Origin of the sequence: Streptomyces nymphaeiformis (assembly GCF_014203895.1) — a bacterium.
In the GTDB taxonomy this organism is placed as follows: domain Bacteria; phylum Actinomycetota; class Actinomycetes; order Streptomycetales; family Streptomycetaceae; genus Streptomyces; species Streptomyces nymphaeiformis.
The window spans coordinates 198,443-295,948 of record NZ_JACHJY010000012.1 but is presented as its reverse complement, the minus strand read 5'-3'; the positions used below and the strand labels follow the sequence as shown (position 1 = coordinate 295,948).

95 protein-coding genes, 1 tRNA gene, 2 pseudogenes and 1 riboswitch (1 of these 99 running past the window's edge) are annotated in these 97,506 nt (G+C 72.0%); of the genes and pseudogenes, 59 read left to right on the top strand and 39 right to left on the bottom strand.

Annotation, left to right across the window (positions count from 1 at the left end):
* Positions 1 to 322: 322 nt before the first annotated feature.
* On the bottom strand, positions 323 to 643 hold the full coding sequence (locus GGE06_RS36175; protein WP_184932764.1) for a hypothetical protein: 321 nt from the start codon (positions 641 to 643) through the stop codon (positions 323 to 325).
* Positions 644 to 1,118: 475 nt separating this feature from the next.
* Between GGE06_RS36175 and GGE06_RS36170 the strand changes: the two genes are divergently transcribed.
* The 3 genes from GGE06_RS36170 (at position 1,119) to GGE06_RS36160 (ending at position 2,833) form a co-directional block, all read left to right on the top strand.
* Complete coding sequence (locus GGE06_RS36170) at positions 1,119 to 1,784, top strand: hypothetical protein (RefSeq protein WP_184932763.1); 666 nt, start codon at positions 1,119 to 1,121, stop codon at positions 1,782 to 1,784.
* Positions 1,785 to 1,906: 122 nt separating this feature from the next.
* The gene (locus tag GGE06_RS36165) at positions 1,907 to 2,260 is read left to right on the top strand and encodes a hypothetical protein (protein ID WP_116159721.1); all 354 of its coding nucleotides are present in this window, start codon (positions 1,907 to 1,909) and stop codon (positions 2,258 to 2,260) included.
* 93 nt (positions 2,261 to 2,353) lie between these two features.
* Positions 2,354 to 2,833 (top strand): GNAT family N-acetyltransferase, encoded by a 480-nt coding sequence (locus GGE06_RS36160; protein WP_116159720.1) that lies wholly within the window; start codon positions 2,354 to 2,356, stop codon positions 2,831 to 2,833.
* A 53-nt stretch (positions 2,834 to 2,886) separates the two neighbouring features.
* Here the strand turns inward: GGE06_RS36160 and GGE06_RS36155 are convergent, their stop codons facing one another.
* Together GGE06_RS36155 and phoU are read right to left on the bottom strand one after the other, a co-directional pair.
* Entirely contained in the window at positions 2,887 to 3,039 is a 153-nt protein-coding gene (locus GGE06_RS36155; protein ID WP_184932762.1) for a hypothetical protein, read from the bottom strand.
* A 91-nt stretch (positions 3,040 to 3,130) separates the two neighbouring features.
* Complete coding sequence (gene phoU / locus GGE06_RS36150) at positions 3,131 to 3,811, bottom strand: phosphate signaling complex protein PhoU (RefSeq protein ID WP_116159719.1); 681 nt, start codon at positions 3,809 to 3,811, stop codon at positions 3,131 to 3,133.
* Between the two features lie 265 nt (positions 3,812 to 4,076).
* Here phoU and phoR point away from each other — a divergent pair, with 265 nt between their 5' ends.
* Together phoR and phoP are read left to right on the top strand one after the other, a co-directional pair.
* On the top strand, positions 4,077 to 5,306 hold the full coding sequence (gene phoR / locus GGE06_RS36145) for a two-component system sensor histidine kinase PhoR (protein ID WP_116159718.1): 1,230 nt from the start codon (positions 4,077 to 4,079) through the stop codon (positions 5,304 to 5,306).
* Positions 5,303 to 5,983 (top strand): two-component system response regulator PhoP, encoded by a 681-nt coding sequence (phoP, locus tag GGE06_RS36140; protein ID WP_116159717.1) that lies wholly within the window; start codon positions 5,303 to 5,305, stop codon positions 5,981 to 5,983. The genes phoR and phoP overlap by 4 nt, the downstream gene beginning before the upstream one ends.
* A gap of 181 nt (positions 5,984 to 6,164) precedes the next feature.
* Here the strand turns inward: phoP and GGE06_RS36135 are convergent, their stop codons facing one another.
* Complete coding sequence (locus tag GGE06_RS36135; protein WP_184932761.1) at positions 6,165 to 6,812, bottom strand: DUF461 domain-containing protein; 648 nt, start codon at positions 6,810 to 6,812, stop codon at positions 6,165 to 6,167.
* A 641-nt stretch (positions 6,813 to 7,453) separates the two neighbouring features.
* On the opposite strand from GGE06_RS36135, the gene GGE06_RS36130 reads away from it, so the two are divergent.
* From GGE06_RS36130 to GGE06_RS36105, 6 genes are all read left to right on the top strand, one after another.
* The gene (locus tag GGE06_RS36130) at positions 7,454 to 7,936 is read left to right on the top strand and encodes a CarD family transcriptional regulator (RefSeq protein WP_003953493.1); all 483 of its coding nucleotides are present in this window, start codon (positions 7,454 to 7,456) and stop codon (positions 7,934 to 7,936) included.
* 307 nt (positions 7,937 to 8,243) lie between these two features.
* Positions 8,244 to 8,993: a 2-C-methyl-D-erythritol 4-phosphate cytidylyltransferase gene (ispD, locus tag GGE06_RS36125; protein ID WP_116159714.1), complete on the top strand. Its 750-nt coding sequence runs from the start codon at positions 8,244 to 8,246 to the stop codon at positions 8,991 to 8,993.
* Complete coding sequence (ispF, locus tag GGE06_RS36120) at positions 8,983 to 9,492, top strand: 2-C-methyl-D-erythritol 2,4-cyclodiphosphate synthase (protein ID WP_116159713.1); 510 nt, start codon at positions 8,983 to 8,985, stop codon at positions 9,490 to 9,492. Before ispD ends, ispF begins: the two co-directional genes overlap by 11 nt.
* A gap of 92 nt (positions 9,493 to 9,584) precedes the next feature.
* Positions 9,585 to 10,985 carry a cysteine--tRNA ligase gene (gene cysS / locus GGE06_RS36115; protein ID WP_116159712.1) on the top strand — a complete coding sequence of 467 codons (1,401 nt, stop codon included), beginning with the start codon at positions 9,585 to 9,587 and terminating at the stop codon, positions 10,983 to 10,985.
* A gap of 79 nt (positions 10,986 to 11,064) precedes the next feature.
* On the top strand, positions 11,065 to 12,024 hold the full coding sequence (rlmB, locus tag GGE06_RS36110) for a 23S rRNA (guanosine(2251)-2'-O)-methyltransferase RlmB (protein ID WP_184932760.1): 960 nt from the start codon (positions 11,065 to 11,067) through the stop codon (positions 12,022 to 12,024).
* Between the two features lie 95 nt (positions 12,025 to 12,119).
* Positions 12,120 to 13,679: a DoxX family membrane protein gene (locus GGE06_RS36105; protein ID WP_116159710.1), complete on the top strand. Its 1,560-nt coding sequence runs from the start codon at positions 12,120 to 12,122 to the stop codon at positions 13,677 to 13,679.
* Between the two features lie 76 nt (positions 13,680 to 13,755).
* Here GGE06_RS36105 and GGE06_RS36100 read toward each other — a convergent pair whose 3' ends face one another.
* From GGE06_RS36100 to GGE06_RS36090, 3 genes are all read right to left on the bottom strand, one after another.
* Positions 13,756 to 14,472, bottom strand: coding sequence for a nucleotidyltransferase family protein (locus GGE06_RS36100; RefSeq protein ID WP_184932759.1), 717 nt, complete (start codon positions 14,470 to 14,472; stop codon positions 13,756 to 13,758).
* 68 nt (positions 14,473 to 14,540) lie between these two features.
* Complete coding sequence (locus tag GGE06_RS36095) at positions 14,541 to 14,951, bottom strand: hypothetical protein (RefSeq protein WP_116159708.1); 411 nt, start codon at positions 14,949 to 14,951, stop codon at positions 14,541 to 14,543.
* Between the two features lie 226 nt (positions 14,952 to 15,177).
* Positions 15,178 to 16,275 (bottom strand): ABC transporter ATP-binding protein, encoded by a 1,098-nt coding sequence (locus tag GGE06_RS36090; RefSeq protein WP_116165399.1) that lies wholly within the window; start codon positions 16,273 to 16,275, stop codon positions 15,178 to 15,180.
* A gap of 182 nt (positions 16,276 to 16,457) precedes the next feature.
* On the opposite strand from GGE06_RS36090, the gene GGE06_RS36085 reads away from it, so the two are divergent.
* The 3 genes from GGE06_RS36085 to GGE06_RS36075 all read left to right on the top strand — a co-directional run bounded on the left by GGE06_RS36085 (position 16,458) and on the right by GGE06_RS36075 (position 20,473).
* Positions 16,458 to 16,534: transfer RNA gene (locus tag GGE06_RS36085), tRNA-Thr, on the top strand.
* A gap of 385 nt (positions 16,535 to 16,919) precedes the next feature.
* Positions 16,920 to 18,251 carry an MFS transporter gene (locus GGE06_RS36080; protein WP_147321077.1) on the top strand — a complete coding sequence of 444 codons (1,332 nt, stop codon included), beginning with the start codon at positions 16,920 to 16,922 and terminating at the stop codon, positions 18,249 to 18,251.
* A gap of 122 nt (positions 18,252 to 18,373) precedes the next feature.
* The gene (locus GGE06_RS36075; RefSeq protein ID WP_181924561.1) at positions 18,374 to 20,473 is read left to right on the top strand and encodes a restriction endonuclease; all 2,100 of its coding nucleotides are present in this window, start codon (positions 18,374 to 18,376) and stop codon (positions 20,471 to 20,473) included.
* Between the two features lie 44 nt (positions 20,474 to 20,517).
* Here GGE06_RS36075 and GGE06_RS36070 read toward each other — a convergent pair whose 3' ends face one another.
* On the bottom strand, positions 20,518 to 21,918 hold the full coding sequence (locus GGE06_RS36070) for an NAD(P)/FAD-dependent oxidoreductase (protein ID WP_116159706.1): 1,401 nt from the start codon (positions 21,916 to 21,918) through the stop codon (positions 20,518 to 20,520).
* Positions 21,919 to 22,026: 108 nt separating this feature from the next.
* Between GGE06_RS36070 and GGE06_RS36065 the strand changes: the two genes are divergently transcribed.
* The 3 genes from GGE06_RS36065 to GGE06_RS36055 all read left to right on the top strand — a co-directional run bounded on the left by GGE06_RS36065 (position 22,027) and on the right by GGE06_RS36055 (position 23,802).
* Positions 22,027 to 22,914: an aminoglycoside phosphotransferase family protein gene (locus tag GGE06_RS36065; protein ID WP_184932758.1), complete on the top strand. Its 888-nt coding sequence runs from the start codon at positions 22,027 to 22,029 to the stop codon at positions 22,912 to 22,914.
* A 69-nt stretch (positions 22,915 to 22,983) separates the two neighbouring features.
* Positions 22,984 to 23,463: a GNAT family N-acetyltransferase gene (locus GGE06_RS36060; protein WP_184932757.1), complete on the top strand. Its 480-nt coding sequence runs from the start codon at positions 22,984 to 22,986 to the stop codon at positions 23,461 to 23,463.
* 9 nt (positions 23,464 to 23,472) lie between these two features.
* Positions 23,473 to 23,802, top strand: a complete 330-nt coding sequence (locus tag GGE06_RS36055; protein ID WP_030691147.1) for a hypothetical protein — start codon at positions 23,473 to 23,475, stop codon at positions 23,800 to 23,802.
* 15 nt (positions 23,803 to 23,817) lie between these two features.
* On the opposite strand, the gene GGE06_RS36050 is transcribed toward GGE06_RS36055, so the two are convergent.
* Together GGE06_RS36050 and GGE06_RS36045 are read right to left on the bottom strand one after the other, a co-directional pair.
* Positions 23,818 to 24,822 carry a zinc-binding dehydrogenase gene (locus GGE06_RS36050; protein ID WP_184932756.1) on the bottom strand — a complete coding sequence of 335 codons (1,005 nt, stop codon included), beginning with the start codon at positions 24,820 to 24,822 and terminating at the stop codon, positions 23,818 to 23,820.
* 50 nt (positions 24,823 to 24,872) lie between these two features.
* A complete protein-coding gene (locus GGE06_RS36045; protein ID WP_184932755.1) occupies positions 24,873 to 26,045 on the bottom strand; it encodes an FAD-dependent oxidoreductase in 1,173 nt (390 codons plus the stop codon).
* A 104-nt stretch (positions 26,046 to 26,149) separates the two neighbouring features.
* Between GGE06_RS36045 and GGE06_RS36040 the strand changes: the two genes are divergently transcribed.
* Entirely contained in the window at positions 26,150 to 26,815 is a 666-nt protein-coding gene (locus GGE06_RS36040) for a pentapeptide repeat-containing protein (RefSeq protein WP_184932754.1), read from the top strand.
* A gap of 21 nt (positions 26,816 to 26,836) precedes the next feature.
* Here the strand turns inward: GGE06_RS36040 and GGE06_RS36035 are convergent, their stop codons facing one another.
* From GGE06_RS36035 to GGE06_RS36025, 3 genes are read right to left on the bottom strand one after another with little or no spacing between them, the layout of a single operon-like run.
* A complete protein-coding gene (locus GGE06_RS36035) occupies positions 26,837 to 27,337 on the bottom strand; it encodes a hypothetical protein (RefSeq protein ID WP_116159700.1) in 501 nt (166 codons plus the stop codon).
* Between the two features lie 13 nt (positions 27,338 to 27,350).
* Positions 27,351 to 28,007: a response regulator gene (locus GGE06_RS36030; RefSeq protein WP_312883418.1), complete on the bottom strand. Its 657-nt coding sequence runs from the start codon at positions 28,005 to 28,007 to the stop codon at positions 27,351 to 27,353.
* Complete coding sequence (locus tag GGE06_RS36025) at positions 28,004 to 29,221, bottom strand: sensor histidine kinase (protein ID WP_116165396.1); 1,218 nt, start codon at positions 29,219 to 29,221, stop codon at positions 28,004 to 28,006. Before GGE06_RS36025 ends, GGE06_RS36030 begins: the two co-directional genes overlap by 4 nt.
* Positions 29,222 to 29,353: 132 nt before the next feature.
* Here GGE06_RS36025 and GGE06_RS36020 point away from each other — a divergent pair, with 132 nt between their 5' ends.
* Both GGE06_RS36020 and GGE06_RS36015 read left to right on the top strand, forming a co-directional pair.
* Positions 29,354 to 30,337 (top strand): ATP-binding cassette domain-containing protein, encoded by a 984-nt coding sequence (locus tag GGE06_RS36020; protein WP_116165395.1) that lies wholly within the window; start codon positions 29,354 to 29,356, stop codon positions 30,335 to 30,337.
* Entirely contained in the window at positions 30,337 to 31,143 is an 807-nt protein-coding gene (locus GGE06_RS36015; RefSeq protein WP_184932753.1) for an ABC transporter permease subunit, read from the top strand. Before GGE06_RS36020 ends, GGE06_RS36015 begins: the two co-directional genes overlap by 1 nt.
* 13 nt (positions 31,144 to 31,156) lie before the next feature.
* On the opposite strand, the gene GGE06_RS36010 is transcribed toward GGE06_RS36015, so the two are convergent.
* The 3 genes from GGE06_RS36010 to GGE06_RS36000 all read right to left on the bottom strand — a co-directional run bounded on the left by GGE06_RS36010 (position 31,157) and on the right by GGE06_RS36000 (position 34,299).
* Positions 31,157 to 32,362: an FAD-dependent monooxygenase gene (locus GGE06_RS36010; protein WP_184932752.1), complete on the bottom strand. Its 1,206-nt coding sequence runs from the start codon at positions 32,360 to 32,362 to the stop codon at positions 31,157 to 31,159.
* A 105-nt stretch (positions 32,363 to 32,467) separates the two neighbouring features.
* Complete coding sequence (locus GGE06_RS36005; RefSeq protein ID WP_116159697.1) at positions 32,468 to 33,088, bottom strand: response regulator; 621 nt, start codon at positions 33,086 to 33,088, stop codon at positions 32,468 to 32,470.
* Complete coding sequence (locus GGE06_RS36000; protein WP_376773624.1) at positions 33,088 to 34,299, bottom strand: sensor histidine kinase; 1,212 nt, start codon at positions 34,297 to 34,299, stop codon at positions 33,088 to 33,090. Before GGE06_RS36000 ends, GGE06_RS36005 begins: the two co-directional genes overlap by 1 nt.
* Positions 34,300 to 34,549: 250 nt before the next feature.
* Between GGE06_RS36000 and GGE06_RS35995 the strand changes: the two genes are divergently transcribed.
* A complete protein-coding gene (locus tag GGE06_RS35995; protein WP_184932751.1) occupies positions 34,550 to 35,086 on the top strand; it encodes a GlcG/HbpS family heme-binding protein in 537 nt (178 codons plus the stop codon).
* Between the two features lie 95 nt (positions 35,087 to 35,181).
* Entirely contained in the window at positions 35,182 to 36,582 is a 1,401-nt protein-coding gene (locus GGE06_RS35990) for a M1 family metallopeptidase (protein WP_116159695.1), read from the top strand.
* On the opposite strand, the gene GGE06_RS35985 is transcribed toward GGE06_RS35990, so the two are convergent.
* The gene (locus tag GGE06_RS35985; protein ID WP_184932750.1) at positions 36,579 to 37,094 is read right to left on the bottom strand and encodes a GNAT family N-acetyltransferase; all 516 of its coding nucleotides are present in this window, start codon (positions 37,092 to 37,094) and stop codon (positions 36,579 to 36,581) included. The genes GGE06_RS35990 and GGE06_RS35985 overlap by 4 nt on opposite strands.
* Before the next feature lie 112 nt (positions 37,095 to 37,206).
* The gene (locus GGE06_RS35980; protein ID WP_116159693.1) at positions 37,207 to 37,782 is read right to left on the bottom strand and encodes a TerD family protein; all 576 of its coding nucleotides are present in this window, start codon (positions 37,780 to 37,782) and stop codon (positions 37,207 to 37,209) included.
* 116 nt (positions 37,783 to 37,898) lie between these two features.
* Between GGE06_RS35980 and arfB the strand changes: the two genes are divergently transcribed.
* A complete protein-coding gene (arfB, locus tag GGE06_RS35975) occupies positions 37,899 to 38,336 on the top strand; it encodes an alternative ribosome rescue aminoacyl-tRNA hydrolase ArfB (RefSeq protein WP_078908429.1) in 438 nt (145 codons plus the stop codon).
* Between the two features lie 6 nt (positions 38,337 to 38,342).
* Here the strand turns inward: arfB and GGE06_RS35970 are convergent, their stop codons facing one another.
* Positions 38,343 to 38,906, bottom strand: a complete 564-nt coding sequence (locus tag GGE06_RS35970; protein WP_116159692.1) for a flavin reductase family protein — start codon at positions 38,904 to 38,906, stop codon at positions 38,343 to 38,345.
* A gap of 271 nt (positions 38,907 to 39,177) precedes the next feature.
* Here GGE06_RS35970 and cdgB point away from each other — a divergent pair, with 271 nt between their 5' ends.
* Together cdgB and GGE06_RS35960 are read left to right on the top strand one after the other, a co-directional pair.
* Complete coding sequence (cdgB, locus tag GGE06_RS35965) at positions 39,178 to 40,920, top strand: diguanylate cyclase CdgB (RefSeq protein ID WP_184932749.1); 1,743 nt, start codon at positions 39,178 to 39,180, stop codon at positions 40,918 to 40,920.
* 73 nt (positions 40,921 to 40,993) lie between these two features.
* Entirely contained in the window at positions 40,994 to 41,965 is a 972-nt protein-coding gene (locus tag GGE06_RS35960) for a CBM35 domain-containing protein (RefSeq protein ID WP_184932748.1), read from the top strand.
* Between the two features lie 4 nt (positions 41,966 to 41,969).
* Here GGE06_RS35960 and GGE06_RS35955 read toward each other — a convergent pair whose 3' ends face one another.
* From GGE06_RS35955 to GGE06_RS35945, 3 genes are all read right to left on the bottom strand, one after another.
* Entirely contained in the window at positions 41,970 to 42,890 is a 921-nt protein-coding gene (locus GGE06_RS35955) for a 1-phosphofructokinase family hexose kinase (RefSeq protein ID WP_116159690.1), read from the bottom strand.
* A 127-nt stretch (positions 42,891 to 43,017) separates the two neighbouring features.
* The gene (gene nagA, locus GGE06_RS35950; protein ID WP_116159689.1) at positions 43,018 to 44,172 is read right to left on the bottom strand and encodes an N-acetylglucosamine-6-phosphate deacetylase; all 1,155 of its coding nucleotides are present in this window, start codon (positions 44,170 to 44,172) and stop codon (positions 43,018 to 43,020) included.
* On the bottom strand, positions 44,172 to 45,122 hold the full coding sequence (locus GGE06_RS35945; protein WP_116159688.1) for an ROK family protein: 951 nt from the start codon (positions 45,120 to 45,122) through the stop codon (positions 44,172 to 44,174). Before GGE06_RS35945 ends, nagA begins: the two co-directional genes overlap by 1 nt.
* A gap of 242 nt (positions 45,123 to 45,364) precedes the next feature.
* Between GGE06_RS35945 and GGE06_RS35940 the strand changes: the two genes are divergently transcribed.
* Genes GGE06_RS35940 through otsB form a run of 3 tightly spaced genes read left to right on the top strand, consistent with a single transcriptional unit; the run spans position 45,365 to position 47,813 of the window.
* Complete coding sequence (locus tag GGE06_RS35940) at positions 45,365 to 46,648, top strand: extracellular solute-binding protein (protein WP_116159687.1); 1,284 nt, start codon at positions 45,365 to 45,367, stop codon at positions 46,646 to 46,648.
* 23 nt (positions 46,649 to 46,671) lie between these two features.
* A complete protein-coding gene (locus GGE06_RS35935; RefSeq protein WP_116159686.1) occupies positions 46,672 to 46,923 on the top strand; it encodes a DUF3263 domain-containing protein in 252 nt (83 codons plus the stop codon).
* Positions 46,924 to 46,970: 47 nt separating this feature from the next.
* The gene (otsB, locus tag GGE06_RS35930; protein ID WP_184932747.1) at positions 46,971 to 47,813 is read left to right on the top strand and encodes a trehalose-phosphatase; all 843 of its coding nucleotides are present in this window, start codon (positions 46,971 to 46,973) and stop codon (positions 47,811 to 47,813) included.
* An 80-nt stretch (positions 47,814 to 47,893) separates the two neighbouring features.
* Here otsB and GGE06_RS35925 read toward each other — a convergent pair whose 3' ends face one another.
* Both GGE06_RS35925 and GGE06_RS35920 read right to left on the bottom strand, forming a co-directional pair.
* The gene (locus GGE06_RS35925; RefSeq protein ID WP_184932746.1) at positions 47,894 to 50,200 is read right to left on the bottom strand and encodes an immune inhibitor A domain-containing protein; all 2,307 of its coding nucleotides are present in this window, start codon (positions 50,198 to 50,200) and stop codon (positions 47,894 to 47,896) included.
* Positions 50,201 to 50,350: 150 nt separating this feature from the next.
* A complete protein-coding gene (locus GGE06_RS35920; protein ID WP_184932745.1) occupies positions 50,351 to 51,235 on the bottom strand; it encodes an NAD(P)-dependent oxidoreductase in 885 nt (294 codons plus the stop codon).
* 99 nt (positions 51,236 to 51,334) lie between these two features.
* On the opposite strand from GGE06_RS35920, the gene GGE06_RS35915 reads away from it, so the two are divergent.
* Both GGE06_RS35915 and GGE06_RS35910 read left to right on the top strand, forming a co-directional pair.
* Positions 51,335 to 51,676, top strand: a complete 342-nt coding sequence (locus GGE06_RS35915) for a winged helix-turn-helix transcriptional regulator (RefSeq protein ID WP_184932744.1) — start codon at positions 51,335 to 51,337, stop codon at positions 51,674 to 51,676.
* A gap of 33 nt (positions 51,677 to 51,709) precedes the next feature.
* Positions 51,710 to 52,528, top strand: coding sequence for a pyrroline-5-carboxylate reductase family protein (locus GGE06_RS35910; RefSeq protein WP_184932743.1), 819 nt, complete (start codon positions 51,710 to 51,712; stop codon positions 52,526 to 52,528).
* A 154-nt stretch (positions 52,529 to 52,682) separates the two neighbouring features.
* Here the strand turns inward: GGE06_RS35910 and GGE06_RS35905 are convergent, their stop codons facing one another.
* A complete protein-coding gene (locus GGE06_RS35905) occupies positions 52,683 to 53,429 on the bottom strand; it encodes a nucleotidyltransferase domain-containing protein (RefSeq protein WP_184932742.1) in 747 nt (248 codons plus the stop codon).
* A gap of 60 nt (positions 53,430 to 53,489) precedes the next feature.
* Here GGE06_RS35905 and GGE06_RS35900 point away from each other — a divergent pair, with 60 nt between their 5' ends.
* A complete protein-coding gene (locus GGE06_RS35900) occupies positions 53,490 to 54,077 on the top strand; it encodes an SMI1/KNR4 family protein (protein ID WP_184932741.1) in 588 nt (195 codons plus the stop codon).
* A 529-nt stretch (positions 54,078 to 54,606) separates the two neighbouring features.
* Positions 54,607 to 55,056 carry a MarR family transcriptional regulator gene (locus tag GGE06_RS43020; protein ID WP_147321076.1) on the top strand — a complete coding sequence of 150 codons (450 nt, stop codon included), beginning with the start codon at positions 54,607 to 54,609 and terminating at the stop codon, positions 55,054 to 55,056.
* A gap of 93 nt (positions 55,057 to 55,149) precedes the next feature.
* Here the strand turns inward: GGE06_RS43020 and GGE06_RS35890 are convergent, their stop codons facing one another.
* Both GGE06_RS35890 and GGE06_RS35885 read right to left on the bottom strand, forming a co-directional pair.
* The gene (locus GGE06_RS35890) at positions 55,150 to 55,503 is read right to left on the bottom strand and encodes a hypothetical protein (RefSeq protein ID WP_116159678.1); all 354 of its coding nucleotides are present in this window, start codon (positions 55,501 to 55,503) and stop codon (positions 55,150 to 55,152) included.
* 16 nt (positions 55,504 to 55,519) lie between these two features.
* Positions 55,520 to 56,776, bottom strand: a complete 1,257-nt coding sequence (locus tag GGE06_RS35885; RefSeq protein WP_184932740.1) for a helix-turn-helix domain-containing protein — start codon at positions 56,774 to 56,776, stop codon at positions 55,520 to 55,522.
* Positions 56,777 to 56,952: 176 nt separating this feature from the next.
* Here GGE06_RS35885 and GGE06_RS35880 point away from each other — a divergent pair, with 176 nt between their 5' ends.
* Positions 56,953 to 57,132 carry a hypothetical protein gene (locus GGE06_RS35880; RefSeq protein ID WP_116159676.1) on the top strand — a complete coding sequence of 60 codons (180 nt, stop codon included), beginning with the start codon at positions 56,953 to 56,955 and terminating at the stop codon, positions 57,130 to 57,132.
* A 136-nt stretch (positions 57,133 to 57,268) separates the two neighbouring features.
* Here GGE06_RS35880 and GGE06_RS43570 read toward each other — a convergent pair whose 3' ends face one another.
* Positions 57,269 to 57,403, bottom strand: coding sequence for a hypothetical protein (locus GGE06_RS43570; RefSeq protein WP_281402399.1), 135 nt, complete (start codon positions 57,401 to 57,403; stop codon positions 57,269 to 57,271).
* On the opposite strand from GGE06_RS43570, the pseudogene GGE06_RS44130 reads away from it, so the two are divergent.
* The 8 genes and pseudogenes from GGE06_RS44130 to GGE06_RS42120 all read left to right on the top strand — a co-directional run.
* Positions 57,402 to 57,839 (top strand): annotated as a pseudogene (locus GGE06_RS44130) (radical SAM protein); the annotation flags it as partial. The gene GGE06_RS43570 and the pseudogene GGE06_RS44130 overlap by 2 nt on opposite strands.
* 313 nt (positions 57,840 to 58,152) lie before the next feature.
* Positions 58,153 to 58,476, top strand: coding sequence for a hypothetical protein (locus tag GGE06_RS43010; RefSeq protein ID WP_246532929.1), 324 nt, complete (start codon positions 58,153 to 58,155; stop codon positions 58,474 to 58,476).
* Positions 58,454 to 58,639, top strand: coding sequence for a multiple cyclophane-containing RiPP AmcA (amcA, locus tag GGE06_RS35870; RefSeq protein ID WP_116159675.1), 186 nt, complete (start codon positions 58,454 to 58,456; stop codon positions 58,637 to 58,639). The genes GGE06_RS43010 and amcA overlap by 23 nt, the downstream gene beginning before the upstream one ends.
* A gap of 75 nt (positions 58,640 to 58,714) precedes the next feature.
* Positions 58,715 to 59,389, top strand: coding sequence for a pentapeptide repeat-containing protein (locus tag GGE06_RS35865; RefSeq protein ID WP_184932739.1), 675 nt, complete (start codon positions 58,715 to 58,717; stop codon positions 59,387 to 59,389).
* A 17-nt stretch (positions 59,390 to 59,406) separates the two neighbouring features.
* The gene (locus tag GGE06_RS35860; RefSeq protein ID WP_116159673.1) at positions 59,407 to 60,123 is read left to right on the top strand and encodes a hypothetical protein; all 717 of its coding nucleotides are present in this window, start codon (positions 59,407 to 59,409) and stop codon (positions 60,121 to 60,123) included.
* A 96-nt stretch (positions 60,124 to 60,219) separates the two neighbouring features.
* A complete protein-coding gene (locus tag GGE06_RS35855; protein ID WP_312883422.1) occupies positions 60,220 to 60,765 on the top strand; it encodes a GNAT family N-acetyltransferase in 546 nt (181 codons plus the stop codon).
* 18 nt (positions 60,766 to 60,783) lie between these two features.
* A pseudogene (locus tag GGE06_RS35850) lies at positions 60,784 to 61,275 on the top strand (methyltransferase domain-containing protein); the annotation flags it as partial.
* A gap of 17 nt (positions 61,276 to 61,292) precedes the next feature.
* Entirely contained in the window at positions 61,293 to 61,589 is a 297-nt protein-coding gene (locus tag GGE06_RS42120) for a DUF6087 family protein (protein ID WP_116159671.1), read from the top strand.
* A gap of 243 nt (positions 61,590 to 61,832) precedes the next feature.
* On the opposite strand, the gene GGE06_RS35845 is transcribed toward GGE06_RS42120, so the two are convergent.
* Positions 61,833 to 62,744 (bottom strand): serine/threonine-protein kinase, encoded by a 912-nt coding sequence (locus tag GGE06_RS35845; RefSeq protein ID WP_116159670.1) that lies wholly within the window; start codon positions 62,742 to 62,744, stop codon positions 61,833 to 61,835.
* Positions 62,745 to 62,831: 87 nt separating this feature from the next.
* Between GGE06_RS35845 and GGE06_RS35840 the strand changes: the two genes are divergently transcribed.
* The 3 genes from GGE06_RS35840 (at position 62,832) to GGE06_RS35830 (ending at position 64,998) form a co-directional block, all read left to right on the top strand.
* Positions 62,832 to 63,377 carry an RNA polymerase sigma factor gene (locus GGE06_RS35840; RefSeq protein ID WP_312883417.1) on the top strand — a complete coding sequence of 182 codons (546 nt, stop codon included), beginning with the start codon at positions 62,832 to 62,834 and terminating at the stop codon, positions 63,375 to 63,377.
* Entirely contained in the window at positions 63,374 to 64,222 is an 849-nt protein-coding gene (locus tag GGE06_RS35835) for a hypothetical protein (protein ID WP_184932737.1), read from the top strand. Before GGE06_RS35840 ends, GGE06_RS35835 begins: the two co-directional genes overlap by 4 nt.
* A 95-nt stretch (positions 64,223 to 64,317) precedes the next feature.
* A complete protein-coding gene (locus GGE06_RS35830; protein WP_184932736.1) occupies positions 64,318 to 64,998 on the top strand; it encodes a hypothetical protein in 681 nt (226 codons plus the stop codon).
* Between the two features lie 191 nt (positions 64,999 to 65,189).
* Here GGE06_RS35830 and GGE06_RS35825 read toward each other — a convergent pair whose 3' ends face one another.
* Together GGE06_RS35825 and GGE06_RS35820 are read right to left on the bottom strand one after the other, a co-directional pair.
* Positions 65,190 to 66,545 (bottom strand): alpha,alpha-trehalose-phosphate synthase (UDP-forming), encoded by a 1,356-nt coding sequence (locus GGE06_RS35825; protein WP_184932735.1) that lies wholly within the window; start codon positions 66,543 to 66,545, stop codon positions 65,190 to 65,192.
* Between the two features lie 86 nt (positions 66,546 to 66,631).
* A complete protein-coding gene (locus GGE06_RS35820) occupies positions 66,632 to 67,573 on the bottom strand; it encodes a glucosyl-3-phosphoglycerate synthase (RefSeq protein WP_116159665.1) in 942 nt (313 codons plus the stop codon).
* 149 nt (positions 67,574 to 67,722) lie between these two features.
* A riboswitch (SAM riboswitch) is annotated at positions 67,723 to 67,918 on the top strand.
* On the opposite strand from GGE06_RS35820, the gene thrC reads away from it, so the two are divergent.
* The 6 genes from thrC to GGE06_RS35790 all read left to right on the top strand — a co-directional run bounded on the left by thrC (position 67,912) and on the right by GGE06_RS35790 (position 76,075).
* The gene (gene thrC / locus GGE06_RS35815) at positions 67,912 to 69,222 is read left to right on the top strand and encodes a threonine synthase (protein WP_116159664.1); all 1,311 of its coding nucleotides are present in this window, start codon (positions 67,912 to 67,914) and stop codon (positions 69,220 to 69,222) included. Its footprint overlaps the riboswitch before it by 7 nt.
* Before the next feature lie 69 nt (positions 69,223 to 69,291).
* The gene (locus GGE06_RS35810) at positions 69,292 to 69,567 is read left to right on the top strand and encodes a MoaD/ThiS family protein (RefSeq protein ID WP_055642141.1); all 276 of its coding nucleotides are present in this window, start codon (positions 69,292 to 69,294) and stop codon (positions 69,565 to 69,567) included.
* Between the two features lie 436 nt (positions 69,568 to 70,003).
* The gene (locus GGE06_RS35805) at positions 70,004 to 70,207 is read left to right on the top strand and encodes a cold-shock protein (protein WP_015035246.1); all 204 of its coding nucleotides are present in this window, start codon (positions 70,004 to 70,006) and stop codon (positions 70,205 to 70,207) included.
* 332 nt (positions 70,208 to 70,539) lie between these two features.
* On the top strand, positions 70,540 to 72,168 hold the full coding sequence (gene groL, locus GGE06_RS35800; protein WP_116159663.1) for a chaperonin GroEL: 1,629 nt from the start codon (positions 70,540 to 70,542) through the stop codon (positions 72,166 to 72,168).
* A gap of 138 nt (positions 72,169 to 72,306) precedes the next feature.
* On the top strand, positions 72,307 to 72,780 hold the full coding sequence (locus tag GGE06_RS35795; RefSeq protein ID WP_116159662.1) for an SRPBCC domain-containing protein: 474 nt from the start codon (positions 72,307 to 72,309) through the stop codon (positions 72,778 to 72,780).
* 208 nt (positions 72,781 to 72,988) lie between these two features.
* Complete coding sequence (locus tag GGE06_RS35790; protein WP_184932734.1) at positions 72,989 to 76,075, top strand: FG-GAP-like repeat-containing protein; 3,087 nt, start codon at positions 72,989 to 72,991, stop codon at positions 76,073 to 76,075.
* A gap of 149 nt (positions 76,076 to 76,224) precedes the next feature.
* Here the strand turns inward: GGE06_RS35790 and GGE06_RS35785 are convergent, their stop codons facing one another.
* A complete protein-coding gene (locus GGE06_RS35785; protein WP_184932733.1) occupies positions 76,225 to 76,950 on the bottom strand; it encodes a transporter substrate-binding domain-containing protein in 726 nt (241 codons plus the stop codon).
* Positions 76,951 to 77,088: 138 nt separating this feature from the next.
* Here GGE06_RS35785 and GGE06_RS35780 point away from each other — a divergent pair, with 138 nt between their 5' ends.
* Positions 77,089 to 78,585 (top strand): alpha/beta hydrolase, encoded by a 1,497-nt coding sequence (locus GGE06_RS35780; RefSeq protein WP_116159659.1) that lies wholly within the window; start codon positions 77,089 to 77,091, stop codon positions 78,583 to 78,585.
* Positions 78,586 to 78,654: 69 nt separating this feature from the next.
* Here the strand turns inward: GGE06_RS35780 and murQ are convergent, their stop codons facing one another.
* Positions 78,655 to 79,575, bottom strand: coding sequence for an N-acetylmuramic acid 6-phosphate etherase (murQ, locus tag GGE06_RS35775; protein ID WP_116159658.1), 921 nt, complete (start codon positions 79,573 to 79,575; stop codon positions 78,655 to 78,657).
* Positions 79,576 to 79,643: 68 nt separating this feature from the next.
* Positions 79,644 to 80,561, bottom strand: a complete 918-nt coding sequence (locus GGE06_RS35770; RefSeq protein WP_116159657.1) for a MurR/RpiR family transcriptional regulator — start codon at positions 80,559 to 80,561, stop codon at positions 79,644 to 79,646.
* 112 nt (positions 80,562 to 80,673) lie between these two features.
* Here GGE06_RS35770 and GGE06_RS35765 point away from each other — a divergent pair, with 112 nt between their 5' ends.
* Positions 80,674 to 81,030, top strand: coding sequence for a DUF8819 family protein (locus GGE06_RS35765; RefSeq protein WP_116159656.1), 357 nt, complete (start codon positions 80,674 to 80,676; stop codon positions 81,028 to 81,030).
* A gap of 13 nt (positions 81,031 to 81,043) precedes the next feature.
* Complete coding sequence (locus GGE06_RS35760; RefSeq protein ID WP_116159655.1) at positions 81,044 to 81,313, top strand: DUF4031 domain-containing protein; 270 nt, start codon at positions 81,044 to 81,046, stop codon at positions 81,311 to 81,313.
* Between the two features lie 6 nt (positions 81,314 to 81,319).
* On the opposite strand, the gene cpt is transcribed toward GGE06_RS35760, so the two are convergent.
* The 3 genes from cpt to GGE06_RS35745 form a co-directional block, all read right to left on the bottom strand.
* On the bottom strand, positions 81,320 to 81,841 hold the full coding sequence (gene cpt / locus GGE06_RS35755; RefSeq protein WP_116159654.1) for a chloramphenicol phosphotransferase CPT: 522 nt from the start codon (positions 81,839 to 81,841) through the stop codon (positions 81,320 to 81,322).
* Between the two features lie 31 nt (positions 81,842 to 81,872).
* Positions 81,873 to 82,445: a dihydrofolate reductase family protein gene (locus GGE06_RS35750; protein WP_116159653.1), complete on the bottom strand. Its 573-nt coding sequence runs from the start codon at positions 82,443 to 82,445 to the stop codon at positions 81,873 to 81,875.
* Between the two features lie 102 nt (positions 82,446 to 82,547).
* Positions 82,548 to 83,756 (bottom strand): Cmx/CmrA family chloramphenicol efflux MFS transporter, encoded by a 1,209-nt coding sequence (locus GGE06_RS35745; RefSeq protein WP_116159652.1) that lies wholly within the window; start codon positions 83,754 to 83,756, stop codon positions 82,548 to 82,550.
* Positions 83,757 to 84,218: 462 nt separating this feature from the next.
* Here GGE06_RS35745 and GGE06_RS35740 point away from each other — a divergent pair, with 462 nt between their 5' ends.
* Both GGE06_RS35740 and GGE06_RS35735 read left to right on the top strand, forming a co-directional pair.
* Positions 84,219 to 91,616: a polymorphic toxin type 27 domain-containing protein gene (locus GGE06_RS35740; protein ID WP_246532928.1), complete on the top strand. Its 7,398-nt coding sequence runs from the start codon at positions 84,219 to 84,221 to the stop codon at positions 91,614 to 91,616.
* A gap of 13 nt (positions 91,617 to 91,629) precedes the next feature.
* Positions 91,630 to 92,037, top strand: a complete 408-nt coding sequence (locus tag GGE06_RS35735) for a hypothetical protein (protein WP_184932731.1) — start codon at positions 91,630 to 91,632, stop codon at positions 92,035 to 92,037.
* 75 nt (positions 92,038 to 92,112) lie between these two features.
* Here the strand turns inward: GGE06_RS35735 and GGE06_RS35730 are convergent, their stop codons facing one another.
* Complete coding sequence (locus GGE06_RS35730; protein WP_184932730.1) at positions 92,113 to 92,847, bottom strand: hypothetical protein; 735 nt, start codon at positions 92,845 to 92,847, stop codon at positions 92,113 to 92,115.
* Between the two features lie 119 nt (positions 92,848 to 92,966).
* A complete protein-coding gene (locus tag GGE06_RS35725; RefSeq protein WP_184932729.1) occupies positions 92,967 to 93,641 on the bottom strand; it encodes an HD domain-containing protein in 675 nt (224 codons plus the stop codon).
* A gap of 382 nt (positions 93,642 to 94,023) precedes the next feature.
* Between GGE06_RS35725 and GGE06_RS35720 the strand changes: the two genes are divergently transcribed.
* The 4 genes from GGE06_RS35720 to GGE06_RS35705 form a co-directional block, all read left to right on the top strand.
* Positions 94,024 to 95,460, top strand: a complete 1,437-nt coding sequence (locus tag GGE06_RS35720; RefSeq protein ID WP_184932728.1) for an MFS transporter — start codon at positions 94,024 to 94,026, stop codon at positions 95,458 to 95,460.
* Positions 95,461 to 95,554: 94 nt separating this feature from the next.
* The gene (locus tag GGE06_RS35715; RefSeq protein ID WP_116159646.1) at positions 95,555 to 96,721 is read left to right on the top strand and encodes a trans-sulfuration enzyme family protein; all 1,167 of its coding nucleotides are present in this window, start codon (positions 95,555 to 95,557) and stop codon (positions 96,719 to 96,721) included.
* Positions 96,722 to 96,826: 105 nt separating this feature from the next.
* The gene (locus GGE06_RS35710) at positions 96,827 to 97,366 is read left to right on the top strand and encodes a MaoC family dehydratase (protein WP_116159645.1); all 540 of its coding nucleotides are present in this window, start codon (positions 96,827 to 96,829) and stop codon (positions 97,364 to 97,366) included.
* Between the two features lie 72 nt (positions 97,367 to 97,438).
* Positions 97,439 to 97,506, top strand: the 5' end (the start) of a protein-coding gene (locus tag GGE06_RS35705) for a class I SAM-dependent methyltransferase (RefSeq protein ID WP_184932727.1). Its footprint extends 784 nt past the window's final position; only the first 68 of its 852 coding nucleotides appear in the window; its start codon is at positions 97,439 to 97,441; the stop codon falls past the right edge of the window.

The window sequence follows — 97,506 nt, the reverse complement described above, 5'->3', positions numbered from 1 at the left end:
GGGCATCCACCGCATCAACCAGAACCCGCAGCTGCCTTGGTCCTTCCTCGCCCACACGGGCCTTACCCTCCACCCGCCAACCCCATGGAACTAACGAAAAGATCAGTAGGAGGCTTTTCAAGAGTGGGTGAACGGGGGCGGCCGTCGCCGCCCCTTGAAAAGCGCCCCCTGAACTCCACACTGCCGCAGGTGTTCGGCACTGCCTACTGGCTACTGGCAACCTTTCCAGTAGCCAGTAGAGCGGCCCTCTACTGCCCACCCACCTTCCTGAGCTGGGCTTTAGCCAGTAGACCAGTAGCTAGTAGCCAGTAGGGCCTCAACATCAATGCGTTGACGGTCGCCCCGTTTTCTTCGGAGTGGTCTTGGTGGGCGAGGCTTCGAAGTCGTCTCCACCGGTTCCCTCGGCCACCAGCCGCGTGACCATTTCGACCGCAAGCGCTTCTTGGAGCCAGGGCGTCTCGCGTACAGCCTTCACGAGCATTTCGCGCGCCACAGCTTCCGGCAGGGTGCCGTGGAGTCCTGCCGTGCCGTCACCGAGCTTGGCGCCTCTCAGGCAGTCCAGGAAGACCTCGACCTTGCCGCCCTGCCTTCGAGTGAGGCTGATGTCCGCAACCTCTCGCCCAGATTCGCCGACGCTCAACATGTCTGCCCTATCGGTTGTTGTGCCCCGAGTCTTCACGACCGGGGCAGGTGATGAAACGTGTTCTGCGATGCTGGGGCGCCTGCCCGGAGCCTTGCCCTTCGGCGCAACGGCCAGCTACCGCAGGCCGGGTTGGCTGGGCCCTCTCTGGGCCCTCCGGCAGCGACCAGCAGCCACCAACAACGACCAACTACGACCGTTCGATCGCAGGTCACTCGGGGTGCGCGACCCTCTGACCAGGGGTGGAAAACGGGCCCGCCAGACCCAGGGCAAGAAGAAGTAACCCCTGCGCCTTCCCACGGGCCCCCGACCTGCGGTTCCTCCGCGGTCGGGGGTTTCTTCGTTCCGCCCGGGTGCTGGGGAGGTACCAGGTGTGTGACATCGCGGGGCGAGGTGCTGTGTCCGGGGAGCGGCGTTGCTACGTTCCCGGGCGAGGGGTGGCCGTGTGGTGGTCGCCCGTGAACAGGGGGACTTCCCTATGAACGCCGACCGTCTCAGACCCGCCGTCCTCGTGCTCGCCGCCGGTGCGCTGGCCGCCGTGCTCACCGGGTGCCAGCAGGGCGGTGCCGCCGCCGGTGGTGCCGCGCCGCGCACGACCGCCGCGCCTGCCGCCGGTACCGCCGCTCCCGGATCGGGCGGGGACGCCGGCCCCGGCACCGCTCCCACCGCCGTCCACACCGTTGCTCCCGTCGTGAAGAAGCCCGTCGCCGCGACGACTTCCGCGCCCGCCTCCACGCCCACGTCCGCGCCGAAGCCCACCCCGGCCGACGCCGGCTGTGTCGACTCGACGCCCGGGCCCGACGAGGTCGACCCCCACGAGTTCGCCCTCTACCGGATCGAGGAGCTCGACGGCAGCACCGGGAAGGTCAACCTCGTCGTCCAGCACGGGGCTTGGGGCTGCGGGTCGCCCGACTCCGACGGAGCGCCGTTCGTCGTCACCGGCGAGGAGAGCCGCTGGGCCCTCGACCAGGCCGCGTACGTCACCGCCACCAACCCGATCGTCACCAGCACCGAGAACCAGCGCATCGGCGTGCAGGAGCTGATCGACTGGGTGAAGGCCCACCCCGACTCGGGGCTCGTCTTCCGGTACCAGGTCGGGGACGACGGGGCGATTCATCAACTGGAAGAGGTCTTCACCCCGTAACGGGGTCCTCTCCGCCGTCAGAGTGAGGGCGAAACCTTCCGGCAGCCGTGCGCCGCTTACCGGGTGGGGGACGGGGTCAGGGATGGGACGACCTTGGTCGTCTCCATCGAAACGAGAACCCCGTGCGTCTCCGCCACTCCCTCGCCGCCGTCTGCGGCGCCCTCGCCCTCACCGCCGGCCTGGCCTCCCCCGCCCAGGCCGCCACCGGCGAGTTCGGCTACTCCTTCGTCGGCCTCGGCGGCGAGACGCAGCGGGCGACGCTGCTCGACCCGCCGAGCGGTGAGTGCGTCACGCTCCCCGAGGTCGCCGACCCGGCCGCCTCCGAGCCCGCGTTCGCGCCGCACAACGACACCGACGAGTACGCGATCGTCTTCACCGGGCCCGACTGCTCCGGCGACGACTGGACCCTCCGCCCCCACGGCCGCCCGGCCAGCGACAGGCTGAAGCTGCGTTCGGTGGTGTTCTTCCAGCCGTAGCCCCGGCCCGGCGGGCTTCCCCCGGACCCCTCGCACGCCTCCCCGTCCGATAATCGTGGGCGGGGACCGTGGGGGGCCGTTACCGTCCAGCGCATGAGCACGTCACTCCGCCTGGAGCAGGTCACCCCCGCCACCATCGACGCCGCACTCGCGCTGCGCGTCCACCCCCATCAGGAGCGCAACGTCGCCCCCGTCGTGAAATCCCTCGCGGAGGCGTACGCCTTCGGGGAGAACGCCTGGCCCCGGCTGGTCTTCGACGGTGATCGGCTCGTCGGCTTCCTCATGGCCTTCCTCGACATCCCCTGGAACGAGGACGAGGACCCCGGCGACCGGCGCAGCGGGCTCTGGCGGCTCAACATCGACGCCGCCGGCCAGGGCAAGGGGTACGGGCGCTTCGCCGTCGAGGCCGTACGCGACGAACTGCGCCGGCGCGGCGAGCGGCACTTCTATGTGACCTGGGAGCCCGGCGAGGACGGCCCCGGCGCCTTCTACGAGCGGCTGGGATTCCGTACGACCGGCGAGGTCAGCGGCGGGCAGACCGTCGGCGTGCTCGACATAGAGCTCGACGTATAGCCCGGCATACAAGAGGAGTGGGGTGCGTGGTCGCACCCCACTCCTCTTATCGGTCAGCCCGAGCAGCCCCCGCACTGGCACGGCGAGCCCGACTGGCAGCCGCAGCCGCAGCCCGAGCCGCAGCCGCAGGCGCCGAGCACCGGCAGGTACACCGCCTCGCGCGGCGCCTCCGGCGTGGAGTCGGTCGTCATGGGGGATTCGGCCATGGGGTCCCTCCCTAGTCGAGGCGAGCTTCGCCTCCCCCCATTGCATGCCCACTCGGACCGGCGCATCAACGGCGCATCGGCGCCCGTGCGCCTATGCGCCCTCCACCGGCGCGTCCGCGGGCTGCAGCTCGTCCGCGTGCTCACCCGTCACCAGGTACACGACGCGCTTCGCCACCGACACCGCGTGGTCCGCGAACCGCTCGTAGTAGCGGCCGAGCAGCGTCACGTCCACGGCCGTCTCGATGCCGTGCTTCCAGCGGTCGTCCATCAGGTGCTGGAAGAGCGTCCGGTGCAGCAGGTCCATCTCGTCGTCGTCCTGCTCCAGCTGGAGCGCCAGGTCGACGTCCTTCGTGATGATGACCTCCGCCGCCTTCGCCATCAGGCGCTGCGCCAGCTGACCCATCTCCAGGATGGTCGCGTGCAGGTCCCGCGGCACCGCAGTGTCCGGGAACCGCAGCCGCGCCAGCTTCGCGACGTGCTGCGCCAGGTCGCCGGAGCGCTCCAGGTCGGCGCTCATGCGCAGCGAGGTCACCACGATCCGCAGGTCCGTCGCCACCGGCTGCTGCCGGGCGAGCAGCGCTATCGCCCGCGCCTCCAGGTCGTGCTGCAGGTCGTCGACCTTCTGGTCCGCCGCGATCACGCTCTCCGCGAGCTTGAGATCCGCGTCGAGCATCGCCGTCGTGGCGCGCCCGATCGCCGACCCGACGAGCCGGGCCATCTCGACCAGGCCCTCGCCGATCGAGTCCAGTTCCTCGTGGTACGCGTCCCGCATGGATGTCCCTCTTTCCGCAAAACTCCGGGGTCCGGGTGGGGCTTCGGACCCCCACGCTCCCACGTTCGGCCCCCTGTGCGTCGGGTTCCACCCCCTGATGTGAACCGGCACTTTCCCCCAGGTGAACTCTGGGCGACGCGAGCCACCCGGGCTCCCCGATCAAATGAACCACCCGCGTCTCCATGGTGAACTCTGGGCGACGACTGTTCGAGCAGCCACTCGGACGGCTGGGAGAGTGTCCGCGACCCCGCATAACCTTGGAGGCATGGACGTGAACGCGGCGGTCGCCGCATTGGCAGCGATCGCCGGCGTGTGCACCGGCGTGATCGCCATGCTGGCGTTCCGCTGGAGCGAACGCGACCAGGCGCGCCCGACCCGTACCTCTCTGCACACCGACGCCGTGCTCCCGCCCGGCGTCGACACCGTGCTCTCCGTGCTGCGCTCCTCCGCGGTCGTCCTCGACGAGAGCGACTCCGTGGTGAAGGCCAGCTCGGCGGCGTACGCGCTCGGCCTGGTCCGGGGCGGCAAACTTGCCGTCGAACCCATGCTCAACATGGCCCGCGACACCCGCCGGGACGGAGAGATACGGCAGGTCGAGCTGGACCTGGCCCGGCGCGGCACCGGACGCGGCGAGGCCCTCGCCGTCTCCGCCCGGGTCGCCCCGCTGGGCTCGCGGCTCGTGCTGCTCCTGGTCGAGGACCTCACCGAGGCCCGCCGCATCGAAGCGGTACGGCGCGACTTCGTCGCCAACGTGAGCCATGAGCTCAAGACTCCCGTCGGCGCGCTCTCCCTGCTCTCGGAAGCGGTCATGGACGCCTCCGACGACCCCGAGGCGGTCACCCGCTTCGCCGGCCGGATGCAGATCGAGGCGACCCGCCTCACCAACCTCGTACAGGAGCTCATCGACCTCTCCCGCGTGCAGAACGACGACCCGCTGGAGGACTCCGAGCCGGTGTCCGTGGACGAGCTCGTCGCCGAGGCGATCGACCGCTCCCGGCAGCCCGCCTCCAAGAAGCAGATCACCATGGTCTCCGGCGGCGCCGCCGACCTGTACGTGTGGGGCAGCCGGGGCCAGCTCGCCGCGGCCCTCGGCAACCTCGTCGAGAACGCCGTCAACTACTCACCGGCGCACACCCGGGTGGGCATCGCCGCCCGTCGTGTCGCCGCGCCCGCCGGCGACGTGATCGAGATAGCCGTCACCGACCAGGGCATCGGCATCCCCGACAAGGACAAGGAGCGCGTCTTCGAGCGCTTCTACCGCGTCGACCCGGCCCGCTCCCGTGCCACCGGCGGTACGGGGCTCGGCCTGGCCATCGTCAAGCACGTGGCCGCCTCGCACGGCGGCGAGGTCACCGTCTGGAGCACCGAGGGTCAGGGCTCCACCTTCACCTTGCGGCTGCCCGAGGCGGGCGCCGTACGGGACCGCCGGCCCGCCTCTTCCCCCACCCCTGATCTCATGACCGAACCGCTTCCCGCCCCGGAGGTCCTTCCGTGACCCGAGTGCTCGTCGTCGAGGATGAGGAATCCTTCAGCGACGCCCTGTCGTACATGCTCCGCAAGGAGGGCTTCGAGGTCGCCGTCGCGGCGACCGGGCCCGACGGCCTCGACGAGTTCGAGCGCAACGGAGCCGACCTCGTCCTCCTCGACCTGATGCTTCCGGGGCTGCCCGGTACCGAGGTGTGCCGCCAGCTGCGCAGCCGCTCGAACGTCCCGGTGATCATGGTGACCGCCAAGGACAGCGAGATCGACAAGGTCGTCGGCCTGGAGATAGGAGCCGACGACTACGTGACCAAGCCCTTCTCCTCGCGGGAGCTCGTCGCCCGCATCCGCGCGGTGCTGCGCCGCCGCGGGGAGCCGGAGGAGGTCACCCCGGCGGCCCTGGAGGCCGGCCCGGTCCGCATGGACGTCGACCGCCACGTCGTCACCGTCGGCGGCGGCAAGGTCGACCTGCCGCTGAAGGAGTTCGACCTCCTGGAGATGCTGCTGCGCAACGCGGGCCGCGTGCTGACCCGTATGCAGCTCATCGACCGGGTCTGGGGCGCGGACTACGTCGGCGACACCAAGACCCTCGACGTCCACGTCAAGCGCCTCCGCGCCAAGATCGAGCCGGACCCGGGCGCGCCGCGGTACCTGGTGACGGTCCGGGGCCTGGGCTACAAGTTCGAGCCGTAGACCCGGCCCGGCGAGGCCGGACGGAGTCCGGCGCAGCGTCCCGATGCCTGCGGGGCCCCCTGGGGCCGCGCAGTGCGAGGGGCGCGTCCGGGATAGGGCTCGAGCCGTAAACACGCCGTATGCGTACGTGAGAGGGGCGCCCCCACCGGGGGCGCCCCTCTCACGTACGTACTCGGTGACCTCAGTGACCGGCGGTCGTCGGCTCGCCCGAGGGCGACGCCGGAGTGGTCGGCGTGGTGGTCGCCGTCGCCGTCGCCGTCGCGGTCGCGGTGGCGGTCGCCGAGGCGGTCGGGGCCGCCTCCGGGAGGGCCGGGACGGCGCTCGGGCCGTACTCCTTGAAGTAGCTCTTCGCCGGGACGACGAAGGCGCTCAGGGCGACGTCGCCGGTCCGGCTCAGCTTGAAGACGACCTTCTGCGCGTCGCCGTCGCGGGCGGCCTCGGAGCCGTTCAGGACGACGGCGGAGGCGTTGCCCTCGCCGCCGATGACGACGGAGCCGTGGGCCGGGACGACGACCGGGCCGGCGCCCTCGGCGGGCTTCAGCACGACCGCGGCGCGCAGGCCCGGCAGGCTGATCGAGTCGAGGGTCTGCGGCAGGCTGCCGTTGTTGAAGACGGTGGCCGAGACGGCGGCCGGGCCCTTGACGCCGGGCTCGGGCTGGGTGATGACCAGCGCGTTCTGGATCTTGACGTCGTCCACCGTGACGGCGGCGTTGTCCGGTCGCACTTGCAGCGTCTGCGCGTCGTTGCCCGCACCACAGGCGGACAGCGCGGCGACGGAGAACACGATGGCGGTGGCGGCGAGGGCGCCGCGTCGAAGGCTGCGGCTCACGGCGGCGGCATCTCCTAGGACGTACGGACGGGCGTGGGAACTAAGGGACAGCTAAAGGTGTGTCAGCGCGCTTAGGTTACCGAGCCTCACTCAGCGTCCCGCACCCGACCCGCCCCTAACCGGTCACGGCGGTCCCCCGGCTGCCCGTGTCGTACTCCTTCCGCCGCCCGGCGTGCCCCGCTCCGCGCGACGGCCGCGTGGCCGGATCACGACCCATTGACCTGTTGTTCACATAACCGCCTTGATCAATTCGGGGGAGCCCCCGCATTCCCCGCGGCGACCCCCGCGGAAAATCCCGTACCGGCATCACTTGATGTCCACTGATCAATTTCAGGAATCGCACCGGCGTGCATCCGTACGGGTGGGCGATCCTCGAACGGAGTACGCGAAGAAGGTCACTCCGAACCCGACAAAACGGGACATCGTCCCTCCCTGGACGGCCTCCAGATGGGTGTAACGTGCGCGTTTCTCTGCGTCGATGTAGCCGCTCCGACCTGCGAATACCGCCTTCCGGAAGCCCTCCGCAGCACGTCCGTGTCGCCGTTGTCAAGCCCCGAGATATGCCCTGACCTGCGAAAACGCCATTCAGAAGAAGCCGAATCCGTGTTACCCTGGATAGCCACGGAAGGGGTACCTGTCACATGACGTTCAAGGTTGGCGACACCGTGGTCTATCCCCATCACGGGGCCGCGCTGATCGAGGCCATCGAAACTCGCCAGATCAAAGGCGTGGACAAGACCTACTTGGTGCTCAAGGTCGCGCAGGGCGACCTGACGGTTCGTGTGCCGGCGGACAATGCGGAGTTCGTCGGCGTTCGCGACGTGGTCGGTCAGGACGGGCTGGACCGGGTCTTCGAGGTGCTGCGCGCACCGTACGCCGAAGAGCCGACGAACTGGTCCCGTCGCTACAAGGCAAATCTCGAGAAGCTCGCCTCCGGCGATGTCATCAAGGTCGCCGAAGTGGTGCGCGACCTGTGGCGTCGTGAGCGCGAGCGCGGACTCTCCGCCGGTGAGAAGCGCATGCTCGCCAAGGCCCGCCAGATCCTGGTGAGCGAGCTGGCTCTCGCGGAGAACACGAACGAGGACAAGGCCGAGGCCCTCCTCGACGAGGTCCTCGCGTCCTGAGCCGCACCTGAAGCGGTCGAGCAGTGAAGCAATGCCGCGGTGCCCGCTGGCGTACTGTGATCCACACAGTGCTGTCGCCGGGCGCTGCGGCATGTCCGCGTACATCACCACACGTACGCGGCGCGTCCATGTGACCGCACCGCTGAAGTAACCCGCACCCCCTGAACTTCTCTACGTCCGAGCCCCTGTGCCGACGCGGCCACGCCTCGACCGTCGTCACGGAAAGGGCCCGATCAAGGCGGAGCGTCCGGCACGGTGAGGCCATACCCATGTCGGCCGCGGAAACAAACCTGCCGGAGTGCAACCGATGTCAGACGAAGCGCGTCCTAGCCGTACCGCCGTGGTGATCCCGGCCGCAGGGCGGGGCGTACGCCTCGGCCCGGGCGCCCCCAAGGCGCTCCGCGCGCTGAACGGCACCCCCATGCTCATCCACGCCGTCCGCGCGATGGCCGCCTCCCGCGCGGTCTCGCTCGTCGTCGTGGTCGCCCCCTCCGACGGCGCCGCCGAGGTCAAGAACCTCCTCGACGACCACGCCCTGCCCGAGCGGACCGACTACCTCGTCGTCCCCGGCGGCGAGACCCGCCAGGAGTCCGTGCACCTCGGCCTCCAGGCGCTCCCCGAGGGCATCACCACCGTCCTCGTCCACGACGCGGCCCGCCCGCTGGTCCCCGTCGAGACCGTGGACGCCGTCATCGAGGCCGTACGGGACGGGGCCGTCGCCGTCGTCCCCGCGCTGCCCGTCGCCGACACCGTCAAGGAGGTCGAGCCGGCCGAGAAGCCCGGCGACCCCGAGCAGGTCGTCGCCACCCCGGTCCGCGCCCGCCTCCGCGCCGTCCAGACCCCGCAGGGCTTCGACCACGACACCCTGGTCAACGCCCACGCGACCATCGCCCTCACCGGTGAGGGCGCCACCGACGACGCCGGCATGGTCGAGCGGCTCGGCGCGCCCGTCGTCGTCGTGCCCGGCCACGAAGAGGCCTTCAAGGTGACCCGTCCCCTCGACCTCGTCCTCGCCGAGGCCGTACTCGCCCGCAGGAGGGCCAACGATGGCTTCTGAGCAGCCCCTGATCCCCGTGATCCCCCGCACCGGCATCGGCACCGACGTCCACGCCTTCGAGAAGGGCCGCGAGCTCTGGTGCGCGGGCCTGCTCTGGGAGGACGAGGAGTACGGGCTCGCCGGGCACTCCGACGGTGACGTCGCCGCCCACGCCGCCTGCGACGCGCTCTTCTCGGCCGCCGGCATCGGCGACCTCGGAGCCCACTTCGGCACCTCGCGCCCCGAGTGGTCCGGCGCCTCCGGCGTCACCCTGCTCGCCGAGGCCGCGCGGATCGTCCGCGCCGAGGGGTACGAGATCGGGAACATCGCCGTACAGGTCGTCGGCGTCCGCCCCAAGGTCGGCAAGCGGCGCGACGAGGCGCAGAAGGCGCTCAGCGAGGCGGCGGGCGCCCCCGTCTCCGTCTCCGGCACCACCACGGACGGGCTCGGTCTCACCGGCCGCGCCGAGGGCCTCGCCGCCCTCGCGACCGCCCTCGTCTACCCCGTATCGCCCCGGTAGCAGCCCCGAATCGCTCCGACAGCGGTGAAAAACGTGTCCTGCCGCCGGGAATCGGTCGCAGGGCACTACCACACGCCCACTACCCTGGAGTGGTGACTATTCGCCTGTACGACACCAGCGCCCGGCAGATCCGTGACTTCACCCCGCTCACGCCGGGCTGCGTCTCGATCTACCTCTGTGGTGCCACCGTGCAGGCGGCCCCGCACATCGGCCACATCCGGTCGGGGCTGAACTTCGACATCATGCGCCGCTGGTTCGCCTACCGCGGCTACGACGTCACGTTCATCCGCAACGTCACCGACATCGACGACAAGATCATCAAGAAGGGCGCCGAGCAGGGCCGCCCCTGGTGGTCCATCGGCTACGAGAACGAGCGCGCCTTCAACGACGGCTACCACGCCCTCGGTTGCCTCCCGCCGACCTACGAGCCCCGCGCCACCGGTCACGTCCCCGAGATGATCGAGATGATGCGGGGTCTGATCGAGCGCGGCCACGCCTACGAGGCGGACGGCAGCGTCTACTTCGACGTGCGCTCCTTCCCCGGGTACCTGGAGCTGTCCAACCAGGACATCGACGACCTCCGCCAGCCCGCCGAGGACGGCATCACCGGCAAGCGCGACCCGCGCGACTTCGCCATGTGGAAGGCGACCAAGCCGGGCGAGCCCGACTGGGAGACCCCGTGGGGCCGCGGCCGTCCCGGCTGGCACCTGGAGTGCTCGGCCATGGCCCACAAGTACCTGGGCTCCGCCTTCGACATCCACGGCGGCGGCCTCGACCTGATCTTCCCGCACCACGAGAACGAGATCGCCCAGGCCAAGGCCTTCGGCGACGAGTTCGCCCAGTACTGGGTGCACAACGCCTGGGTCACCATGAGCGGCGAGAAGATGTCGAAGTCGCTCGGCAACAGCGTGCTCGTGTCCGAGATGGTGAAGAACTGGCGCCCCATCGTCCTGCGCTACTACCTGGGCACCCCGCACTACCGCTCGATGATCGAGTACAGCGAGGAGTCCCTGCGCGAGGCCGAGTCGGCCTTCGCCCGCATCGAGGGCTTCGTCCAGCGCGCCACCGAGAAGGCCGGGCGGACCGTCGCCCCCGCCGCCGAGGTGCCGCCGGCCTTCGCCGAGGCCATGGACGACGACCTGGGCGTGCCGCACGCGCTCGCGATCATCCACACCACCGTCCGCCAGGGCAACAGCGCCCTCGCCGCGGACGACAAGGACGAGGCCATCGCCCGCCTCGCCGAGGTCCGTGCCATGCTCGGCGTCCTCGGCCTCGACCCCCTCGACCCGCACTGGGCCGAGGAGACCGGTGGCGGCGAGGAGCTCCACGGCGTCGTCGACACCCTCGTACGCCTCGTGCTCCAGCAGCGCGAATCGGCGCGCGAGCGCAAGGACTGGGCGACCGCGGACGCGATCCGCGACCACCTGAACCAGTCAGGCCTCGCCATCGAGGACAGCCCCGACGGTCCCCGCTGGACGCTGGGCAACCGTTAGAAGACGTGCCGCTCGGGACACCGGGCGGCACACTTCAGTTACAGACTTCGTACGTCAGCAGAGGAAACAGGTAGTAGTCATGGCCGGGAACAGCCAGCGCAGGAACCGCCGCACGTCCAACAAGAAGGGCGCGACGGTCGGCAGCGGTGGCCAGCGGCGCAAGGGCCTCGAAGGCAAGGGCCCGACGCCCAAGGCCGAGGACCGCAAGGGTCACAAGGCGTACCGCGTCTCCAACGCGATGGCCCGGAACGCGGCCAAGCGCCGCCCCGCGCCCCGCCGCGGCGGCCCCAAGGGCACCAGCGAGATGGTCGTCGGCCGCAACCCGGTCTTCGAGGCGCTGCGCGACGGCGTGCCCGCCACCACGCTGTACGTGCAGCAGTTCATCGACAACGACGAGCGCGTGCGCGAGGCCCTCCAGCTCGCCGGCGCGCGCGGCAACATCAACCTGATGGAAGCCCCGCGCCCCGAGCTCGACCGCATGACCAACGGGCTGAACCACCAGGGTCTGGTCCTCCAGGTCCCGCCGTACGAGTACGCGCACCCCGAGGACCTCACCGACGCCGCCTACGACGAGCACGAGGACCCGCTGATCGTCGCCCTCGACGGCGTCACCGACCCGCGCAACCTCGGCGCGATCGTCCGCTCCGTCTCCGCCTTCGGCGGCCACGGCGTGGTCATCCCCGAGCGCCGCGCCGCCGGCATGACCGCCGGCGCCTGGAAGACCTCCGCCGGCACCGCCGCGCGCACCCCGGTCGCCCGCGTCACCAACCTGACCCGCGCCCTGCAGGAGTACAAGAAGGCCGGCATCGCGGTCGTCGGCCTCGCCGCCGAGGGCACGCACGAGGTGCAGGACCTGGAGGCGCTCGCCGGCCCGGTCGTCATCGTCGTCGGCTCCGAGGGCAAGGGCCTGTCCCGCCTCGTCGGCGAGACCTGCGACTTCCTCGTCCGCATCCCGATGCCGGGCGGCGCCGAGTCGCTCAACGCCGGCGTCGCCGCCGGTGTCGTGCTCTACGAGGCGGCCCGCCGCCGCATGGGCTGACCCGAACGAGGGACGCGCCCCGGCCGTGATCTTGACGGGCCTCGGACATTTGGCAACCGTCAAGGCAGTGTCCTAACCGCACATCACTCGGTTAGATGAGTGTGGACACCAGAACGCCCCGGCCGGGGTTCGACGATCAGCCCGCGCTGAGCATGGTCAAGGTGGATTCCGATCCCGCCCAGGTGATCGTGAACCACGCCAGCTTCCGTGTGCGGCTCGCGCCGGCCCCGCAGCCGAAGTTCGCGGCCCGTACCGCCGCCCTGTCCGGAGTGGGCGCGGGCGGCCCCCGCCGCCGCCCCGTCGTGTGGACCGGGAAGTCCGCGCCGGGCGCGACCGGCCTCCTCCAGGCCGTGCGCGAGTCCTCCGTCTCCACGCTCGAACCCGTCGGACACGGCGGCCACGGCGTCGGCGACACCCAGGCCATCCCGCGCATCGACACCACGATGCCCACCCCCGTGGTGCCCGCCGAGGCCGCGCCGCCGCTGCTGCCGCCGATGCGCCGCGCCGAGGGCGCCTACGACGAGCTGTACGACCTCCGGCCGGAGCCCACCGAGCCGTACGGGCACGAAGCGCCGAACGGCAGGACGGCACAGCGCCACGGACAGGACAACGTCCGGCACGCCTACTACCCCGGCCGCCGGATGAACCTCGGCGTCGTCCTCCTCCCGCTCCGCGTCTTCCTCGGCTTCATCTCCATCTACGCGGGCATGGGCAAGCTCTGCGACCCCGTCTACTTCGACGGCGGCGAGCGCGGCTCCATGGTGAAGTGGCTCAACTCCCTCCACCCCTGGGCCCTCGCCGAACCGCTGCGCGACTTCGCCCTCCAGCACCCCGTCGGCGCCGGACTCACCGTCGCCTTCCTCCAGGTCGTCGTCGGCGTCCTCACCGTCCTCGGACTCTGGCAGCGGGTCGCCGCCGTCGTCGGCGGACTGCTCTCCGCCGCGCTCCTGCTGACCGTCAGCTGGAAGACCGTCCCGGTCTACGACTCGGCCGACATCATCTACCTGGCCGCCTGGTCCCCGCTGATCATCGCCGGCGCCCCCGTCTACTCCCTCGACGGCCGCCTCGCCGGCGAGGCCTGGCGCACCCTCGGCCCGCGCGCCGAACTCTGGGACCTGCGCCGCCGGGTCACCCGCCGCAGCACCCTCCTCGCCGCGGTCGTCGTCGGCCTCACCCTCCTCGTCGGCTCCGTCCTCGGCGGCGCCGTCCGCTCCACCGAGATGGTCACCGTCCCGGGCCCCAACGACGACCCGATCAACCACCTCCCCGGCCAGCCGCTGCCCCAGGAGCCGACCAGCAGCGCTCCGTCGAAGGCCGCCTCCACCGCGCCCGAGCCCGCCACCGCGACCAGCGAGGCGCCCGCGCGCAGCGAGAAGACCGAGGAGGCCACCCGGCCCACGGAGACGACCCGCGAGTCCACCCGGACGCACGAGCAGCAGCGCCCGACCTCGACCCAGGGCACGAGCACCGGCACCACCACCAGCCGTACGCCCGCGCAGTCGAAGCCGGCGCCCCCGCCGTCCACCAGCGACAGCCCGAGCAGCACCGGCGGCGGCACGACGGGCGGCGGCTCGACCGGCTCCACCAGCACCCCGTCCCAGGGCGGCTCGACCGGCGGAGGGGCGCACAACCCGATCGGCGGCCTGCTGGGCTGACGTACGGGAACGAGAAAGGCCGGCACCGGGGTGCCGGCCTTTCTCGTGCGCCCGTCGGTTCTCGTACGGCCGTCCGTCAGGCCTTCTGGGCGGCGAGCTCCTTGGCCGCCTCCGTCAGGTCCTTGGCGGTGTCGATGGCCCGCCAGTAGGCGCCGTGGGGCAGCGGGAAGCCGGCCAGGCGGCGCTCGCGGGCGAGGCGGGGGAAGGTGGCCCGCTCGTGGTCGCCGACCTCGGGGAGGAGCTCCGTGAAGGCCGCGGCGAAGACGTACACGCCCGCGTTGATCAGGAACGGCGAGGGCGGCGCCTCGATGAAGTCGGTGATGTTCCCGAAGGTGTCGGTCTCGACGGCGCCCCACGGGATCCGGGGGCGGGCCAGGGCGAGCGTCGCGAGGGCGTCCCGCTCGGCGTGGAAGGCGGCCATCTCGCGCAGCGAGAAGCGGGTCCAGATGTCGCCGTTGGTGGCGTACCAGGACTGGTCCGGGTGGGGCAGGTGCGCGGCGGCGTACTTGAGGCCGCCGCCGCGGCCGAGGGGTTCGGTCTCGACGACCGTCGTCACCCTCAGAGGCAGGTTCGCGGAGGTCAGCCAGTCCTGGAGCACCTCGGCGAGGTGGCCGCAGGAGACGACGGCGTCCGTCACGCCCTCGGCGGCCAGCCAGGAAAGCTGATGGCCGATGATCGGGGTCCCGGTGCCCGGGATCTCGACCATCGGCTTGGGGCGGTCATCGGTGTACGGGCGGAGCCGTGAGCCCTGGCCGCCCGCCAGGACCACGGCCTGCGTCGGAGTGGTGTGCATACGGGGAACGATAGGCGCCCGGTATGCGTCAGGCCGTTCAGCTCGCGGCCCGTCCCCTCGTCAATCGGTCAGCTCGCGCGCATCACGCCGGTCGCGTACGAGGTGTCGCAGACCGGGCGGGAGAAGGACTGGGCGCGGGAGGGGCCGTAGTGCTCGACGGCGGCGCGGCCGAGGGCGCGGGCGATGGAGAAGCAGTGCTTGGCGAGGGAGGGCCGGTTCTCCACCTCGCGCTGGAGGTGGGTGAGGGCGACGCCGGGGTCCTTCTCCTGAAGCTCTGCGAGGAGCTGGTCGCGGAGAATATCCTGCGGGGCACGGGACTTGGCCCGGGTGGAGACGTCCGTGGAGGACGCCGTCAGCTGGGTGCCGGAGTCCTGGCCGGCCCACGGAACGGCGGACACCGCGAGCGTTCCCGAGAGCACCAGGACGACGGGCAGGACGAGGGCGAGAGAGCGGCCGATTCGGCGGGCAGTGTGCGTCACGCAGGCGAGCGTAGCGGCCGGTAGTGATATGGCGACATTTAGTCACTCTCGCGAGGGATGGTTCGAGGCGGCTTTTCGAATTGCGTGTTGACGCGGGGGTGCCGGCGGGGCCCCGAATGCCGGGGTTTTCGGGGGTAAGCCCGTTTAAACGAACGGCCCCGCATCTGCAACAGATGCGGGGCCGTACGGCGCTGCTTCGGGCCCGGTCCTTCGGACCGGCTCGGCCTCAGCCGCTGAGGCGGGCGCCCGTGGAGGTCGAGAAGACGTGCAGCTCGTCGGCGCGCGGGACGACGTGCAGCGTGGAGCCCTTCGCGGGCACGTCGCGGCCGCCGACGCGGACCACGAGCTCCTTGTCCTCGCCGCCGACGCGGGTCGTGCCGTACACGAAGCCGTCCGAGCCGAGCTCCTCGACGACGTTGACCGTGACGGCCAGGCCGTCCTTGCTGGTGGCGCCCTGCACGTCGAAGTGCTCGGGGCGGACGCCGACCGTCACCGTGGTGTCGCCGTTGGCGGAGGCGGCGGCGATCGCGTCGCGGGTGACCGGGACGACGCTCGTGCCGAACTTCACGCCGCCGTCGACGATCGGGACCTCGACCAGGTTCATGGCCGGGGAGCCGATGAAACCGGCGACGAAGAGGTTGGCGGGCTTGTCGTACATGTTGCGCGGGGTGTCGACCTGCTGGAGCAGACCGTCCTTGAGGACGGCGACGCGGTCGCCCATGGTGAGCGCCTCGGTCTGGTCGTGCGTGACGTACACGGTCGTGATGCCCAGGCGGCGCTGGAGACCGGCGATCTGCGTACGGGTGGAGACGCGGAGCTTGGCGTCGAGGTTCGACAGCGGCTCGTCCATGAGGAAGACCTGCGGCTCGCGGACGATGGCGCGGCCCATCGCGACACGCTGGCGCTGACCGCCGGAGAGCGCCTTCGGCTTGCGGTCGAGGTACTCGGTGAGGTCGAGGATCTTCGCGGCCTCCTCGACCTTGGCGCGGATCTCCGACTTGTTGACACCGGCGATCTTGAGCGCGAAGCCCATGTTGTCGGCGACGGTCATGTGCGGGTACAGCGCGTAGTTCTGGAACACCATCGCGATGTCCCGGTCCTTCGGCGGCAGGTGCGTGACGTCGCGGTCACCGATGCGGATGGAGCCGGCGTTGACGTCCTCGAGACCCGCGAGCATGCGCAGGGAGGTCGACTTGCCACAGCCGGAGGGGCCGACGAGGACGAGGAACTCGCCGTCCGCGATCTCGATGTCGAGCTGGTCGACGGAGGGCTTGGTGGCACCCGGGTAGATCCGGGTGGCCTTGTCGAACGTGACGGAAGCCATGGTGATGCGTCCCTTCACCGGCAGGAACGTGCCGGACGATCCGAGTAAAGGAAGGATTGAGGTCTAGTCCACCAGGGTGAACCGCAGGTGACGCTACCTGCCGACGCCCGTTCTGTCAGCACTCACGGCCCCGTGAGATTTCCGACCGCCTCCGGGGCCGGGTTGGTTACACTTCACTCGCTGCCTCCTTAGCTCAGCTGGCCAGAGCACCGCTCTTGTAAAGCGGGGGTCGTCGGTTCGAACCCGACAGGGGGCTCCAGGCAGGACGAGGCGAAGGCCCCGGACCGTTCATGGTCCGGGGCCTTCGGCATCTGCGGCGATCCGGGTTTCGAGCCGTTCGGTCAGGCCCTCGGGTCGACGAACCAGGCGGCGGCGCCGTCCTCGTCAGCGGTACGAGGCCGTGCCACAGCGGTGCCGGACCGTGGCCCGCGAGTGGGCGGGTTCAGTCGGACGCAGTAGTTCGGCGTGCTCATGGCGGGTGGGGAGCCGAGGCTGGGGCCATGGGCATACGACCTTGGGTGGTGGTCGAGCCACCTGACCGGCGCGGGCTGCGCCGGATCGTCATCCACGGCAAGACAGTGGGCAGCGCGTGGTCCCGCCGGGAGTTGCGGAAGGTCCTCAGCCGTCTGGGTTATCCCGACGACATGGATCTCGACGACCGCTCGCGCGTCCACTGGCGTGGCGGCGGCAGCGACTTCTGGCCCGATGACAGGGGCTGGAGACGGCGTCTGGTCATCGCCCTCATGCTCGTGGGGCTGCTCGCCTCGTTGGGGCTCCACGTCGCGATCGGCTGGGCGGACGCCCTGGGGGCGTTGACCTTCGCGCAACGGCTCGTCGGTGTGCTGTTCCTGTTGGCGGGTGTGGTCGAGGGGATCGCGTTGCCCGCGGTCGTCGACCACTGGGGCCGCCGGCAGGTCAGGCTGTCCGGGGCGCTGGTCCTTCTCGGCGTGCTCATGACGCTGGCCACCACGAGCCTTCTCCTGTTCCTGTGGCTGCAGGAGCGGGAGTACATAGCCACCGTCCTGATCTTCCTCGGCTTGTGGCTCTGGTCGCTGTGGGCCCTCCACGCTCTCATCCGCGACAAGGTGTGGAGAGGCATACCGCACCCCAGGAAGTTCGCCCTGGGAGTTACCGTGACGGCGCTCATGACGGCTGTCAGTCTGGGCTACTCGATCCTGTATCAGCCCATCGCCGCCCCCATGCACTTCGTCCTCAGAGCGGAATTCGGGACACCGCGGACGGATTCCGGTTCGCCTTACGTGCATGTCCCTCTCGTGCTGTATGCGAAGAACGACGGCGGGATTCCGGTGTACATCGTCATCGACGACTACACGGTGACGGGATCCCTGGCCAAGTTCTCCGGCTCCGGCGACGGGCTGAAGGAATGGAAGGGTGACCAGGAAGGCGGGTGGTGGAACCCGGAGGCGGAGGCCTACAGGAGTGACGTCACGTATGAGGTCGTCGCGTCCGGGCAGTTCCAGGGGCCGGGGTCGACCCTTGACGCCGGGGAGGAGTTCAAGATGGAGAAGGTGATCACGCTCCCCAAGTCCACGAAGTACGAGACGCTGAACGCTGATCTTCAGTTCGCCATCCTGAGGCAGGACCGCGGGAAGATCGACGACGAGTTCTACAACCCGAAGCTCTCGTGGATCAAGTCGGAGGGGAGGTACTACTGTCCGCCCGATGAATGTGGTGAGCACGTTATCTATCACGGCAGGGTGCGCTACAACACCAACTTGATCAACGTGACGCGCAAGCCCCGGTACGTGGCGGCCTTCTGGGCGCCGGAAGAGGCGCCGGACGTCTTCATCTCCTCGTTCAACTTCAAGAAGGAGAAGAAGAACCAGTCGATCTACGGCATCTACCAAGGTCTGGACGAGGGAGAAGTGAGCAGGGAGGCCGAGCGGTACGGACTCGTCTGGGCCTCCGTCAACTCGGAGGTGTCGGTCAGGGGGCTGTTGAAGCAGGCGCGGTGAGTGTCGTGTTCGGGTCCGTTCGAGGAGGTCCGGCGTTCCTGTGTGCCGGGGCGGCCCGGTCCGGGACACTTGTGCACTACGGGGGCGTCAGTGCGTGGGGTGTTCTGGGGAGGGGTGCGCGGATGAGTCGGCGTTCCGGTGGGCTGATCGGGGTGTGGGCCGAGCAGCAGCGGGTGGCGCAGCGGCAGCGGGAGGGACAGCACCAGGCGGTGCTGCGGCAGCAACGGGACGCCGAGCGGGCGCAGCGGGCGTACGAGCGGGACGTCGCCCGGATGCAGCGGGAGCAGCGGGCCGCCTATCGGCAGCAGCGGGACGCCGACGCCCTGCGGCGGACCCGTGAGTTGGACGAGCGGGTCGCCCAGCTGGAGGGGCTGCTCGTGGCGGGGTGCCGGGCGCCCGCCTTCGGTGTGGAGTCGCTGCGGCGGGAGGAGACCGTCGAGCCGTTCGCCCCCGGGCCGCTCGGGGAGCCCGTCGCCATGCCCGACCAGCGCTTCTACCAGCCGCAGGCCGCCTGGACGGCCTCCGGGCGCGCCCAGGCCGAGCGGGACGCGCGGGCCAGGTTCGAGCACGACTGGTACGCGGCGCAGGCCGCCGAGGCGCGGAGGGTCGAGCAACTCGCCGCGTACCGGCGGGAGTACGACGCCTGGGCTGCCGCCCGTACCGCCGAGATACGCGCCCACAACAGCGGGATCGACGGGACCGTCGCGGCCCTGCGGAACGGGGAGGCCGACACCGTCGTCGAGTACTTCTCCGCCGTGCTGTTCGCGTCGACCGCCTGGCCCGAGGGGTTCCCCCGCGAGGTGTCGGCCGCCTACGACCGGGCCGGGCGCGGGCTCGTCCTCGACTGGGACCTGCCCGGGTACGAGGTGGTCCCGGAGGCCAAGGGCGTCAAGTACCTGCCGAGCACCGACCAGGAGAAGGAGGTCCCGCGGCCCGTCACACAGCGGCGGGGGCTGTACCGGGACGTCCTCGCGCAGAGCGTGCTGCTCGCGGTGCGGGAGCTGTTCGCCGCGGATCGCTTCGGGGCGCTCGAAGCGGTGGCGCTGAACGGGTACGTCGGCGGGGTCGATCCCGCCACCGGGCTCGCCGGGCGGGTGTGCGTGGCCTCGGTCGTGGTGGAGCGGCCGGCGTTCGACCGGCTGAACCTGGAGCTCGTCGGCGCCGTGGAGTGCCTGACCGGGGCCCTCGGCGGGCGGCTCTCCGCCAAGCCCGACGAGCGGGTGGCGGTCGTGCCGCTGCGGGAGCCAGGCCAGGTGGGCTCGGACGTGGTGGTGCAGGGGGACGGCGAGGAGCCCGACCTGCTCACCATGGACCCGATCGCCTTCGAGGGGCTCGTCGCCGAGCTGTTCCGGGCGCGGGGGCTCCAGGCCGTCACGACGCAGCGGTCGGGCGACGGCGGGGTCGACGTCAAGGCGCTCGATCCCGATCCGATCAGCGGCGGGTCGATCGCGGTGCAGGTGAAGCGGTACCGGAACACGGTGCCGCCGAGTGCGGTACGGGATCTGTACGGGACCGTGCAGGACGTCGGGGCCAACAAGGGGGTCCTGGTGACCACCTCGAAGTTCGGGCCCGGTTCGTACACCTTCGCCAACGGCAAGCCGCTGACCCTGATCTCGGGGACCGAGCTGGTGGATCTGCTGCACCAGCACGGTCTGCGGGGCCGGCTGGGCGGGCCCGCGACCGCTCCGGCCCCCGCGCCCGCTCCCGTCCCCGCTTCTGCTTCCGCCGAGGCCGCCGAGGACTTCAACCTGCTCGGCATGGTGTGGTCGGGCTCCGCCGCGCTCGACGTGTGCGCGCTGGTCTGCGCGGGGAACCGGGTCCTCGGCGACGAGTGGTTCGTCTTCTTCAACAACCCCGCTACGCCCGACGGTTCGGTCGCGATGGTGGCGGCCGCGCCCGGCGACCGCGCGGCCGTGCGGGTCGGTTTCGACGCGCTGCCCGCGCGGGCGGACCGGCTGGTCCTGGTGGCGGCCGTGGACCCGGAGGTGAACCCCGACGCGGACCTCGGCGGGTTCACGGAGGCCGGGATCCGGCTGCGGGACGACGCGGGCGCCGAGCTCGACCGGCTGGAGGTGTCGGACGGGCGGCCGGGGGAGACGGCGCTCGTCCTCGGCTCGTTCCGGCGGCGGGCCGGCGGGGACTGGGACTTCGTCCTCGGCGGGAAGGGGTACGGGGGCGGGCTCGAGGAGCTCGTGGGGGACTTCGGGATCGAGGTGGAGTAGTGACGGAGGGGAGGGCGCGACCGGCGCCCTCCCCGCCGTGTCCCTCAGCGGCCGCTCAGGCGGTTCGCCAGGATCGCCACGCGGTCCGTCTCCGCCGTGTGGGCCGTGGCCTCGCGGCGGTCGGCGCCGCGGAAGGCGGCGTACATGGTCTGGACGCCGAGCCAGCGCAGGGGCTCCGGTTCCCACTTGCGGACCTTGTGGTTCACCCAGGGGAGGGCCGTGAGGTCGGTGGGCCCCGACTGGCCCGAGTCCTGCTGGATGAGGTCCCGGAGGGTGCGGGCCGCGAGGTTGGCCGTGGCGACGCCCGAGCCGACGTAGCCGCCGGCCCAGCCGAGGCCGGTGGAGCGGTCGAGGGTGACGGTGGCGCACCAGTCGCGGGGGACGCCGAGGACGCCGGACCAGGCGTGGTCGATCCGTACGCCCGCGAGCTGGGGGAAGAAGCGGACCAGGATCTCCCGCAGGGCGTCGATGGTCTGCGGCTGGGTGCGGCCGTCGTTGTCGGTCTTCGAGCCGAAGCGGTACGGGACGCCCCGGCCGCCGAGCGCGATGCGGCCGTCGGCGGTGCGCTGCGCGTACATGTAGGCGTGCGCCATGTCGCCGAGGGTCTCGCGGCCGTCCCAGCCGATGGACTCCCACTGGGCGTCGGTGAGCGGCTCGGTGGCGATCATCGAGGAGTTCATGGGGAGCCAGGTGCGGCGCTGGCCCGCGAGGGAGGCGGTGAAGCCCTCGGTGCAGCGCAGGACGTACGGGGCGCGGACGGTGCCGTACGGGGTGATCGCGTGCTTCGGCTTGATCTCGGTGACGGGCGTCGACTCGTGGATCGTGACGCCGAGGGCCTCGACGGCGGCCGCGAGCCCCTGGACGAGCTTGACCGGGTGGAGGCGGGCGCCGTGCGGGGTCCAGGAGGAGCCGACGGCTCCGGCGACGCGGATGCGTTCGGCGGTCTCGCGGGCGCCGTACAGCTCGCGGTCGGTCTCGCCGAAGGCGAGCTCGGCGGCGTGGAAGGCCTTGAGGCGGGCGAGCTGGGCGGGCGAGAGGGCCACTTCCAGGACGCCGCCGCGGTGCTGGTCGGCGTCGATCTTCTCGGTCTCGCAGACGTCGAGGACCTCGGCGACGGTGGCGTTCATGGCCTGCTGGAGGCGGGCGGCGGCCTCGTGGCCGTGCAGCTCGGCGTAGCGGTCGCGGCCGGCGATGCCGTTGTAGAGCCAGCCGCCGTTGCGCCCGGAGGCGCCGTAGCCGCAGAACTTGGCCTCGAGGACGGTGATGTTGAGGAAGGGGACGGCCTTCTTGAGGTAGTAGGCGGTCCAGAGTCCCGTGTAGCCGCCGCCGACGATGCAGACGTCGGCGGTGGTGTCGCCGGGGAGCGGTTCGCGGGGCGCGGGGGCGCCCTCCTGCGCGTACCAGAACGATATGCCGCCGTTGACGGTGCCGTTGACCGTGCTCATCTCTATCCCTCTTCCGGGTGCGTGGCCGGAGGTTACCGCTGGCCAGGGGTCTGTGGATACGGGGAAACCCGGAGGCGCGGGGCGGGCGCCGGTCACTACGCTCGCCGGGTGATTCACGTACCGGAGGAACTGGCGGCGTCGCAGGCGAAGTTCAACGGCGAGGCGGGGCGGGCGTTCGTGGCCGCGCTGCCGGGGCGGGCGGAGGAGTTCCTCGGCCGGTGGGGGCTGCGGGTCACCGGGCCCCCGATGCACGGGGTGGCCTCGCTGGTGCTGCCGGTGGAGCGGGAGGCGGACGGTGTCCGCGCGGCCCTGAAGATGCAGATCCTCGACGACGAGACGGAGGGCGAGCCGCTCGGCCTGCGGACGTGGGGCGGAGCGGGGGCGGTACGGCTGCTCGACCACGACGCGGCGACCGGGACGATGCTCCTGGAGCGCCTCGACGAGGCCCGGCCGCTGTCCGCGGTCGAGGACACCCGCGAGGCGCTCGGGATCGTCGCCGGGCTCCTCTCCCGGCTGGTCGCCGTCCCCGCACCGGAGGGGCTGCGGACGCTCGGGGACATCGCCGCCGGGATGCTCGCCGACGTCCCGGAGGCCGCGGCGCGGCTGGGCGCGGACGACGCCGCGGTGCTGCGGGACTGCGCGGCGGCCGTACGGGAGGTGGCGGGCGAGCCGGGGGACCGGCTGCTCCACTGGGACCTGCACTTCGGGAACGTCCTGGCGGCCGAGCGGGAGCCCTGGCTGGCGATCGACCCGAAACCGCTGGCGGGGGATCCGGGCTTCGAACTGCTCCCGGCCCTGATGGACCGCTTCGATCCCGACGGGTTCCTGTGGGGGTTCGACCTGCTCGCCGAGGTCGTCGGGGACCGGCGGCGGGCGACCGCGTGGACGCTGGGCCGGGTCCTGCAGAACGGCCTGTGGGACGTCGCGGACGGCGAGCCGGCCCTCGACCCCGGGCAGGTGGCCGCCGCGCGGATCCTGCTGGCCAGGAGGGCGTGAGCCGGGGCAGGCGGTCGCCGCGCGGATCCTGCTGGCCAGAGGGGCCTGATCCGGGGCAGGCTGGGTGCCATGATCCGTACCGCCACGCCTGCCGACGTCCCCGTCATCCACGCCCTGATCCGTGACCTCGCCGAGTACGAGAAGGCCCTCCACGAGGTCCGGGCGACCCCCGAGATGCTGCACGAGGCGCTGTTCGGCGAGCGGCCCGCCGCCTTCGCGCACATCGCCGAGGACGAGACGGGCGAGCCGGTGGGCTTCGCGCTCTGGTTCCTCAACTTCTCGACCTGGCGCGGCGTCCACGGCATCTACCTGGAGGACCTGTACGTCCGCCCGGAGGCCCGCGGCGGCGGCCACGGCAAGGCGCTGCTGCGCGAACTGGCCCGCATCTGCGTCGAGCGGGGCTACGAGCGCCTGGAGTGGTCCGTACTGAACTGGAACCGGCCGTCCATCGACTTCTACGAGTCCCTGGGCGCCCGCCCGCAGGACGAGTGGAGCGTGTACCGCCTGACGGACGGGGCCCTGGCGAAGCTGGGCGCGGTGACGGTGTAGGAAGGGGGCATGGACATTGAGCAGCGGTTCCAGCGGATCACCGGCTTCATCGAGGCGCGGCTGACGCCGCTCTTCGACCCCGCCAACGGCAGCGACCACGGGTTCGGCATGGACGACACGTCGCGGGCGCTGCGGGCCCTGCGCTACACCGTGCAGGCCGCGTCCGCGGTGAACGGGCTCGTGGAGAAGCGGGAGACGGCGCCGGAGCTGCGGCAGGTCGTCGACCAGGCGCTGGAGCACAACTGGGACGTGCTGCGCTCCATCGCCCGGATGTGGGAGGACCACCCCGACTTCACGAAGGAGTTCAAGGCGCACTCCTGGGACGTCCTCGGGGTCTGACCCCTTTCTGATCCCTCACGGGACCAGGACCACCTTGCCCGTCGTGCCCCGGTTCTCCAGGGCGCGGTGGGCCTCCGCCGCCTCCGCGAGGGGGAAGCGGTGGACCGCCGGGCGGAGGGTGCCGGTGGCCGCCGCGTCGAGGGCGGCGAGTTCGAGCGTACGGATGTCGCCGCCCGCCTTCTGGATCATGACGGGGCCGAGGACGGACTCCGAGGTGATCCCGCGCGCGGTGAGCTCCTCCTCGGTGAAGGTGAGCGGTTCGCCGTCGTGCAGTCCGGCGCCGGACCAGCCGAAGACCAGGTGCTGTCCGCCCTTGCCGAGCAGGTCGACGGCGGCGCGGCCGGTGTCGCCGCCGACCGAGTCGAAGACGACGGTGGCCTTCTCGCCCACGGAGTCGAGGTACGCGCGGACCTTCTCCGGCCAGTCGGGCTGCTTGTAGTCGACGGCCAGGTCGGCGCCGTTCGCCTCGACGAGGGCGACCTTCGCGGGGCCGCCGGCGAGGCCGATGACGGTGGCGCCGGCGTTCTTGGCGTACTGGACGAGCAGGGTGCCGATGCCGCCGGCGGCGGCCGGGACGATCGCGACCGAGTCGGGACCGAGTTCGGTGAACCCGAGGATGCCGAGGGTCGTGCGGCCGGTGCCGATCATGGCGACGGCCTCCGCCTCGCCGAGGTGGTCGGGCAGGGCGTGCAGCCGGGCGGCGTCGGTGACGGCGAGTTCGGCGTAGCCGCCGGGGTTCATGCCGAGGTGGGCGACGACGCGCCGGCTGAGCCAGGACGGGTCGGTGCCCTCGCCGAGGGCGTCGACCGTGCCGGCGACCTCGCGGCCGGGGATCGTGGGGAGCGGGGTGGGCGTGGGGAACGGGCCCGTGGCGCCCTCGCGCAGGGCGGTGTCGAGCAGGTGCACGCCGGCCGCCGCCACCCGGACGCGGACCTGGCCGGGGCCTGGCACGGGGTCGGGCGTCTCCTCGTAGGCGAGGTTCTCGGCGGGGCCGAAGGCGTGGAGGCGGATGGCGTGCATGACGTTCCCCTGTCGTCGTACGGACGGGCTTGCGGGGCAAGCCTCCGACCTCAAGCGCGCTTGAGGTCAAGGCGGTCGAGGTGCTCCGCGCGCAGCGCCAGCGACACCGCCTCGACCGCGCTCGTGAACGACACCTCCGCGAGCACGCCCGGCGCCGCTACCTGGTCGCCCACCAGGTACACCCCGTCGCCCCGGTCGACGGCCGGCCGGTCGCGCCACGTCGTGCCCGGGCGGTCGAGCGCTCCCGTACGGCCCTGGCAGACGGACTCCTGCCGCCACACCGTCCGCTCGCGCCAGCCGGGGAAGCTCAGGTCGAGCAGCCGCTCGCCGTGGGCGACGCCGTCCGCCTTCGACGCGTCCGGGCCGATCGGCAGCTGCGCCTGGAGCAGCGACTGCCCGGCCGGGGCCAGCGAGGGGTCCTGCGCCGTGTACCGCTCGATCCAGCCCGGCGCGTCCAGGTCCGAGACCACGAACGGATCGCCCTTCCGGGTGCGCAGCGCCAGGTCGAACAGGACCGTACGGCCGCTCTCCCAGGTCAGCGACGGGTCGCCGAGGAGCCGGGCGGCGGCCGGCAGCGCGGTCGCGACGACCACCGGCCCGCCGCCCACCGGCAGGGCGTCGATCCGGGACGAGGTCTCGATCCGCACGCCCAGCTCACGCGCGCGCGTGGCCATCCGGTCGATCAGCTCGCCCCAGCCGCCCCGGGGGTAGTGCGCCTCGGGCGGCAGGGCGGTGGACCGGTGCAGCCGCTCCTGCACGAAACGGGCCGAGAGGGAGCCGGGGTCGTGGTGGAAGAGCGCGACCCCGCTGTACGCCGCGGCCACGCGCGCGGTGCGCTCGCCCGCGACACCGGTGGCCCAGGTGCGGAAGTCGACGTCGACGGGGGCCTGTTCGGCGCTGCGACGGGCCAGACGGAACAGACCGAGCGGCGGGACGCCGCGCATGGCGCCGTCGCGGTGGACGCGGAACCGGAGGGCCTCGGCGGTCGGCAGCACGGCCATGGGCGGGAGGAGCCCGCGCTGCTTCAGCCAGGTCCAGTGCGGGCCGCCGTTGTAGAGCGCGTGCGGGCCCTCGTTCGTGCGGTACGGGCCGTCGGCCGTGCGCGCCCGGCCGCCGAGCGTCCGGTGCGACTCGTGGACGGTCACCTCGGCGCCGGCCTCGGCGGCCGTGACGGCGGCGGTCAGTCCGGCGAAACCGCCGCCGATGATCGTGAGCTTGCGCATGAGGTGTCTCCCTCGTGTCGGTCTGGGTCTCACACGGGGGACGGCGGGAGGGGCGGCGGATGTGACATCGGGGCGTTGTCAGTGGCGTAGGTCACGATGGGGGCATGGTGACGGCTGGGAAGAAGAAGGTGGCGGGGGCGAGGCGCCCGGAGGTCCGGCTGCCTCCCCTGGAGGCGTACGGGGGCGGGCTCGCGCCCGACGGGGACTACGACGGCCTCGGACTGACCGGGCTCGACCTGACGGGCCAGTCCGGCGAGGGGGCGCGGTTCCTGGACTGCGCGCTGCGGGAGTGCGGGCTCGACGCGGCGCGGCTGACGGGCGCGCGGTTCCTCGACTCGGTGCTCACGGGGGTGCGGGGCGTGGGCACCGAGCTCGCAGGGGCGCAGTTCCGGGACGTCGAGGTCGTCGAGGCGCGGCTCGGCGGGACGCAGCTGCACGGGGCGGTCCTGGAGAGGGTCGTCGTCCGGGGCGGCAAGATCGACTACCTGAACCTGCGGGCGGCGAAGCTGAAGGACGTCGTCTTCGAAGGCTGCGTACTGAGCGAGCCGGACTTCGGGGGCGCGGTCCTGCAGCGGGTCGAGTTCGTCGACTGCACGCTCACGGACGTGGACTTCACGGGAGCCCGCCTCACGGACGTGGACCTGCGGGGCGTGCAGCGCCTCGGGATCGCGGCGGGCGTGGAGTCGCTGGCGGGCGCGGTGATCTCCACGGCACAGCTCCTCGACCTGGCCCCGGTGCTGGCGGCGAGGCTGGGGCTGCGGGTGGAGTGACCCTTGCCGTGGGTGGGGGGGCTACTTCACGCGGGGGAAGCGGGACTGGAGGGTCCAGATCGTGGGGTTGTCCGCCAGGCCCTCGTGCATGTCCACGAGGTCCGCGATCAGGTCGTGCAGGAAGTCCCGCGCCTCGCGCCGCAGCTCCGCGTGGTTGAACGTCACCGGCGGCTCGTCGCCCGGCATCCAGTCGGCCTCGACGTCCACCCATCCGAAGCGGCGCTCGAAGAGCATCCGGTCCGTGGACTCGGTGAAGTCGAGCTCCGCGTACTGCGGCTGCGCGGCGCGGCTGCCGCGCGGGTCCTGGTCGAGCTGCTCGACGATGTCGCACAGCGCCCACGCGAAGTCGAGCACCGGCACCCATCCCCAGGCCGTGGACACCTCGCGGTCCGTCTCGGTGTCGGCGAGGTACACGTCCCCGCAGAACAGGTCGTGCCGCAGCGCGTGGACGTCCGCGCGGCGGTAGTCGGTCTGCGGCGGGTCGGGGAAGCGACGCGAGAGGGAGTAGCCGATGTCGAGCACGGGACCGATGGTGTCACGGCGCGAGCCCCGTCTCGTACGCGAGGATCACCAGCTGCACTCGGTCGCGTGCGTCCAGCTTCGAGAAGAGGCGCGCCACGTGGGCCTTCGCGGTGGCCGTGCTGATGTGGAGCCGTTCGGCGATCTCGCCGTTCGACAGGCCCCGGCCGACGAGGGTGAGGACCTCCCGTTCGCGGTCGGTGACGCCGTCGAGGCCACGCGACGGACGGCGTACCGGGTCCGGGCGCGCCGCGAACTCCTCGATCAGGCGGCGCGTCACCCCCGGCGCGATCAGGGCGTCGCCCGCGGCCACCACCCGGATCGCCGCGAGGATGTCGTCGAGGGCCATGTCCTTGACGAGGAAGCCGCTCGCACCGGACCGCAGTGCGCCGTACACGTACTCGTCGTCGTCGAAGGTCGTGAGGACGAGGACCCGGGGCGCGCCGGGGCCCGCCGTGACGATCCGAGTGGCCTCGATGCCGTCCATGCCGGGCATCCGTACGTCCATCACCACCACGTCGGGCCGCAGGTCCCGTGCCCGCGCCACTGCCTCCGTGCCGGTGCCCGCCTCCCCGGCGACCTCCAGGTCGGGGGTGTCGGCCATGAGGACGCGCAGCCCGGCCCGGACGAGGGGCTGGTCGTCGACGAGGAGGACGCGGATCCGGGGGTTCACGGGGCGGGGGTTCCTTCCGGGAGGCCGGCGGGCAGCGGCAGCAGCGCGGTGACGTGGAAGCCGCCGCCGGGCCGGGGCCCCGCGGTGAGGCTGCCGCCGAGGAGCGCGGCGCGCTCGCGCATCCCGACGAGACCGTAGCCGCCCCGGGTGTCCGCACCGGGCGGCGCCCCGCGGCCCTCGTCGGCGATCTCGACGAGCAGTGTGTCGGTGCGCCGTTCCACCGTCACCCGGCAGACGGGCACGGCCGCGTGGCGTACGACGTTGGTCAGGGACTCCTGCACGATCCGGTACGCGGCGAGGTCGACCTCCGGTGGCAGCGCCAGGTCGGGATTGCCGAGGTGCCGCAGCTCGACCCGTACCCCCGCGTCCGCCGTGGACGCGGCGAGCCGTTCCAGGTCGGCGAGGCCGGGCGCGGGGTCGCGCGGCGCGGGACGGCCGTCGGCGGTGGCGCCCCGCAGCGCGCCCAGGGTGCGGCGCAGCCCGGCGAGGGTCTCCCGGCTGGTGGTCTCGATGGTGGCGAGCGCGTTGCGGGCCTCGGCGGGCTGGGTGTCGATGACCCGGCGGCCGACGCCCGCCTGGATGGCGATGACGCCGATGCTGTGCGCGACGACGTCGTGCAGCTCGCGGGCGATCCTGAGCCGTTCGGCGGCGACCGCCTCGGCGGCGGTCGCGGCGCGCAACTCGGCTGCGTGGTCGCGCCGTTCGCGTACGGACCGGCCGAGGAGGCCGGCGGTGAGCAGGGCGAGCGCGAGGGCGACGACGGTGCTGACGAAGACGTCCTGACCGGAGGTGGTGTAGGTCGCGGCGCCGATCTGCACCACCAGTGCGCCGAGGGCGGTGGGCAGCAGGATCCGCGGCGGGCGCAGGGCGGCGATCCGGCCGACGAGGGCGTCGGCGGCGAGCACCGGAAGGTAGAGCAGCGCGCCGTCCGGACGGGTGGTCGCCGCCGCGAACAGGCCGGCGAGCAGCAGCCCGAGCGCCGCGAGCGGGTTGCGGCGCGCGAGGGGCAGGGTCAGGCCGACGGCGACGGCGGTGAGGAAGAGCCGCAGCTCGGTGGAGCGGTACGGGCCGGTCCGGGCGGCGAGGAGGAACAGGAAGGGCTGCGCGACGGCCGCACCCCAGACGAGGGCCGTCGACGCCCGCCCGCGGTGCGGTCGGTCGGTCGCCGGCACCCGCCCTGCGGTCGGTCGGCGGTCGGTCGGGGTGGCGGGCATGGCCCCGATCGTAGGCGCGGCCGTCCGCAGGGGCATCGGCCCGCGGGCGTACGCCTCCGGGCCACCCCCTGCTGCGAGTTGTGGCCGCCGAGCCGATGTGGCGACGGGTGCCGGACGGCCACCGTGGTCCGCATGATCGAAGTCCACGAACTGACCAAGCGGTACGGCCGCCGGCGCCGGGGCCCGTCCCGTCTCGCCGGCCCCGCCGCCCGTCTCGCCGTCGACCGGCTCACCTTCTCCGTGCGGCCCGGCCGTGTGACCGGGTTCCTCGGGCCCAACGGGGCCGGGAAGTCGACGACATTGCGGCTGATCCTCGGGCTGGGCGAGCCGACGTCCGGGACCGCCACCGTCGGCGGGCGGCGCTTCCGGGAGCTGCCGCGGGGGCTGCGGGACGTCGGGGCGCTGCTCGACGCGCACGACGTGCACGGCGGCCGGACCGCCGAGGCCCATCTCGCCGCGCTCGCCCGCACCAACGGCATCCCGCGCCGCCGGGTCGGCGAGGTCCTGGAGGAGGTCGGCCTCGCCGGAGCCGCCGAGCGGCGCATCGGCGGCTACTCGCTCGGCATGAAGCAGCGCCTCGGGATCGCCGCCGCGCTGCTCGGCGATCCGCCGGTCCTGCTCTTCGACGAGCCCGTCAACGGCCTCGACCCGGAGGGCGTGCTGTGGGCACGGGGGCTGTTCCGTCGGCTGGCCGCCGAGGGCCGGACCGTGTTCGTCTCCAGCCATCTGATGGGCGAGATGGAGCACACCGCCGACGACCTCGTCGTCATCGGCCGAGGCCGGCTCATCGCGGCCGAGAGCGGCGCCGCCTTCGCCGCGCGCGGCACCCGCCGGAGCGTGACGGTGCGGACGGTCGATCCGGCGGCCTCACGGGGCCTCGCGGACGCCCTGGAGGCCGAGGGCGCCACCGTACGGCGGGAAGCAGGAGCCTCGGAGGCCGAGGGCGCCACCGTACGAGCGCGGGAAGAGCTCCTCCGGGTCACCGGGACCGACGCGGAACGGGTCGGGCTCCTCGCCCACCGGCTCGGCGTTCCGCTCGCCGAACTGACCGCGCGCGCCTCCTCCCTCGAAGAGGCGTTCATGGAGCTCACCGCCGACAGTGTGGAGTACCGCTGATGCCGAACGCCCGCTTCCGCGACCTGCTCGCCGCCGAGTGGATGAAGCTGTGGTCGCTCCGCTCCACGCCCTGGGCCTTCGCCGTCGGCGCGGTCGCCGCGCTCGGCGTCAACCTCAACGCGACCCTCGCCGACTACCGCAACTACCCGCACTATTCGGACGGCATCAAGGAGCTCTTCGTGCCGATCTGGGCGATGCGCGACGCGTTCACGCTCGGCGGGGCCATGGTGTTCGTCCTCGCGACCGGCTCGATCGGCGCGCTGATGATCGTCGGCGAGTACGGCACGGGCCAGATCCGGACGACCTTCGCGGCCGTCCCGGCCCGCCGGTCCGTCGTCGCCGCGAAGACGCTCGTCCTCGCCGCCGTGATGCTGGTGTACGGCGTGCTGGTCGCCGGGGTGTCGTTCGCCGCCACGCAGGCCGTGCTCGACGGCCGGGGCGTCGGCATGGCGTTCGGCGACGAGGGCGTGGCGCGGGCGGTCGCCGCGTCGGCGCTCCTCGCGCCGGTGTGCGCGCTCGCCGGATTCGGCTTCGGGGCGCTGCTGCGGCACACGGCGACGACGATCGTCTCCCTGACCGGCGCGCTGCTCCTGCTGCCGGCCCTGATGGACGAGCGGAACCGCTGGGGCGCGACGTTCCTGCACGTGCTGCCGCAGGGCGCGTGGCAGCGGCTCACGCAGGTGGGGGTGTCGCCGGTGCCGGTGGACTACCCGTGGACCGCGGGCGGGGCGTGGACCGTGTACGCGACCTGGACGGCGGGCGCGGTGGCGGTGGCGTTCGCGGCGGTCCACCGGCGGGACGTCTGAGCCCGTACGGCGGTCAGCGGCGCCCGTGCACCGCCCGGGCCACCCGCGGGCCGAGCCAGCGCTTGAGGCGCCGCAGGGCCTCCAGCTGCTCGGCGGCCCGGTCGATCCGGTAGTACAGCTGCGGCGGTACGTGCGGCAGCAGCGGCGAGTGGCGCTGGCCGAGGAGCGCGAACATCTTGGCCGGCTCCAGGCTCATGTACCGCGGCAGGTTCTCGTACCACTGGGCGCTGTAGCGGGCCGCGCTCTGCGCCGAGACCAGCTCGGCGCGCCGCCGCCTCCCGTACGCGGTGAGCGCCGCGTCCAGGCCGCCGGGGGCGCTCAGGGCGTCGGCGAGGGCGAGCGCGTCCTCCAGGGCCAGGGTGGTGCCCGCGCCGATCGAGTAGTGCGTGGTGTGGGCGGCGTCGCCGAGGAGGACGAGGTTGCCCCGGTGCCAGACCCGGTTGGTGAGGGTGCGGAAGGTGAGCCACTGGGCGGCGCCGTCGGCGCGCTCGCGGCCGATCAGCTCGTGTCCGTCGAGGAGGTCGTGGAAGAGCTTCTCCAGGAGGTCGAGGCTGTCGGCCTCGCCGAGCGTGTCGAGGCCGAGGCCGGTCCAGGTCTCCGGGGAGCACTCGACGACGCAGGTGGAGCGTTCGCCGCTGAAGCCGTACGCGTAGCACCAGATCCAGCCGTGCTCGGTCTCCTTGAACGCGAAGCTGAAGGAGTCGAAGACCTTGGTGGTGCCCAGCCAGACGTACTGGTTGCGGCCGCTCGCGACCTCGCTGCCGAAGTGGTCGGCGTGTGCCTCGCGGAGGACGCTGTTGACGCCGTCGGCGGCGACCACCAGGTCAGCGCCGGTGAGTTCGGGCGCGTCCGGGCCGGGGATGTCGTGCTCGAACTCGACCCGTACGCCCAGCTCCTCGGCCCGGTCGGCGAGCAGCGCCAGCATCCGTCGCCGCCCGATCCCGAAGCCGGCGTCGCCGCGGTGGACGGTCCGCTCGTCGCGGACGATGGCGACCCCGTCGGTCCAGGTCACGGACGCCTCGGCGACGGCCGCCGCCGACTCGGGGTCGCCCGCCCGCAGCTTGTCGAGGAGCCCGGCCCAGTAGGTGACGCCCCAGCCGTACGTGGAGCCCTCGGGATTCCGCTCGTACACGGCGACGTCGCGGGACGGATCCTGCCGCTTCAGCAGGATCGAGAGGTAGAGGCCGGCGGGTCCGCCGCCGACGATCGCGAGCTTCACGTGCGCTCCCACTGAGACATGACACCGTGCGGTCGAATGACGACGCACGGTAGCAGTGGGGGTGGTGTGGCGCGGGGGAACGGCGCCACGGACCAGCCCTACGGGCTACGGCAGCAGGCGGCGTTCCTTCGCCACCGCGACCGCGCCCGCGCGGGTGTCGACGCCGAGCTTCGAGTAGATCCGGCCCAGGTGCGTCTTCACCGTCGCCTCGCTGATGAACAGCGCCCGCGCGATCTCCCGGTTCCCGAGGCCGCGGCCGAGCTGGCCCAGGATGTCGCGCTCCCGGTCGGTCAGCGAAGGGCCCGCCGCGCCGCGCATGCGGTCCATGACCCGGCTGGCGACCGGCGGGGAGAGCGCGGTGCGGCCCTGGGCGGCGGAGTGGATCGCGGCGAACAGCTCCTCGGGCCGCTCGGCCTTCAGCAGGTAGCCCGTCGCGCCCGCCTCGATGGCCCGGGTGATGTCCGCGTCCGTGTCGTACGTGGTGAGGACCAGGACGTGGACACCGGTGGGCGCGATCCGCCGCGTCGCCTCCACGCCGTCGATGCCCGCGCCGAGCTGGAGGTCCATGAGCACCACGTCCGGCTTCAGCTTCGCCGCCATCGCGACGGCCTCCTCGCCGCTGCCCGCCTCCCCGACCACCTCGATGTCGGGCGTGCTGCCGAGCAGGGCGAGCAGGCCGGCGCGGACCACGACGTGGTCGTCGCAGAGGAGGATCCGTACGGACATCAGGACTCCAGGGAGAGCGGGATCGCGGCGGAGAGCACCGTGCCCTCGCCCGGGGTGGACTCGACCGTCAGGGTGCCACCGAGCTGCTGCGCGCGCACCCGCATCGCGGGCAGCCCGTGGCCGCGCTCGGCCTGTTCGCGCGAGAGCGCCGGGTCGAAGCCGCGGCCGTCGTCGGCGATGTCCAGGACGACCTGGTCGTCGAGGTAGCTGAGGGTCAGGGCGGCGGAGTCGGCTCCGGCGTGCTCGCGGATGTTCGCGAGCGCCCCCTGCGCGATCCGCAGCAGCGCCGCCTGCACCCGGTCGGGCAGCGGCACCGGGGTGCCGTCGACCCGGAAGGCCGCCGACTCGCGGGCGGCGAGCCCGCGCAGGGCCTCCTCCAGGCCGCCGCCCCCGGCGAGGTCGGCGGGCGCGAGGTCCTGCACGAAGCGGCGGGCCTCGGCGAGGTTGCGTTCGGCGATGGACTCGGCGGTGCGGACGTGCCGGCGGGCGGTGCCCGGGTCGCCGTCCCACAGCCGGTCGGCGGCCTGGAGCAGCATCTGCTGGCTGGACAGGCCCTGCGCGAGGGTGTCGTGGATCTCCATGGAGAGCCGCTGGCGCTCCGCGAGGGTGCCCTCGCGGCGTTCGATCGCGGCGAGTTCGCGCCGGGTGCGGATCAGGTCGTCGATGAGCGCCCGCTGCCGGGCGGCCTGCCGGTCGGAGTACACGAAGACGCCGGTGGCGAGGGCGGCGACGGCCGGCGGGGCGACGATCAGGTTCGGGTCCCAGCCGCCGTGTGACAGCTGGACCTGCGCGAAGACCACGAACGCGGTGAGCAGGGCGACCAGGCCGAGCGCGGCGCGCGGCGGGAGGGTGCGCAGGCCCGTGTAGAAGAGGGGCACCGCGCACCAGGCGAAGCTGGGCGCGAGGACGACGAGGACGACCCAGACGGCGACGACCGTGCCCAGCCAGGCGATCCGGCGCGGGGTGGCGCGGGTGCCGAGCACGGGCCCGAGCAGGTAGAGGGAGGCGAGCGCGCCGGTGAGGGCGATGATCCAGGGGCTGCGGGCCTCCCAGTCGTGCCGCAGCAGGAAGCGGGCGAGGGAGGCGCCGAGCAGCAGGAAGAACGCGATGTGCATGACCCGCGCGAGCCAGCGGGCGTCGGGGTCGTGTTCTGCGGGGCCGATCCGTGCCGGCCGGCGGGCGTCCGGGTCGTGTTCTGTTGGCCGGGTCACCGTGCCGCCTCCCTGCCGTGCTGACCTGGGCCCGTCTGACCTGGGTGTATCCGTCCATGGTGGCCCGGTGGGACCAGGGTGGCATCAACCGATCGGCTGACAGACCCGTCGTCCGGTGTGCGCGCGGAGGGCAGCCGGACCGTGGACCGGTGGGCGCCGGTTCCGGCCGGAGGATCGAGGCAGAGCGAAGGAACGAACCGCTCGCAGGTTTTCCTCTTCCCTGTTCCTCTTCACCTCCACGGAGTCCCTCATGAAGAAGATCCTCCTCGGTGCCACCGCCGCCGCTGTCGTCGCCGCCGGTACCTTCGGCGTGGTCTCCGCGAACGCCGCCGCCCCGGCCGCCGCTCCCGCCGCCGTCATGGCCGACGCGGTGAACGACAACACGATGCAGACGACGCACCTGACGGTCGAGGCCGCCACCAAGGCCGCGCAGGCGACCCTCGACGCCGCCGAGCAGGAGAACCAGCGGGTGTCGGTCGCCGTCGTGGACCGCAACGGCAACACCGTCGTCACCCTGCGCGGCGACGGCGCCGGCCCGCAGTCCTACGAGTCGGCCGTGAAGAAGGCGTACACCGCCGTCTCCTGGAACGCCCCGACCTCCGTCCTCGCGGGCCGTCTCGCCAACGCGCCGACCCTGAAGGACATCCCCGGCACCCTCTTCCTCGCCGGTGGCGCCCCCGTCACCGCCAAGGGCGCCCCGATCGCGGGCATCGGCGTCGCCGGCGCCCCCTCCGGCGACCTGGACGAGAAGTTCGCGCAGGCCGGCGTCGCCTCCCTCGCGAAGTAACACCCCCCAGCTGGTGGTGGCGCCCGGATCCCCCGCCGGGCGCCACCGCCTTTTCGTTGTGCTCTTTTTCGTATTTGACCTTTTAAGATCGGTACGTGTCACAGCGCAGCCGGACCGGAATCGCCGCCCTCGCCGCGGCCCTCACGTCCCTCGCGCTGCTCGCGGGCGGCTGCACCGGGGCCGGTGGCGTCCGCGGCACCCCCGGGGCCGCCGGGCTGCGCGACCCGTTGTTCCCGAAGCTCGGCAACGGCGGCTACGACGTCGGCCACTACGGCCTGACCCTCGCCTACGACCCCGCCTCCGGCCGCCTCGACGGCACCGCCGAGATCACCGCCCGCGCCACCCAGGACCTCAGCGCCTTCGACCTCGACCTGGCCGGCCTCACCGTGCGCCGCGCCACCGTCGACGGCGCCCCCGCCGCGTACAACCGCGCCGGGAACGAGCTCACCCTCCGCCCGCGCGACGACATCCCCGAGGGGAAGGAGTTCCGGGCCACCGTCACCTACACGGGCGTGCCCGAGCCGCTCACGGACGCCGACGGCTCCAAGGAGGGCTGGCTGCGCACGGCGGACGGCGCGGTCGCCGTCGGCGAGCCGGCCGGTTCCATGACCTGGTTCCCCGGCAACCACCACCCCTCCGACAAGGCGACCTACGACCTCGCGCTCACCCTCCCCGCCGGCCTCGACGGCCTCTCCAACGGCGTCAGGACCGCGACCAGGACCGAGCCGGGCGGACGCGTCACCACGGTCTGGCACACGGCCGAACCCATGGCGAGCTACCTCGCGACCGTCGCCGTCGGCCACTACGAGACGGCGAGCGCCACCGCTCTCGGCGCCGTGCCCGTCCTCACCGCCGCCGAGGCCCCCGTCGCGGCCGGCAGCGCCGCACTGCGGGGCGAGGTCCCCGGGATCCTCGCCCGCCAGGTGAAGCGGTTCGGCCCGTACCCCTTCTCCGCCGCCGGCGCCCTCGTCACCAAGGACGGGACCCTCGGCTACGCCCTGGAGACCCAGACCCGGCCCGTCTTCCCGGCCGGGTCCTTCGACCGGACGACCCTCGTCCACGAGCAGGCCCACCAGTGGTTCGGCAACTCGGTCACGCTCGCGAGCTGGCGGGACATCTGGCTGAACGAGGGCTTCGCCACGTACGCCGAGTGGCTGTACGACGAGGAGTACGAGCACGTGCCCGCGCGCACCCACTTCGAGCGGGCCTTCGCCCAGGACGCCAACTGGGCCTTCCCGCCGGCCGCTCCGCCCACCGCGGAGAACCTGTTCGACCCGCCCGTGTACCAGCGGGGCGCGATGGTCCTGCACACGCTGCGCGAGACGGTCGGCGACCGCGTCTTCGACGAGATCCTGCGCGGCTGGGCCGCCAAGTACCGCCACGCGAACGCCTCCACGGACGACTTCACGGCCTACGCGGAGAGCGTGGCGGGCCGCGACCTCGGAGCACTGTGGGACGTCTGGCTGTACGGCGACGGCAGACCGGACCGCCCCTAGGACAGGGACTTCCGCATCACGACGCACGGGCGGCCGTGCGCCAGGTCCGGGCGGCGGGCCGTCTCCTCGTAGCCGAGCGCGGTCCAGAAGGCCAGCGCCTTCGGGTTGTTCTCCAGGACCGCGAGCCGGAGGCCGGTACGGCCCTCGGCGCGGAACCGGTCCTCGACGTACGCGGCGAGCCGGCGCCCGTATCCGGTGCGCCGCGCGTCGGCGTGGACCATCAGCAGGCCGAGCCACGGGTCGGTCTGGGCCGGGTCGGGGTGGCGGCCGAGCGTGACCGCGACGGCGACGAGCCGCCCCTCGGAGCGGGCGAGCAGCACCTCGGCGGTCGGCTGGGCGAGTTCGTCGGCGAGGGCGGTGGCGACCTGTTCGGGCCGGATGTCGTCGGGGTCCGGGAAGTCGCCGCTGAGCTGCTGGAACTCCCGGTTCGACGCGTACAGCGCGGTGAGTTCGGTGAGCAGCGGGCCGGGGAGGGCGTGCGCTTCCGTACGGGGGAGGGATTCGACGATCACGCCGAAAGCGTAGGGCTCCGGCGCGCGCGAAGCGTAGGGCTCCGACGCGCGTCACGCGCAAAGGACAGGGCCCCGGCGCGCGTTCGCGCCGGGGCCCTGTCGGAGGCGTCCGTCAGAGGTTGACGCCGAAGTCGCGGGCGATGCCCTCGAGGCCCGAGGCGTAGCCCTGGCCCACGGCGCGGAACTTCCACTCGGCGCCGTTGCGGTACAGCTCGCCGAAGATCATGGCCGTCTCGACGGCGGCGTCCTCGGAGAGGTCGTAGCGGGCGATCTCGGCGCCGCCGGCCTGGTTCACGATGCGGATGTACGCGTTGCGCACCTGGCCGAAGTTCTGCGAGCGGGAGACCGCGTCGTAGATGGAGACCGGGAAGACGATCTTGTCGACGGTGGCCGGGAGGGCCGCCAGGTTGACGTTGATCTGCTCGTCGTCGCCGCCGCCCTCGCCGGTGCGGTTGTCACCGGTGTGCACGATGGTCTGGTCCGGCGTCGACTTGTTGTTGAAGAAGACGAAGTGGGCGTCCGAGGCGACCCGTCCGGCGGCGTCCACGCCGATCGCGGAGGCGTCGAGGTCGAAGTCGGTGCCGGTGGTGGTGCGGACGTCCCAGCCGAGGCCCACGGTGACGGCGGCGAGGCCCGGGGCCTCCTTGGTCAGGGAGACGTTGCCGCCCTTGGACAGGCTCACAGCCATGGAAAGTCCCTTTCATCGTTCTGTCGTCGCCTGGAGAAACGCGTGCGTGCCTCCAGCGGTTCCCTCAGGGGGCCTGTGGGAAAACAGGATGACTCGTACCGCCCCCTCCGGGGAACATGGAAGGCATGTCCGGTCCGTATCCCATCCGCGGCTCCGTCTCGCTCCCCGAGGCCGAGCTCCAGTGGCGTTTCTCGCGGTCGTCGGGGCCGGGCGGACAGCACGTGAACACCAGCGACTCGCAGGTGGAGCTCCGCTTCGACCTCGCGGCCACCGACGCGCTCCCCGAGGTGTGGAAGGCCCGCGCCCTGGAGCGGCTCGCCTCCCGCCTGGTCAACGGCGTCGTGACGGTCCGCGCCTCGGAGCACCGCTCCCAGTGGCGCAACCGCGAGACCGCGGCGGTCCGCCTGGCCGCGCTCCTCGCCGAGGCGACCGCCCCGCCGCCGAAGCCCCGCCGGCCGACGAAGATCCCGCGCGGGATCAACGAACGGCGGCTGCGCGAGAAGAAGCAGCGCTCGGAGACGAAGCGCACGCGCCAGTCCCGCGACTGGAGCTGACGGGGGTCATCCGAGCCGGCGGTACTTCCCCTGGTAGTACGTCAAGGGGTCGCCGCCCCCGGAGGAGAGGCCGACCGTCAGGACCCGGCCCACCACCAGCGTGTGGTCACCGGCCACCACCCGGCTCTCCGTGCGGCACTCCAGGGCCGACAGCGCGCCGCCCATCAGCGGGGCGCCGCTCTCCTCGCCGCGCGTGTACGGCAGGTCGGCGAAGAGGAGCCGGTCGCTGACGCGGTTCTTCATGGCGAAGCGCCCGGCGATGTGCCGCTGGTCCTCGGCGAGGATCGACACCGCCCAGACGGGGACCTCGGCGAGCAGGTCGTCCATGCGGGAGCCGTTGCGGAGGCTGACGAGGACCAGGGGCGGGTCGAGGGAGACCGACACGAAGGCGGTGGCCGTCATGCCGACGTCCTCGCCGCGCGGGCCGTCGTCGGGGTCGTGCGCGGTCACCAGGACCACGCCCGCCGCGAGGCGGGCCATGGCGGCACGGAACTCGTCGTTGCTCACTCCCTCAGCATGAGGGATGGCCAGGTCGGACACGGGGGGAGAGGCGGGAGTCTTCTGGAGCACACCCGCACGCTATCCGCGGCCGTCCGCGCCCCGCATCGGGCGGGGGGACCAGCCGGGCAGGGTCGGCGGACCTAGGCCCTGTCATATGCCACCGGTGCACCGCGGGCAACGGGACCCGCCATGACCTGCTGTGACTTGAGTCACAGAGGGCAGTATTTGCTGACCCTGTGTACCGGGTGCGGAGCTCGCTGTGATTCAGTGGCGGTGACAGTGCAGTACGAAGCCGATGAGAACCCTGGAGTTGCTGTCGAGGTCTCGGGGAGAGCGAGCGATGGAGACCGAGTCGGAGCCTTACGTCCGTCTCTCGACCCTGCGGCAGCTGCATCAGGTCGTGGCGGACCTCAACACTGCCCGCAGCCTGGCGGACACCCTGCAGACCGTCGCCGACGGCGTGGTCGCCGGTCTCAACTACGAGCTGGCCTGCGTCAACCTCGTCCGCCCCGACGGTGACCTCGTCGTCGCCGCCTTCGCCGGAAGCTCCGCCGCGGAGGCCCTGATCACCGGCCGCGTCGGCTCCCGCACCTCCTGGGAGCGCCGCCTCTCCATGGGCGTCTCCTGGGGCGACCTGCGCTTCATCCCGCACACCGAGGGCTGGGTCCTCATGGAGGACGACGTCCCCCAGTGGCACACCGAGGGGCCCGCGCCCCGCTTCGAGGACGAGTGGCACCCGCACGACCGGCTCTACGCCCCGATGTACGCCTCGGGCTCCGGGCGTGAGCTCCTCGGCGTCATATCCGTCGACCGCCCGCGCAACGGCCGGCACCCCGGCCCCTGGGGCCAGGAAGCGCTCCAGATGTACGCCTCGCAGTCGGCGATCGCCATCAGCAACGCCCGCCTCCGCTCCAACATGCAGCGCGCCCTGGTCCGCCTGGAGCGTGAGCAGCAGGCCCTCCGCGCCTCCGAGGAGTCCTTCCGGCAGGCCTTCGAGTACGCGCCCTCCGGCATGGCCATCGCCGAGATGGGCGGCGACCAGCACGGCCGGCTGCTCCGTACCAACGACGCCCTGTGCCGGCTCCTCGGCCGGCCCTCCTCCGTCATGCGGCGGTACTCCTTCGCCGACCTCGTCCACCCCGAGGACATCGGGACCCTGCTCCGCACCTCCGCCGAGGGCGGCCGGGCCGAGCTGCGGCTCGGGCGCCGGGACGGCACGTACGTCTGGGTCTCCCTGCGCAACTCCGTCGTCGCCGACACCGCCGACGGCCCCCGCTTCCTCCTCACCCACGTCGAGGACATCGAGGAGCGCAAGCGGCACGAGCTCCAGCTCGCCCACCGCGCCTCGCACGACGCCCTCACCGGCCTCCCCAACAGCGCCGAGCTCCGCTCCCGGCTCTCCGCCCGGCTGTGCGAGCGGCCGTCGGCGCCGGGGGACGAGGCGGCGTACGGCGCGTACGACTCCCAGCGGGACGGCGGCTACGGGACGGGACACGGCGCCGGGGGTTACGAGCCCTCCTACGAACCCTCCTACGAGCCCGCGTACGACTCCGGCTACGAGCCGCAGCCGTACGCCCACGAACACGAGCACGAGCACGGCTTCGGTTTCGAGCCGGCGGGCGCCGGGCCGTACGACCACCACGTCCACATCGTCGCGCCCACCGGCGGTGAGACCGACGACGGCACCAAGGGGCTCGCGGTCCTCTTCTGCGACCTCGACGGCTTCAAGTCGATCAACGACCGCTTCGGGCACCACACCGGCGACGCCGTGCTCATCGAGGTCGCGCGCCGGCTCACCACCGGCGTCCGGGACGGCGACACGGTCGCCCGGCTCGGCGGGGACGAGTTCGTCGTCCTCGCCGACGGCCTCGGTGCCGCGGACGCCGCCGACCTCGCGGTTCGTCTGCGCAACGCGATCATCCCGCCGATCCGGGTGGACGGTCGTGCGGTCCGCGTCGGGGCGAGTTTCGGCATCGGCTGGGCCGAATGCGGGATGACCGTGGAAGAGGTCCTGAACTCCGCCGACCAGCGGATGTACGTGGAGAAGCGTTCCCGGGCGAAGGTCCAGCGGCGGGCCGGCTGAGTCGCGCGCTCGCCCGTTCGGGGTAGGCTCGGCCGGTCGGCGACGGCTGGCGAGCATGGAGAGGATGACCCGGATGGCTGCCGGTAACGAGGGCGCGAACACGCCCGAGGACGACGATCCGTTCGGCTACCTCTACGAGGACGGCCAGGCGGCAGGCGCCCGGCCCCCGCAGGGCGGCGGCTACGGCTACCCCGGCCCCGCCCCCGCTCAGCCGGGCGTGCCCCGGACCTCGTACAACCAGGTCAGGACCGTCGGCGAGCGCAAGTACGGCCACCACCAGCAGCAGCCGTACGTGCCGCCGCAGCAGCAGGCCGCGTACGGCCAGCCGCAGGCGCAGTACGCGGCGCCCGAGACGTACGGCGCGCAGCCGCAGACCCGGGCGATCCCGGCCCAGCGCGGCGGCGGCTCCGGTCGCGGCCCCAACACGAAGGGCCTGCTGGTCGGCGCGGTCGCCGTGGTGGCGGTCGTCGTGATCGGCATCGCGGCCGCGGTGATCTCCAACTCGGGCAACGAGAAGGACAAGAAGGACGACAAGGCCGGCGGGAACACCCCGTCGACCGCGCCGTCCCAGGTCTCGGAGACCCCGAGCACCGAACCGAGCGCCGAGAAGACCCCGGAGGAGCTCCCCAAGCAGGACGCGGCGACGCTGACGCTGGGCGGCGCGGCCACCACGGGGACCGGCATCAAGGGTGCGAAGGGCACGAACGGCGCCTACGTGACCCTGACCGGCGAGGGCAGCTCGGCGAGCTGGTCGGTCGACGTGCCGAACACCGGCGAGTACACGCTCCGCATCACGTACAGCGTGCCCGGCAAGGACGCGAAGACGTCCCTGACGGTCAACGGCGAGGCGCCGCGCGAGATCAACATGGGGAACTTCGCGAAGGCCCCGGAGGGCGACTGGGAGAAGGGCTGGACCTACACCTACTCCTACGTGAACCTGAACAAGGGATCGAACGCGCTCAAGATCTCCTGCGAGGCGGGCGACTCCTGCGAGGCGATCCTCGACCAGGTCTACCTGGAGGCCGGTCACACCGGGAAGGGCTGACCCCTCAGGGGGTCTCCGCCGTCACCGTCACCCGCGTCAGCAGCTCCTCGTACGCCGGCGCGTCGAACTCGCCGGCCACCGGGGAGAGGACCGTCGCCGCCGAGAGGGCGACCGCGCGGGTGAGGCGTTCGGGCCAGGGGGCGTCGTCGACCAGGCCCGAGAGGAGGCCGGCGACGGCCGAGTCGCCCGCGCCCGTGGGGTTGCCCTTGACCGCGGCGGGCGGGGTCGCGCGCCACAGGCCCTCGGGGGTGGCGGCGAGCATGCCCTCGGGGCCGAGCGAGGAGACGACCGCGCGGGCGCCCCGGCGGCGGGCGTCGCGGGTGGCCCGGTGGGGTTCGCGGGCGCCGGTCAGCTGGGCGAGTTCGTCGGCGTTCGGCTTGACCAGGTCGGGGCGGGCGGCGATGCCCCGGCGCAGCGGTTCGCCGCTGGTGTCGAGGAGGACCGGAACGCCGGCCGTCCGGGCCAGGCGGATCAGTTCCGCGTACGCGCCGACGTGGATGCCCGGCGGGAGGCTGCCGCAGAGGGCGACCGCCCGTGCTCCGTCGAGGAGTTCGGTGAAGCGGGCGCGGAAGGCGTTCCATTCCGCGGCGGTGACGGTCGGGCCCGGTTCGTTGAGCTGGGTGGTGTCCCCGCTCGCGGTGTCGACGACGGCGACCGTGCGGCGGGTGGTCCCGGCGGTCTCGACGAGTTCGTCGCGTACGGGCGTGGCCGCCAGCTGGTCCCGCAGCGTCGCGCCCGTCGCGCCGCCCGCGAAGCCCGTGGCGACCGTCTCGTGCCCGAGGGCGGCGAGGACGCGGGCGACGTTGAGGCCCTTGCCGCCGGGCCGCTCGATGACCTGCGTGACGCGGTGGGAGGCGTGCGGGGTGAGGGCGGGGACCCGGTAGGTCAGGTCCAGTGCCGTGTTGAGGGTCACCGTGACGATCAAGACCTGTCCACCGCCCGTACTCCCTGTGAAGTCCTGCGGAACACGCGCTCCGACGGGCACCGATCATGCCAAACGAACGGCGGTTGGCCCAGACCCACGGCCAACCGCCCTCCTGGGTGACACCTGATCAGGCGGTCGTGTTCTCCAGCGGATCCACGATCCACTCGCCCTTGCGCATGACGCCCTTGAGCTCGAACTCGGCGTCGAGGACGACGATGTCGGCGTCCTTGCCGGGCTCCAGGGAGCCGACGCGGTCGTACATGCCGAGCAGCCGGGCCGGGTTGGCGGAGATGGCCTGGACGACCGCTTCGACGGGGAGGCCGTCGACGGTCGCCGCGCGCTTGAAGGCGCGGTCCAGGGTCAGGGTGGAGCCGGCGATGGAGCCGCCCTCGACGAGGCGGGCGACGCTGTCCTTCACCTCGACGGCCAGCGGGCCGAGCATGTAGCGGCCGTCGCCGAAGCCGGCGGCGTCCATGGCGTCGGTGATGAAGGCGACGCGCTCGGGGCCCGCGTGGTGGAAGGCGAGCTCCAGGGCGGCGGGGTGGAGGTGGGTGCCGTCGTTGATGAGCTCGACGGTGATCCGCTCGTCCTCCAGGAGCGCGGCGATCGGGCCGGGGGCGCGGTGCCCGAGGGCGGGCATCGCGTTGTAGAGGTGGGTGGCGACGGTGGCGCCCGCGTCGATGGCCGCCCGCGTCTGCTCGTACGTGGCGTCGGTGTGGCCGATGGCGGCGATCACGCCGTGCTCGGCGAGGAGGCGCACGGAGTCGATGCCGCCGGGCAGCTCGGTGGCGAGGGTGACCATCTTGGCCTGGCCGCGCGCGGCGTCGATCAGCTTGCGGACCTCGGCCGGGTCGGGGTCGCGGAGCAGGGTCTCGTCGTGGGCGCCCTTGCGACAGGGGGAGATGAACGGGCCCTCGAAGTGGAGGCCGGCGATCTCGCCCTGCTCGGCGAGCTCGGAGAGCAGCCCGGCGCGCCGGCCGAGGAAGTCCATGTCGCCGGTGACGAAGGAGGCGACGACGGTGGTGGTGCCGTGCAGGCGGTGGGTGTGGACGCCCTTGAGGACCTCGTCGACGGTGCCGGAGGTGAAGGAGGCGCCGCCGCCGCCGTGGTTGTGCAGGTCGACGAAGCCGGGGACGAGCCAGTGGCCGCTCAGGTCGACGACGGGGGCGCCCTCGGGTGCGGAGCCCGCGATGCGGTCGCCTTCGACGATCACGCGTCCGTTCTCGACCGTTCCGGTGGGCAGCACGACGTGTGCGCCGGCGAGAACCTTGTGATCGGCCATCAGGCGGAAACCTCCGAGTCGGTGGGGTGCTGTTCGGCGAGCAGGTCCCAGGCGAGGAGGCCCGCGCCCAGGCATCCGGCGGTGTCCCCGAGGGCCGCCGGGACGATGGCGGGCAGCTTCTGGAACGTGACGCGTTCCTCCACGGCGGCCCGGAGTGGTGTGAACAAGGTTTCCCCGGCCTCGGCGAGCCCGCCACCGATGATGAGGGTGCGCGGGTCCAGGAGGGTGAGCGCGGTGACGAGGCCGTCGGCGAGGGCGTCGACGGCGTCCTGCCAGACCCTCACGGCCGTGGCGTCGCCGGATTCGACGGCCTTCGCGCAGTCGGCGGCGTCGGCTTCGGGATCGCCGCTGGCCTCGGCCCAGGCGAGGGAGACGGCGGAGGCGGAGGCGTACCGCTCCAGGCAGCCGCGCTGGCCGCAGCCGCAGTCGGTGCCGCCGGGGCGGACGACGATGTGGCCGATCTCGCCGGCGTAGCCGTGGGCGCCGGCCTCGATGCGGTCGCCGATGCCGATGGCTCCGGCGATGCCGGTGCCGAGGGGCACGAAGAGGAAGCGGTCGGCGCCGTTGCCCGCGCCGATGCGGCCTTCGGCGAGGCCGCCGGTGCGGACGTCGTGGCCGAGGGCGACGGGGATGCCGTCGAGCCGGCGGCTGAGGAGTTCGCGCATGGGAACGTCGCGCCAGCCGAGGTTGGCGGCGTAGACGGCGATGCCGTTCTCGGCGTCGACGATGCCGGGGACGGCGACTCCGGCGGCCGCGGCGGGCTCTCCGTACCGCTCCTGGCCGAGGGTGCGGAGCTCTTCGGCGAAGCCGAGGATCGTCTCCACCACGGCCTCGGGGCCGCGCTCGCGCCCGGTGGCGCGGCGGGCCTCGTGCAGCAGGGTGCCGTCCGCCCCGACGAGGGCGGCCTTCATGCCGGTGCCGCCCACATCCAGGGCGATGACGTGTCTCACGGAGGACAGTCTGTCCCCCGGAGACCCAAAAGGTCTAGTCCACTGCCGAGGATTGTTGCGTACGGATACAAATTCGGAGCCCGCCATGGAGCCATGGTCCCGTCGCAGTTGCGGAAGTGATACCCAAGTGGTGTAGACCTCATGCCCGCGTCCGGGGCAGACTTACGGCCCTGAGAAGAGCAAACACGCAGCTCAATGCAGCGGAAACTCTGAAGAAACGACAGCTCAAAGACGAGCAAAAGGTGGATGAAGCCGTGGAGCGGCGACGATTCCTTGGATTGACCGCGGCCGCCGCCGCCCTCGGACTGACCGCCACGGTCGCCGGCTGCGGCACCCTGGGCGGCGACTCCGGCGATGTGACCCTCAAGCTGGTCGCCGCCGACTACGACCTGACCGGCGGCGACACCACCAAGAAGTACTGGGCCGACCTCGTCGCCGCCTTCGAGGCGAAGCACCCCGGCGTCAAGGTCGAGGTCCAGGTCATCTCCTGGGACGACGTCGACCGCAAGGTCGCCGAGATGGTCAAGGCCGGCCAGGCCCCCGACATCGCCCAGATCGGCGCCTACGCCGACTACGCGGCCGCCGACCAGCTCTACGCCGCCGACGAGCTCCTCTCCATCCGCGTCCAGGCCAACTTCCTGGCCCCGCTCGTCGCCGCCGGCGAGTACAAGCGCACCCAGTACGGCATGCCGTTCGTCGCCTCCACCCGGCCGCTCTTCTACAACAAGGACCTCTTCAAGGAGGCCGGCGCCGAGGCCCCCACCACCTGGGACGAGCTCGCCGAGGCCGCCGAGAAGCTCAAGGCCAAGGGCGTCACCACCCCCTTCGCGCTGCCCCTCGGCCCCGAGGAGGCCCAGGCCGAGGCCCTCATGTGGCTGCTCAGCGGAGGCGGCGGCTGGACCGACGCGGCCGACCGCTACGCCGTCGACTCCGACGCCAACATCCGCACCTTCGAGTGGCTCCGCACGAACCTCGTCGGCAAGGACCTCACCGGCCCCGTCGCCCCCGGCAAGCTCAACCGCAAGGCCGCCTTCGCCGCCTTCGCGAGCGGCGAGGTCGGCATGCTCAACGGCCACCCCTCGCTCCTCAAGGAGGCCGCGAAGAAGGGCGTCCAGGTCGGCCAGGTCCCCCTCCCCGGCGTCGACGGCACGCCCAAGACCTCCATGGGCGTCGCCGACTGGATCATGGGCTTCAAGCAGAACGGCCACCGCAAGGAGATCGGCGACTTCCTCAACTTCGTCTTCAGCGACGAGAACGTCCTGAAGTTCGCCGGCGACAACGACCTCCTGCCGGTCACCGTCACCGCCTCCACCCGCATGGAGACCGACCCCGCCCACGCCAACCTGCGCGTCTTCCTCAAGGTCCTCCCCGACGCGCAGCTCCCGCCGGTCGGCAAGACCTCCTGGGCCAAGGTCAGCGAGGACGTCAAGCAGAACATCGGCAAGGCCGTCACCCCCGAGGGGAAGCCCGCCGACGTCCTCGGCCGGATCGGCCGGGCGGCGACGGCGGCGGAGAACGCCGAGTAATCGGTTGGTCGTATGTTGGTCGTATGACCGAAGAGGCCGACAGCAGTGGACTCGGGGAGCGCGAGCAGGCGCTCCTCGCCGTCGAGCGCCGCTCCTGGCCCGGCCCCGGCGCCAAGGAGCGGGCCGTCCGCGAGCGGCTCGGCCTCTCGCCGACCCGCTACTACCAGCTCCTCAACGCCCTCCTCGACGACCCGCGCGCCCTGGCCCACGACCCGGTGACCGTCAACCGGCTGCGCCGGGTCCGCGAGGAGAAGCAGCGCCGCAGGGAAGGGTGACTCCGGCCACGCTGACGTGACCCCCGTACGTGGGTAGGGTCGGGAACATGGTCAGCAGCCTTCCGCACCCGACCACACCCGCCGGACACGACGGTCTGGCCGCGCTCCTCGCGCGCCCGGCGGACGCCGTCGTCGCCCTCGACTTCGACGGCACCCTCGCCGAGATCGTCCCCGACCCCGAGCAGGCCCGCGCCCACCCCGGCGCCGTGCCCGCGCTCGCCGCCCTCGCCCCGCAGGTCGCCTCCGTCGCCGTCGTGACCGGCCGCCCCGCCGGGGTCGCCGTCCGCTACGGCGGCTTCGCCGGCGTCCCCGGCCTGGAGCACCTCGTCGTCCTCGGCCACTACGGCGCCGAACGCTGGGACGCCGTCACCGGCACCGTGAAGGCCACCGCCCCGCACCCCGGCGTCGCCTCCGTCCGCGCCGAGCTCCCCGGCTTCCTGGACCGGGCCGGTGCCTGGCCCGGAGTCTGGATCGAGGAGAAGGGCCGAGCGGTCGCCGTCCACACCCGCCGCGCCCAGGACCCGGAGGGCGCCTTCGAGGCCCTGCGCGGTCCCCTCGGCGACCTGGCCGTCGCCCACGGCCTCGTCCTGGAGCCCGGCCGGATGGTCCTGGAGCTGCGGCCGCCGGGCATGGACAAGGGCCTGGCGCTCGCGGAGTACGTACGGGAGGTGGGCGCCGGGTCCGTGCTGTACGCGGGCGACGACCTGGGCGACCTGCCGGCCTTCGCGGCGGTCGAGAAGCTCCGCTCCGACGGCACCCCGGGCGTCCTGGTGTGCAGCGGCTCCACGGAGGTCCCGGAGCTGGCCGAGCGCGCGGACCTGTCCGTGGCGGGCCCGGCGGGCGTGGTGGAGTTCCTGACGGAACTGGCGCAGGCGGTACGGGAGGGCTGAGGCCCCTCGGAAAGCGCCGCGGGGGCGGTACGGAGAAGGCGCGAGCCCCTCCGTACCGCCCCCGCTGCTTTTCGTACGGATCAGTGCGCGGCCGGGTTGGCCACGCTGATCGTCAGGTCGTCACCGGCGTCACCGGTGACCGTGACGCGCACGCCGTGGCCGGCGACCTTCACGCTGGCCTGCGGGGCCGTCGTGTCGTAGTACGCGTTCGGGTCGGTGTCGTCGAAGACGGGGATGCCCGGGACGGAGGGGGCGCAGGCCGCCAGCGTCTCGACCGTCTTGTTGCCGCCCTTGCCCACCAGGACCTCCTTGTGGAGGCAGGTCGCGTCGGTGGCCTCCAGGCCGAAGGTCGCGTCGAAGGGCTGGCGCCGGTTGGTGGGCGCGGTGCCGTCGGCGTACCTGAAGGGGGCCGGGCGGGCGTCGACGGCCATCGCCGAGCCGCCACCGGGGTGGTTGCTGACGTTGTTGTCGTCGAAGGACCGGTCGACGTACCAGACGAGCATGCCGTTCTGGAACCTGAAGTACTCGACCCAGTCCGGGGCGGTGATGCCCTTGCTGAACTGGTACGGGCCCTCGGCGAGGAGCGCGTCGGCGCCGACGTACTCGCGGTTCTCGACGAGGTAGTACCGCGGGGCCGTGGCCGTCTCGGTGCCGGTGGAGATCTTCCAGCGGCCCTGCGCGGTCCAGCCGCCCACGCCCTGCTCGACGTCGTCGGCCGCGAGGGTCGTCCCGCCGGAGGTCAGCGTGATGTCGTCGAGGAACGCGCCGGCGAAGTGCACGCCGCCGTCGCTCTGGTAGCGGAAGCGGAAGAGGGACGGCTTGCCGGCGGAGTCGTACGAGTAGCGCAGCGTCGTCCACTTGCCGGCGGAGGAGCCGGAGACGGAGGCGCCGGCGCGGGCCCAGGTGGCGCCGCCGTCGAGGGAGTACTCGGCGAAGAGGTAGTCGAAGTCGGCCTCGATGTCGTACCAGGCGCTCGCCTTGACGGTCACCTTCGGGGCGGCCGGCACGGAGCGGGTGAGGGACTGGTTGAGGCCGTCGGCGGAGCCGGTCCACCAGGCGTGCGTGCCGGAGGTGGGCGTGGCGTAGGTGGTGCTGCTCGTCTTGTCCGGGAGCGCGACGCGGACGGCCTGCGCCTTGCCGCGGACCTGGAGGGCGGCCGGGCTCAGGGTGTACGAGCCGGTGGCGCCGAGCGGGGCGTCGGCGTGGTCCAGCCAGCCGAGGAAGAGCTTCTCCTCGGCGCCCATGAGGCCCGGGTGGGTGCCGATGCCGGCGTTGGCGGCGGCGCCGTGGCCGAGCCAGGAGCCGGAGCTCATCAGGGTCCAGAAGGCGGTGGAGTTCTCGCCGCCGTCGGTGTCGTAGTAGTCCGGCAGGCCGAGGTCGTGGCCGAACTCGTGGCAGAAGACGCCGAGTCCGCCGTTCTCGCCCTCGGTGGTGTAGTCGCCGAGCCAGTACTTCGACTGGCCGATGCGGGCGCCGCCGGCCTTGTTCTGGGCCCCGGAGACGTCGGGGCCGGTGAGGCCGTAGTCGTCGCCGTTGACGTACCAGCGGTGGGACCAGATGGCGTCCTCGCCCTGCGCGCCGCCGCCCGCGTCCTCGCCCATGCCGGCGTGCACGGCCTGGAAGTGGTCGATGTAGCCGTCGGGCTCGTTGAAGTCGCCGTCGTGGTCCCAGTCGTTGCGGTCCCAGACGTCGAACTGGGCGAGGTACGCGTCGATCTCGGCCGGCGTCTTGCCGGCGGCGAGCTGCGCGTTCCACCAGGCGTCGCCGGTGTCCTGGATGAAGGCCCAGGAGCCGCCGGTGTCCTCGACGGCGTTGTCGCCGTAGGTGGAGGCGTTGCCGGGGACCTTGACCCAGTCCTCGACGGTGTTGGAGACGGAGTAGGCGCCGCTGGACAGCTTCTCGTAGAAGGTCTTCATGGACTCGCCGGAGCCGTTGAAGAGTTCCTCGTAGTGCGCCTTGGAGAAGTCGGAGGTCCAGGCGTTGGAGTTGTCGGTGCTGCGGTCCGGCTGGGGTATCTGGTTGTGCAGCGGGCCGGGGACGGTGCCGAGCTTGCCGGAGCCCTGGTCGCCGAACTCGGAGAGGATCGTGAAGATCTTCTCCTGGCGGGTGGCGGTGGTGGTCTCGGTCTCGGCGTACTTGCCGGGCGCGACCTCGACGACGCCCTGGGCGTTCGCCTTGGCCTTGCCCTTGGCGACCAGGTCGATCGCCTGCTCGCGCAGCTTGGTGCGCTGCTTCGTGAGGGGTCCGGGCCGCTCGTCGGACCGGTGCGCGTTCGCACCCGCCGGGGCGGCGTCCCGGGCCTCCTGCGCGGCGGCGGGGGTGAGCCCCGCGGCGAGGAGTGCGGTGAGCGCCGACCCGAGAGTCATGCCCACGACAATCTTCTTCACGTGTGTCGCGATCCTTCCGCTTGCCTCATGCGTCTGATGCGCTTCATGCGCGTCATGGGGAGAAACGGATCGCCTGGGGGAACGATCGCCGCGAGTGTGCCACGGGAGGACCCCTCAAGAGGAGGGGTCGTCACCGTTTGCCGTCACCGTTTATCGGAGCAGGAGGTCCACGACACCGGTCAGGTCCTCCTCGCCGCTGCCGATGTCGAGGCGGCGGCGCATGAGGTCGAAGTACGGCCGGAGCAACTCCGTGCTGACGCCCTGCCCTTCGGCCGCGGCCAGGAAGGTCGGGGTGCCGGCGACCTGCATGGCGAGGTTGGAGACGACGCCGGTGGTGAGGTCGCCGCTCTTGAGGCGCTCGGCGGTCTGCCGGACGGCGGGCCCGGCCATGGCGGGGATCCACTCCCCGAGCAGCGGGGCGAAGGCCACGGGATCGATGTCCTCCCGCCGGATCAGGGCGAAGGCGTGCGCGACACCCGCGAACATCCCGTACATGGCGCTGAGCAGGGCGATGTCGTGCAGGGCGGCGAACCCGGGGTCCTCGCCGACGTACCGCGTCCCGACGGGGACGGCCAGGACCTCCCGCCGCGCCTCGAAGACCTCCGGCGATCCGCTGTAGAAGACGAACCCGCCGGCCTCGGGAACCCCCACCATCGGCGGTACGGCCATGATCCCGCCGTCCAGGTAGCGGGCCCCGCGCTCCTCGGCCCAGGCGGCACGGGCGCGGGCCTGCTCGGGGGTCGTGGTGGTGAGGTTGACGAGGTCCTTGCCGGCGAGGTCGACGCCGTCGAGGGCGGTGCCGACGGAGTCGTCGTCGAGGAGGCAGACCACGACGAGGTCGCTCGCCGCGACGGCGCCGGCCGCGCCGTCCGCCGCCTTGGCCCCCTCGGCGACGAGCGCCTCGGCGCGGGCGGGGGTGCGGTTCCAGACGGTGAGCGGATGCCCGGCGGCGAGCCAGGCGCGAGCGAGGGCGGTACCCATGGCACCGAGCCCGAGAAGGGAGACGGGGGTCGTGAGAGGCGTGTTCGCTGTCATGCCCACAAGGCTGCTCAAGCCCTCTGACCTGCTCAAGTACCCACTTTCAAGTGGGTGGTTACCCTGAGGTGAGCGAACAGGTCAGAGGGGTGGAGACGCATGGCGACACTGAACCGGCCGAAGGCGCCCGACCGCCACGTCTGCGGGATCGACACCGCGATGGAGGTCATCGGCGGCAAGTGGAAAGTCCTGATCCTCTGGGCGCTCCACGAACAGCCGCACCGCCGCTTCGGCGAACTCCGGCGCCTGATCCCGGGCATCACGGAGAAGGTCCTCGCCTCCCACCTGCGCGAACTGGAGGCGGACGGCATCGTGGACCGCGTCTCGTACGACGAGGTCCCGCCCCGCGTCGAATACGCCCTGACGAAGGCGGGCATCCGCCTGAACGAGGCCCTCGAACCGCTGGCGGCGTGGGGGAGGGAGCGGCAGGAGGCCTCGTAACGTCAGCGCCCGGCGCCTGCGATGCTGAGCGTCATGAGGAAGCATCGGACGGTCGGCGTGGTGGGTCTCGGCCGTATGGGGCTGACCCTGGTGGCCGGTTTCGGCGCGGCGGTCGGACCCGGACGGCTGTTCGCGGCCGGGCGGTCACCGGCCAGTGTCGCGCGGCTCCGGGAAGCCGTGCCCGGTGCGGTGGTCCTGCCCCTGGCGGAGCTGCCCCGCCAGGTCGGCCTGATCGTCCTGTGCGTCCGGAACGCGGATCTGCCGGCAGTCCTCGACGAACTGCGGCCCCGGCTCACGGTGCGGCACACCGTCGTCACCATCAACAACGGCCTGCCGCTCCGGACGCTGGCAGAGGCCGTTCCCGGGCCGGTGGCCAAGCTGATCCCGAGCGTCGGCAACGACATCGGGGCCGGCGCGACCCTCCTGGTGCCCGGTCCGCGCCTGACGGAGCAGGACACCGAGGACCTGCTCGCCCTGCTCCGGTCCTTCTCGACCCCGTTCGTGATCGAGGAGGGCCAGGGGCGGGCGGCGACCGACCTCGCGTCCTGCGGCCCGGCCCTGGTGGCCGGTGCCGTCCGGGCGATGGTCGACGCGCAGCAGGAGCGCGGCGCCCCGCTGCCGCGGGAGCTGGCGGAGCAACTCGTCGCGCAGAGCCTGCACGCCCTGAGCCGCCTGGTCGGTCAGGGCGCCCGCTTGGACGACATCGTGAACCGCGTCGCGGTTCCCGGCGGCAACACCGCTGCCGCTCTCGACGCCGCCGAGGGCGACCTCGCCGCTGCATGGCGCGCCGCGTTCCAGGCGACGACGGACAACGAACGGTCAAAGCCCGCGCCGCGTCTGGGGCCGTCCTGAACCTGGCACCGCGCCACCGGGCATCCGGCTGACACCTACCGCCGGTCGTCCTGACGGACGTGTTCCCCGGGAGCAGTCGCGATCGGGTCGGCCCCTCAGTCGTGCGCGCCCTGGTCGACCCGGAACGGGAGCAGTGCCGCTCGGTGTGCTGCGGTCAGCGCCCGGCGCCTGCGGCGACGGAGTCGATGACACCCCGCCAGGTCCTGCGGTAGCCCTCGCGGAGCGGTCCGCCGACGAGGCCGAGGACGCGGAGGGCCGCGTCGGCCAGCGGCGCCGGGTCACCCGTCTCGCACAGGTGGCGGTGGCCCTGGAGAAGGGCTCCGCCGCGCTCCGCGTCGGCCTCGACGAGCCTCCTGGGCAGCCACTTGCCGCTGCCCGACCAGGCGCGGTGGTGGTCGAGGAGCAGGTCGGCGGCGGCGTCGAGGACGACCCCGGCCACCGCGAGGCGCTCGAAGGGGTCGTCCGCGTCGGCCAGGTCGTCCAGAGCGTCGGTCAGGCCGTACCTCTTGGTCTCGACGATCTCGGGCTCCAGCGCCGGCGGACCGCTGCGGAGGTCGGCCTCGGCCAGGTCCCGGGCCCGCCCGGCCTCCCCGTCGGTGTCGACCAGGACGAGGCTGGTGGCGTACATGCTCTGCAGCACCCCGCGGCGCGCGGCGACGTCCGCGGCGAAGAGCTCCGCGAGACCGGCACGGGTGTGGACGAAGAGCTCCACGAGGCGCCCCTCGACCCGGACCGTCTCCCGACCGGTCTCGCCGCCGTCCCCGATGAGCACCGCGATGTCCAGGTCGCTACTGGCGGTCGCGCGTCCTGCGGCGGTGGAACCGGCCAGGACCACGGCGAGGGCGTCGGGAAAGCGGTCCTGTACGAGACGCCGGGCAAGATCGATCGGATCGGGATGCATGTCCGCCAGCGTTTCACGGGCCTTTGACCAGCGGCGACAGATTTCTCCGTCGGGTGTTGCATGATGCCCGGCATGAACACGGAAGCCTGTGACCCGGCCGAGCTGGCCGCCCTGCGCGAGATCTTCGCGTCCCGCCCCGACGCGGCGCCGCCTGCGGGCTGGGAGGCGGTGCGGGCGTTCGAGGCGGAGCACGGCGTCGAACTTCCGGAGCCGTACCGGACGTTCGTGGCGGAGGTCTGCGACGGACTGCCCGAGGGGCCGCCGTACTACGGACTGCTGCCGCTCGCGGAGACGCCCTCGGACTGGGGCGCGGGCCGCCCCGAACGCCTGCTCGCCGAGCCCTTCCCGCTCACGGCGGCATGGCTGTGGGAGGAGGACGAGGAGGCGGACGAGGACGAGGCCGCCTTCGAGGCCCGGACCGCCCCCGTGTTCGACCACGGCTCGCTGCTCCTCGGCACCGACGGCTGCGGCATGTACTGGCACCTGATCGTCACCGGCCCGCAGCGCGGCCACGTCTGGCAGATCGCCGGCGAGGGCGCGATGCCCTTCGGCCCCGAGTCGCCCGACGCGCTGATGCCGGGCACTCCCGGTTTCGCGGGTTGGGCCGCCCACTGGGCCCAGGGGCGCGACTGGTTCCCGGACGCGTAGGGGCGGCGCTCGGGAGGAGCACGCTCGATCGATTGGCAGAGCCACGGAGGCGCCCTGTCGTGACCTCGACCCACGAAAGCCGGCCCAGACGGCGGGAAAGCCGAACGGGCACCCGCCACGTGTGCCACGGCAACCACCCACCGACCCCGGCCACGCCTCCCCTTGATGCCACGGTCTCGGCCCATGGCGGCCGGTGGATGCCCGGGGCGAGGGTGGGGCACCGCCGAGGAACGGAGCGCAGCGAGTACCGCAGGGGCTCCCGTACGGCGGGTGCGCTTACCTACTTAAGACGGAGCGGCAGCGGCAGGCCTCTGAGCTGGGTAGATGACTGAAAGGTCATTCAATTCCGGGTATCTCTACCCGGAATTGAATGGGATCGGGTAGGGTTTACCCAATTCTGGATGAAAACCCTCCAGTGGTGCATCGACTGATGCATCCCTGCTCGTCTTCCAATCATCTGCGGGAGTAACCTGTGCGTGCGGGCCGAAAGGTAACCCGGATCGAGACTGTCAACCGGTCGACGGGCGAGGTGAACGACCTCACCGTCCATTCGTCGGTCTCCGTTGCAGCCGGTCTCTGGTTCAGAGGAGGAGGGTTCACCACGATGGGATACGCGGCACACCTGGCACTCGCGGACGCCGATCTCAGCGCGGCGGCCTTCAAGCTGTTCCACAAGATGTGCGCGATCCAGAACCGCAAAGACCATGGCCTGGTCATCGTCGAGAACCAGACGAAGTTCGCCGAACAGGTCGGCATGTCCCAGTCCTCGGTGTCTCGTGCCCTCCGCCAGCTCGCTGACCAGGGATTCATCTACGCCGACGGTCGGAACTGGCGTCTGCGCGCCGACTTCGTCTTCAACGGCAACGGCGCAGCCCAGGGCCAGGCCATCCAGAACATTCCGGACGGTACTCCCGACCCGTACGCACCGAAGGGCGCCCAACTGACCGTCATCGACGGCGGCGATGACAGCGACGCGTGAGCGACGGGCCGTGGAGACCGCGTATGCGGTGTCTACCTCGCGCATCCGCCCCTGCCGGGATCAGTCCGGACAGGGGCGCCGCCTTTCCGGACGTCAGCGGGTCTGCTCGATGTGTTCGAAGATGTCCGCGTCCGTCTCCCGCTGCCAGGCCGGCAGGTCGGCCCAGTCGGCGACGTACCCGGGCTTCGGTTCCTCGAAGTGCCGGAACATCTGGGCGGTCCAGCAGATCGCGACGAAGCGACCCTTCTGCTCGCGGGTGAGCCGGGCCGCGTGTCCTCCACTGACCCCGATGAAGTCGCGCACCTGCCCGCACACGGCGGCGGCCGCCTGGCGCTCCCACTCGGGCGTCTCGTCCCACGGCGTGATGTAGCCGGGCTTCGGCTCGCCGGGATAGTGCTTGTTCACACCGGCGATCCACGCCTCGCGGAAGATCCGGCCGTCACTCATGCGCGTGTCCCTCTCGTCATGCGGTACGCGGTAGCGCCGCGATTCGGTGATCCAGGTCCGAGACTCGGCCATCGGCCATGAGCGGGGCAAGACGCCCTCGGAGCCCGTCCAGCTTCCTGTCGATGAATCCAGAGTGCGAGCGGTCGGCCAGACCGAGCACCTGCTCCGCGTAGTGCACGACCTGGTCGATGTCATGCCGGTACGCTCCGAGGACTGCGAGGTCGGTCAGGACGGCGGCGCGGCGGCGAAGTGACAGGGGCTGCGCGAGGGCTGCTGCGAGAGCTTCCTCCGCGAGGTCGGGGCGGTCCAGTTGGAGGTAGCAGGCTCCTCTTTCCTCGGCGAGGCGGGAACCGTCGAAGCGGAGCCAGCCCCCGTTGTGGGAGTGGGCGCTGTCAAGGGCATGCACCTCCTCGGCTTCGTCCAGGGCCCGGTTGCATGCGTCGAGATCACCCACCGCCGCGTACGCCTGCGCCTGGACGGCGGCGACCCAGTGGCGAGTGGAGAGCGCGCCGTCGCCCCGCAGGGCGATCCGGGAAGCTGCCGCGAGCAGAGGCTGGGCGGCGGAGGCGCGGCGCGCGTACAGCTCGACGTACGCGTGGCGGGTCATGGCGCAGGCCCAGAGGTCGTGGTCCCCGCAGGCGTGAGCGGCGTGGGCGGCCAATGTGTAGCACTGGGCGGCGTCGGTGTACCGGTTGGCGTCGAAGAACAGCTCGCCGACGAGTTGGTAGAGGTCGGCCGTCATCCGGCACAGCCGTGCCCGGTCCCCCGGCGTACACGCCTCGGCCAGCCCCTTCGTCATGATGTCGAGCTGTACGCGAACAGCAGGGAAGACGGCCTGTTTGGAGTCCGAGAGCGCATAGATCCGCCACAGGCTGCGGTGCAGGTCGTCCCCCGTCTCCAGGAGTTCGACCGTCGCGCGCCCGCAGGGGGCTTCGTCGGAGTCGGGCAGGGCGACCAGTGCGCCCGTGACGGCGAGCAGGCCCAGGACGTTGCGGCGCTTCATGTCGTCATCATCACCATGGAAGAGGGGCGGGGTGTCGGGAAGCGCAGCGGTCTCCGCCGGCTGTTCTTCGGAGAGGAGGGCTGCCAGCTCGGGGAGGGTCACTCCCAACAGCGTTGCGATCTTGAGTCGTTGGTGCGGCTGTGGGGTGGCACGGCCGCTTTCCCAACGGACCACGGTGGACGCGGCCACCGTGAGCGCTTCTGCGAATTCCTCCTGAGAGTAGCCCCGCGCCACACGCCGTTCAGCAAGGCGCCTACGCCTCAATGACATTGGCATCCCCTCATGGGAGCACCTTTCCCTGCGCGCACGCACCGACGCCTGGAAAACGCCCGGGCATTGCGCGGGGTCTGCTCTGGGAGACGGTAACGGATCGTCGTTCACTGGTCACACGTCGCTCGTGGGGCGAAGAGCCCTTCAGGCGGCTTCTCACAGAGAGGAGCAATTGTGTGACAGCACTCGAACCGCCTCGCTGGAGTCCCGGCACCGGCGGCGGCCGCACCCACACCCCGCAGGAGGTCCGGCCGGGTGCGCCGAGCCGGGCCCTGCGGGTACGAGCGGCCGGTGGCTGGGAGCGGTTCATGCGCCGCTTCGCCGCCGAGCAGCCCGACCAGGAGGACGAGGCGTGAACGCCGTCGACCACGCCGGGTACGAGCGACATGAGCTGCTCGGGCACCGGGTACGGGACATCGCCTCCCGGGGTGAGGGCGAGCTCATGGCGGTCACGCACGAGACGCATGGCGACGGACGTGTGGTCCGCGTCGCTCACATCCGTCCGGCGTCCGGTGTGGTGTGGTCGACGGCCGTTGCCAACATCCAGGCTGTCCGGCCGATCGAGAGCAGCACCGTGCCCTCGCGCCGGCTCCAGCGGCTCGCGGCCGTCCCCCGTGCGGTGGTCATGCAGCCGACGACGCAGTGCCTGCCCATGGACTGCACGTACTGCTACCTGCCCTTGCGGAAGAAGAAGCACCTCATGACGGTGGACGTCGCCAGAGCGGTGGCCGAGCCGGTCAACGTATGGGCGGCCGACGACCCGGCATTCGAAGTGGTCTGGCACGGAGGTGAACCCCTTGCCACGGGACGCGAGCACCTGGCAGCGCTCATGGCGCCCTTCGAGGGCGTGAAGCACTCCATGCAGACGAACGCCGCTCTCGTCGATGACGCCTGGTGCGAGTTCCTGTCGGAGCGCAACGTAGCCGTCGGAGTCAGCATCGACGGCCCCGTAGACATGAACACGCGCCGTGTCACCCTCGCCGGGCACCCCGGATTCCACGTCACGATGCGTGGGGTCGACCGTCTGCGCCGTCATGGCATTCCGTTCTCCGCCATCGCGGTCGTCTCCGACCCCGAACCGGCGGACGCCGCCCGGTTCTACGAGTTCTTCGCCGAACTCGGCGTCACCACTCTCGGCGTGAACGTCGAAGAAGAGGAGGGTGTCAACCTCTCCGCACCCGCGCCCGACATCGTTCGAGCGGCCGAGTTCTGGGCCGCCCTTGCCGATGCCTGGCGGGCCAACCCGGTCGTACGCCTCCGGGAGATCCAGCGCGTACTGAACTTCGCCGGCGCGGTCCTCCAGGGCCAGGTCACGGGGCCCTTCCCGGCCTCCGCCCCGTGGGACCCGCTGCCCACCGTCGCGTACGACGGCGGGCGTGGTCATGCTCTCCCCCGAACTGGCGGGGTTCACCGACGACCGGTTCGGCGACTTCACCACCGGCAACGTGCTCGGCCCCGGTCTCGACGTCCTGGTGGCCGAGGCCGAGGAACGCACCCCCTGGATCACCGAGTTCTGGAAGGGCGTGGACGCCTGCCGCGCCACATGCCCGTACTTCGCCTTCTGTGGCGGAGCCCACCCCGCCAACCGGTACTTCGAGCACGGCGGCCGGATGGACGGGACCAGGACCCGGTACTGCACCACCGCCAAGATCGCCCTGATGGAAGGAGTAACGCGCCATGTCCGCGAACATGCCCGCTGACGCCACCACCCTCGTGATGGACTCGCCCCACGGCTTCCGGTCCCTCCTGGAGGCCGCCGGGACGCAGGCTCTGGCCACCTTCGACAACCGGCCCACCTGGGACAACCCCACCCCGGTGTTCGACAACCGGCCCACGTGGGACGACTGGAGCAAGAAGTCCTAGCCCACGCCGGCACCGGGGCGGTCCCAGCCGACTCTGTGGGGCTGCCCCGGCCCCACGACAGAACGGAGCACCACCATGGCCACCCGCGTCTTCGGGCACGTCACCGTGACGACCCCGGACCTGGACGAACCCGGCTTGTACCTGTCCCACGTCGACACCCTCGACAGCGCGCGTGGCATCGTGCAGGACTTCTCCTTCCGAGACGCGGACCTGCGCTCGCTGGACCTGGCCGACACCCAGCTGATCGCCGGCCGCATCGCGGACGTCCGATCTCAGCGGGTCGAGCTCCAGGCCCTGAATCTGCACGGTGTGGAGATCAGCGGCAGCGATCTCCGGTCGGTCCGCTGGAGCGAGAGCAAGCTGACCCGTGTGGTGGTCCGCGACTGCAAGCTCATGGGCGCCGCACTGGACGGCCTGGTGCTTGACGACGTGCTGTTCGAGGGCTGCAAGTTCGACTACGCGACGTTCGACAGGATGCGCGCCACCGGGCCCGTGGCGTTCACGGGCTGCGTCCTCACCGCGGCCGTGTTCAGCGACTGCGACCTGTCCGACGTGGTGTTCTCCGACTGCACCTTGAGGACCACGGAGTTCGGCGGCGGCCGCTACCGGGACACGGACTTGCGCGGCAACGACCTGTCGACGATCCGGGGCGTTGCGAACCTGGCCAAGGTCCGCATCGACCACACCCAACAAGCCGACCTCGTTCACGCCCTGGTGAGTGAACTCGACATCACGGTCGGGGACGACTGATCCCCAGGAGGGCTCCCGTGCCCCTGTATCTGGCCTTCAACGACTTGGGCGCTCTACGCGCACGCTGTGACGTCGCCGTAGTCCGCACAGCCAAGGACGAGGCGGAGTACGAGGACGGAGCTGTGGTCCCCTCCGGCCGCTGGCAGCCACTGGACGATGAGGCCGGGCGCGCGCTGGCCGCTCCCGAACGAGCGCGCTCCAGCATGCTCGTGGAGATCGTCCGGCCTCCCGTACCCACCGGCCGGGGTCTTGACGACCTGGCGAAGCCCCTGGGCGACGACCGGGCCGAGTACATCGGCCAGGCCCTTGCCGAGCCCGGGATGCGCACCACCACGGACAACTACCGGGACGGACGCCTGATCGGTCTCCACCTCGACAACTGGGACAAGCTCGATTACGGCCGGAGGACCGTGGGCAGGCGACGGCTCGCCCTCAACCTCGGGCCGGGCGACCGGTACGTCGTTCTCGGAGACCTCGACGCCCAGGCCGTCTGCCGGGCGGTCCATCCCGACTCGTACGAGCGGCGGTATCCCCACACCGACGACTACCGCACGTACGCTGCCGTCGGCCACCCCCTTGGGTGCGTCCGGATCCGCCTCGCTCCAGGGGAGGGCTATCTGGCCCCCACCGAGTACCTCCTCCACGACGGCTCGACCGAGGGCCAGGACAAGCCGTCCGCCATGGCCTTCTGGCTCGGACACTGGAGCCGAGGCATCCTGCCTTCGCTCGTCTGACTCTGGCCGAACCGGACTCGACCCGCGCCTACACGCCCGTTCTCGTGATTGGAGACCGCAGTGGCCACTGACCCGATTCTGTGGATCAAGGACGACATCTGCGGCCTCGGCCCGTTCCGGTCCGACCTCGTCGAGACCTACTGGCGGTGGGAACAGGATCCGGCGCTCCTCGTGGGCTACGGGCGCCAGAGTCCCGAGTCCCTGGAGGCCCGTACGGAGGGCATGGCCCACCAGCTCCGTGGCGGGAACATCCGCTTCACCGTCTACGACGTCAGCGGTACCGAGCCCGTCCCCGTTGGGGTCGCGACGCTCCTGCCCGACCACCAGGTACGCACCGCCGAGTACGTCGTGATGCTCGCCCCGGAGGCACGCGGGCGTGGTCTGGGGACGGCGGCCACGCGTCTCGTCCTCGATTACGCGTTCCACGTCGTCAATGTGCGCATGGTCTGGTTGAAGGTGCTGGCGCCCAACGCGGGCGGCGTCAAGGCGTACGAGAAGGCGGGATTCCGGACGGCCGGCACACTGCGCGAGGTGGGCTACTGGCTGGGCCGGGTGTGCGACGAACTGATCATGGACGTTCTCGCCCGCGACTTCATCGGACCCTCCGCCGTCCGCGCCCTGGTCGACCCGGAGCGGGAGTAGTGCTCACCGCTTCCGCAGCGCCTCACCGTCGGCGATGACGGGAGCGCCGAGGGCGCGATCGTCGAGCGCTCCTCCTCCATGCAGGCACGGGCCCAGGCGGTGGCCCCCGTGGCGGGTGACCTCTCCGCCCGGACCGCGTACGCCGAAAGCGAGCGGCACGCTCTGGTGTCCCCGCTCGTCCTGGAGGAGTGGATGCCCGCCTTCCTTGCGCAGTTGGCCGCACCGGGCACTCAGCTCGTCCGCGCGACGAACGGTGACGGCTCACCCTTGCGGTACCTGTTCGATCCGGAGAGGGAGTCGTTCGCCGAGTTCCTCGTCGACGGCGAGAGCTGGACCGTCCGTCAAGGCGGCCCGGTGGCACTGTGGGACGACGTGGAACGTTCTCTCGTCGCCTGGCGGGACGCCGGAGCACCGGAGATCCACTCCGTACGGCTCCGCGTGACACCCGCTTCCCATCAGTGCTGGATCGACCGGGCCCCTTCCCTGCGCTGGGAACACCGGATCACCTGACCCACTACGCTCCGGCCATGGACGACGAACCGCTCGCCGAGTGGGCCGAGCGCCGGGACGCGAGGATCGGGCAGCTGCGGGCTGTCCCCCTCGTGACCGGCGACGGCCCGCGGGCATCGCATCTGAACCCCGATGCACCCCGCGCGATCCAGCGGTGGAACGGACACTTGTGGGAGCCACACGGCTTCGCCGCGAACCTCGCGGAGGCGCGGCGCATCCTGTTTCCCCGGACCGAGGCCCCCTCGGCCCCGGAGACAGCGCCGAAGCTCGGTCCGGGGACCGGCAGACATCGGAAGCCTGAGGCGCCGCGATAGTCCCGACACGGTCTTCGAACCTGCGAGGAGTGGCTGCCTTGGGGGCGCCCTGGTCGAACCGGAACGGGAGTAGTGCTGCTCGGGGGTGGTGCGGTCAGCGCCCGGAGCCTGCGGTGACGGAGTCGATGACGCCCCGTCAGGCCATACCTCTTGGTCTCGACCGTCTCCGGACCGAGTGCCGGCGGACCGTTGCGGAGGTCGGCCTCGGCCGGGGCCCGGGCCCGCCCGGCCTCCCCGTCGGATTCAACGCTGCAGCCAGCTCAGCAGGGTCGTCGCCGTGAACACCGCGCCCGACGCCAGACAGACCGCGCGCGGGGTCAGCCACCCGGGGCCTTCCAGGGGCTGGGACTGCGGGACGGGAGCCAGCAGCGCGTCTGCGAAGGCCTGGGCGGTCGGCGGTCGATCCGCCGGCTCGACGGACATCGCGGCCCGTAGCAGCAGGGCGACGTTCGGTGGAAGCTCCGCTCCGGCGGGGAGCGCCGGCAGCGTCGAGGCGGTCGGCTGGTCGGTCATCAGGGCTGTGGCGCGCCCGCCCGGGCCGAACGGCTTCTGCCCGGTCAGAAGCTCGTAGGCCACGACGGCCAGCGCGTACACATCGGCCCTTCCGTCGAACCCGCCGGTCTGGAAGGCCTGTTCCGGTGCCATGTACGCGGGCGTGCCCGTGGTCACCGTCAGCCCGGACGCGTCGGCCAGTTGCTTCGCGCTGCCCAGATCCGCCACCAGCACCGCGGCGGGCGCGGGGCCGGTGGCGAGCAGCATGTTGGACGGCTTGACGTCGCGGTGCACCACACCCGCCTCGTGCAGGACCTGGACCGCGTAGCCCGCCTCCGCGGCCAGCCGCAGTGCCTCCTGCGGGTCGCACCGGCCGACCCGGTCCTCCAGGGTGCCGCCGCGTACGTAGTCCATGACGAAGTAGGGCCGGTCCTCCTGCACCCCGACGTCGTGCACGCGGACCACCCGCGGGCTGGCGATCCGGCGCAGCAGCCTCGCCTCCGCCAGGAACCGCTCGCGCACATCGGCGTTGGCGGCCCAGTTGTCGGCCAGCACCTTCACCGCGACCTCGGTGTCGAGCTCCGGATCGTAGGCCTTCCAGACCGTCGCGAAGGAGCCGGCTCCGAGCCGGTCCAGGAGGAGGTAACGGCCGAGCTTGCGCATGTGGCAGCATTCTGCCGGAGTCGAGGGGGAGTGGGGAACTCCCGTTCGGCGGGCGGGATGCCAGGCGGGACGAAACGGGGGATCCGGGTGTTCGAGGAAGGCGAGCTGGAACGGCTCGTGGCGGCTGCCCAGGCGGGGGACCCGGGGGCGATGGAGTACCTGCTGGCCAAGCTGCGGCCGATGGTGCTGCGACGCTGCTCGCGCTTCCTGCCCCACCACGCCGACGCGGAGGAGGCCGCGCAGGACGCCCTCCTGTCCATCAGCACGCACCTGGGCGAGTACGGCGGCCACGGCTCCTTCCTGGGCTGGGTGACGGTGATCGCATCGAACGCCGCCCGGTCCACCTACCGCTCGATGCGCCGACGCGCCGAGGACAGCCACGCCGACCTCCCCGAGTCCGTCGACCCGCGCACCACCAGCGTCATCGCCGGGAGCCGGCTCGACCTGATGGAGGCGTTGGCCGCGCTGGAGCAGCAGCACCCCACCCTGGTGGAGTCCTTCGTGCTGCGCGACCTGGGCGACCTGACCTACGTCCAGGTGGCCGAGCAGCTGGACGCCCCGTTGGGCACGGTCAAGGACCGTATCCACCAGGCCCGCCGCTTCATGCGCGAGCGCCTGGTCACCGGTCCGTGAACGGCGGTCCCGCGACGGGCGGCGGCCACGCCGTCGTCCGGCCCCGGTCCGCCGTCGCCGCCCTGGTGGCAGCCGCCGCGCTCGGGCTGGTGACCGGCCGATTCATCCTGCCCTCGCCCCCCGGCGCCGACGCCCACCCGCCGGAGCGGCCGGTTGCCGCGGTCGGCGGGGCATCCCAGGGCGCGTCCGCTCCCGCGACGCCCGGCGTGTCCGCCCCGACGCCCGCGCCCTCGGCCTCCGGCTCCGGTTCACCGACCGGTGCGACCGGGCCGGTGACGAAGGCGAACCTTCTGGAACCCGCGGCGTTCAGCCCGGACGCCGGCATCGGGAAGATCCACGTCACCGACCGGTACGGCGACGGGCATTACGCCAACTCGGCCTGCACCGGGGAGAAGACCCTCACGGAGACCCTGGGCGGGCCCGGTGCCCACTTCCGCGGACTGATGACCAGCCCCCGCACCAACCCGAGCGACCCCACGCTGGCCCTGGACGGCGCCGATCAGGTCGCCCGCGAAGTCGCCGCCGAGGCCCGGAGCCCTTCCCTGGCGCAGAACTTCGCCGAGCGCCTGCTGCTGGAACAGGTGCCCTGCCAGGAGGAAGCGCCAGGGCACTGGGTCTACGGAAGGACCGTGACGCTGCGGCTCGCCCCGGACGTCACCGCGAGCTGGATGGGCGTCTACCAGGGATCCCTCAACACCACCGGCACGGCGCCCGAGGGCGAGGAGCCCTGCGGCGGCATCGCCGTGCTGCGCAGCGGCACCCACTACGGGGTTCTTGAGGTCGACGCCTGCCTGGGGACGGCCGCGATGGACCGCGTCGTCAGGACCGCTCTGTCACAGCTGTGAAACAGCCGGTCAGAGCTCCAACTTTCCCTCCTCCGGCGGCATCTCCCCCGGTTGTACGAGGACGCAGCAGGCGTCCCGACCAGCAGGGGGACCAGATGACCGAGAACCAGACCGTCCAGCAGAAGTCCGTTCGCCACAACCGGGTCGCCGCCGCGGCCTGCTTCGCCGCCGCACTGATCACGGCCACCGTCGTCGGCACCCAGTCGGCCACCGCCGACGGGACCGCGCACCGCACCGCGGCCGTCGCCGCCCGCTCGGCTGCGGTCGCCGCGCCCGGACTCGGCTCCGCCCACCTCGTCCAGAGCGAGGACTACTTCCGGAAGGGCCTGAACCCGGTCGGCGCGACCGTTGCGCTGACCGGACGCCAGGCGCTGTCCGCGTGCTCCGGCGAGGAGACGATGCGCGACCTGACCAAGGGCAACGCCACCGCGTACGCGTCCGTGAACTGGACCTTCGACACCGACGGCATGCTGATCGAGTCGGCTGCGAGCGCCCCCACCGGGACCGCGGCCGCCACCTGGGAGAAGCAGCTCGTCGCGCTCGTTCAGGACTGCCAGGACGAGCCGGCCGGCCACTGGCGCTACGGCGCGGCCCACACCCTGACCACCACCGGCGGCACCGCCCGCTGGTACCCGGCCTACAACGGCGACGGCACCGTCACCGGCGGGGTCGCGGTCCTGCGCAGCGGCACCAGGGTCGCCATCGTCGAGCTCACCGGCCGGCCCGCCTACGTCGAAGGCATCGCCACCGCAGCACTGAACCGCCTCTCCTCCTGAACGGCAGCCCCGCTCCGCCCGCGCCGTCGGGCGGAGCCGGCCCCGAACCTCCCGGCACGGCACGTACTACAGCGCGGTCGTGGCCGGTGACATCCCCGGCCGCAAGCAGGTCGACGTGATCAGGCGGTTCCGTCAGTCGGGTCGACACGCTCTCCCCAGAAGCCACCTCGACCGTCCGCCGGGCCACCGGCTCACCGCTCCCGCAGCGCCTCCAGCTGGTTCAGGAACCAGCGCTGCGGGGGGTGTGCCGTGGCCGTCGCCGCCAGGCGTTTCGTGCGGTCCGTGCGTTCCGACGGGGGCATCGTGAGGGCCCTGTGGAGGGCCTCGGCCGTTTCCGAGACGTCGAAGGGGTTCACGACGAGGGCGTCCTCGTGGAGTTCCTCGTACGCTCCCGCCTCCCGGGAGAGGACCAGCGCGCAGCCCGTCTCCGAGACGACCGGTATCTCCTTCGCGACCAGGTTCATGCCGTCGCGCACCGGGTTCACCAGGGCCACGTCCGCGAGGCGGTACGCCGCGAGGGAGCGGGTGAAGTCGTCCTTCACCGAGACCAGGACCGGCTGCCAGTCCGGCGTGCCGAACTCGGTGTTGATCTCCTCCGCCAGGTCCGTCACCGCCGTCGTGTACGACCTGTACGACTCCAGGTCCTGGCGCGAGGGGTACGCCGAGGCCAGGTGGACGACTCTGTTGCGCCATTCGGGGTGCGTGGTGAGGAGTTCGCGGTAGGCCAGGAGGCCTCGCAGGATGTTCTTCGACAGTTCCGTGCGGTCCACCCGGACGATCGTCTTGCGGTCGCCGATCTCCGTGCGGAGCCGCGCCAGCTTCTCGTCCACCTCCGGGCGGTACGCCAGTGCCCGCAGTTCCTCGCCGTCCACGCCCAGCGGGTACGCCGCGACCGTCGTCCGCCCGAGGTCGCCCGCACCCTCCTCGAACGCTTCTGCCCAGGCCCGGGTGTGGAAGCCCAGCCGGTCCGCGCCCAGCATGCCCCGGAGGAGTTCCTCGCGGATGTCGGTCGGGAGCATGCCGAGGTACGGAGGGGAGGCCCACGGCGTGTGGGTGAAGTGGGCGATGCGCAGGTCCGGGCGGAGCTCGCGGAGCTGCCCTGGCACCAGCGCCAGGTGGTAGTCCTGCACCAGGACCGCCGCCCCCTCCGCCGCCTCCGCCGCCAGCGCCTCCGCGAAGGCGCGGTTGTACGTGCGGTACGACTCCCAGCGGCGGCGGAACCCCGCGTCGAAGACGGGCTCCCGCGGGATGTCGTACAGATGGTGGTGGAGGAACCACAGCACCGAGTTCGCGATGCCGTTGTACGCGTCCGCGTAGACGGACGGATCGATGTCCAGCATCCGTACGCCCTGCTCGGCGACGCCCCGCCGGACCGCCTCCCGGTCGCCCTCGCCGAGCGCCGCGCACACCCAGAGGCCCTCCCTGGCGTCGATGGCGCTCAGGGCCGAGACCAGGCCGCCGCCGCCCCGTCTGGTGTCGAGCGAGCCGTCCTCGCCGAGCGCGTACGAGACCGGGCCCCGGTTGGATGCCACGAGCACAGTAGCCATGTGGCGAACCTAGCCCGTCCCGTAAACGCTCAAACGTACGTATACGAGACGGGCCGATCCGGCCACGCTGGGTCGCCGCCGGGGCGTCACGCCACGCGGCGGTGCGCGTACTCCGTGATCTCGGCCATCGGCGGCCGCTCCTCCGTGTCCACCGCGTACGTCCGCGGCTCGAAGCCCTTCTCGCCCCGTTCGAACTGCGTCAGCCACGGCCGCACCAGATGCCCCCGCGAGAGCCGCAGCTGCGCCGTCCGGTAGATCGCCGCCGCCATCCGGCCCAGGGCCTGCCCGTCCTGGTGCCGGTGCTTGCGCACGCCGACGTCCACCTGCGCGAGCGCGTCCAGGCCCACCGTGTGCAGGGCGTCCACGAGCAGCCCCAGCTCCACTCCGTAACCGACGGGGAAGGGGAGTCGTTCGAGGAGCGAGCGGCGTGCCGCGTACTCGCCGCCCAGCGGCTGTACGAAGCCGGCCAGCTGCGGCCAGTGGAGGTTGAGGAGGGGGCGGGCCACCAGTTCCGTCACGCGGCCGCCCTGGCCAGGGGTGTCCCCGAACGGGCGGTCGTACATCGCCTTCACGAAGTCGACGTCCGGGTCCGTGAGCAGCGGGCCCACGATCCCCGTCACGAAGTCCGCCGAGAAGTCCCGCAGGTCCGCGTCCACGAAGCAGACCACGTCCCCGCTCGTCACCATCAGTGACCGCCAGAGCACCTCGCCCTTGCCGGGGAGCGTCGGTATCCGGGGGAGGATCGCGTCGCGCGCGACCACCCGCGCCCCGGCCGCGGCCGCCACCTCCGCCGTACGGTCCGTGGAGCCCGAGTCGATCACCACCAGCTCGTCGACGAGCGGTACCGCCTCCGTCATCAGCTCGCGGCGGATCACGGCGACGATGTCCCCGACCGTCGCCTCCTCGTTCAGCGCCGGCAGGACGACGCTGACCTTCGTGTTCCGCTTGGCGGCGAGGATCCGCTCCAGCGGCCGGTCCGTCACGGACCAGGACCGCCGGTCCAGCCAGCGTTCCACCTCTTCCAGCACGTGATCTCCATCTCGCGGTTCGGACGGCCGGTCCAAGCGTCCGGGCCTTCGGTTACAGTCTTGAACAACGCGGATGCCCGATGCACGTCGGGGTGCCGCCCGCGTCGGAGCGCAGGAACGAAAGTCCACCGCGCTTCACAATCGAATACCGCTCATCCAGAGGGGCAGAGGGAAACGGCCCGTTGAAGCCCCGGCAACCCTCCAGTCGGTCACTCGCCCACCCGTCTCCCGGCCACCACCCCTAGTGGTGTCCTGACGGACGCAGCTTGTTTGCGCGAGGTCCCCGGCTAGGGAAGGTGCCAAATCCGTCTCATGGCGAAAAATTCGTCATGGGAAAGATGAGGAGAAAGGGCCTCGCCTCCATGGCTGTACAGACCGCTACCCCCGCGACCACCGTCGACCTCGGTCCCGCTTCCGGGCTCTCCTGTCGCGAATGCGGTGAAGTCTTCCCGCTCGGACCGATCTTCGCCTGCGAGCTCTGCTTCGGACCGCTCGAAGTCGCGTACGACCTTCCCACCGGTGACCCCGAGGCGCTGCGCAAGCAGATCGAGGCCGGCCCCGCCAACATCTGGCGCTACGCCCCGCTGCTGCCCGTCCCCGCCGACGTCGCCGAGAAGCCGAACCTGAACCCCGGCTGGACCAAGCTCGTCCAGGCCGACAACCTCGCCCGCGAGATCGGCGTCGCCCCCGGCAAGCTGTTCGTCAAGGACGACTCCGGCAACCCGACCCACTCCTTCAAGGACCGGGTCGTCGCCCAGGCCATCGAGGCCGCCCGCGCCTTCGGCTTCACCACCCTCTCCTGCTCCTCCACCGGCAACCTGGCCGGCGCCGTCGGCGCCGCCGCCGCCCGCGCCGGCTTCCGCTCCTGCGTGTTCATCCCGCACGACCTGGAGCAGGGCAAGGTCGTCATGGCCGGTGTCTACGGCGGTGACCTCGTCGCCATCGAGGGCAACTACGACGACGTCAACCGCTTCTGCTCGGAGCTCATCGGCGACCCGCTCGGCGAGGGCTGGGGCTTCGTGAACGTCAACCTCCGTCCGTACTACGGCGAGGGCTCCAAGACGCTCGCGTACGAGATCTGCGAGCAGCTCGGCTGGGTCATCCCCGACCAGCTCGTCATCCCGATCGCCTCCGGCTCCCAGCTCACGAAGATCGACAAGGGGCTCCAGGAGCTCATCAAGCTGGGCCTCGTCGAGGACAAGCCGTACAAGATCTTCGGCGCCCAGGCCGAGGGCTGCTCCCCGGTCTCCGTCGCCTTCAAGGCCGGCCACGACGTCGTCCGGCCGCAGAAGCCGAACACGATCGCCAAGTCCCTCGCCATCGGCAACCCGGCCGACGGCCCGTACGTCCTCGACATCGCCCGCCGGACCGGCGGCGCCGTGGAGGACGTGAACGACGAGCAGGTCGTCGAGGCCATCAAGATCCTCGCCCGCACCGAGGGCATCTTCGCGGAGACCGCGGGCGGCGTGACCGTCGGCGTCACCAAGAAGCTCGTCGAGGCCGGTCTGATCGACCCGGACCTCACCACCGTCGTCCTCAACACGGGCGACGGACTCAAGACCCTGGACGCGGTGGCCGACACCTCTCAGGCGACCGTCACCATCCGCCCGAGCCTGGACGCGTTCCGCGACGCCGGCCTGGCGCTCTGAGCCGGCCCGCCCGAGCCGGCCCCCTCGGGGCCGGTCCGCTTTCCTGGCCCACTGAAAGGTTACGAAGACATGGCCGTGAACGTCCGCATCCCCACCATCCTCCGCACCTACACGGGCGGTCAGTCCGAGGTCCAGGCCGAGGGCGCGACCCTCGCCGAGGTCATCGCGGACCTGGAGAAGAACCACACGGGCATCGCCGCCCGCGTCCTGGACGACCAGGGCAAGCTGCGCCGCTTCGTCAACGTCTACGTGAACGACGACGACGTGCGCTTCGAGCAGGGCCTGGAGACGGCCACCCCGGCCGGCGCGGGCGTCTCGATCATCCCGGCCGTCGCCGGAGGCTGACCATCGAGCACAGTGCCGGCGGCTGCTGAGGCACAAAGGCCCATCGAGCCTTACCGGTCAGTACGAATTGCCCCTTCCGCGCGATAAGCGGAAGGGGCAATTCTGCATGGTTGAGCGCGGTAGAGTTGGGGAAGTCCCCTCCGCTGCTCATGCCGAACGCATATGAGAATGCGCCCCCGTGCGACAAGAAGCAGCCAAAGTGCGCGCACGTTGTGTACCTTCTGCGCGCTTTGCCGGGCCCGACTTGCCCCGTCATCTTGAGGATTCTCCCCAATTCCCCTTTCCGGGGCGCCCAGAATTCTCGGTCGAATGACCTGTTGCAGAGGGCAGTTGGGCAGATACATTCAGCCGCGGTCGACGCGTTCCGGCGCAGAGGTCTGACCCGGGTCCGCGAAGTGCGGGTCCCGCGCAAGGGCCAGTAATAGGGGAGTTAGGCATGGCTCAGGGCACCGTCAAGTGGTTCAACGCGGAGAAGGGCTACGGCTTCATCGCGGTAGACGGTGGTGCGGATGTTTTCGTCCACTACAGCGCGATCCAGATGGATGGCTACCGCAGCCTCGAAGAAGGCCAGCGGGTCGAGTTCGAGATCTCGCAGGGCCAGAAGGGTCCGCAGGCGGACATGGTCAAGCTCGCCGTCTGAGCGCGGCGCGATCGGCCACCGACGCAACGCCGTCGAGGGGTCCGCATCCCTGAGGGGATGCGGACCCCTCGTGCGTTCCGGGACCGTCCCGACCGTCGCCCTGATCGTCGCCCTGATCCGCCTCCCGAAACGCGAGAGTCGCTTGCACTCTCCTAGGGCGAGTGCTAATCATTGGCGTTAGCACTCGGAAGGTGAGAGTGCTTACGAGGATCGGGCAGACGAGGCCCGCGGCCAGGTGGGGCAAGGAACCACAGGGCACGCAGGCCGTCCGTCGCGGGCGTCGGCGCGGTCCTGGAGCGTTATCCACCCCATGTCCGGGAGGACCACTTCACATGGCCAAGATCATCGCGTTCGACGAGGAGGCCCGGCGCGGTCTCGAGCGCGGCATGAACCAGCTCGCTGACGCCGTCAAGGTCACCCTCGGCCCGAAGGGCCGCAACGTCGTCCTCGAGAAGAAGTGGGGCGCCCCCACGATCACCAACGATGGTGTCTCCATCGCCAAGGAGATCGAGCTCGAGGACCCGTACGAGAAGATCGGCGCCGAGCTGGTCAAGGAAGTCGCCAAGAAGACGGACGACGTCGCCGGCGACGGTACGACCACCGCCACCGTTCTCGCCCAGGCGCTCGTCCGCGAGGGCCTCCGCAACGTCGCCGCGGGTGCCAACCCGATGGCCCTCAAGCGCGGCATCGAGAAGGCCGTCGAGGCCGTCTCCGGCGCCCTGCTGGAGCAGGCGAAGGATGTCGAGACCAAGGAGCAGATCGCTTCCACGGCCTCCATCTCCGCCGCCGACACCCAGATCGGCGAGCTCATCGCCGAGGCGATGGACAAGGTCGGCAAGGAAGGCGTCATCACCGTCGAGGAGTCCCAGACCTTCGGTCTGGAGCTGGAGCTCACCGAGGGCATGCGCTTCGACAAGGGCTACATCTCGGCGTACTTCGCCACCGACATGGAGCGCATGGAGGCGTCGCTCGACGACCCGTACCTCCTGATCGTCAACTCCAAGATCTCCTCCGTGAAGGACCTCCTTCCGCTCCTGGAGAAGGTCATGCAGTCGGGCAAGCCGCTGCTGATCATCGCCGAGGACGTCGAGGGCGAGGCCCTGTCGACCCTGGTCGTCAACAAGATCCGCGGCACCTTCAAGTCCGTCGCCGTCAAGGCCCCGGGCTTCGGCGACCGCCGCAAGGCCATGCTGAACGACATCGCCATCCTCACGGGCGGCACGGTCATCTCCGAGGAGGTCGGCCTCAAGCTCGAGAACGCGGGCCTGGACCTGCTGGGCCGCGCCCGCAAGGTCGTCATCACCAAGGACGAGACCACCATCGTCGACGGTGCCGGTGACAGCGAGCAGGTCGCCGGTCGCGTGAACCAGATCCGCGCCGAGATCGAGAACTCCGACTCGGACTACGACCGCGAGAAGCTCCAGGAGCGCCTCGCGAAGCTGGCCGGCGGCGTGGCCGTCATCAAGGCCGGTGCCGCGACCGAGGTCGAGCTCAAGGAGCGCAAGCACCGCATCGAGGACGCCGTTCGCAACGCGAAGGCGGCCGTCGAGGAGGGCATCGTCGCCGGCGGTGGCGTGGCCCTGCTCCAGGCCTCCAACGTCTTCGAGAAGCTCGAGGCGGACCTCACGGGCGACGAGGCCACCGGTGCCAACATCGTCAAGCTGGCCCTCGAGGCCCCGCTGAAGCAGATCGCCGTCAACGCCGGCCTCGAGGGTGGCGTCGTGGCGGAGAAGGTCCGCAACCTGCCCGTCGGCCACGGCCTGAACGCCGCGACCAACGAGTACGTCGACCTCATCGCCGAGGGCATCATCGACCCGGCGAAGGTCACGCGCTCCGCGCTGCAGAACGCCGCGTCGATCGCCGCGCTGTTCCTCACCACCGAGGCCGTCATCGCCGACAAGCCGGAGAAGGCCGCTGCGCCGGCCGGCGGCGGCATGCCGGGCGGTGACATGGACTTCTGATCCTGAGGGATCGGCAGTTCATCGCTGAAGCAGCTCATCGCTGAACGCGAACGAGGGCGGCACCCCCTGGTGGGGGTGCCGCCCTCGGGCGTTCGGCGGATGCTGGAAGGGCGAAGGCGTACGGAAGGGGTCGTCGTCATGGTCACCCTCCTCACGACACCGGCCGACCGCGAGCTCGTCGTCACCCGCACCTTCGAGGCTCCGCCGGCCCGCGTCTGGGAGGCCTGGACGCGGCCCGAGCACGTACGGGAGTGGTACGGGGCGGCCGGGCTGACCACCTTCGTCGTCGACATCGACCTGCGGGCGGGCGGCGCCTGGCGCTGGGGCCAGACCGGGCCGGACGGCCAGGAGATCGTCTTCTCCGGGACGTACGAGGACGTGGTCCCGGCGGAGCGGCTCGACTACACGGAGGTCTTCGAGCAGATGCCGGACCCCGACCCCGTCCGCGTCACCCTCACCTTCGACGCGACCCCCGACGGCGGCACGGCCCTGACCAGCACCTCCTTCTGGCCGTCGAACGAGATCAGGGACCAGGCGCTGGCGGCGGGCATGGAGGCGGGGGTGCGGGAGCAGTACGACCGGCTGGCGGCGTACCTGGCGGGGATGGGCTGAGCCAGGGGGCGGGGGGTCTTCCGGGGGAAGGGGCGCCGCGCCGTTCTCCCTGGCACCTTCCCTTCGCGTGAATGTACGATTCCGCTGCCGACAGGGGGGGTCCCGCCGGCCCCCGGCCGCGCGGTCCGCTCCGCCCTGCCGTCCGCCGCCTGTCGTGCCGTCCTCCCTCGTCGTACCCGCCTGCACACCCGTACGAGGGGACACGTACTTGTCCGTCCGAAGAGCCGTCGCGCTCGCACTGAGCGCGGCCCTGGGCATCACCGGCCTCACGGCCACCGCACCTTCCGCACCGGCGGCCACCGCGTCCGACGCGCCGTACACGGTGACGATCCCGCCGCTCCCCACCGTCGCCCCGCCGGAGCAGGGCCTGTTCGCCCTGGGCACCGGCATCCAGACATGGCGCAACGACACGGGGACGCTGCGCTGGAAGAGCCTCCAGGACGGGCGGGTCGCCGAATTCCAGAGCTGCACCTGGGGCAAGGACCACAGTGCCGCCTTCGGTGACAAGGTCGCCTGTCTCGGCACCGGCGGCGACAACGTCCTCGCGGCCCTGCACGACTTCACGACCGGCGTCACGGAACTCCGGTACCGCCCCGAGGGCCAGACCCCGCTGCCCGCCTTCGGCCAGGGCCGGGGGCTGAGCTACGGCCCGGGCGCCGACGGCTCCACCTCCCTGTTCCTCCTGGGCATCGGCACCGGCGCTCCCGCCGACCTGGAGGTGGACCTCCCGGGCCAGAGCGGCGAACGGCCCGAGGTCATCGCCTTCGACGGCGCCGGCGCGCTCGTCCGCTACTCGAACGGCAACGGCACGGCCCTCGGCCTGGTCGACTTCGCCACCGGCGCGTTCGTCGACGTGCCCCTCATGCCGAGCGCCCCCGCCTCGCTCAAGGCGTCCCTCAGCGCCGACTGGATCGTCCAGTACGGCGAGAGCGGGACCACCGGGGCCTTCGTCGTCTCCCGCAAGGACGCGGCCGACCAGGGCCGGACCGTGAAGCTGGCGACCGGGGCCGCCGGCGTCTCGCTCGGCGTCGTCGGCGACTGGATCGTCGGGAACTACGCCGACGCCGACAGCTACGGCCGTCCGCGCCCGCTGAAGGCCACGTCCCTCACCGGCGTCCAGCTCGACCTGGGTGTGCTCGCCTCCGTCGAGACCGGGATCGTCACCGGTCCGGACGGCAGTCCGTACGTGGTCGGCGGCACCGACTCCGCCCACTGGGGCGTGCGCCGCGTCTCGCTCGACGCCACGCTCGCCCCGGTCACCGCGCAGGTCCTGGCCACCCCGCCCAAGCCCGTCAAGCGGTCGTACCTGCACCTGGCGAACGGTCGCCTCGCGGTCCAGAACAACGACACGGGGTTCAGCCGTCAGGGATACGACCTGTCCTTCACCGAGCCGCGCACGGCCGCGCCGGCCTGGACGTGCAAGTCGTCCGAACGGCTCTGCCTCGACCTGAAGCCCACCGGTGACGGACGCTGGACCACCGCGCGGGTGGCGGACGGTCCGCCCGCTCCCGGTGGAACGGAAACCTGCTACAGCTGCATCGTCGAGGTCGTCGTGGCCGCACCCGGCACCACCTCGCGCGTCCTCACGCTGACCTACCCCAACAGGCTCAGCGGCGTCGAGACGGTCAGCGCCTCCGGCCGCTACGTGCACTTCCTCGCGGACGAGAAGGGTTTCCGGCGTTCGTACGTCGCCGACATCGAGACCGGCAAGGTCGTCAAGACCGGCAACGGGCGGGCTTCCCTGTGGGGCAACCGGATCTGGACGGCGTCCTGGGACGACGGCACCGTCTCCGCGGTCGACGTGCGGACGGGTGCCACCGTCGAGACGATCGACCTCGGGTCCGGCTGCGTCAACCCCGAGCTCCGGGCCACCGGCAAGTGGATCTCCGCGCTCTGCGGCGACTGGGAATCCGTGGTCGTGTACGACCGCGAGACGAAGGCGAAGATCCCGGTCCACCTCCCGATCACGATGACCGGGGAGGAACTCCACCTCGGAGACGGCTTCCTCGCCTTCAACGACTACGACGGCGGCGGCCTGAAGACGATCGACTTCCGGTCCGGACAGCCCGTCCTCCGCACGATCGGCGCCGTGCCGGACACCCACCCCTACGGCGACGACGGCTGGACCGTCGACCGCTTCGGCGGGCCGCTCGCCTACATCGACACGAAGCAGGCCGTCCGCGTCGTCGGCCTCGGCGGCGCCACCAGCCCCCTGGCCGCCCTCGACTCCGACGCCCCCGCGGCCGTCGGCCTCAAGTCCGCCTCCTGGAAGCCCCGCTGGTGGCTGTCCAAGCCGGCCGGGTCCTGGTCCCTGACGCTCAGGCACAAGGCGACCGGCAAGGTCGTCCGCACCCTGACCGGGGGCGAGGCCCGTGGTCTCGTCGCGCCCTCGTGGGACGGGAAGGACGGGGCCGGGCGGTACGTCGCGAACGGGGCCTACACCTGGGCGCTGACCGTGAAGCCCGCCGACGGACAGGGCGCCGACGTGGCCCTGTCCGGTGCGGTGTCCGTGTCCGGCGGCGCCGCCGTCTGGCGGGACCTCGCCGGGGACGACGGCTTCGGCGACCTGCTGGTGATGGACACGGCCGGGCTCGTGTCGATGTACCGCGGGACCGGTACGGGCGCGGTGTCGGCGCGGATCGCCGGGACGGGGACCACGTTCCCGACGACCTCCGTGTTCGTGCCGACGGGCGACCTCGACGGCGACCGGTGCGCCGACGTCTACGTCCGCGTGGGCGACCAGCTCCGGGCGTACCGGCCCGGCTGCGGGAAGGTCGTCTCGGCCTCCTCGCCGTACACGCCGGTCGGCTCGGGCTGGGGACAGTACGACGTGATCACCTCCCCGGGCGACGCGAACGGCGACGGGTACGCCGACCTGGTCGTGCGCCAGACGACGACCGGTGACGTGTACTTCTACGGCGGCACGGCCGACCACCGGGTCAAGGCCCGCGTGAAGATCGGCGCCAACTGGAAGCTGTACAAGAAGCTCGTCGGCGCCGGTGACCTCAACGGCGACGGCCGTGGCGATCTGCTGGGCGTCGACGCGGCCGGTGTGCTGTGGCGGTACTACGGCACCGCGACCGGCGGCGTCACCGCGCGCGTGCAGGTCGGCGGCGGCTGGGGCGCGTACTCCTCGCTCGTCGGCGTCGGCGACCTGTCGGGTGACGGCCGCGCGGACCTCATCGCCCGCGACACCGCCGGGAAGCTGTGGCGCTACAGCGGCACCGGGACCGGCCTCTACGGGGCCCGGGTGGCCGTCGGCAGCGGGTGGAGCGTCTTCAAGGGGCTGTACTGACCCGCAGGTGATCCGTATCCGATCCCGGGGGCCCGGCCGCGCACGTGCGGCCGGGCCCCCGGGCGTTCGGGCGTTCGGATCGTGAAGTCCGGCTGTGGTGGCGGCTGTTCGGGGGAGACGACCCGGAGGACACCTCCGGCCCCGTGTGATCAGGCCGGCGGCGCCACCAGTCCCTCCTCCTGCCCCGACCGCCGCAGCGACTCCGCGACGAAGCCGTTCTCCTTCAGTTCCTCGATCGTGGCGCGGAGGAAGGCGACCGTCTCGGGGCTGCGGCCGATCGTCGTTCCGACGGCCTGTCGGATCTCCATGAAGCGGCCCTCGATCAGGCGGACTTCGGGGTGCGCGGCGGCGTACGCCGTGAGCGGCTGGCGGATGCCCGCGCCCGCCTCCAGGTCCTGGTCCCGGAACGTGTCGACGCCTTCCTCTCCCCGTACCACGGTCGCGTGCGCGAGGTTCCTCGACAGGAACAGGTCGTACGCGGAGCCCTTCTTGACCCCGATCCGGACGCCCGGCGCGTCCACGTCCTCCACCGTCGTGAGCGCCGAGCCGCGCGGCACCGCGTACACGCCCTCGATGACGACGTACGGCGCGGTGAACGCGACCTCCGTCTCGCGCGCCGGGTCCACGGCGAGGAAGCAGAGGTCGGCGCGGCCGTCCGCCATCGCGTCGAAGGACTTGCGCGCCGCGTCGAAGCAGAGCAGCTCGACGCCGACACCGAGCCGGGCGGCGATCTCGCGCGCCAGGTCCACGGTGACCCCGGCCGGCGCCTCGGGCGTGCCCTGTGCGAGCACCGGGTTTCCGAGGTTGATGGAGGCCCGGAGGACGCCGGTGGGGGCGAGGTCGGTGACGAGGGTGGGGTTCGGTGTCGTGGTCATGGGCGGAGTCTAGGCGGGGGATCTGGGAGGTCGCGGTGCCGTGTGGCAACCGCCCCCGGGCGTCCGGGGGTTGGCCCCACCCACGATCCGCCCGCCTGCCGGATGGGGCCCGATCGCCCCGTCCGCGAGGCTGTGCGCATGACAACGAATCGTGGACGCAAGGCCCTGATGCTCGCTCTCTCCGTCGCCGCCGTCGCCGGGGTCGGACTCGTCGGGGGCGGTGCCGGCCCCGCCGCAGCGGCGGGGCTGGAGTGGGGCGACTGCGACCCCGCCGTGAAGCCGCTGCCCGGGCAGCAGTGCGCCACGCTCTCCGTGCCCCTCGACTACGCCGACCCCGACGGCGAGCAGATCGGGCTCGCCGTCGCCCGGCTGCGCAGCACCCGGCCCGAGGCGCGGCGCGGGACGCTCATGGTGATCCCGGGCGGTCCGGGGAGCTCCGGTGTGCAGCGGCTCGGGCAGAAGGGGGCCGCCCTGTCGAAGGAGATGAACGGCGCGTACGACCTGGTGGCCTTCGATCCGCGCGGGGTCGGCGGCTCGGCGAAGGCCCGGTGCGGCTTCGCCGAGGAGGACCGGCGCCTGGTGACGCTGCGGTCCTGGCCCGCCGCCGACGGCGGCATCGGCGAGAACGTGGCCCGGTCGCGGCGGATGGCCGAGGCCTGTGCCCGGAACGGCGGTGCCATGCTGCGCGGGCTGACCACGGCCCATCAGGTGCGGGACCTCGACCGGCTGCGGCAGGCGCTCGGTGAGCGGAAGCTGTCCGCGTGGAGCGTGTCGTACGGGACGTACGTGGCCGCCGTGTACGCCCAGAAGTTCCCCGGGCGCACCGACCGCTGGGTCCTCGACAGCAGCTCCGACCCCGACCCGAAGCGCGTCGCCCGCGGCTGGCTCGCGGGCATGGCGCGCGGCGCCGAGGACCGTTTCCCCGACTTCGCGGCCTGGGCGTCCGCCCCGGAGCGGGACGAGGACGGTCTGCGTCTCGCCGAGCGGCCCGAGGACGTACGGCCGCTGTTCCTCGACCTCGCCGCCCGGCTCGACCGGGAGCCGCGCGCCTCGACGACTGCCGGCACCCCCCTGACCGGCACGGTGCTGCGGCAGGCGCTCCAGCAGGCCCTGTACTCCGACGCGGCCTTCCCGGCCTTCGCCCGTCTGATGTCCCAGGCCCTCGACCCGGCGGGCGTGCCCGTGCTGCCGCCCGAGCTGGCCGGGCCGATGCCCGACGAGGCGGCGACCGTCAGCGTGGGCGTGATCTGCAACGACGTGGACTGGCCCGCCTCCGTCCCGGCGTACGAGAGGGCCGTCGCCGCCGAGCGGATCCGCTACCCGCTGACGGCGGGCATGCCGGCGAACATCACGCCGTGCGCCTTCTGGAAGGGCGGCGCGGTGGAGAAGCCGACCCGGATCACCGACCGGGGGCCGTCGAACGTCCTCATGATCCAGAACCTGCGCGACCCGTCCACGCCGCACTCCGTCGGGATGAGGATGCGGGAGGCCTTCGGCGACCGGGCGCGCCTCGTCTCGGTCGACAAGGGCGGCCACGGGGTGTACCTCGGCAACGGCAACGCGTGCGGCGACCGGGCCGTGACCCGCTTCCTGACCGAGGGCGTGCGGCCCGCGGAGGACGTCCTCTGCCGGTGACGGTGGTGACGGTGGTGACGGTGGTGACGGCGGTGACGGCGGTGACGGTGGTGACGGCGGTGAGCGTGCTTACGCGTGGAGCGCCGTGCGCAGGTGGCCCTCCGACGCGGTCAGGCGCTGCTCGGCCGTCTTGGCATCGATGTCGGCGAGGATCATCAGGATCGCGGTCTTCACCTCCCCGTCGGCGGCGGCGAGCGCGGTCTCGATCTGCTCGTCCGGCGCGCCGGTGGCCAGGGCGACGATCCGCCGCGAGCGGGCCTGGAGCTTGTCGTTGGAGGCGCGGACGTCGACCATCAGGTTCCCGTACGTCTTGCCGAGCCGGATCATCGTGATCGTCGAGATCATGTTGAGGACCAGCTTCTGCGCCGTGCCCGCCTTCAACCGGGTGGATCCGGTGAGGAGTTCGGGGCCGGTGACGACCTCGATGCCGTGCTCGGCGGCGGCGGCGAGCGCGCTGTCCTCGTTGCAGGAGACGCCGATGGTCAGCGCGCCGAGGGCGCGGGCGTGTTCGACGGCGCCGACGGCGTACGGGGTGCGGCCGGAGGCGGAGACGCCGACGACGGTGTCGTCGGTGGTGAGCCCGAGGGCGTCCAGGTCGGCGGCGGCGAGTTCGCGCGAGTCCTCGGCGCCCTCGACGGCCTTGATCATGGCGGAGGGGCCGCCCGCGATGAGGCCGAGGACCTGCGAGGGGTCGGTGTTGAAGGTGGGCGGGCACTCGCTGGCGTCGAGGACGCCGAGGCGGCCCGCGGTGCCGGCGCCCATGTAGATCAGCCGTCCGCCGCGGGACATCCGCTCGGCGGTGGCGTCGATCGCGGCGGCGATCGCGGGGAGCTGCCGGGCGACGGCCTCGGGGACGGTCCGGTCCTCGCCGTTCATGGTGCGGGCGATGTCCAGGGTGGGGAGCCGGTCGATCTCGGCGAGCTCGGGGCGGAAGGCCTCGGTGGTGAGGGTGGCGAGCTGGGCGCGGAGTTCGGAGTACGAGGTGGGCACGGGTGCTCTTTCGGTACGGCGGCGTCGTCGGCGCCGGTGAACGAGTGAGGCGGGTGCGGGTGCGGGGCTCAGCGGGTTCTGGGGGAGTGGCGGTGGGCGAGGGCTTCGTAGGAGGCGGCAAGGGCCGGGGCCGCCGTCTCGTACGTGCGCTGCGTGACGCAGGTGAACAGGCAGTCGACGACCAGGAGTTGGCTGGTGCGGGACGACATGGCGGCCGGGCGCAGTTCGCTCTCGCGGGCGGTGGAGGTGGTGAGGACGTGGTCGGCGTACTGGGTGACGGGGCCGTCCGGGCGGCCGGTGACGGCGACCGTGGTGGCGCCGTGGTCGAAGGCCACGCGCAGGGGTTCTATGACGTCGCCGGTGGAGCCGGAGTGGGTGATGGCGATGGCGACGTCGCCGGAGCGGAGCTGCACGGCGTTGGTGACGGCGAGGTGCGGGTCGCTGGGGGCGTGGGCGATGAGGCCGATCCGGAGCAGCTTCTGGCCGAGGTCCTGGGCCACGAGGCCGGAGGCGCCGATGCCGTAGATGTCGATGCGGCGGGCGGTGGCGAGGGCGGCGACGGCGGCGCCGAGCTGGACGGTGTCGAGGCCGGCGGCGGTGTCGGCGAGGGTCTGCTGTTCGTCGTAGGCCAGCTTGGCGACGACGTCGGCGATGGGGTCGTCGACGGCGATGTCGGCGGTGACGGCCGGGGCGCGGCCGGACTGCTGCTGGGCGGCCAGGCCGGCGAGGGCGAGGCGCAGGTCGCGGTAGCCGGGGTAGCCGAGGAGCCGGGCGGTGCGGACGACGGTCGCCTCGCTGGTGCCGGTGAGCTCGGCGAGGCCGGTGACCGTGAGGGCGGCGCAGCCGGCCGGGTCTCCGGCGACGGCCTCGGCGACCCGCTGCATGGAGCGGGTCATGGACGGCGCGAGGGTCCGTACCTTGGCCGCGAGCGCGGCGGGGGCGGGGGGCGCGTCGCTGGTGAAACTTTCCTTCACGTCATTGGTCACATGTGAAAGATACTTTCGGGCGGAGGGGGGCGACAAGACCCCGTCGGCCCTCTTCGGCGCCGGATCCGGAGGGGACCTTCGCCCTTTCCCCCGCGCGGGTGACAATGAGTCCATGGACGACATCGACCCCGTGGAACAGGCGCTGCACACCGCCCGCGCGCTGGTGCTGGCCGACCTGGTGGCCCGGGAGGTGGCCGCCGCAGAGGTGGTGTCGATGGTGGAGGACGCGGTGACCCACCGCCGCTGGTGGGTCGAGCAGTGGCCCGAAGGGGTCTCGTACGTCGCCGGGCTCGTCGCCCAGGACGTGCAGGACGCCCTGCTCGAACGGTACGGACGCTGGCCGCTCTGCCCGGTCTGCGCCTCGGGCGACCCGCACGCCCTCGACGTCGAGCCGGAGCTCGGCCCCGACCCGCACTGGGTCTGCGGCAAGCAGGGCGTGGTGGTGGCCCCGGTGGGCGGCCTGACGTGACGGGAGTGACGGCGTGAGCCTCTACATCGACCCGCCGACCTGGCCGGGTCACGGCCGCATGTGGTCGCACCTGGTCAGCGACGTCTCCTTCGAGGAGCTGCACGCCTTCGCCGCGTCGATCGGCGCGCCGCCGCGCGCCTTCGAGCGGGACCACTACGACATCCCGTCGGACCGGTACGCGGACGCGGTGGCGGCGGGCGCGATCGAGGTCGGTTCGAAGGAACTGCTCGGCCACCTCACCCGGGCGGGCCTGCGCCGCCCGAAGGGCCGCCCGGTCGCCTGAGGCGCGTCAGCCCAGCCGGGCCGCGATCGCGCGGGCGCATTCCAGGGATTCTGTGCGGGTCGTGTCGACCTCGACGTCGTACGTCACGCCCTCGTGCACCTTCAGGGCCTGCTGTGCGGCCATTCCGGTGGTCCGGTCCCCGCGGGCGATCTCCCGGCCTTCGGCGACCCTGCTCTCGCACCGGACGCCGACCCACAGCACGGGCAGGTCGCCGAGGGCCTCGCGCCAGCGCTGCTGAGAGGCGGCGCCGCCGAGGAAGACGTCGTCGACGACGATCCTCGCGCCCGCGCGGGCCATCGCCACGAGCCCGCCGGCCCAGGCCGCCTCGAGGGCCCGGAAGCCGGCGCCGACGCTGACGCCGCCGTCGGCGTCGAAGACGATCCCGGCGTCGTCGTCCTGCATCTTCGCGGGAAGCGCGTCGACGAACGAGTCGACGCCGAACGCCAGCCAGGGGTCCGGCAGTACGGATTGGAGGCACCGCACGATGCCGGACTTCCCCGAGCTGGAACCACCGTTGAGGATGATCATCCGTGTCGTCACGGGCGTCACCCTAGGCGGGTCAGCGGACGACGTCGAACACGTTCTTCTGCAGGCCGTTGGCGTAGGCCTCGTGCTCGACGAGCTTCAGCTTCTGCGTGTCCTTGTCGGTGGTGCTGAAGAGGCGCTTGCCCGCGCCGAGCAGGAGCGGGAAGACGAGCAGGTGGTAGCGGTCGATCAGGCCCGCGTCCGACAGGGCCTGGTTCAGGGAGGCGCTGCCGTGGACGATGATCGGGCCGCCCTCGGTCTCCTTCAGGGCGGCGACCTCGTCGAGGGAGCGCAGGATCGTCGTCTCGCCCCAGTTGTCGACGAGGTCGTCCTCGGTGAGGGTCGTGGAGACGACGTACTTCGGCATGGCCTTGTAGTCGGCGAAGTCCTCCATGTCGGGCCACACGGCGCTGAACGCCTCGTAGCTGGTCCGGCCCATGAGCATCGCGGCCGCTTCCTTCTGCTCGCGGCCCTTGATCTCGAACGCCTCGGGGAGGAACTCGACGTCCTTGAAGGTCCACCCGGAGTTCCGGTAGCCGGGCTCGCCGCCCGGGGCCTCCACGACGCCGTCGAGCGAGATGAAGGCGGTGCTGATCAGGGTGCGCATGGTCGGTTCCTCGGCTTCTCGTGTCCCGGTCTGTTCATGAGCTCTGACCGTCGATCATGGAGGAACTCATCGCTCGCGGCGGGATTTTCTTCGAACGGCCTGTCAGCAGGGCGCGTCGGCCTTCTGCTCCTGCTGCCGGGGCGTGCCCGACGTGACCACGCGGGAGGTGGACTTGTGCAGCTTGAGGGCCACCGCCGCCGTCGCCAGGCCCAGGGCGGTCATCGCCGCGCCCGCCCAGGCGGGGGAGGCGTAGCCGAGGCCGGCGTCGATGACGGTGCCGCCGAGCCAGGGGCCGCCGGTGTTGCCGAGGTTGAAGGCGGCGGTGGTGGTGGCGCCCGCGAGGGTGGGGGCGGCGCCGGCGACGTTGAACATGCGGGCGTTGAGGGCCGGGGCGGTGTAGAACGCGGAGACGCCGAGGAGGAAGGCGAGCAGGACCGTGACGACGGGGCTGGACGCGAAGACCGCCAGGGCGATCAGGAAGACGGTCGACGCGGCGATGCCGCTGAGCAGCACCCCGAAGAGGTGGGCGTCGGCGACGCGGCCGCCGATCGTCGTACCGACCAGGGCGCCGATGCCGAAGAGGGCGAGGACGGCCGAGACCCAGCTCTCGTCGAGCCCGGAGACGTCGGTGAGGAGCGGGGCGAGGTAGGAGAAGGCGCAGAAGACGCCGCCCGCCGCGAGCGCGGTGATCGTGATGGAGAGGAGGACCTGCCGGTCGCGGTAGATGGCCAGTTCCCGCTGGAGGCGGGGCCTGGTGGCGGGGAGCGGGATGTGCGGGATGCGGGTGACGACGCCGACGAGCGCGATCGCGGAGGCCGCGCCGACCGCCCAGAACGCCGAGCGCCAGCCGAGGTGTTCGCCGAGGAACGCGCCCGCGGGGACGCCGAGGACGTTGGCGATGGACAGGCCGCCGATCATGACGGCCATCGCCCGGGCGCGGGAGCCGACGGGGACCATCGCGATGGCGACGGCCGCGCCGACGGCCCAGAACCCGGCGCAGGCGAGCGCGCTGACGACGCGGGAGGCGAAGAGGACGGCGTAGTTCGGGGCGAGGGCGCCGGCGATCTGTCCGAGGCCGAAGACGGTGATGAGGGCGACCAGGGTCGTCTTGCGGGGCAGCCGGAGCGTCGCGACGGCGAGCAGCGGCGCGCCGACGACCATGCCGATCGCGAAGGCGGAGATGAGCAGCCCCGCGCGGGGGATGGAGACGCCCATGTCCTCCGCGATGGGCGGCAGGAGCCCGGAGAGCATGAACTCGCTCGTGCCCAGGGCGAAGACGGAGAGGCCGAGGATGTAGACGGCCAGGGGCATACGGGTGGGGGGTATGGAGGGGGAGGGGGTGGTGGCGGATGTCGTGCGCTCGGCTGAGGAAGACGGCATGACATGGGTCAACCTGTGGTTTGTGCCTGTCATTCCGGGGTGACGGGAACGTCTTGGCATGCGGGACGGATCCGCCCCGACCCGGGTTCCTTACGCCGGGTAACAAGATGATCAACAACGCGGTCGGTTTGCCCGCCCCTGGGGTGCCGTGTGACCTTGGTCCAGATTATTTGATCTTCACGGGCGGGGGCGCGGCGTGGCATCGTCGCGACGTAAGCGGCAGTGCCGGTTCATGGGGAGAACCGAGTGCCGGCATGTGTCGTGACCAGGGGGAACACCACCCGGCGGCAAGCCGCTCTCTGTCATGCCCGGATCAGGGCGCTGCCTCACGATCGAGAGATTGCCAGGCAGAAAATGTCCCTGTTCAGAGACGTCGGCAGACGCCGGCGTCGCATGCGGTACGCCCTCACCCGGGCCACCGGCGCGACCGCGCTGGTCACCGCCACGGCCGTCCTCACCGGCCTGGTCCAGGCCTCGCCCGCCGCGGCCGACACCACCCCCGAGACGGACACCGGATACTCCCGCAACAGCATCGGCCAGGACCGGCGGCTCGACCGCTGCCTCGCCGGTGTCGCGCTGCACGTCGGCGGCCCCCTGATGAAGGCCAAGGCCGTCGAGGGCCTCACCGGCACCGAGGAGCAGCTCCGCGAGGCCGTCGGCGACCGCGGCTGGATCGGCTACGGCCCCCTGGGCCAGGCCGCCGACGGCGACAAGGAGGCGCGAGACGCCCAGTTCGCCGCGGAGACGGCCCGCACCACGGCCCTCGACGAGGCCAACAAGCCCTACCGCGAGTCCGCCTGGGCCAGCGACGACATGGAGTGGCACGCGCCGAGCTTCGCCGACGCGATCACCCGGCACGCCGTCGTCGCCCAGACCCAGCTGGCCTGGCGCCTCGGCAAGGACGAGCACAGCAAGGCGAGCCCCGAGGCCGTCGCCCGCGCCAAGGCCGTCACCGAGGAGAACCGCGGCAAGGACTCCTGGCACGACTGGGCCGCCGACGACATGCTGCGGGACAGCGACGTCGCCTGGGACTACTTCGGCGGCACGACGTCCAGCGACATCGCCTCCTACCTGAGGCGCGGCGGCTACGCCGTCGAGGCCCCCGTCAAGGACTCCGCCGCGTACCGCATCGAGGTCGAGGACCTCAAGCAGGCCTGGGCCGCCTGTGACTGGCAGAACCCGGTCGACCCGCGACGCAAGCTCAACGAGCCCGTCATGGACGCGATGGTCGAGTGGGAGCAGGAGTACGCCGGCCAGGCCACCCAGCGCGCCACGATCATCAAGGCCGAGGTCGACGCCTCGGTGGCGGCCCGCACCGCCACCGACCTGATGATCCAGTCCATCGAGCAGGCCTGGTTCGCCGACCAGATCCTGACCTGGCGCAAGTACTGGACGGACAAGCTCGCCCAGGACCCGGACACGATCCTGGAGAAGCCGGACCAGGCGTTCTACGACAAGGCCACGGCCGACCTGGCCCGGACCCGGACCAACGTCGCCACCCTCGTCGCCTCCGCCAAGGCGCAGGCCGCCACGGCCGCGACCGCCGCGGAGAAGGCCTCGACCGCCCAGCAGGAAGCCTGGGGCGTCGCCGACGCGACCCACGTGCCGCGCGGCCGGGGTCTGATGTACGCCCAGCAGTCGGTGCAGGTCGCCCGCGCCTCCTCGGCGGTCGCCGCGGCCGCCGCGAAGGCCGCCGAGACCGCGCTGAACGCCGCCGACGCGACGATCGCCACCAGCGACACGCTGCTCGCCAAGGCGCAGACCGAGTCGCGCGCGATCGACACCGAGTTCCGCCGCGTCGCCGCGCAGGAGGCCGCCGCCCAGGCGAAGGCCGCCGCCGACAGCGCCGAGGCCAACGCCACGGCCGCCGCCGAGAGCGCGAACACCGCCAAGGCCGCCCGTACGACGGCCGAGGACAAGCGCGACAAGGCGAAGGCCGCCGCCGGCACCGCCGCCACCGAGCGCGCCAAGGCCCAGACGGAGCAGGCCACCGCCGTCGCCTCCCGCGCCAAGGCCGCCGCCGAGCGCGCCAAGGCCGCGGCGGCCGAGCAGCGCGCCGCCACCCAGCAGACGACGGCGACCGGCGCCGACACGGCGGCCGGGACCGCGAGCAGCGACGCCAGGGCCAAGCGGACGCTCGCCGACGCCAAGGCCAAGGCCGCGCAGGCCGCCCGCGAGAAGGCCGTCGCCGCCCTCCAGGCCAAGCAGGCCACCGCCGCCCGCGCCGCCGCCCTCGAAGCCGCGGCCACCGCCGCCGAGGGCACCGCGGCCGCCGCCGAGACCCGTACGGCCGCCACCGCCGCCCGTACGGCCGCCACCGAGGCCGCACAGGCCGCCACCGCCGCGCAGACCGCCGCGGACCAGGCCACCGCCGCCGCCGTCACGGCCCGCTCCGCCGCCACCACGGCGGAGGGCGCCGCCGCGCGCGCCCAGGCGAGTGCGAGCGCCGCGTGGTCGGCGTACCGCACCTCCCTCGGCGAGGCGTCCACCGCGCACGCCGCCGCGGCCACCGCGCTCGAGGCGTCGAAGGACGCGGCGATCCGCGCGGACAACGCCGCCACGGCGTCGGAGAACGCCACCGGGCTCGCCAAGAAGGCCGAGCAGGAGGCGATCGCCGCCGGGACCGGGGCCGCCGAGGCCGTGAAGTCCGCCGGGACCGCCGCGGGCCGCGCCTACGCCGCCGGCCAGGCCGCGCTCGCCGCCCGCGACAGCGCCACGGCAGCGGGTACCGCCGCCGGCGACGCCATCTCGTACGGCGCGCCGTACCAGGAGAAGGACAGCGCGGCCGCGTTCGCCGTGCTCGTCGGCCAGTCGGCCAAGACGGTCGCCGAGCAGCAGGCCGCGGCCGCCGAGGCCAAGGCCGCGCAGGCCGAGCAGGCGGCACAGTCCGCCCAGCAGACTGCCGCGCAGGCCACCGGCGACGCGAAGCTCGCCGCCGAGGCCGCTGCCGCGGCCGCCTCGGACTCGGCCCGCGCCGCCGAGGCCGTGACCCGCGCCCAGGCGTCCGCGGCCGAGGCCGCCGACGCGCAGCAGGGCGCGAAGACCGCCTCCGACACCGCCGGCGAACACGCCGTACAGGCCGGGAACGACGCCGCCTCCGCCCGCCTCACCGCGGACGAGGCGAGCGACGCGGCCACCGAGGCCGACCGTGAGGCCACCGACGCCGAGCGGCACGCCGCCGAGGCCAACGGAAGGGCCGGCCGGTCCGCCGACGCGGCCAAGGAGGCCGCGGAGAAGGCGGCCAAGGCCGAGCAGGACGCCAAGGACGCCGAGACCAAGGCCGGCGACGCGGCGGGCGACAGCACCGCCGCCGAGGAGGCCGCGAAGAAGGCCGAGCAGGAACAGCGCGAGAAGAACGAGGCCGCGCACAAGAGCGCGCTCGCCGAGGGCACCACGCCCATCAAGGGCGGCGCCTCCAACTGGCCCGTGCTCGGCGAGCGCGAGGAGCAGATCCTGCTCGACGCCTGCGGCCAGACCTGCGTCGACGACTACCGGCAGGGCCTCGCGGCCGTCTCCGTGAACGTCGTCGAGTGGGCCGACGCCAACGGCGGACGGATCCTCTTCGAGCAGCTCGACGCCGCCAAGGTGAAGACCTGCCTGGCCGGGTCCGACGTCGACGACTGCCTCTGGGCGCTGGTCGACATCCCGTCGTCCGCCGTGATCGTGGGCCGTATCCCCGCGCTCGCCCAGGCGATCGAGAAGGTCTCCGACGGCATGCGGACGATCTTCCGCGACGCCGACGACGCCCTGCGCCGGCTCAACGAACTCACCGCCGTCATCAGCGACGTCCGCTCCACCCCGCGCCTCAACCGGTGCCTCGCGGGTGTCGCCCTGCACGCGGGCGGCGCCAAGACGAAGGCCCTGGCCATGCAGGGTCTGACCGGTGGCAACGCCCAGCTGGAAGCCGTCGTCGGCGAGCGCGGCTGGATCGGCTTCATGCCCCTGGGGCAGGCCAACGACCAGGACCGTGAGGCCGGTTACGCCTACCTGGACGCCTTCGCGGCCCAGAAGGCGATCCTGGAGGACGCCAACAAGCCGTACGCGATGAGCTCGTTCGACGACGGGATCACGCTGCACGCACCGGAGTTCGGCGCCGACGTCATCGCGTTCACCTCCGCCACCCAGGCGAAGCTGGCCGAGCGCATCGGCTGGGACGCGCACACCAACGCGAGCCCCGAGGCGATCGCCAAGGCCCGGCAGATCACCGAGCAGAACCGCGGCCAGGACAGCTGGAACGACTTCGCGGCCGACATCATGCTGCGGGACTCCAACGTCGCCAACACCCGCTTCTTCGGCGGCACCACGTCCTCCGACATCGCCAGGTACCTGCGGTACGGCGGCTTCCCCGCCGGCAAGGTCACCGAGGGCACGCCCGAGTTCCGCGTCGAGGTCGAGAACCTCAAGCAGTCGTGGGCCTCGTGCAACCACGCCGACCCGGTCGACCCGCGCAACGCCCTGAGCGAGGCCGTCTCCCAGGCCTCGGCCGAATGGGAGGCGGAGTACGCCGGTCAGGCCGCGCCGCGCGCCGTCATCATGCAGGCGGAGGCCGACGCCGCCGCCGCGACCCGGTCCGCCACCGCCGCCATGATCGAGGCCATCGGCCAGGCGTGGCGCGCGGACCAGATCCTGCGCTGGCAGAAGTACTGGCACGACCAGCTGGAGGCCGACCCGGACCACATCCTCAAGCCGAAGCAGGCCCTCTTCGACAAGGCGAAGGCCGACCTCGCGAACGCCCGGGGCAAGGTCCAGGCGCTGGTCACCACCGCCAAGGACCAGGCCACCGCCGCCAACGCCGCCGCCGCGCGCGCGGTGACCGGCCAGCAGCAGGCCTGGGCCATCGCGGACGCCGCCGAGGTGCCGCGCGGCCGGGGTCTGATGTACGCCCGGCAGTCCGTGCAGGTCGCCCGTGCCTCGGGCGCGGCCGCGACGGCCGCCTCCAAGGCGACCGAGACGGCCCTGAACGCGGCGAACGCCACCGTGTCGACGTCCGAGGCGCTGCTCGCCCTGGCGAAGACCGAGGCGCACGCCGTCAACACCGAGTTCCGCCGCATCGCCGCCCAGGAGGCCGCCGCCCAGGCGAAGGCCGCCGCGGACAGCGCCGACGCCTACGCGGCCTCGGCCGCGGCGAACGCCGAGACCGCCAAGAAGGCCAAGGAGAAGGCCCTCGCGGAGGAGCAGGACGCCAAGCAGGCGGCGGCCGACGCGCAGGCGCAGCGTGCCGTCGCCGAGCTGGAGCGCGCCAACGCGGCGGCCTACCGGGCCACCGCCGAGCGCGAGCGGGACAAGGCGGCGGGCCACGAGGCCGACGCCGTCGCCCAGGGCCGGATCGCGAGCGACGCCCGCGCCTCGGCCGAGGCGGCGGGATCCACGGCCGCGTCCAAGCGGGCCGTCGCCGAGCAGGCGGAGCGCGACGCGGTCGCCGCCCGCGACAACGCCCTCGAGGCCGAGCAGCGGCGCGACTCGCTGAACGCGAAGGCGGCGGCCCTGGAGGCCAACGCCGCAGCCGACGAGGGTACGGACGCGGCAACCGCCTCCCGTGCCGCCGCGACCGACGCCCGTTCCGCCGCGAACGAGGCGACCACGGCGGCCACCAACGCCCGCGCGGCGGCGAACGCGGCCACGGCCGCGGCGACCAACGCCCGCGAGGCGGCCACCAAGGCGCAGGGCTCCGCGTCCCGCGCCAAGGCGGCGGCCGACAGTGCCTGGGCGTCCTACTGGATCGCGGCCGGTTCCGCCGCCGCGGCCCACGCGGCGGCGGCCGAGGCGATCGACGCCTCGCAGGCGGCCGCGGCCGACGCCAAGGGTGCCAAGGAGCAGTCGGAGAAGGCGTCCGCGGCGGCCAAGGTCGCCAAGACGGAGGCTGCGGCCGCCCGTTCCGAGGCGGCGCAGACCGCGTCCTGGGCGGCGACCACCGCGGGCAAGGCGCTCGCGGCCGTGCAGTCCTCGCTCGCGGCCCGTGACTCCGCGGCCGCGGTGAACAAGCCGGCGAACGAGGCCATCGCGCTCGGCGGCCCGTTCCAGGAGGACGACAGCTCCGCGGCGTTCGCGGTGCTGACCGGACAGCAGTCGCTGACGATCGCGCAGCAGCAGGCCGCGTCCGCCGCCGCGACGGCGAACCAGGCCGAGGAGTTCTCCGCCGAGGCGAAGGCCCTGGCCGCACAGGCCGCGGCCGACATGAAGCTCGCGGCGGAGGCCTCCGCCGCGGCGGCGGCCGACTCGCTGCGCGCCGCCAAGGCGTACCAGCGGGCCCAGTCCTCGGCCGTCCAGGCCGCGAAGGACGCCAAGGACGCCCAGGCGGCCGCCGGCCGTGCCGACGGTTACGCCATGGCGGCCGGCGAGGACGCCCTGAAGGCGTCGTCGGCGGCGTCGGACGCGCAGTCCGACGCGAACGCGGCGGACGCGGCGGCGACCGAGGCGGAGAAGGACGCCGCCAACGCCCGCGCCGTGGCCACCAAGGCCGAGGAGGACGCGGCCAGCGCCCGTGCCACCGCCACCAAGGCGGAGGAGGACGCGACGGCGGCCGAGACGGCCGCGGCGGGTGCCAGGGACGCGGCGGAGGAGGCCCAGGCCGCCGCGGACCGCACGGAGAAGAACGGCAACAGCGAGCAGATCTCGCAGGGCGTCACCACCGGCATCAGCGATGTGTGGGCGGTCCTCGACCACATCGAGTACATCGGCGAGCCGCAGAACGTCAAGAAGGACAACTGCAACCCGATCATCCACATCGGCGACTGCAAGATCACGGCCGACGTCACGTACAAGTCCCACGTCGACGTGTACATGTGCATGGTGCCGTGGGAGCAGTACACGGCCTCGGGCAGCTGCCCGGCAGCCGAGACCGTCTACCTCGGCCCCGAGGTGGCGAAGGCCGAGACGAAGACCCTCAGCATCACGCTGACGATGACCGAGTTCAACTCGGGCATCGATCCGGTCGACATCCTGCTCGGCGACTTCATCGGCTGCGCCAAGCTGCTCACGCCGGGCGTCTCCGGCGGCAGCTGGGGCGACTGCGCCTGGGCGGCCAGCTGGTTCGTCGGCGGCGTGCTCTTCAGGACGGCGAAGGCCGGAGTGATGGCGCTGGACGCCGCCATGAGGACGGGCATCGGCTTCATGGACGCCTACAAGGCGCTCCGCACCATCGGTCTGACCGAGGCCGCCGTCCAGGGCATCATCAGCCGGATCTTCCGGAAGATCGGCGAGGCGTGCGAGGTCGCGGACACCGCGACCTTCAAGCTCGCGTCGTTCTCCATCGCGTCGTCCGACTCCGACGTCGTCAAGAAGTGCACCGAGGTCCTCAAGGACATCGTCAAGGACGGCGATCGCGTCGTCCTCGGGGTCAACCCCCACTCGGACGAGCTGGCCAAGTTCCTCGGCGGCGGCGCGGACACGTTCAACAACAAGGTGTACGGCACCGAACTCCCGGCCAGCATGGGGATGGGGTCTCGCGCCCTGTGGACGGTGGGCGTCGAGCGGGCGGTGGTCAACCCCAACGTGGAGATCTCGGTGTCCCTGGACGGTGTCGAAGGCGCCGCGACCGCCAACGAGGCGCTGAGCAAGCTTCTGGCGCGAGGGGAGACGATCCCGGCCAATGACTGGAGCGCCGTCCAGGCCGGCGGCTACGGAACCGCATGGGAGATGATCAAACTCCGCACGGCCGTCCGTATGGAGTACCGCACCTGGGATTCCATCAAGTGGTACATGAAGGTGCTCGACGAGGAGACCGGCAAGATGGTGCCCAAGCGGGTCTACCCGGATCGCTTCACGTACCCCAACGGAACGCCGGTCGACTGAGGAAGAGAGAGCAGTGACAGATTTCGTCCGGGAAGGGCGGCTCTTCAGAGTCGGCGGGTTCAACCCCTCGCACCGGCAGCTCTTCCTGATCAGCGAGGCCACGCTGGTGGACCAGACCACGACCAGGGTCGAGGTCTGCTTCGGGCATGTGGAGCTGATGTTCCTCAAGCCCCTCTACCCGAACGGGCTCCGCATCCGGCGGGCGACCGCCGCCGAGTTCGGCGTGCTCAGCGAACGGCACGGCATTCCGGCGGCGGACGCCGAGTACACCTGGATCCTGGATCCAGAGGGCGAAAGCTTCGTCGTCAGCGCCCATCCGAGCTGGCGGGAGGCGGAGTACGCCCTGATGGGTGCGCAGAAGTCGTTGTACGAATCGCCCTGGCCGCCGGAGTTCCCGGCGGAATCGGGAAGCGTCAACTGATCGTCGAATGAAAGGGGCCGTCCCCGGTGCATCCGCACCGGGGACGGCCCCTTCCCGTTTCTCCGACGGGCGATATCAGCCCCTCGCGTCCGCGATCTTCTTCAGCTGGGCGTCGACCACCGGCACCGGGATCGCCGCCTGCTTCGGGTCCAGCATGTTCACGCCGTAGAAGGCGGCGACGACCCCGCCGCTGCGGACCACGGTGTACGTCATGGGGACCTTCTGCTTGCCGATGTCGCCGGTGATCCGGTACGCGACGGTCTCGTCGGCGCCGGCGCCGAGCTTCGGTGCCGGGAGGCTCTCGACCTTGCCGTAGGTGAGGCCGAGGGTCTTGAAGCCCTTGGGGCAGGCGGTGACGGCGGCGCGGAGGTCGGTCATGACGCGGGTGGCGTCGGGCTCCGAGTGGGAGGCGAGCCACATGGAGCCGACCGTGGCGTCGGTGGCGGCGGTGGGCTTGAGGGAGCGGTGCGCGACGCCCACGGCGGGGAGGTGGGTGAAGCCGCCGATCAGGCTGGCGAGGGGCTGGCAGGCCTTGTTGTCGGACTTCATGTCCCGGCCGGCCTCGACCTCGGCCTTGGCGATCTTCCTGGCCTCGTATCCGGCGGCCTTTCCGGTGAGGGCGGCCTTTTCGAGCTGCGCGGCGTCGAGGGCGCCGATGCGCTTCGCCTCCGCGGAATTCTTCTCGTCGGCGCTCTGTGCGGTCGCCTTCGGCTTCTTTTCTCCGGATTCCGCGGATTCCCCGCTGCACGCGGACGCCAGAAGCAGGGCCGGTATGACGGCGACGATCGGAAGGGCCCTGTTCAGTCTCATTTTCTTTTGCTTTCCTGGCGTCTCTCGCGGGTCAAGAACAAACGAAAATGATCTTACCGGCGGTGGGGGTCCTTCCTCATTACGTTTTGGCGTCGGCGGGGCCCTTCCGGCCGGTTCGTTCAGTTCTTGCCGGACATGTCCGCCAGTTCCGCGAGTTCCCGTTCCAGGTTCTCCCGGGCCCTCTCCTCCCAGACCGCCGCGCCGTACGGGGTGCGGAAGAGGCGGGGGAGGCCGAGGAGCTGGCGCAGGACGGCGGCGCGGCCCTTGCGGAAGTCCGGTTCGGGGACGAAGGCGTACTCCTCGCGGACCGCCGCCGTATACCCCCGATAGGTATCCGGGTCGGTGGCCAGGATCGCCAGGTCCGCGTCGCAGAGGGTCTCGCCGTTGAGGTCGCCGGCGGCCGGGTCGTGGGTGGTGGTGAGGCGGACCAGGCGGGCCACCTCGCTCACCTCGTGCGGGGTGAGGCCGGCTTCGGTGAGCGCCTTCTCGGCCAGGGTCGCCGAGCGTTCCTCGTTCTCCGAGCGGTCCGGGCGGTAGACGGCGTCGTGGAACCAGGCCGCGAGCCGTACGAGCTCCAGCTCGCCGCCCTCTCCGCCCTGGTCGGCGAGCTCGTCGATGCGGTCGAGGACCGCTCTGAGGTGGGCGACCGTGTGGTAGCGGCGCTGCGGTTCGGCCCAGCGGGACAGCAGGTTCCGGCCGTACGGGGCGGGGTCGGGGCCCTCGCGGCCGGCGCGGGCGGCGAGCAGGGTGGTGTTCCAGCGCTGGAGCAGGGCGGGGTCCTGGTCTGCGGTCATGGGGGCATTCTGCCCGGCCCGGGGCACGGAGGCGGCGCTTCCGACGCGCCGCGGCAGGTGCGGGGAAGCGCTTCCCGCGCGGCGCCGCAGGTGTGAAGGAAACGCTTCCCGCGCGTCGCCGCAGGTGTGAAGGAAACGCTTCCCGCGCGTCGCCGCAGGTGTGAAGGAAACGCTTCCCGCGCGTCGCCGCAGGTCTGGAGCAAGCGCTTCCCGCGCGGCGCCGCAAGCGCGGAGGCAGTGCTTCCCGCGCGCTGCCATGAGTGCGGAGCGGATGCTTCCCGTGCTCCCTCATCTCACTCTTACATACCCCCCATGGGTATGCTACGGTGCTCCGCACAAGTACCCCCTAGGGGTATGCAGCAGCGAGTGAAGGGTCAGGGCAATGTCAACCGTCAATCCCCGGCGCTGGTGGGCACTTGTCGTGCTCGCCGCCGCTCAGTTCATGGTCATCATGGACACCTCGATCATCGGCGTCGCACTCCCCGAGATGCAGAAGGACCTGGGCTTCTCGCAGAGCGAGCTCCAGTGGATCTTCAACGCCTACGTGATCGTCTTCGGCGGCCTGCTGCTCCTCGGCGGACGCCTCTCCGACCTCGTCGGAGCCCGCAAGATCTTCGTCTCCGGCTGGGCCGTCATGATCGCCGGTTCGGTCGTGGCCGCCGCCGCGCAGACCGCCTGGGTCGAGATCGTCGGCCGCGCCGTCCAGGGCGTCGGCGGTGCGCTGATCGCGCCCTCCGCCATGACCCTGCTCATGATGCTCTTCATGCACGACCCGAAGGAGCTCGGCAAGGCGATGGCGCTCTACGGCGCCGCGGCCCCCGCCGGCGGCACCGCGGGCGTGTTCCTCGGTGGTGTCTTCACCGAGTGGGTGAGCTGGCAGTGGGTCTTCATCATCTACATCCCGATCGGCCTCGCGACCCTCGCCGCCACCAAGCTGCTCCCGAACGTCGAGTCCCGCCGCGGCTCCGTCGACATCCTCGGTGCCGTCGCCGTCACCGCCGGTCTCGCGCTCGCCGTCTTCGCCGTCGTCCGTGCCCCCGAGGTCGGCTGGGGCGCCACCGCCACGATCCTCGAACTGGTCGGCGCCGCGGTGCTCCTGATCCTCTTCTTCGTCATCCAGAAGAGCATCCGCGAGCCCCTCATGCCGCTCAGCGTCTGGCGGGTCCCGCGCCTGGGCTCGGCCAACCTGGCCATGACGCTGCTCGGTGCCGCGTGGATCCCGATGTGGTACTTCCTCAACCTGTACCTCCAGCAGGTCCTCGGCTACGGCGCCTTCGAGTCCGGTGCCGCGCTCCTCCCGATGACCGTGCTCCTCATGATCTTCATGACGGCCATCACGGCCCGGCTCATGATGAAGGTCGGCGCCAAGCCGCTCATCGCGGGCGGTCTGCTCGTCCTCGCCGCCGGTCTGGTCTGGCTCGCGGCCGTCGAGCCCACCGGCACCTTCCTCGTCGACGTCCTGCCTGCCTCGCTGGTCGCCGCGCTCGGCATGTCCCTCGCCTACATCCCGACGATGATGAGCGCGATGGCCAACGCCCCGCAGGAGCAGGCGGGTCTCGCCTCCGGCATCGTCAACACCACCTACAACGTCGGCTCCGCGCTCGGCCTGGCCGCGCTCACCGCCGTCGCCATGTCCCAGGGCGCCGACCAGCTCGGCAACCTGCCGAAGCTGACGGAGGGCTTCTCCTCCGCCTTCATCGGCGCCGCGATCATCGCCGCCGTCGGCGGTGTCCTCACCCTCCTCGTCATGAAGAGCGACAAGACGGTCGCGGCCGAGGCCGCCGCCGCCGCTCCGCAGGGCGAGAAGGTCTCCGTCTGATCCCCGCCCCGAAGGGGCCGCCCGATGTCCGACCCCGGACGTCGGGCGGCCCCTTTCCCGTATTCGGATTTCCCGCATTCGGAGAGGATTCCCCGTGGAACTGAACACCCGCGCCGTGCACGTCTTCAACGAGCCTTTCCAGGGTGGCAGTTGGCCGCTCTCCGTGCCCCTCGTCCAGTCCTCCGCCTTCGCCTTCGACTCCGCCGCCGAGCTCGCCGGCGCGATGGCCGACCCCGACGGCAGGTACGTCTACAGCCGCCGCGGCAACCCGACCGTCAGGGCCCTGGAGCAGACCCTCGCGGGGCTCGAGTCGGGGGAGGGGGCCATCGCCTTCGCCTCTGGGATGGGCGCCATCAGCGGCGTCCTCCTCGCCCTGCTCAAGCCCGGCGACCGGGTGGTCGCCCAGCGCTGCCTGTACGGCGGGACGCACGCCGTCCTGACGGACCTCGCCGAGCGGTACGGGATCGAGGTCGTACGGATATCCGGCGACGATCCGGCCGAGTTCGAGGCCGCCGCCGTGCACCCCGCCACCCGGCTCCTCGTCCTGGAGACGATCGCCAACCCCACCGGCCAGGTCCCGGACCTGCCGGGACTGCTCGCCGCCGCCCGCGCCCTCGGGGTGACGAGCATGGTCGACAACTCGCTCGCCTCGCCCGTGCTCTGCCGCCCCCTGGAGCTCGGCGCCGACGTCGTCGTGCACTCCACCACCAAGTACCTCTCCGGGCACTCGGACGTCCTCGGCGGCGCCGCCGTCTTCGCGGACGACGCGCTGCGCCGCCGGGTGTGGCCCCGCACGGTCGAACTCGGCGCCTGCGCCGACCCGTTCGCGGCCTGGCTCACCCTGCGCGGGATCCCCACGCTGCCGCTGCGGATGCGGGAGCACTGCGCCAACGCCGCCGCCCTCGCCGAGCTCCTCGCGTCCCGCCCCGGCGTCACGGCCGTCCACTACCCGTGGCGCCCCGGCCATCCCTCGTACGACACCGCCCGGAAGGTCCTCGCCGGCGGCGGGGGGCTGCTCTCCTTCGAGCTCGCCGGGGGGCGGGAGGCGGGCCGGGCGTTCATCGAGCGCGTACGGCTCGCGAAGCTCGCGCTGTCGCTCGGCGGCGTGGAGACGCTGGTGGCCCATCCGGCGTCCACCTCCCACCGCGAGCTGGACGCGGACGCGCTCGCGGCCGCGGGGATCGCGCCCGGTCTCGTGCGGATGTCGGTCGGGATCGAGGACGTCGAGGACCTGTGGAGCGACATAGAGCAAGCGTTGTGATGAAGGGCCCTTCGGGTCCTTCTTTTGGGTTGACAAAATAAATGACTGATTCGTAGATTGGGTGATGCCAGGAAACGCAGACTCCTAGGTCAAGGGGGGCGCGCGATGCGCTACTTCGAGGACTTCCGGCCCGGCGACGTCCATGAACTGGGCACCGTCACCGTCACGGCGGAGGAGGTGCTGGAGTTCGGCAGGCGCTTCGACCCGCAGCCCTTCCACACGGACCCCGAGCTCGCGAAGGACTCCCCGTTCGGCGGTCTGATCGCCAGCGGGTTCCACACCCAGTCGATGTTCATGCGCCGCTACGTCGACGGACTGCTCGCCTACAGCGCCTGCACGGGCTCGCCCGGCATCGACGAGGTCCGCTACCTGCGGCCCGTCCGCCCGGGTGACGTCCTCACCGCCCGCGTCGAGGTCCTCGGCGCGACCCCGTCGCCGTTCAATCCCGCCACCGGCACCGTCAAGCCGCGGTGCACGCTCGTGGCCGCCGACGGGACGGCCGTGTTCAGCATGATCCTGCACAGCATCTTCCGCCGGCGCCCCGCCGACGCCGAGGCCGGCCATCTGTCGTCGATGCCCGCGGCCGAGGACCCCGTCGCCTGTGTGCGACCGGCCAAGACCTGTGTCCCGGCCATGAGCGCCTGACGAACCGTCCTTCGTCGGGCCCCTGAACACGGCCGTCCGAAACACCTCACCTCAACCGAAGGGAGACCTCCTGTGGAGGCCGTATCCCGCACCGCCCAGTGGACCGCCGCCGCGCGCGCCCTGGAGACCGAGCGCGAGGA

What these genes read in the sequence shown, in the direction of transcription:
- GGE06_RS36175 (WP_184932764.1), bottom strand. Translation starts at nt 643, where the DNA reads ATGTTGAGCGTCGGCGAATCTGGGCGAGAGGTTGCGGACATCAGCCTC.
- GGE06_RS36170 (WP_184932763.1), top strand. Translation starts at nt 1,119, where the DNA reads ATGAACGCCGACCGTCTCAGACCCGCCGTCCTCGTGCTCGCCGCCGGT.
- GGE06_RS36160 (WP_116159720.1), top strand. Translation starts at nt 2,354, where the DNA reads ATGAGCACGTCACTCCGCCTGGAGCAGGTCACCCCCGCCACCATCGAC.
- GGE06_RS36155 (WP_184932762.1), bottom strand. Translation starts at nt 3,039, where the DNA reads ATGGCCGAATCCCCCATGACGACCGACTCCACGCCGGAGGCGCCGCGC.
- phoU (WP_116159719.1), bottom strand. Translation starts at nt 3,811, where the DNA reads ATGCGGGACGCGTACCACGAGGAACTGGACTCGATCGGCGAGGGCCTG.
- phoR (WP_116159718.1), top strand. Translation starts at nt 4,077, where the DNA reads ATGGACGTGAACGCGGCGGTCGCCGCATTGGCAGCGATCGCCGGCGTG.
- GGE06_RS36130 (WP_003953493.1), top strand. Translation starts at nt 7,454, where the DNA reads ATGACGTTCAAGGTTGGCGACACCGTGGTCTATCCCCATCACGGGGCC.
- ispD (WP_116159714.1), top strand. Translation starts at nt 8,244, where the DNA reads ATGTCAGACGAAGCGCGTCCTAGCCGTACCGCCGTGGTGATCCCGGCC.
- ispF (WP_116159713.1), top strand. Translation starts at nt 8,983, where the DNA reads ATGGCTTCTGAGCAGCCCCTGATCCCCGTGATCCCCCGCACCGGCATC.
- rlmB (WP_184932760.1), top strand. Translation starts at nt 11,065, where the DNA reads ATGGCCGGGAACAGCCAGCGCAGGAACCGCCGCACGTCCAACAAGAAG.
- GGE06_RS36105 (WP_116159710.1), top strand. Translation starts at nt 12,120, where the DNA reads ATGAGTGTGGACACCAGAACGCCCCGGCCGGGGTTCGACGATCAGCCC.
- GGE06_RS36100 (WP_184932759.1), bottom strand. Translation starts at nt 14,472, where the DNA reads ATGCACACCACTCCGACGCAGGCCGTGGTCCTGGCGGGCGGCCAGGGC.
- GGE06_RS36090 (WP_116165399.1), bottom strand. Translation starts at nt 16,275, where the DNA reads ATGGCTTCCGTCACGTTCGACAAGGCCACCCGGATCTACCCGGGTGCC.
- GGE06_RS36080 (WP_147321077.1), top strand. Translation starts at nt 16,920, where the DNA reads ATGGATCTCGACGACCGCTCGCGCGTCCACTGGCGTGGCGGCGGCAGC.
- GGE06_RS36075 (WP_181924561.1), top strand. Translation starts at nt 18,374, where the DNA reads ATGAGTCGGCGTTCCGGTGGGCTGATCGGGGTGTGGGCCGAGCAGCAG.
- GGE06_RS36070 (WP_116159706.1), bottom strand. Translation starts at nt 21,918, where the DNA reads ATGAGCACGGTCAACGGCACCGTCAACGGCGGCATATCGTTCTGGTAC.
- GGE06_RS36060 (WP_184932757.1), top strand. Translation starts at nt 22,984, where the DNA reads ATGATCCGTACCGCCACGCCTGCCGACGTCCCCGTCATCCACGCCCTG.
- GGE06_RS36055 (WP_030691147.1), top strand. Translation starts at nt 23,473, where the DNA reads ATGGACATTGAGCAGCGGTTCCAGCGGATCACCGGCTTCATCGAGGCG.
- GGE06_RS36050 (WP_184932756.1), bottom strand. Translation starts at nt 24,822, where the DNA reads ATGCACGCCATCCGCCTCCACGCCTTCGGCCCCGCCGAGAACCTCGCC.
- GGE06_RS36045 (WP_184932755.1), bottom strand. Translation starts at nt 26,045, where the DNA reads ATGCGCAAGCTCACGATCATCGGCGGCGGTTTCGCCGGACTGACCGCC.
- GGE06_RS36040 (WP_184932754.1), top strand. Translation starts at nt 26,150, where the DNA reads ATGGTGACGGCTGGGAAGAAGAAGGTGGCGGGGGCGAGGCGCCCGGAG.
- GGE06_RS36025 (WP_116165396.1), bottom strand. Translation starts at nt 29,221, where the DNA reads ATGCCCGCCACCCCGACCGACCGCCGACCGACCGCAGGGCGGGTGCCG.
- GGE06_RS36020 (WP_116165395.1), top strand. Translation starts at nt 29,354, where the DNA reads ATGATCGAAGTCCACGAACTGACCAAGCGGTACGGCCGCCGGCGCCGG.
- GGE06_RS36015 (WP_184932753.1), top strand. Translation starts at nt 30,337, where the DNA reads ATGCCGAACGCCCGCTTCCGCGACCTGCTCGCCGCCGAGTGGATGAAG.
- GGE06_RS36005 (WP_116159697.1), bottom strand. Translation starts at nt 33,088, where the DNA reads ATGTCCGTACGGATCCTCCTCTGCGACGACCACGTCGTGGTCCGCGCC.
- GGE06_RS35995 (WP_184932751.1), top strand. Translation starts at nt 34,550, where the DNA reads ATGAAGAAGATCCTCCTCGGTGCCACCGCCGCCGCTGTCGTCGCCGCC.
- GGE06_RS35980 (WP_116159693.1), bottom strand. Translation starts at nt 37,782, where the DNA reads ATGGCTGTGAGCCTGTCCAAGGGCGGCAACGTCTCCCTGACCAAGGAG.
- arfB (WP_078908429.1), top strand. Translation starts at nt 37,899, where the DNA reads ATGGAAGGCATGTCCGGTCCGTATCCCATCCGCGGCTCCGTCTCGCTC.
- cdgB (WP_184932749.1), top strand. Translation starts at nt 39,178, where the DNA reads ATGGAGACCGAGTCGGAGCCTTACGTCCGTCTCTCGACCCTGCGGCAG.
- GGE06_RS35960 (WP_184932748.1), top strand. Translation starts at nt 40,994, where the DNA reads ATGGCTGCCGGTAACGAGGGCGCGAACACGCCCGAGGACGACGATCCG.
- nagA (WP_116159689.1), bottom strand. Translation starts at nt 44,172, where the DNA reads ATGGCCGATCACAAGGTTCTCGCCGGCGCACACGTCGTGCTGCCCACC.
- GGE06_RS35935 (WP_116159686.1), top strand. Translation starts at nt 46,672, where the DNA reads ATGACCGAAGAGGCCGACAGCAGTGGACTCGGGGAGCGCGAGCAGGCG.
- otsB (WP_184932747.1), top strand. Translation starts at nt 46,971, where the DNA reads ATGGTCAGCAGCCTTCCGCACCCGACCACACCCGCCGGACACGACGGT.
- GGE06_RS35920 (WP_184932745.1), bottom strand. Translation starts at nt 51,235, where the DNA reads ATGACAGCGAACACGCCTCTCACGACCCCCGTCTCCCTTCTCGGGCTC.
- GGE06_RS35915 (WP_184932744.1), top strand. Translation starts at nt 51,335, where the DNA reads ATGGCGACACTGAACCGGCCGAAGGCGCCCGACCGCCACGTCTGCGGG.
- GGE06_RS35910 (WP_184932743.1), top strand. Translation starts at nt 51,710, where the DNA reads ATGAGGAAGCATCGGACGGTCGGCGTGGTGGGTCTCGGCCGTATGGGG.
- GGE06_RS35905 (WP_184932742.1), bottom strand. Translation starts at nt 53,429, where the DNA reads ATGCATCCCGATCCGATCGATCTTGCCCGGCGTCTCGTACAGGACCGC.
- GGE06_RS35900 (WP_184932741.1), top strand. Translation starts at nt 53,490, where the DNA reads ATGATGCCCGGCATGAACACGGAAGCCTGTGACCCGGCCGAGCTGGCC.
- GGE06_RS35890 (WP_116159678.1), bottom strand. Translation starts at nt 55,503, where the DNA reads ATGAGTGACGGCCGGATCTTCCGCGAGGCGTGGATCGCCGGTGTGAAC.
- GGE06_RS35885 (WP_184932740.1), bottom strand. Translation starts at nt 56,776, where the DNA reads ATGTCATTGAGGCGTAGGCGCCTTGCTGAACGGCGTGTGGCGCGGGGC.
- GGE06_RS43570 (WP_281402399.1), bottom strand. Translation starts at nt 57,403, where the DNA reads ATGACCACCGCACGGGGGACGGCCGCGAGCCGCTGGAGCCGGCGCGAG.
- amcA (WP_116159675.1), top strand. Translation starts at nt 58,454, where the DNA reads ATGTCCGCGAACATGCCCGCTGACGCCACCACCCTCGTGATGGACTCG.
- GGE06_RS35865 (WP_184932739.1), top strand. Translation starts at nt 58,715, where the DNA reads ATGGCCACCCGCGTCTTCGGGCACGTCACCGTGACGACCCCGGACCTG.
- GGE06_RS42120 (WP_116159671.1), top strand. Translation starts at nt 61,293, where the DNA reads ATGGACGACGAACCGCTCGCCGAGTGGGCCGAGCGCCGGGACGCGAGG.
- GGE06_RS35845 (WP_116159670.1), bottom strand. Translation starts at nt 62,744, where the DNA reads ATGCGCAAGCTCGGCCGTTACCTCCTCCTGGACCGGCTCGGAGCCGGC.
- GGE06_RS35830 (WP_184932736.1), top strand. Translation starts at nt 64,318, where the DNA reads ATGACCGAGAACCAGACCGTCCAGCAGAAGTCCGTTCGCCACAACCGG.
- GGE06_RS35825 (WP_184932735.1), bottom strand. Translation starts at nt 66,545, where the DNA reads ATGGCTACTGTGCTCGTGGCATCCAACCGGGGCCCGGTCTCGTACGCG.
- thrC (WP_116159664.1), top strand. Translation starts at nt 67,912, where the DNA reads ATGAGGAGAAAGGGCCTCGCCTCCATGGCTGTACAGACCGCTACCCCC.
- GGE06_RS35810 (WP_055642141.1), top strand. Translation starts at nt 69,292, where the DNA reads ATGGCCGTGAACGTCCGCATCCCCACCATCCTCCGCACCTACACGGGC.
- GGE06_RS35805 (WP_015035246.1), top strand. Translation starts at nt 70,004, where the DNA reads ATGGCTCAGGGCACCGTCAAGTGGTTCAACGCGGAGAAGGGCTACGGC.
- groL (WP_116159663.1), top strand. Translation starts at nt 70,540, where the DNA reads ATGGCCAAGATCATCGCGTTCGACGAGGAGGCCCGGCGCGGTCTCGAG.
- GGE06_RS35795 (WP_116159662.1), top strand. Translation starts at nt 72,307, where the DNA reads ATGGTCACCCTCCTCACGACACCGGCCGACCGCGAGCTCGTCGTCACC.
- GGE06_RS35785 (WP_184932733.1), bottom strand. Translation starts at nt 76,950, where the DNA reads ATGACCACGACACCGAACCCCACCCTCGTCACCGACCTCGCCCCCACC.
- GGE06_RS35780 (WP_116159659.1), top strand. Translation starts at nt 77,089, where the DNA reads ATGACAACGAATCGTGGACGCAAGGCCCTGATGCTCGCTCTCTCCGTC.
- GGE06_RS35765 (WP_116159656.1), top strand. Translation starts at nt 80,674, where the DNA reads ATGGACGACATCGACCCCGTGGAACAGGCGCTGCACACCGCCCGCGCG.
- cpt (WP_116159654.1), bottom strand. Translation starts at nt 81,841, where the DNA reads ATGATCATCCTCAACGGTGGTTCCAGCTCGGGGAAGTCCGGCATCGTG.
- GGE06_RS35750 (WP_116159653.1), bottom strand. Translation starts at nt 82,445, where the DNA reads ATGCGCACCCTGATCAGCACCGCCTTCATCTCGCTCGACGGCGTCGTG.
- GGE06_RS35745 (WP_116159652.1), bottom strand. Translation starts at nt 83,756, where the DNA reads ATGCCCCTGGCCGTCTACATCCTCGGCCTCTCCGTCTTCGCCCTGGGC.
- GGE06_RS35740 (WP_246532928.1), top strand. Translation starts at nt 84,219, where the DNA reads ATGCGGTACGCCCTCACCCGGGCCACCGGCGCGACCGCGCTGGTCACC.
- GGE06_RS35730 (WP_184932730.1), bottom strand. Translation starts at nt 92,847, where the DNA reads ATGAGACTGAACAGGGCCCTTCCGATCGTCGCCGTCATACCGGCCCTG.
- GGE06_RS35725 (WP_184932729.1), bottom strand. Translation starts at nt 93,641, where the DNA reads ATGACCGCAGACCAGGACCCCGCCCTGCTCCAGCGCTGGAACACCACC.
- GGE06_RS35720 (WP_184932728.1), top strand. Translation starts at nt 94,024, where the DNA reads ATGTCAACCGTCAATCCCCGGCGCTGGTGGGCACTTGTCGTGCTCGCC.
- GGE06_RS35710 (WP_116159645.1), top strand. Translation starts at nt 96,827, where the DNA reads ATGCGCTACTTCGAGGACTTCCGGCCCGGCGACGTCCATGAACTGGGC.